Here is a 112,247-nt window from a genome sequence, read left to right as displayed (position 1 = left end):
GGGCCAGCCGATGATGTCGCCGATGATGATGAACGGCATGATGCCGATGATGGGCGGCATGCCCATGATGATGCCGATGCCCATGCCGATGATGATGAGCACGATGTCCTGCAAGATGACCGACGCCGGCATGGTCTGCGAGATGAAGCCGATGGACGGCATGGACCCGGCGATGTTCATGGAATGCTGCAAGCGCATGATGGCCATGATGAACGGCGGCATGCCGACGATGATGATGTGCGGCGGCATGATGATGTGCTGCTCGATGGCCGCCTGAGGCGCATCGCACCGCAAAGCTATAAGGCCTCCCCTTCGGGAGGCCTTTTCATATGGGCCGGGCCTTCCTTGGGGAGGCCCCTCATATGTGGATGACGTCCCGGTATGTCGAGACGAGATAGACGGTCGCGGGGCTGCCGGTCATGTTGCGGTAGACGTGCGGCACGTCCGCCTCGAAGACGAGGGCGTCGCCTTCACCGAGAATATAGGGCTGCTTGCCGACGATCACTTCGACCGTGCCTTGCGCGACGACGAGGTTTTCCACGGTGCCGTTGCGGTGGGCCTCGGCCCGCTCGGCATGGTGCGGCGCCAGCCGCAATTCGTAGAATTCCACGGTGCGGTCACCGTCATAAGGAAAGAGTGCGCGGGTCTCGAATTTCCCGTCGCTCGACGACAGGGTCTTGGAGGCCGAGCGGGTGAGCAGCACCGTCGCCGGCTCTTCCGCCTCGATGATCAGAGAGCCGCAGGTGACGTCGAGGGCCGCGGCGATCTTGGCGAGGATGCTGAGCGTCGGGCTGCTCTTGCCCGTTTCGATCTGCCCCAGCATGGCCCGGCTGACGCCGGAAACCTTGGCGAGCCGGTCGAGCGAATAGCCGCGCTGCGTTCTCAGCCGGCGCAGGTGCTGGCCGGTCCGGATGCAGATCGCGTCCGACGGCGCCGGTGCAGTTTCCCGGTCGAGCACGGCGACTTCACCGCGCATAGGCCCACGGGCTCGCGACGACCGGGAAGAACGTCCAGACAGGAACCCACATCATCATCGGCTGCATGCCGGTCGGCTGTATTGCGGCCTGCGCTGGAAGAGACGGCGCGGAGGCCTTGCGGCGTGCGTCGCGATAGGCCTGGAAATCAACGATCTTCGCACTTTCGGCTGCCATGAATGTCCCCCGGCGTGATTGTCTATAAGAATTATGTGTTTCTCCCCGGCATGAAAGGCAGGCCCACTCAAAAGGGGTGGCGTGGCAGGAAAAGTTTTTCCTTTGCCGGGCTCGGCGCGAAACGGGAGGCGAGGCGCCAGGGTGTTTCTGCGATGCCGGGCCGGCGCAAGCGGCCGGGCATTTTTCTGCCATGGCTGCGGCGTCGATGCCCGACGAAAGGGGACGGCATAGGAGAAAAAACTACGGGCCCGGGAAAGGTTGGAATGGGCGCCCTCGAAATCAATTATATTCTATAGATTATATAATCTAATTGATCTTGACCCAGGGGAATGCCATGAAGATTTCACGCCGCTTTTTCTCGACGGCTCTCGCTGCCCTGCTCGCCCTGCCGCTTCTCGGCGGCGGGCCGGCATACGCTTCCGACAAGACGGTCCGCATCGGCTACCAGAAATACGGTACGCTCGTTCTGCTCAAGGGCAAGGGCCTCCTTGAGGAAAAGCTGGAGAGGATCGGCTATACGGTGACCTGGACGGAGTTTCCCGCCGGCCCGCAGCTGCTGGAGGCGCTCAATGTCGGCGCCGTCGATTTCGGCACGACCGGCGAAACGCCGCCGATTTTCGCACAGGCCGCCGGCGCGCCGCTCATCTACATCGCCCACGAACCGCCGGCCGCGCGCGGCGAGGCGATCCTCGTGCCCAAGGACAGCCCCATCAAGACGGTGGCGGACCTCAAGGGCAAGACGGTCACGCTCAACAAGGGATCGAATGTGCACTACCTGCTCGTCAAGGCGCTGGAGGAGGCGGGCCTGAAATATAGCGACATCAAGACCTCCTTCCTGCCGCCGGCCGATGCCCGCGCCGCCTTCGAGCAGGGGGCGGTCGATGCATGGGTGATCTGGGATCCCTTCCAGGCGGCCGCGGAAGTGGCGATCGAGGCACGCGAGCTGCGCAACGGCGAAGGCATCGTGCCGAACCATCAGTTCTATCTCGGTGCGAAGAGCTTCGTGGAGAACAATCCCGAGGCGGTTGACGTGGTCATTGAGGCCGTTGCCGAGATCGACGAATGGGCGAAGGCCAATACCGCCGCGGCCGCGGCGGAGCTTGCGCCCTCCGTCGGCATTCCGCAGGATGTGCTCGCCATCGCGCTCGAGCGCCAGTCCTATGGCGTCAAGGCGATCGACGAGAGCGTCATCAGGCAGCAGCAGTCGATCGCCGATACCTTCTTCGACCTCGGCCTGATCCCCGAGAAGATCTCGATCGCGGATGTCGTGCGCAAGGGTGGTGCCTGATGGCGGAGACGTCGGCGGCCGGTTATGCTGCCGGCGAAACCCGCAAGCTCAACCTCAAGGGCCTGGGGAGCGCGCTGGCGCCCTGGGCCCTTCCCGTCGTTCTCCTCATCGTCTGGGAGATCGCGGCGCGGACGGGCCTCGTGACCGCCCGCCTCATGCCGGCGCCGACGACCGTCGCCGCCGCGTTCTGGCGGTCGCTGCTGGACGGTTCGCTTCTCGTCCACACGCTCGCCTCCACGCAGCGCGCGCTGATCGGCCTTGCCATCGGCGGCGGGCTCGGCTTCGTCGCGGGTGTCGTCAACGGATTGTGGAAGCCGGCCGAGACGGCATTCGACAGCACGCTGCAGATGGTGCGCAACATCCCGCATCTGGCGCTCATCCCCCTCGTCATCCTCTGGTTCGGCATCGACGAGACGGCGAAGATCTTCCTCGTCTCGATCGGCGTCTTCTTCCCGATCTACATCAACACCTTCTACGGCGTGCGCACCATCGATCCGCAGCTTGTCGAGATGGCTTCCGTCTACGGGCTCGACCGCAAGGCGCTGATCACGCGCATCATCCTGCCCGGCGCATTGCCCTCCATTCTCGTCGGCCTGCGCTATGCCCTCGGCTTCATGTGGCTGACGCTCATCGTCGCCGAGACGATCTCCGCCACCAGCGGCATCGGCTACATGACGATGAACGCGCGGGAATTCCTGCAGACGGACATCGTCCTGCTCGGCATCATCGTCTACGCCCTTCTCGGCAAGCTTGCGGATGTGGCGACCCGCGCGATCGAAAAGCGCGTGCTGGTCTGGCACCCCGCCTATCAGGCACGGCAGGGAGGAGAGCGATGAGCACCGCCGCTTTCGATATGCCGGATGCCGCGGCGGGCCTGCCGATCTCGCTGTCGCGGGTGGAGAAGTCCTTCGGCAGGCTGAATGTGCTCGCGAACTTCAACCTGGAGATTCCGGCGGGCAAGTTCCTTGCCGTCGTCGGCCGGTCGGGCGGCGGGAAGTCGACGCTGATGCGTCTTGTCGCCGGCCTCGACACGCCTGACAGTGGCCGCGTCGGCATCGGCGGGGGCAAGGTCGAGCGCCTGCATCCCTCCGTCCGCCTTCTCTTCCAGGAGGCGCGCCTGGTGCCGTGGCAGCGCGTCGTCGAGAATGTCGGCATCGCCCGCGGTGCGAACTGGCAGGAGAAGGCGAGGCGTACGCTTGTCGATGTCGGGCTCGAAGGCCGCGAGAACGACTGGCCGAGCGTGCTTTCCGGTGGCCAGCGGCAGCGCGTGGCGCTTGCCCGGGCGCTGGTCAGCGAGCCGCAGATCCTGCTGCTCGACGAGCCCTTCGGCGCGCTGGACGCGCTGACGCGCATCGAGATGCACCGCCTGCTGGAGCGGATTTGGACGGATCGCCGCTTCACCACGGTGCTGATCACCCACGACGTCGCGGAAGCCGTGGCGCTGGCCGATCGCGTCGTCGTGCTGCGCGAGGGTGCCATCGCCCTCGATATCGACATCGATCTCGACCGTCCCCGGCAGGAGCTTGCCGACCCGCGGGCCGTCGATCTGCAAAGGCAGATCCTGGACGCCGTGTAGAACCATCCTGCCGCGGCGCCGGCCGGAAGTCATCCTTATGAGGCCCCCATGACCATCCATGCCAAACCCGTCCATCTGCCGACCATCGACTTTTCCCGCTTCTACGGCAGCCCCGAAGAGCGCGCGGGTTTCATCCGGGAACTGACGCGCATCCTGCACGATCACGGCTTTTTCTATCTCACCGGCCATGGCGTGCCGCAGAGCCTGATCGATGACGTGCTGGCCGCATCAAAGCGGTTCTTCGCCCTGCCGGAAGCGGACAAGCTGTCGATCGAGATGGTGAAGTCGCCGCATTTCCGCGGCTACAACCGGGCCGGTTACGAGCGCACCCGCGGCGAGCAGGACTGGCGCGAGCAGCTCGACATCAACACGGAAGGCACGCCGGTCGAGGATGGACCGGACACGCCCTGGAACCGCCTCTACGGCCCCAACCAGTGGCCTGAAGCCCTGCCGGACCTGAGGCCGCTGCTGCTGCGCTATCAGGCCGAGGTCACCCGCATCGGCATCGATGTGCTGAAAGCCATCGCACTTTCGCTCGGCCAGCCGGAAAACGCCTTTGCCGAAATCTACGAGCCGTCGCCCTCGCAGCTTCTGAAGATCATCCGCTATCCCGGCCGCGAGGCCGCCGGCAGCGACCAGGGCGTCGGCGCGCACAAGGACGGCGGTTTCGTCACGGTACTGCTGCAGGATACGACGCCGGGCCTGCGTATCCGCACGGAGGAGGGCGTCTGGATCGAGGCGCCGCCGGTGCCGGGCACCTTCGTCATCAACAGCGGCGAGCTCTTGGAGCTTGCGACCAACGGTTTCGTGCGCGCCGACGTGCACGATGTCGTCACGCCGCCCGCCGGCACGGAGCGCTTCTCCGTCGCCCTCTTCCTCGGCGCGCGCTACGACGCGACCATCCCCGTCATTCCCCTCGCGGAGGCGTTGAAGCGCGGCGAGCGCGGCGTGACGGTCGATCCGCTCAACCCGATCTTCCGCGAGGTCGGCATAAACCACCTGAAGAGCCGCCTCAGGTCCCATCCGGATGTCGCGGCAAAGCACCATCCGGACCTGCTGCACCTGTTGGAGAAGCCGGCAAAGGCGTGAAGTCCTTTCCCGTCCCAGTCCGAGGAGATCGGGCCATGCCCGGACACGAGAGCAACGTCGTTTTCCTTCCCGTCGAGGACGCGGCCCGCGGCGTGGTCGCCACGCTTTGGCAAGCCCTGCGGGAGGAAGCAGCCGCGGCAGCCCAGCGCGACCAGGCGCTGGCGCGGGCGATGAACTCGGCCGTGCTGATGCATGCGAGTTTCGGCCATGCGCTCTCGCACCGGCTGGCGATCAAGCTGGCCGACCACGACGTCGACCGCGACGAGCTGCTCGCGCTCATTTACGGCGCCTATACCGACAGGCCGGGCCTGCTCGGGGCGGCGGCCGCGGACCTCCAGGCGGTGAAGGACCGTGATCCCTCGAACAGCGAGGCGCTGACGCCCTTCCTCTATTTCAAGGGCTTTTCCGCATTGCAGGCCTACCGTGTCGGCCATTGGCTCTGGGCGACGGGCCGGCGGCACCTTGCCCGCCACATCCAGAGCCGGATTTCGGAGACCTTCGCGATCGACATCCATCCAGCCGCGGTGATGGGACGCGGCATCATGCTGGATCACGGCAGCGGCCTCGTCATCGGCGAGACGGCAGTGGTGGAGGATGACGTCTCCATCCTGCAGAACGTGACGCTCGGCGGGACCGGCAAGGAAACGGGCGACCGGCATCCGAAGGTGCGCCGCGGCGTGCTGATCGGAGCGGGCGCGAAGATCCTCGGGAACATCGAGGTGGGCATCGGCGCGAAGATCGGGGCCGGCAGCGTCGTCGTCGGGCCGGTCGCGCCCTACACGTCTGTCGTCGGCGTTCCGGCGCGACCGGTGGGCAGGCCCCATACGGTCCTGCCGGGCGTGACCATGGACCAGAGCCTCAGCGAGCCGGAATACATGATCTGAGAAGGCCCGTGTTTGCCGCCGGGTGGCCCACCCGGGGAGGCGGGATTGATTGCGGCTAGGATGCCGACGTCAGCTTGACGTTGCCGCCGTGGCCGCCGCCGCCGAAGACCTGATGGCCGCCGAAGGACGAGCGCAGCTGGCCCCGGGGGCCGGGCAGGCCGAGTTCCGGGAAGAGGAGCTCGGAGACGCGATAGGCCTCCTCGACATGCGGATAGCCCGAGGCGATGACCGTGTCGATGCCGAGCGCCTGGTACTCGCGAAGCCGGGCGGCGACGGTCTTCGGCGAGCCGACGAGGGCTGTGCCGGCGCCCGAGCGCACGAGGCCGATGCCGGCCCACAGGTTCGGCGAGACCTCCAGCTTGTCGCGCCGGCCGTTGTGCAGGGCCACCATGCGGGCCTGGCCGACGGAATCGGAGTTCTTCGTCAGCACCGCCTGAGCCGAGGCGATGGCCTCGTCCGAGAGCTTGGAGATCAGCCGGTCGGCGGCCTCCCATGCCTCTTCGTCCGTCTCGCGGACGATGAAATGCAGGCGGATGCCGAAGGTCGCCTCGCGGCCCTTCGCGGCGGCGGCCTTGCGGGCATGGGCGATCTTCTCGGCGACCTGCGCCGGCGGCTCGCCCCAGGTGAGGTATTTGTCGACGATGCCGCCGGCGAAATCGATCGCCGCATCGGACGACCCGCCGAAATAGATCGGCGGGCGCGGCTGCTGCACCGGTGGCAGGCCGAGCTTCGCGTCGATTGCCTTTATATACTTGCCGTCGAGGGTGGAACGGCCGGTCTCGATCAGCTCGTTGAAGACCTGGATGAATTCGGCCGCGTGGTCGTAGCGCTCGTCATGCGGCAGGAAGATGCCGTCGCCGGCAAGCTCTTGCGCGCTGCCGCCGACCACGATGTTGAGCAGCAGGCGGCCGTTCGACACGCGGTCGAGCGTGGAGGCGAGGCGGGCGTAGTAGGCGGGCGTCGCCGTGCCGGGGCGGATGGCCACGAGGAATTTCAGCTTCTCGGTCCGGGCGGCGAGATCGGCGGCGAGCACGAAGGATTCCTCGCACGCCGCGCCGACGGGAATGAGCACGCCGGAATAGCCCAGCCGGTCGGCCGCAACCGCGATCTCCCGGAAATAGCCCGGGTCCGGCGGGCGGCTGAGCTCGTCCGAGCCGAGATAGGAACCGTCGCCGGAACTTGGGATGAACCAGAGGAAATCGAGGGGCTGGTCGGATTTGCTCATGCGCTGTCTTCCGGATTGAGGAACGGGATGCCTCGTAAGATAATAAATTCTATAGTTTGAGTAAGAAATTATATTCTCTTGTACCGCCCGCCCGCGAATTAATCCTTGCGCGGCGCCGGTGGAGCACCGTTGGTGGAGCCGGATCTCGTCCTGCCGCGCGCTGCAGCTTTCCGGGGACAGCGCTTGATGGCCGGTTTCGATCTGCGAAGTGTGGGGGCTGCCTGTAACCTGGGAGGCTTGGGTGTTTCTCGAAGAGGCCGGCCGAAGAAGCCGCGGACGATATGCTCAGGCCAGGCCGCTTGCGGTGACAATAGTCCATGGAAGCGCCTGTTGCCGTGCGCGAAGGAACGGCAAATCCGTCGCGCGGGCGAACGGCAAAAGAATATTCCCCGATAGCCTTTCGAAATAATCTATAAAATCTATAAACTAAATGTGATTTTGCTACGCTGGCCGCATCACTTCGCGAGGGGACATCCGATGAGCCAGCAATCCGAAACCATGCTTTCCAGGGGCCTGTCGCGCCGCGGCCTGATCAAGGCGGCCGGCGTCACGGCCGTTGCCGCCACGGCAGGCGTCATCGGCGCGCGCTCGACGCGCTATGCCATTGCCGGCAACCTCATCCCGATCAAGCTGGAATGGACCGAGGTCGCCGCCTGCCATTCTCCCGTCGGCTTCGGCCTTGCCAAGGGCATCTATGCCAAGCACGGCCTCGATGTGGAACTGTTCTACCAAGGGGCGAGCGGCCAGACGCTCATCCAGGCGCTCGCCACCCGCAAGGCCGAGGCCGGCCCCGGCCTGCTCTACGACTGGCTGAAGCCGATCGAGCAGGGCTTCGACGTGCGGCTCTTCGCCGGCTCGCACGGCGGCTGCCAGAGCATCCTCGTCAAGCCGGAGAGCGACATCACGACGCTGACGGACCTCAAGGGCAAGACGATCGGAACGTTCGACGTCATGTCGCCCTCGCGCGTCGCCTTCTCGGTCGCGCTCGCCAAGGCGGGGCTTAATCCGGAAACCGACGTCACCTGGAAGGTCTTCCCCTTCGACCTCGTGGCCGAGGGCGTGCTGAAGGGGGAGGCGGATGCCGTCGCGCACATGGACCCCTGGGCCTATTCCTATGAGAAGCAGCACGGCTTCCGCCGCGTCGCCGACACGCAGACCGGCAGCTTCAAGGACCGCGTCTGCTGCGTGCTCGGCGTCAATGGCGACTACTACGAAGCCAATAGGGACGCCATCAAGCGCGTCGCCGCCGCCAACCTCGAAATCCACCAGTACACGGCCAAGCACCCGGACGAGGTGGCCAAGTGGTATTTCGACACCTTGAAGCCGGGCCTCTCGCTGGAGGACCTGACGGAGGTGCTTGCCGCCTTCACCTACCACGACCACTGGTTCGGCAAGGACCTGCTGAAGGAGGTGCGGATCGGCTACGAGGACCTGAAGCTGACCGGTGTCATCGACGCCTCCACCGATCCCGAGGAGATCGCGAGCCGCATCACCATCGACATCTTCGCGTGATGCCATGAGCGCGGCGGTCGAGGACACATTCGGCGGGGCAGGGCGGCGCACCTTCGCCCCCTCTCTTCCCGGCATCTGGCGCAACGGGCTGTTTGCGGCCGGCACGTGGTTTCTCGCCGCGGCGCTGACCTATGTTCTGCCCGATGTCATCACCTGGGGCGCGACGCAGCTCTTCGCCCTCCTCGCGCTGGCCGGGGCGGGGATTTTCCTTGCGCTGTCGGTCACGGTCCACCGGCTCGGCGGCCTTGGCCGCACGCTCGTCCATTACGGGCCCTGGTTCATCGTGCTCGGCCTCTGGCTTGCGGTCTGGGAAGTGCTGACCGCCAAGCTCGGCTGGCTGCCGAAGCCGTTCTTCTCGCCGCCGCAGGGCCTGCTGCATGTCTATGTCACGGACTGGGACCGCCTGCTGATCTGCGTCGCCTATACCGGCCGGCTCTGGGGGCTCGGCTTCTTTTCCGGCGTCCTCGTCGGCTTTGCAGGCGGCGTCGCGCTCGGCTGGTCGAAGCGTTTCGCCTATTGGGGCATGCCGCTTCTCAAGCTGATCGGGCCTGTGCCGGCAAGCGCCTGGATTCCCTGCACCTTCTTCATCTTCCCGTCCACCTTCCACGCCTCGATCTTCCTCGTGGCGCTCGCTTCGGGCATCCCGGTCGCGATCCTCACGGCGGCGGGCGTCAGCCAGGTCAACCGGTCCTTCTACGACGTCGCCCGCACGCTGGGCGCGGACAACCGCTTCCTCATCTTCAAGGTCGCGATTCCCGCTTCGCTGCCGAACGTCTTCGTCGGCCTCTTCATGGGGCTCTACTATTCCTTCGCCGTGCTGGTCGTCGCCGAAATGCTTGGCGCCAAGTTCGGCCTCGGCTGGTATCTCCAGTTCAACACGGCCTATTCGGCCTATGCCAATGTCTATGCCGCCCTCATCGTCATGGCGCTGATCTGCGCCGGGCTCGTGCGCCTCCTGTTCGTCGTGCGCGACCGCCTGCTCGGCTGGCAGAAGGGGATTCTCTGATGGCGCTGGCTCTTGCGGAAACCGCTGCCGACAGCATCGCGCTCGACGTGGAAGGCGTTTCCCATCGCTACGAGCTCGACGGCAAGGACCTGCAGGTTCTCGACGATGTGAGCCTGACGATCGCGCCGGGCGAATTCGTCGCCCTGCTGGGACCGTCCGGCTGCGGCAAGTCCACGCTGCTGCGCCTTGCCGCCGGGCTGGAGACGCCGACCGCCGGCAAGGTGCTGGAAAACGGCCGGCCGATCACCGCGCCGAACCCCGACCGCATCCTCGTCTTCCAGGATGCGACGCTGTTTCCCTGGCGCACCGTGCGCGGCAACGTCGCGACGGGCCTCGAGGCGCGCGGCCTCGTCCGCGAGCGGGGACACCGCATCGACGAGGTGCTGACGCTGGTGAAGCTGGAAGGCTTTTCCGATTTCTACCCGCACCAGCTTTCCGGCGGCATGGCGCAGCGCGCCGCGCTCGCCCGCGCGCTCGTCAACGATCCCAAGCTGCTGCTGCTCGACGAACCCTTCGGCAAGCTCGATTCGCTGACGCGGCTCAGGATGCAGAACGAGCTCCTCGATCTGTGGAAGAGCGCCGGCTTCACCGCACTGCTCGTCACGCACGATGTCGAGGAGGCCCTGCTGCTCGCCGACCGCGTCATCGTGCTCTCCGACCGGCCCGCTTCCATCGTCGCGGAGGTGCGCGTCGGCCAGCCGCATCCGCGCCGCCGGGACGATGCGAACCTCGTCGCGCTGCGCCGGTCGCTGCTCGAAAAGCTGGGGATCTCCCATGACGTCTAGCGCGCGGCTCGCCCACCACGCCGTCGCGCTTGCCGGCGGTGTCCTCGCTGTCCTTGCCGTCGGCTGGTGGTGGCTGATCTTCGGCAAGGTCGTCGAGAACGACTACCTCACCGTCCGCCAGGCCGTCACGTGCCTTGCCGGCGCGAGCGACCTCTGCACGCTCGCCCAGGCACTGTGCACCAACGATCATCTCTACGGCATCCGCTGGTATGCGCCGGAAGCCTTCTGGGCCGCGGCGAGCATTCTCGTTGCGGGCGCCATCCTGTCCGTCCGTCCCTCGCGCGCCTGAATGCGCCGCAGCAAAGGAGAAGTGCCATGACGATCCATCAAGCCCCCGAGGTCGCCGAACAGGATATCGTCGAGGTCCCGGCCGGAGCCGCGACCTTCAAGAGCCGCCATCCCGAGACGATCGCGCTGCACGGCGGCAGCTTCCGCTTCGATCCGGCAAGCGGCGCGGTCGCCGTGCCTATCTACCAGACGACGTCCTTCCAGCTGCCCGGCACGGACGGCGCCGACAGGCTCTTCGCCCTCGAAGCGCCCGGCCATCTCTACACCCGCGTCTCCAACCCGACACAGGACGCCTTCGAGCAGCGCCTGGCCGAGCTTGAAGGCGGCGCGGCCGCGCTGGCGCTCTCCTCCGGCCAGGCGGCCTCGGCTTTCGCGATCCTCAACGTCGCCCGGGCCGGCGACAACATCGTCAGCGCCGCCGGTCTCTACGGCGGCACCTGGGCGCTCTTCGCCGCGACCCTGAAAAGCTTCGGCATCGAGACCCGTTTCGTCGATGTGTCGGACCCGCAGGCCTTCGAGGCGGCGACCGACGAGCGTACACGCGCCTACTACGCCGAATCCCTGCCGAACCCGAAGCTGGAAGTCTTCCCGATATCCGAGGTCGCGGCCATCGGCCGCCGGCACGGCATTCCGCTGATCGTCGACAACACGGCAGCGCCCCTGATCATCCGGCCGCTGGAGCACGGCGCGGCGGTCGTCGTCTACTCGACCACGAAATATATCGGTGGCCACGGCACCTCCATCGGCGGCGCGATCGTCGACGGCGGCAATTTCCCCTGGGCGGAGCATGCCGCGCGCCAGCCGAACCTCACCGAGCCGGATGCAAGCTACCAGGGCAAGACGTGGATCGAGAAGGCCGAGGCCATCGCCTTCCATCCCTATATCCTGCGCGCCCGCGCCGTACTGCTGCGCGATCTCGGCGCGGCGATCAGCCCGCAGAACGCCTTCCAGTTCATCCAGGGCCTCGAGACCCTGCCGCTTCGCCTTCGCCAGCACAACGAGAACGCGGTGAAGGTCGCCGAATATCTCAAGGGCCATGCCAAGGTGAAACGTGTCATCTTCCCGAAATTCCAGGACGGCGAGGCGAAGGCGCGGGCGGACACATATTTCAAGCCGGGTTATTTCGGCGCGCTGGTGGGCTTCGAGCTGGAGGGCGGGCGCGAGGCGGGGCGCCGCTTCATCGACAGCCTCCAGCTTTTCTATCACCTCGCCAATATCGGCGATGCCCGGTCGCTGGCGATCCACCCGTCGACGACGACCCATTCGCAGCTCTCGCTGGAAGACCAGCTCGCGACCGGCGTCACGCCCGGCTATGTGCGCCTTTCCATCGGCCTCGAACATCCCGACGACCTGATCGCCGATCTGGAACGAGCCATCGCGCTGGCCTGAGGCCGGCCACCCCGATCGGCGTGTGACCCCGGCGCTTCCTCCTCGCGCCGGGGTTTTCCTTGCGCTGCGTGCGCTCCGGCAGCGAGGGGAACAGCGTTTCGCTTTATAATATATAAAAAAGATAGAATTTCTGTATTTATCTGCGGCGAAGGCTACTCTCCTCGTCAATTCCAAGCGTGACCGGTTCCAAGGCCGGCACGGCAGCGACGATGAGCAGGATGCATGACGCAGATCGATAATGCCTGGGGCGCCGGCCCCGGTGAACGATATGAGGCGCTGGCCGCGCCGTTCCGGCCGATTTTCGCGGAGATAGCCGCGCAGGCGACCGCGCGCGACCTGGGGCGCGATCTGCCATACGAGGCGATCCGCCGCTTGAAGGAGGCCGGTTTCGGCGCGGTCCGCCTGCCGGTGGAGGCGGGCGGCAAGGGGGCGAGCCTGCCGCAGTTCTTCAATCTGCTGATCGAGCTTTCCGCAGCCGATTCCAATGTCACGCAGACCCTGCGCGCCCATTTCGGCTTCACCGAGGATATCCTGAACACGAAGGATGCCGCACGCCGCGCCCTGTGGGTCGCCCGCATCGCGCGGGGCGAGACCGCCGGCAGCGCCTGGAGCGAGATCGGCGCAGGCGCGGCGCTCGACCGCTTCTCCACGACCGTCGCGGAGAAGGATGGCCGGCTCGTCCTCAACGGCGAGAAATACTACACGACCGGCTCGCTCTTCGCCGACTGGATCGATGTCGGCGCGAGCGACGCGGCGGGCGAGGGGATCGCCGTCGCGGTGCGGCGCGAGGCCGCCGGCGTCGCGGTCATTGACGACTGGGACGGTTTCGGCCAGACGCTGACGGCGAGCGGCACGGCCATCTTCCGCGACGTCGTGGTCGAGCCCGGGGACATCGTCGTCGACGACGAGCGCTTCAAATATTCGGCCGCCTTCTACCAGCTCGTGCACCTCGCCACGCTCGCCGGCATCGGCCGGGCGATCGCTGCCGACGTCGCGAAAGCCGTGGTGGAGCGCCGGCGCACCTATACCCACGCCGCGGCCGCGCGCCCCAGCGAGGATCCGCAGGTCCTGCAGGTCGTCGGGCGCATCCGCGCCGCGGCCTATGCGGCGGGGGCGATCACCCTCCAGGCGGCCAACGGCGTCCAGCGCGCCTTCGAAGCGCATTTCGTCGACGATGCGGAGGCGGAGGAAAAGGCCAATGCCATTGCCGAGCTTGAAGCCGCGCAGGCCCAGACGGTCGTCTCCGACCTCATCCTCGAAGCCGCGACGCTGCTCTTCGATGCGCTCGGCGCCTCCGCGACGAAGAAGTCCGCCGGCCTCGACCGGCACTGGCGCAACGCCCGCACGCTCGCCTCGCACAATCCGCGCATCTACAAGCACCGCATCATCGGCGATTTCGCCGTCAATGGCACGCCACCGCCCTATCAGTGGCGCATCGGCGCAAGCGCGGGCTGACGGCGATGATAAGGCTTGAACGCGTCACCAAGAGTTTTTCCGGCAGGGAAGGCGCGGCCGCCGCGCTCGACGGCGTCGATCTCTCCGTCGCCAAGGGCGAGATTTTCGGCGTCATCGGCTCCTCCGGCGCGGGGAAGTCGACGCTGGTGCGGCTCATCAACCTCCTGGAGCGCCCGAGCGGCGGCGACGTCTTCGTCGCCGGCGAGCGGGTGACGGAGGCCCGCGGCGAGCGTCTGCGCGCCCTTCGCCGGTCGATCGGCATGGTCTTCCAGCATTTCAACCTGCTCAGCGCCCGCACGGTCGCCGGCAATGTCGCCTATCCGCTGGAGCTGACCGGCGAATACGGCAAGGCCGAGATTTCCGGGCGGGTCGCCGCGCTGCTTGCCCGCGTCGGCCTTTCCGAACACGCCGGGAAATATCCGCGCCAGCTTTCGGGCGGGCAGAAGCAGCGCGTCGGCATCGCACGGGCGCTCGCCTGCGAGCCTTCGGTCCTTCTCTGCGACGAGGCGACGAGCGCGCTCGATCCGCAGACGACGGGTGCGGTGCTCGATCTCCTGCGCCAGATCAACCGCGACCTCGGCGTCACCATCGTGCTCATCACCCATGAGATGGACGTGATCCGCCGCACCTGCGACCGCGTTGCCGTGCTCGATCGCGGCCGCGTGGTCGAGGAGGGGCCGGTGACGGACGTCTTCCTGCACCCGCGCCACCCCGCGACGCTGCGGCTGGTGCGCGAGGCCGAGCCGGACGGCGGCTCGCTCGACGCCGTCGCAGGGGCCGATCTCGGCGGGCGCACGGTGCGCCTCACCTTCACGGGGCCTGCCGCGCACAAGCCCATCCTCGGCCGCATCGCCCGGGAAAACCTCGTCGACTACGCCATCCTCGCCGGCCGAGTCGGCCATATCCGCGAGACGCCCTATGCGCAGTTCATCGTCTCGCTCTCCGGGCGGGACGTGGCAGGGGCGATCGCGGGCCTTCGGGCGAGCGGCGTCGACGTGGAGCTGCAGGGCGGCGCGCTGCTCGCACTGCCGGAGGAAAGGCCCCGCCATGTCGTTTGAGAACATCTACTGGGGCGATATCGGCGCGGCGCTCGGCCAGACGCTCGCCATGGTCGGCGGTGCGCTGCTGCTCACCGTCATCGTCGGCCTGCCGCTCGGCATCCTGCTGTTTCTCACCGGGCGGCAGCAGCTCTTCCAGGCGCCGGTCGCCTATGGCGGCCTCTCCTTCGTTCTGAACATCATCCGCTCGGTGCCCTTCATCATCCTGCTCATCGTGCTGATGCCGGTCACCGTCATCGTTACGGGCACGTCGCTCGGCATCCGCGGCATCATCTTCCCGCTCGTCGTCGGCACAGCGCCCTTCTTCGCGCGGCTGGTGGAGACGGCGCTGCGCGAGGTGGATCGCGGCGTCATCGAGGCGAGCCTGGCCATGGGCGCCTCGACGCGCCAGACGATCCTGCGCGCCGTGCTGCCCGAAGCGCTGCCGAGCCTGCTGGCGGCCGTCACCGTCACGGCGATCGTGCTCGTCGACTATACGGCGATGTCCGGCGCGATCGGCGGCGGAGGGCTCGGCGACCTCGCCATCCGCTACGGCTACCACCGGTTCCAGACCGAAATCATGCTGGTCTGCGTGGCGATCCTCATCGTCTTCGTCCAGCTCATCCAGGCGAGCGGCAACCGTCTCGTCGCCCACTTCTCCCGTAAATGACCCGCGCCAGGAGGACCCACATGCGCATCCTGAAATCGCTCACCATCGCCGCCAGCCTCGCCTTCGCCGTCTTCGGCTCCGCCAGGGCGAACGAGACGCTCGTCGTCGGCGCCACCGCCATTCCGCACGCCGAGATCCTCGAATTCGTCAAGCCGATCCTCGCCAGGGACGGCCTCGACCTCGATATCCGCGTCTTCACGGACTACATCCAGCCGAACGCCCAGCTCGTCTCCGGCGAACTCGACGCCAACTATTACCAGTACCGGCCGTTCCTCAACGACTACAACCGGGAGCGCGGCACGGAGCTGGTGCCCATCGTGCCCGTGCATATCGAGCCCTTCGTCGCCTATTCGACGAAGATCGATTCGGTTGGGAAGATCGGGGACGGCGCGACCGTCGCGATCCCGAACGATCCGGTCAATGGCGGGCGCGGCCTGCTGCTGCTCCAGAAGCTCGGCCTCATCAAAGTCTCCGGCAAGCCGGAGCTGACCTCGCCGGAAGACCCGCTGCCGACCATCAAGGACGTGGTCGAGAATCCGAAGAACCTCAAGATCGTCGAGCTGGAATCCGCGCTCCTGCCGCGCGCGCTCGGCGAGGTCGATCTCGCCGCGCTCAACGGCAACTACGTCTTCGAGGCCAAGCTCGACATCTCCAAGGCGCTGCTGATCGACCGCGGCCAGGACGGCCACAATGTCTGGAGCGAATATCTCGTCACCCGCCCCGAGACCAAGGACGACGCGCGCGTCGCCAAGCTCGCCAAGGCGCTGAACAGCGAGGAGACGCGGAAATTCATCGAGGAGCGCTACAAGGGACAGGTGGTCGCCGCCTTCTGATTTTTCGTCCCTCGCCGCCGGGCTGCGCCCTATCGCAGCCCGGCAATCCCTTTCTGAAATGACGGCCGAGACCGATGACCCCGACCCAAGCCACCGCCCGACAAACCCCCGCCGATCCCGCGCCCGGCGACCCCGGCTGGCTGCCCGCCCCGCCGGAAAGGCCTGCCCATGTCATCCGCGACGACGCGGAGGCGATCGCCGTCGCGGAACGGCTGAAGCCGCTGTTCGCCGCCGAGGCGAAGGAGCGCGACCGGGAGCGGCGTCTCCCCTTCGCGGAGGTCGACCTCTTCTCCGAAAGCGGCCTGTGGGGCATCACCATCCCGAAGGAATATGGCGGGGCCGGCGTCTCGCAGGTTACGCTTGCAAGAGTTTTCGCGACGCTTGCGGCGGGCGATCCCTCGCTGACCCAGATCGCCCAGAACAGTTTCGAGATCATCGATGTCATCCGCCAGACGGGGAGCGAGGCGCAGAAGCACGAGCTGTTCGGCGCGGTGCTGGCCGGCAAGCGGCTCGGCAACGCGTTTTCCGAGTTCGGCGGCAAGAACGTCGAGGCCTTCGAGACGAAGCTTGTCCGCAAGGGCGATCATTTCGTGGTCTCGGGCCGGAAGTTCTACGCCACCGGCGCGCTCTTCGCCCATCTCGTGCCCATCGTCGCGCTGGATGAGGCAGGCCATGTCGTCGTCGCCGTCGCCGACCGGGGCGCGGCGGGGCTGGAGGTCGTCAACGACTGGTCGGCCTTCGGCCAGCGCACCACGGCAAGCGGCACGGTGATCCTCGACGAGGTGGCGATCCCGGAAGCCCGCGTTCTGCCCGCCCATATCGTCTACGAGAACCAGAGCGCCGTCGGCCCGCAGAGCCAGCTCATCCATGCGGCGATCGACGCCGGCATCGCGCGCGGGGCCATCGAGGCGACCATCGACCTCGTGCGCAACCACGCCCGCCCGTGGATCGACAGCGGTTCCGACACGGCGTCGGACGATCCCTACACGATCGCGGCGATCGGCGACCTCAAGATCCGCCTGCACGCCGCCGAGGCGCTCTTGGAGCGGGCCGGCCGCCAGCTCGACGAGACCATCGCCGACGTCACCGAGGAGACGATCGGCAGGGCGAAGATCGCCGTCGCGGAAGCCAAGGTGCTGACGACGGAAGTGGCGCTCGCCGCATCCAACAAGCTTTTCGAGCTTGCCGGCACGCGTTCCACGCTCGGCGCGCACAATCTCGACCGTTTCTGGCGCGACGCACGCACCCACACGCTGCACGATCCGGTGCGCTGGAAGTTCCATGCGGTCGGCCAGTATTACCTCAACGGCGTGCAGCCGCCGCTGCATTCGTGGATTTGAACGGGGAGGGCGCGTGCCGCCTTCCGCAAGAAGACATGCGAAAAGAAATCCTCCTCAACGCCTTCACGATGAACTGCGCCGGCCATATCAACCATGGGCTTTGGACCCATCCGCGCGACCAGTCTCACCGCTATACCAGGCTCGGCTACTGGACGGACCTGGCGGCGACGCTGGAGCGCGGCCTGTTCGACGGCGTGTTCCTCGCCGACATCGTCGGGGTCTACGATGTCTATCAGCAGTCCGTCGACCTGACCTTGCGCGAATCCATCCAGCTTCCGGTCAATGATCCGCTGATGCTGGTCTCCGCCATGGCGGCGGTGACGAAGGGGCTCGGCTTCGGCGTTACGGTCAACGTCAATGCGGAGGCGCCCGCCATCTTCGCGCGCCGTATCTCGACGCTCGACCACCTGACGGAAGGCCGCATCGGCTGGAACATCGTCACCGGCTATCTCGACAGCGCAGCGCGGGCGATGGGCGAAACCGCGCTCGGCGAACACGACCGGCGCTACGACCGGGCCGACGAATTCCTCGATCTCCTCTACCGGTTCTGGGAAGGAAGCTGGGACGACGCCGCCGTCATCCGCGATCGCCGCGCCCGTGTCTATTCGGACCCGGCCCGGGTGCGAAAAATCCGGCACGAGGGAAAATTCTACCGCGCCGAGGCCTATCATCTGAGCGAGCCTTCGCGCCAGCGCACGCCGGTGCTCTACCAGGCCGGCACCTCCGGTCGCGGCCGGATGTTCGCCGCCCGCCACGCCGAATGCGTCTTCATCTCGCCGCCCGACACCGGCGTCGCCCGCACGGCGTCGCGCGCCATCCGCCAGGGCGCGGTGGAAGCGGGCCGGCGGGCGGAGGACGTGCGCATCTTCGCCGGCCTCACCGTCGTCGTCGACCGTACGGAAAAGAAGGCGAAGGAGAAGTTCGAGGATTACGCCCGCTATGCCAGCCCCGAGGCGGGCCTTGCGCATTTCTCCGCCGGCACGGGCATCGATTTCTCGCAATACGATCTCGACGAGCCGATCGCCTACGGCAAGGGCAATTTCGTGCAGACCTCCGTCGATCTCGCCCGCGCGCGCGGCTGGACGAAGCGCTCCATCCTCTCCGGCATGGCGCTCGGCGGGCGTTATCCGCTGATCGTGGGCGATCCCGCTCAGGTTGCCGATGCACTGGAGGAGTGGATCGCCGAGGGCGAGGTGGATGGCTTCAATCTCGCCCGCACCGTCGCGCCGGAAAGCTACGAGGACTTCATCGATCTCGTCATTCCGATTCTGCAGGAGCGGGGGCGCTACAAGACAGCCTACGGCGCGGGCAGCCTTCGCAACCGCCTTTTCGGCGAAGGCGACCGCCTGCCGGACCGCCATCCTGCCGGCGCGTTTCGCGCGCGGGCGGAGGGCGCGGAGTGAGGGGCGGGCATGGAATGGACATGGCGCCGGCGTCCCTTCGGTCCGCCGCGCCGAATCTTTTCCCAAGGCGCCCGTATTTTGGAAATTCCTGCCTGTCGCCGCTCGTTAGTATATTTAATTTATAGATTATATCATTATTGATCTGACGGGGACATCATGACCGACGACATCCGCTCCGGCGTCAACCGCCGCAATCTCCTCAAGCTCACCGCAGTGGCCGGCGTGGTGGCGGGAACGGGCCTTCTTGCGGCGCGCACCGCCGCGGCCGAGGACGGGCTTTCGCTCAAGGGCAAGCGCATCGGCATCAGCACCGCCGGCACCGATCATTTCTTCGATCTCCAGGCCTACAACGCCCAGATCGAGGAGGTGAAGCGTCTCGGCGGCGAGCCGATCGCCGTGGATGCCAGCCGCAATGACGGCAAGCTTGTCTCCCAGCTCCAGACGCTCATCGCCCAGAAGCCGGACGCCATCGTCCAGCTTCTCGGCACGCTCAGCGTCATCGATCCCTGGCTGAAGAAGGCGCGCGAGGCCGATATTCCGGTCTTCACCATCGATGTCGGCTCGGTCAACTCGATCAACAATTCCACCTCGGACAACTGGGGCATCGGCAAGGATCTCGCCCTCCAGCTCGTCTCCGATATCGGCGGCGAGGGCAATATCGTCGTCTTCAACGGCTTTTACGGCGTCACGCCCTGCGCCATCCGCTACGACCAGCTCGTCAACGTGGTCAAATATTTCCCGAAGGTGCAGATCGTGCAGCCGGAGCTGCGCGACGTGATCCCGAACACCGTTCAGGATGCCTTCACCCAGATCACCGCGATCCTCGCCAAATATCCGGAAAAGGGATCGATCAAGGCCATCTGGTCGGCCTGGGACATCCCGCAGCTCGGCGCGACGCAGGCGCTCGCCGCCGCCGGCCGCACGGAGATCAGGACCTATGGCGTCGACGGCAGCCCGGAAGTGCTCCAGCTCGTCGCCGATCCGAATTCGCCGGCCGCCGCCGACGTTGCCCAGCAGCCCGCCGAGCTCGGACGCGTCGCGATCCGGAACGTCGCCCGCTACCTCGCCGGCGAGACGCTGCCGCGCGAGACCTATGTGCCGGCGCTGCTCGCCAACAAGCAGAATGTCGGCGAGGTCTCCAAGAAGCTCGGCATCGGCTGAAATCCGGCGCGGACCGCGGCGGCCTCGCCGCGGTCTCTTTCTTTCAACGGGGAATGCGGCCATGGCGGACACGGCAGGGCGCGGCGCGGCGATCGTCCGGCTCGAAAACATCGTCAAGCGCTTCGGCGGCGCCGAGGCGCTTTCGGGTGCGTCGCTCACCGTCGAGCGCGGTTCGGTGCATGGCCTCGTCGGCCAGAACGGCGCCGGCAAGTCGACGCTGATCAAGCTCATCGCCGGGCTTCACCGGGAGGACGAAGGTATGGTCGAGATCGACGGCAAGGTCTATGACCGGCTGACGCCGCATCTCGCGGAAGAGCTCGGCATCCATTTCATCCACCAGGATCGCCTGCTCGTCCCGACCTTCACGGTGGGCGAGGCGCTGTTCCTCGGCCGCGAGCTGCGGTTTCTCGGAACGCCCTTCCTCGACCGCGCGGCGATGCGGCGGAGGTCCGCCGAGATCCTCGAGCGCTATTTCGGTCTCGCGCTGCCCCATTCCGCGCTGATCGCCGATCTCTCGGCGGCGGAAAAGCAGATCGTGCAGATCACCCGCGCGCTCATCGCCAGTCCCAAGGTGCTGGTCTTCGACGAGCCGACCGCGGCGCTCGTCCGGCGCGAGGCGGACCTGCTCTTCCAGCTCATCCGCCGCCTCAGCGCGGAGGGCGTCACCATCCTCTACATCTCGCACTATCTCGGCGAGATCGTCGACCTCTGCGATACGGTGACGGTGCTGCGCAACGGCCGCGACGTCGCGACCCTGCCGGTCGCCGGAACCTCGGCGGCCGAGATCGGCGCCCTGATGGTCAATCGCGATATCGGCGAGCTCTATCCCAAGCCCGACGTCGCGCCCGGCGAGGTGGTGCTGGAGGTGGAGAACCTGGCGCTTGCCGGCCGCTTCGATGCCGTTTCCTTCACGCTGCGCAAGGGCGAGGTCCTGGGTCTTACCGGTCTCGTCGGCTCGGGCGCCAAGGAGGTGGTGCGCACGCTCTTCGGCCTCGACCGGCCGACCGGCGGTACGGTCTCCGTCAAGGGCGAGGCCGTGTTCTCCGCCGATCCCGCCGCGGCCACCGACCGCCGCCTGGCGCTGGTGCCGGAGGACCGCCGCCGCGACGGCGTCGCGCTGGACCTCTCGGTCACCGAAAACACCACGCTCGCCAGCCTCGGCCGTTTCTCCCGCGGCCTCATCGACCGCGGCGCGGAGCGGCGCCAGACGAAAGACCTCGTCAAACGGCTGCAGATCAAGACCGACGGCGTCGATGCCCTGGTGAAGACGCTCTCGGGTGGTAACCAGCAGAAGGTGGCGATCGCCAAATGGCTGAGCCGCCAGTCGGAAATCTACCTGCTCGACGAGCCCACGGTCGGCGTCGACATCGCCGCCAAGGTGGAGATCTACCGGCTGATCGGCGAGCTTGCCGAACGCGGCGCGGCTGTGCTCGTGCTCTCCTCCGACATCGAGGAACTGCTCGGCGTCACCGATCGCCTTCTCGTCTTTTTCCGCGGCCGTGTGACGCGGCAGTTCATCTCCTCCGAAACGAGCCCGAACCAAGTCCTTGCGGATGTGACGGGTGCCCACGAGACGCTTCGCCATGCTGGTTGACGCCCCCTATATTCCGGCCTCCGCTCTCGAAATCGAGGCGCAGAAGGCTGTCGAGCCGGGAAGGCCCGGCCCCGCCTTCGGCCGCCGCCTCGCCACGCTGGCGCTGCGGGGCGGGGCGCTTGCCGTCTTCGTCGGCGTCCTTGTCGTCTTCTCCGTCACCGCGCCCTTCTTCCTCACCATCGGCAATATCGGCAACGTGCTCGGCCAGTCGGCCATTGCCGGCGTTCTGGCGATCGGGCTCACCATCGTCATCATCGCGGGCGGCTCGAACGTGGTGACGGGCGGGATCGACCTGTCGCTCGCCGCGAATATGGGGCTCAGCGCCGCCGTCTACGCCTCGCTGGCACAGGCGGGGCATGGCGACGGCGTCGCCATTGCAGGCGCGCTCGGCACGGGGCTCGCCATCGGCGCGGTCAACGCCGCCGCCGTCACGCTCGCCGGCATCGTGCCGCTGCTCGCGACGCTCGCCGTCATGAATGTCGTCGCCGGCCTCGAGCTGGTGCTGACGCAGAACACCGTCGTCCCGGCCTCGAGCGAATTCCTCTCGGCGCTTTCCGCCGGCGGCCCGTTCGGCATCCCGGTTCTCGCCTATGTCCTCCTCGGCTTCACGCTGGTCGTCGCGGCCGTCGTGCAATATACGCCGCTGGGCCTTCGCCTCTATGCGGTCGGCGCGTTTCCGGATGCGGCGCGGGCGGCGGGCCTGCCCGTCAAGTCCTTCGTCGCCGGCTCGTTCCTGGCGAGCGGCCTGTGCGGCGGGCTCGCCGGCATCCTGTCGGTCTCCTATCTCTCGGGCAGCACCACCGGGGCCGGCGACATGCTGCTGCCGGTCGTCGTCACCGCCCTGCTGGGCACGGTCTTCTCCCGCCGGCTGGCGCCGACCGTGACCGGCACGCTGCTGTCGGCGCTCTTCGTCGGCTTCCTCATCAACGGCTTCCAGCTCCTCAACATTTCCAGCACGCTGGTGAGCGGCGTGCAGGGGCTGCTGATCCTGCTCGTCGTTTCCGCCACCACGCTGCTCGGCCGCAAGGAGAACGCCTGACATGGCGACGACCGCTCTCTCCTCCTTCACCCGCGGCGTCGCCCGCTATGCGCTGGTCGCGGCGCTCGCCGCCGTCTTCGCCCTCTTCGCAGCGCTCGCGCCGGGCTTCCTCTCGGGTGCGAACCTCCTCAGCGTGCTTGTGAACAATTTCGCCCTGCTCGCCATCGTCGCCATCGCCATGACCTTCGCCGTCTCGGCGGGCGGCATCGATCTCTCGGTCGGCACGGCTGTCGATTTCGCGAGCTTCGCCTTCGTTTCCCTCGTGCTCGCCGGACAGCCGATTGCGCTTGCCGCCCTCGGCGGGCTTGCCGGCGGAGCGCTTGTCGGCGTCTTCAATGCCGTGCTCATCGCCGGTATCGGCATCTCGCCCTTTCTCGCCACGCTCGGCACGCTCTTCGTCGGCCGCAGCGCGCAGCAATTGCTCACGAATGGCGGCAATCCGGTCTACCTGCCGCCGGCCGGCGTGCCGGAAGCCTTCCGTTTCCTCGGCCATGGCACGGTCGCCGGCATTCCCGTGCCGCTCCTCGTCACCGCGCTCGTCGTCGCCGGTGCCTGGCTCGTGCTCTCGCGCACCCGCTTCGGCCGGGTGACGCTCGCCATCGGCATCCAGGCGAGCGTCGTGCGTTATTCGGGCCTCCGCCTGTCGCGCGTCACCGCCCTGACCTATGTGCTCGTCTCGACGATTGCCGCCGTGGTCGGGCTCATCCTCACCTCGACGGTCACGGTCTACATTCCGTCCTCGGGCAACGCGTTCCTCCTGAACGCCATCGGCGCGACCTTCATCGGCACCACGTTCGACCCGCACGGCCGGCCGAACGTGCCGGGCACCGTGCTTGGCGTGCTGCTGCTCGGTATCGTCGCCAATGGCCTCCTGCTGTCGGGCCTCAATTTCTACTGGCAGCAGGTCGGCACCGGCCTGCTCATCTTCTCCGTCCTCGCCATCGGCTTCGCCAATCGCAAGGCGGCTGCCCGGGCCTGAATCCGGATATCTCGAAAGGATTTCTCATGAGCAGCGTCACCCGGCTCGCCAACCCCCAGGACACCGCCCATCGCATCGCCAGCGAGGACGAGGCGCTTGCCGTTGCCCGCACGCTTGCCGGCGAATTCGCCGGCGGCGCGAGCCGGCGGGATTACGAGCGGGCGCTGCCGTACGAGGAGCTGGACCGGCTTTCCGCCTCCGGCCTCCTCTCCATCACCGTTCCCGCCGAATATGGCGGCATCGACGTCTCCAATGCGGTGCTCGCCGAGGTCACGGCGATCCTCTCCGAGGCCGACAGCTCGATCGGCCAGATCCCGCAGAACCATTTCTACATTCTCGAGGCGCTCCGCCACGACGGCAGCGAGGCGCAGAAGCGCTTCTACTTCAGCCGGGCTCTCGCCGGCGACCGCTTCGGCAACGCCCTTTCCGAGGTCGGCACCAAGACGGTCGGTGACTACAACACGCGGATTACGCCCGATGGCGCGGGTTTCCGCATCAACGGGCGGAAGTTCTATTCGACGGGTGTGCTCTTCGCCCACTGGGTGGCGATCTTCGCGCTCGACGACGAGGACCGCCTCACCATGTCGTTTGCCCCGCGCGAGACGGAAGGCATCGAGATCGTCGATGACTGGGACGGCTTCGGCCAGCGCACGACGGGCAGCGGCACGACGATCTTGCGCGACGTCTACGTGCCGGCCGAGGCCGTCGTGCCGCACCAGAAGGGGTTCGAGCGCCCCGGCACGATCGGCTCGGTCGGCCAGATCATCCATGCCGGCGTCGATCTCGGTATCGCCCGCGCGGCGCTGAAGGAGACGATCGGCTACGTGCGCGACACCGCGCGGCCCTGGACGGACAGCGGTGTCGAGCGCGCCGCGGACGATCCGCTGACCATCGCCCGCATCGGCGAGCTCGCCATCCGCGTCGAGGCGGCCGAGGCGACGCTGGAGCGGGCCGGGCGCAAGGTCGACCAGGCGCAGGTCAACCTCAATGCGGAGAATGCCGTGGCCGCGACGCTGGCGGTGGCCGCCGCCAAGGTGCTGACGACGGAGCTCGCCATCGACGCGACCAACGTGCTCTTCGAGCTGGCCGGCACGTCCGCCACCAGGCGCGGCCTGAACCTCGAACGCCATTGGCGCAATGCCCGCACCCATACGCTGCACGATCCGGTGCGCTGGAAGTACCACGTCGTCGGCAACTATCACCTCAACGGCGTCACGCCGCCGAAGAACGGCGCGCTCTGAAATCCAACCCTCGTGGTGGGGGTGGTCACCTGGCCGCAATCCTTCGGGGTTGCGGTCTTTTTTTGCCCGAGGACGGCGAAGCTTGCAGGAAGGGTGCCTGCCAAAAAACAGAAAGCGGCCGTCGGCCGCCTTCGTTTCGTCTGCCGATCCTCGCCTCAGCTATAGAGGCTCGGCTCCGGCACGCGGCCGTTGAGGGCAAAGTCGCCGACTTCGCGGGCCTTGTAGAAGACCGGGTCGTGCAGCGTGTGGGTACGCACGTTCCTCCAGTAGCGGTCGAAACGGTGGTGCGATGCCGTCGAGCGGGCGCCGGTCAGCTCGAAGATGCGCGAAGTGACGTCGAGCGCCACATGGGTGGCGTTGACCTTTGCGGCGTAGGCCTCGATCGCCGCTTCGCCGCGTTCGCGTGCGGTGACGCCCCGGCCGCGCGCAAGCGACGACTGGACGACGGCGGCGGCCGCATCGGCAAGCGCGGCGGATGCCTTCAGCGCTGCGCGGAACTCGCCGATGCGTTCCAGGATATACGGATCCTCGCTCGCCTTTTCGAGGCCGGACGTGACCCAGGGGCGCGTCGTGGTGCGCACATAGTCGGTGGCTGCCGCCAGCGCGCCTTCCGCCGTGCCGAGGTAGAAGTTGACGAAGACGAGCTGGATCAGCGGCGTGTTGAACGTCGCCTGCACGGGCGGGGCGTCATCCTTCCTCGCAAGCGGCAGCAGGAAGTCGCTTTCGTAGACCGGGAAATCCCGGAATTCCACGCTGCCGCTGTCGGAGAGCCGCTGGCCGATATTGTCCCAGTCGTCATTGGCGATGTAGCCGGGCCGGTCGGTCGGCAGCACGATATTGGCGATCTCGTCGTCGAAGGCCGCATTGGCATTGATGCGGTCGGAGACATGCGCGCCGGTCGAGAACGTCTTGCGGCCGTTGAGCAGGTAGTGGTCGCCGCTGCGGGTCAGCGTGAGGCCGGGATCGCGCGGGTTGACGGCGGCGCCCCAGTAGAGCCTCTTTGCGACCGTCTCGACGCCGAGGTCCCAGGCCTTGTCCGGGTCGTCGGCCGCCCAGTGGACGTACTGGCTGTTGACGAAATGATAGCCGAGCAACTGGCCGATCGAGCTTTCGCCGCGCGCGAGGATGCGCACGAGCCGCAGCCCGTCCACCCAGTCGAGACCGCCGCCGCCGATCTCGACCGGGTGCAGCGCGGTCAGGAGGCCCTCCGTCTTCAGCCGCTCGATTTCCGCGAACGGCGGCTTGCCGTCGGCATCGAGCTGCGCCCCGCGGCGGGCAAGGTCGGCGGAAATCTCCTCGGCCTTCGCGAAGAGGCGGGCCCGATCGTCCTGAAGGTCGGACTCCTTGACAAGGTGTAGGGCGGTCATGGTCGGTCTCCTGCTCTCCGGCCGATCCCGGGCAGGTCGCCGCGGTCGGAGTGGGTGAAAGGGTGCGCACGGTTTTCCGCCGCTCTGCGCATCTTCCCAGAGTCCCCGGACGGCAGCCAGAAAAGCCGTTTCCGAAATTAATACATATAAAAGATAGAATTTCTGTATTTAATGGAAGAAGGCGCTATCTTCGCCCCGGCCAATGCCGCCAGGCATTCTCGATAGCCTGGCCCGATACCCTGGAGAGACCGATGGCACGCCATATCCGCTTCAACGCCTTCGACATGAACTGCGTGGGCCACCAGTCCCCCGGCCTGTGGGCGCATCCGCGCGACAGGTCCTGGAAATACAAGGACCTGGACTATTGGCAGGATCTCGCCCGCACGCTGGAACGCGGCGTCTTCGACGGCATCTTCATCGCCGACGTCATCGGCTACTACGATGTCTACAAGGGCTCGAACTACCACGCCATCCACCAGGCCGCGCAGATTCCGGTGAACGATCCGCTGCAACTTGCAGCCCCCATCGCGCTCGCCACCGAGCATCTCGGCATCGGCATCACGGCGTCCACCTCCTTCGAGCATCCCTATACCTTCGCCCGCCGCCTCGCGACGGCCGACCATCATTCCAAGGGCCGCGTCGGCTGGAACATCGTCACCTCCTATCTGGAGAGCGGCGCGAAGAATGTCGGGCAGGGCGGCCTTCGCCGGCACGACAACCGCTACGAGGTCGCCGCCGAATATGTGGAAGTGCTCTACAAGCTGCTGGAAGGCTCCTGGGAGGAGGGTGCGGTGGTGCGCGACGGCGACAGGCGCATCTTCACCCATCCCGAAAAGGTCCACGAGATCGGCCACAAGGGCAAGTATTTCGAGGTGCCGGGTTACGGCCTCACCGAGCCCTCGCCGCAGCGCACGCCGGTTCTCTACCAGGCCGGCGCCTCCGGGCCGGGCAAGGCGTTCGCCGCCGCGCACGCCGAGTGCATCTTCGTCGCCGCGCCGACGAAGTCGGTTCTCAAGGCCTATGTCGCCGATATCCGCCAGCGCATCGCCGCTGCCGGCCGCGACCCCAGAAAGGTCTATATCTACACGCTCGTCACCATCATCACCGACGAGACCGAGGAGAAGGCGCAGAAGAAATTCGAGGACTACAAGAGCTACGTTTCCTATGACGGCTCGCTGACCTTCATGTCCGGCTGGAGCGGCATCGATTTCGGCCAGTATGCGCCGACGGATGTGGTGGAGAAGATCGAGACCAACGCCATCCACTCCTTCGTCGAGCACATTGCCGGCGGCGACAAGTCGTGGACCATCGACGAGCTTGCCCGGTTCGGCGGCATCGGCGGCATGGGACCGGTCTTCGTCGGCTCTCCGGAGCGCATTGCCGACATCCTTCAGGAATGGGTGGCCGATACGGATGTCGACGGCTTCAACCTCGCCTATGCGGTGACCCCCGACAGCTTCGAGGATGTCGTCGCCCATATCGTGCCGGAGCTGCAGAAGCGCGGCGCCTACCCGACGGCCTACAGGGAGGGTACCTTGCGGGAGAAGCTGTTCGGCGAGGGACCATACCTGCCGAAAACCCATCCGGCCGACGGCTACAGGGATATCGAGGCCGTGAAGCGGCGCGACGCCGAGCTCCCGGCGCTGAAATCGGTCGGCGCGTGACGCGGTGATGCCGCTGCGTGGCGCGGAGGTGAAACGGATGCCGGCAAGGCCAGTCGTGGCGATCATCGGGGGCGGCTTCACCGGTGCCGCCTGCGCCTATCATCTCGTGCGGCGGCTTCCCGTCGGCGCCGCGAGGATCGTCGTCTTCGAGCCCCGGGCGATGCTCGGGGGCGGCCTTGCCTATGATACGGACGAGGCGACGCACCGCATCAATGTGCCCGCGACGCGCATGTCGCTCCTTCCCGACGACGGCGATCATTTCCAGCGCTGGCTCGTCCGCAGCGGGACCCTTGCGGACGATCCGGAGGCCATCACGCCGGAGGGACACGCCTTCGCGCGCCGTTCCGCCTTCGGCCGTTATGTTTCCGGCAACCTTGCCCCCTTGGTCGCGAGCGGAGCGATCGAGCATCGCCGCAGCCGCGTCCGTGCGGTGACGGCGGCGCGCTCGGGGCGCTGGCATGTCGAGGCCGGGGACGGCCCGGCGCTGGAGGCCGATATCGTGGTCGCCGCGACGACGCATCCAAGCCCGCAGCCGCCCGCAACCCTCCACCGCGCCCTTTCCGGCCGCGCCGGCTACATTCCGGATGCCACGGTGCCCGGCGCCCTCTCCGGCATCGCCCCGGACGACCGGGTGCTGGTCGTGGGCACGGGGCTCACCGCAGCGGACGTCATCGCGACACTCGATGCCGCGGGGCATCGCGGCAGGATCACGGCCGTCTCGCGCCGCGGCCTTCGCTCGCGCGGGCATAACCTTTCCGCTCAAGAGCCCTTCGGCGAGTTTGCCGATCCGCCATCCCGCACGGCGCGGGCCTTGCTGCGGCGGATCCGGGAGGGCCTTGTCCAGGCCGATGCTGCGGGGCTCAGCTGGCATGCGGTTTTCGACCGGGTTCGCGGCCAGGGCGGCGATATCTGGCGCTCTCTGCCAGTCGCCGAGCGCCGGCGCGTCGCACGCTTCCTGCGACCCTACTGGGACGTGCACCGTTTCCGTATCGCGCCCCAGGTGGAGGCGGTCATCGACCGGCGCCTGGCCGCTGGCACGCTTTCCTTTCATGCTGCGGCCATCGCCGGTGTGACCTGCCCCGCAGAGGGCGGGATTGCCGTGGATTTTCGCCCGCGCCATGGGCGGGAGCCGTTCCAGGAAACGTATGGCAGCCTGATCGTGACGACAGGCCCGGGGCATGCGTCGGTGCTTTCAAGCCAGCCATTCCTCGCGGGTCTCGCCACCGCGGGCGAGTTGCAACCGGATGCCGTCGGTCTTGGCATCGCGGTCGACGAGCGAAGCCGCGCCATCGGAACCGATGGGCAGGCGCTGAATAGCCTCTACATCGCTGGCCCGTTGGCCCGCGGCACGTTCGGCGAGTTGATGGGCCTGCCCCAGGTGACGGATCATGCGGTCTTCGTGGCGGAAGACATCGTGCGCCAGATGAACGCCACAGGGACCTGGGTAGAGAAGGCGGGACGCGGAGGTACAAAACGCGCGCTGAGAGTACCTCAATAGGTTCCAGCTACGCTCCGGCCTATCGAAAGCGATCTGGTGGATAGACATGGTCGGAGCAGTCTCCTCGACGACATCGGCAACCGTGACACTCACGTCCTCGTCCGGCGGCACCAGCCTTTCCGCGCTTCAAGCGCAGCTCTCGGCCAAGGAGAGCGAGCTTGCCGAAGCGATGGACGAGGAGGCCCAGGCCGAACTCAAGGAAGCGATCGCCAGCCTCAAGGGCGAGATCGCTGCGCTGAAGGCGAAGGAGGCGGGTTCGGCGCAGCGGCAGACCGCCGAGAGTGAAAGCACCTCGCGCATCGGCACGCGCAATTTCGAGGATGGCGATCCCTTTGGCGAGCGGGAAATATACGTCTGAGCAGGTTCAATTGTCTTTGCGCGTTTCGGATGCAGAGCCGCGTCGCACTTTTTCTGGAAATGCTTGTCTTATGACTTTCGCTGCCGAATGGGCGAAGAAGGGTCCGCTGTGAGAGGGTAGCCGCCCTCCCTCAGCGGCGAGGGTCGGATCGTTGAAATGCAGACCGTTTGACGGGTCGAGCTAGAGTTTGATCGCCCTCGTCTTTCTCTTGAGGCCTGAACGGATACCCGCAGCTCGGCTGCGGACGACAAGCACAGGACAAGCGAAAGATGACAAAGGATACCATCGGGGTCGACATCTCGAAAGACCATCTCGACGCCTACAGGACGAGCGACGGCAAAAGCCGGCGTTTTGCCAACGACACCGCCGGCCATCGGGCCTTCCTGGACTGGCTGAGCCAGCCCGACGCGCACATCGTCTACGAGCCGACCGGTCCCTATCACCGGGCCTTCGAGAGAAGGCTGGCGGATGTGGGCTGTGCGCTGGTCAAGGTCAACCCACGCCAGGCAAGGCGGTTCGCCGAAGCCACGGGAAAGCTCGCCAAGACCGACCGGCTCGACGCTGCCATGCTGGCGCGCATGGGTGCTGTACTCGACCTCGACGCGCGGCCGGTGCGTCGTCCGGTCCTCAACGATCTCAAGGACCTGCACATGGCCCGCGAGGCGCTGGTGAAGAACCGCACGGCCGCCAGGAACAGGGCCAAGACGCTGACCCTTGCCATCCTCAAGCGTCACAACGCGGAGCAGCTCAGGCAGATCGGACGCCAGATCGCCGCCATCGAGAGCGAGATCATGGCGATCGTCAAGGCCGATCCGGACCTCGCCGGCCGCTTCGACATCCTCGTCTCGATCCCGGGCGTCTCGACCATAACCGCCTTCGCCCTGATCATCGACATGCCCGAGCTCGGAATGCTCGAAAACGGCGCGGCCGCCTCTCTCGCCGGCCTCGCCCCCGTCGCACGCCAGTCCGGCAACCGGGCCGCACGCGCCTTCATCCGCGGCGGCCGCGCCAACGTCCGCCAGGCGCTCTACATGCCGGCCCTCGTCGCCATGCGCTTCAATCCGGAACTCAGGGCAAAGTACCACCAGCTCAAAGCGGGCGGCAAAGCCTCGAAGCTCGCAATAACAGCCATCATGCGAAAGCTCATCGTGCTGGCAAACGCCCTGCTCAAGGACCGTCGGAAATGGACAAAATCATTTCCTTGACCAAAACGGATACTCTAGATAGCGGGCGATTTTCCGGTGCCGTGGACGAAGATGCGGATGCAGCGCCGCATGTAGTCCTTGCGTGCGTCGAAGCCCGGCCATTCGGCGCCCGTGCCCGTCTTCGTGACGACGGCGCCGAACATCATGTCCATGAGGATCGTCGCGGCGCTCGTCGTGTCGTCGACGAAGAGCCTTCCGGCCCGCTTTTCCCCTTCCATCCATTCGGCAAGCAGCGCATGGGCCCGCTGGCCGCCGAGCCTCTTCATCATCTCGCCGACTTCTGGATAGCGCGCGGCTTCCACGATGGTGAGGTTGAGGAAGGCCGCGCGCGCGCTATCCTCTTCCGCGCTGATATCGATCTGGAAGATGCGTTCGAGGGCGTCCGAGAGGCTCAGGCCCGCATAGTCGCCGGGAAGCGCAAGCATGCTGGTGCGGTGCTGCTCGATGATCGCGGCGAGCAGATCGGTCTTGGAGGGGAAGAGTTCGTAGAGCGTGCGCTTGGAGATATGGCAGTGGGCGGCAACCTCGCTCATCGTCGTCCTGCCGTAGCCTTCGGCCAGGAACAGCTTGCGCGTCGCCTCGACGATCTTGGCCCTCTGTTCGGCCGGCGTCGCGAGTCTGGGGCGGCCGCGTTTCCGGCGCTTGGCCGGGAGAGTTGTGGCGGTTGTTTCGGTCATGGAGGTTATCCAGAGGCGGGCCATTGACAATGTCGGTATCCGGATATTAATGGTACTGATGAGTTTTGTAAATATGGCAAGCGTGCGGCATGATCCGCCGCTCCGAAGAAAAGGTGCATGATGCGCGAGAAAATCCTGCGGATCGGCCTCGTTGCCGCCGGCCTGTTCCTGGCCGCCTGCTCGGACCAGAGCGGTGGAAATGCTCCGCCCGGCGCAGGGGCCTTGCCCGCGGCCGAGGTGGGCTTCGTGGTGCTGAAGGCGCAGTCCGTTCCGCGTTATACCCAGCTCTCCGGCCGCGTGGTGGCGCACGCCACGGCGGAGATCCGCCCGCAGATCGACGGCATCATCGAGAGCATCGACTTTCGCGAGGGCCGGCAGGTGAAGGCCGGTGACATCCTCTTCAAGGTGCGCGATGCGAAGTTCAGCGCGGCCTATGCGGCGGCGGCGGCCACGCTGTCGCGCGCCGAGGCGACGCAGCAGTCGGCGCAGTCGGCTTTCGACCGGAACCAGCGGCTGCAATCGCAGAGCGCCGTGAGCCAGCAGGCGCTGGACGAGGCGACGGCAGCGCTGCTGCAGGCGAAGGCGGATGTGGAATCGGCCAAGGCCAGCCTTGAGACGGCGCGCATCGATCTCGACAACACCACGATCAAGGCGCCGATATCGGGCATCATCGGCACGGCCGGCGTCAGCGCCGGCTCGCTGGTCACGCAGAACCAGACGGATGCGCTGGCGACGATCCGCCAGATCGATCCGGTCAATGTCGACCTCGTCGATACCAGCGCCAACCTTTTGCGGATCCGGCAGGATGTCGAGGCGGGGCGCCTCGGCCGCGACGGCGCGGGGGCGCCGAGCGTCAGGCTGACGCTCGAGAACGGCGAGGACTACAAGACCATCGGCACGATCTCGCTGGCGACGGTCAATGTCAGCGAGAGCACGGGCACCTTCACCCTGCGCGCAAGCTTCCCCAATCCGGAGCGCATCCTGCTGCCGGGCATGTTCGTGCGCGCCTCCGTCGATCTCGGCACCATGCCGAACGCCTTCCTCGTCCCGCAGCGCGCCGTCCAGCGCAGCGGCACGGGCGATCCCATCGCCTATGTCGTCTCGGCCGACAGCAAGGTGGAGCAGCGCAAGCTTGCGACCGAGGGCACGAGCGGCAACAACTGGATCGTGACCGACGGCCTGAAGGACGGCGAGCGCCTGATCGTCGATGGCTTCCAGAAGATTTCCGCCGGCGCTGCCGTGACGGCCGTGGAAGCGACGATCGATGAGGACGGCGTGGTCAAGCAGTCCCTCGCCAGCCCCGCCGGTGCGGGCGAAGCGTCGGAGGCCGCCCAATGACCGAAGCCTTCCGGCGCAATGCCCTGGCGAGCTTCTTCATCGCCCGCCCCGTCTTTGCCATCGTGCTCGCGATCGCCACGCTGCTTTCCGGCGTCATGGGCATCTACTCGCTGTCGATCTCGCAATATCCCGATGTCGCGCCCGTCACGGTCCGTATCGGCGCGACCTATTCCGGTGCCACGGCGGAAGCGGTCGAGAACTCGGTCACGACGAAGATCGAGGGCGCGATGACCGGCCTCGATGGCCTGCTCTACATGGAATCCACGTCGAACACCGGCTCGGCCTCCATCTCGCTCACCTTCGCCAGCGGCACGGATCCGGAACTGGCGCAGGTCGAGGTGCAGAACAAGCTGTCGCGCGTCGAATCCCAGCTTCCCGAGGCCGTGCAGGACGCCGGCGTCTCCGTCTCCCGCTCGCCCTCCGGCATCCTGATGATCGGCAACATCATCTCGCGCGACGGCCGCTACACCTCCTCGGAGCTTTCCGACATCATGTCGAGCAGCATCGAGGAGCGCATCGAACGGCTCGACGGCGTCGGTTCCGTGCAGGCCTTCGGCAGCGGCTATGCCATGCGCATCTGGCTCGATCCCGATCAGATGCAGAAGTACCAGCTGGTTCCCTCCGACGTCACCACGGCCATTCAGGCGCAGAATGCGCAGGTCGCCGCCGGCTCCATCGGCGCGACGCCCGTCGTGCGCGGCCAGCAGCTGAAGGCGAGCATCGTCGCGCAGACGCAGATGACCTCGGCCGACGAGTTCAAGAAGATCATCCTCAAGACGGCGACGGACGGTTCCGTCGTGCGCCTCGGCGATGTCGCGCGCGTCGAGATCGGGCTTGAAAGCTACGGCCAGAGCTCGACCTTCAACGACATGCCTGCCGCCGGCTTCGGCGTGCAGCTGGCGAGCGGCGCGAATGCCATCACGACGGCCGAGGCCGTGCATGCCGAACTCGACAGCCTCGCCGGTTCGCTGCCCGAGGGCGTCGAGATCGCCTATTCCTACGAAACGACGCCCTTCGTCGAACTGTCCATCGAGAAGGTCGTGGAGACGCTGATCGAGGCGATCGTGCTGGTCTTCCTCGTGCTTCTGCTCTTCCTGCAGAACCTGCGCGCGACGATCATTCCGATGATCGCCGTGCCCGTCGTGCTGCTCGGAACGTTCGGCGTGCTTGCGGCGCTCGGCTATTCCATCAACATGCTGACCATGTTCGCCATGGTGCTCGCCATCGGTCTTCTCGTCGACGATGCGATCGTCGTGGTAGAGAATGTCGAGCGCGTCATGTCGGAGGAGGGGCTCTCCGCCCGCGAGGCGACGGAGAAGTCGATGGGCGAGATCACCGGCGCGCTCGTCGGCGTCGCGCTCGTCCTCACCGCCGTCTTCATTCCCATGGCCTTCTTCTCGGGCTCGGTCGGCGTCATCTACCGGCAGTTCTCCGTCACCATCGCCAGCGCCATGCTGCTCTCCGTCCTCGTCGCGGTCATCCTGACGCCGGCGCTCTGCGCCATGCTGCTGAAGCCCACGCATGGCGGGCTGGCGGCGCGCATCTTCGGTGGCTTCAACCGTGGTTTCGAGAAGACGACGCGCGGTTATGTGAGCGCCGTCGGCGGCATGCTTGTGCGGCCGCTGCGCATGCTCGTGCTCTTCGCCGCGCTCCTCGGCGGCGCCTGGTGGGTCTATACGCAGCTGCCGACCTCCTTCCTGCCGGAAGAGGACCAGGGCGTTCTGATGACGCAGATCACCCTGCCGGCCGGCGCCAATGCCGCCCGCACGCAGGCCGTCATCGACATGGTCGAGAACTATTTCCTCACGGAGGAGAAGGACGCCGTGCAGAGCGTCTTCATGACGCTCGGCTTCGGCTTCGGCGGCAGCGGCGAAAACGCCGCCATGGCCTTCGTGCGTCTCAAGGATTTCGACGCGCGCACGGATACGTCGCTCTCGGCTTCCGCTATCTCGCAGCGCGCCTCGGCGCATTTCCGCAAGATCCGCGACGCGGAGGTCTTCGTGCTGGCGCCGCCCGCCATCCAGGGGCTGGGGCAGAGCAACGGCTTTTCCATGTATCTGGAAGACACCGGCAACCGCGGCCGCGACGCGCTGACGGCGGCCAGCAACCTGCTTGCCGACCTCGCCCAGCAGGACGACACGGTCGGCAATGTACGCGGCAATACCCGCACCTTGGAAAGCCAGCTGAAGATCGAGATCGACCAGGAGAAGGCAGGTGCGCTCGGCGTCGATCTCAGCGGCATCAACGGGCTGATCTCCACGGCCTTTGCCGGCAGCAACGTCAACGACTTCGTCTATAACGGCGAGATCAAGCCCGTCTATGTGCAGGCGGACGCGCCCTTCCGCATGCAGCCGGAGGACGTCAACCGCTGGTACGCGCGCAATGGCGATGGCGAGATGGTGCCGTTCTCCGCCTTCGCGACGACGACATGGATCCAGGGCTCGCCCTCGCTCGCCCGCTTCAACGGCACGGCGGCCATCTCCATGAACGGTGCGGCACAGGCCGGCGCCAGCTCCGGCGATGCGATGGACCGCATGGAGGCGCTCGTCGCCGGTCTCGACGGCGGCTACAGCGCGGCCTGGTCCGGCCTGTCCTACCAGGAGCGGCTTGCCGGTTCGCAGGAGGCGATGCTCTACGCCGTCTCCCTGCTCGTCGTCTTCCTCTGCCTTGCCGCGCTCTACGAAAGCTGGTCCATCCCGCTTTCCGTCATCCTTGCGGTGCCGGTCGGCGTGCTTGGCGCGCTCGTCGCCGCCTGGATATTCGGTCAATCGAACGATGTCTATTTCAAGGTCGGCCTGCTGACGACGATCGGCCTTACCGCCAAGAACGCCATCCTGATCGTCGAATTCGCCAAGGACCTGCGCGATCAGGGCAAAAGCGTCGTCGACGCCGTGCTGGAGGCTGCCCGCATGCGCCTCAGGCCGATCGTCATGACCTCGCTCGCCTTCATCCTCGGCGTCCTGCCGCTCGCCTTCGCGACGGGGGCAAGCTCGGCCGCGCAGAACGCCATCGGCATCGGCGTGATGGGCGGCATGATCGCAGCGACCGTGCTCGGTGTCTTCTTCGTGCCGCTGCTCTTCGTGATCGTGGCCGGAAGGGGCAGGCCGAGGGCTGCGTAGACGCGTTTGCCGCATCCGTCGAGCGGGGCCGTCAGCTCTTGCCCGTCGATGTCAAATCATCTCGCATAATTCTTGATGCGATTGTAGCTCATCGAGAGATGGGCCCGGCGGATGTAGCCGATGGCTTCCCAATCCCCGATCTCGGCGGCGTTCAAGACGGCCTGCATTTCCTCGCGAAATGCCCGGTATTCCTCGACAAGCCCGAGCTTGGGCATCATCTTCAGGACGACGCGGACGATCTTGAGATACAGCCGTTCATTGACCTCGCGCAGCGCCGCATTGCCGGTGAATGCCGATATCTCCCAGTAGAAGTCCATGTTGAGGCGCAGGAAGGCGCGCTGGGACGGTTCCTGCATCTCGTCGTCGCAGCGCTTGATGAGCGCGCGGATCCTGTCGAGATCGTCCGGGGTACGCGGGAGCGGATCGAGCTTGCCGACCAGTTCGGCAAGCTCCAGCCGGAGACGGTAGATCTGGAAGATCTCGTCGAGATCGGGATCCGTGACGATCGTGCCGACCCCGTGCACGGAGGCGACGAGCCCTTCCGCTTCCAGCCGTGCAAGGACGCGACGGACGGGGGTCCGGCTCGTATCGAACTGCTTTGCCAGCTCCTCCTCCGAAAGCCGGGTGCCCGGTGCATATTCCAGAAGGCAGATCTGGTCGCGGATCGTGTTGTAGATGCGGTCGAAACGCTCTTTCGCGCCGACGAGAGGGGCGGATTGCTCCTTTGCACCGGAATTGTCGGTCTGTGCCATCAACCAGCTTCCAGGACAGCGTTCAGGAATTGCCGCGTCCGCTCGTTCTGCGGGTTGCCGAAGATCTGCGCGGGCGGTCCCTGTTCGCATATTTTCCCCTGATAGAAAAAGCAAACCCTATCGGAGAATTCCTTGGCGAACCCCATCTGGTGGGTCACCATGAGCATCGTCAGATCGTGCTCGGCGCCGATCCTGCGGATGACCTGAAGCACCTCGCCCACGAGCTCCGGGTCGAGCGCGGAGGTGACCTCGTCGAAAAGCATGATCTTTGGCCGCATGGCCAGGGCCCGGGCGATCGCCACGCGCTGCTGCTGGCCTCCGGAAAGCTGGCCCGGATAGTGATCCTTCTTGGCCGACAGGCCGACCATGTCGAGCAGCTCGGCGGCGCGCTCCTCCGCTTCCTTCCTTCCCATTCCAAGGACGGTGATCGGCGCCTCTATGCAGTTGCCGAGGGCGGTCATGTGCGGGAAGAGGTTGAAGGACTGGAACACCATGCCGATCTTCGCGCGGATACGGCGGATATGCTTCGCATCCGCGGGCACCAGCCGTCCGTTCTTAGGCATGTGGGTCATCGGCTCGCCATCGACCCACAGCGTGCCGCCATTGATGCTTTCCAGCGTCATCAGCATGCGCAGCACGGTCGTCTTGCCGGATCCGGACGGGCCGATGATCGAGACCTTCTCGCCGCGCGCGACGTCGAGGTTGAGATTGTCGAGAACGGTGAAGGCGCCGTAACGCTTGGACACGTTCTCATAGCGGACCATGGGCATTTCGGTCATCCGTATCTCCTTGAAAGCCAGCCGTCCAAGACGCGGACCAGTCCCGCGGACAGGAGGCTCATCACCAGAAAGAAAAGCCCGACGAGCGTCACCGGTTCGGTGTAGCGGAAGGTCTCCGAGCCGATGATCTTGGCGCGTTGCATGAGCTCGACGACGGCGATCGCCGAAAGCAGGGGTGTCTCCTTGAACAGCGCTATCAGATAGTTGCCGAGCGCCGGCACCACCGGCGGCAGCGCCTGCGGCAGGATGATGTCCTTGAAGGTGGTCCAGGGGGAGAGGTTGAGCGCGATCGATGCCTCCCACTGGCCGCGGGGAACGTTCTCGAAGCCGGCCCTGTAGACCTCCGAGCAATAGGCCGCGTAGTGCAGGCCGATCGCGAGCACGCCCGCCGTGAAGGCATCCAACACGATGCCGACCTTGGGCAAAACGAAGAACAGGAAGAAGATCTGAATGAGGAGCGGCGTCGAGCGGACGAGCTCGACCAGGATCGCGACGACAAGGCCCGCCGCCGGGGAGGAGAGCCGTATCGATGCCAGGGCGAGGCCGAGGAGCGCCGCAATGACGAAGCCGATCGCCGTCGCCTGGACGGTGATGACCGCGGCCCGTGCCAGCACGGGCAGGATGTCGATGGTGAAGGCCCAGTCCCACATCACGAGGCCTTTCCGTGCAGCACGCCCTTGGCCGCCCATCCCTCGGTGAAGCGCATGCAGATCGTGATCGTCAGCGAGATCGCGAGATAGAGGAGCAGGACGAGGGTGAAGATCGGTACGGTCTGCAGCGTTGCCTGGTTCATCTGCTGTGCCTTGAAGGTGAGATCGGCGAGCGTGATCAGGGAGACGAGCGAGGTCGACTTGACGAGCTCGATGAAAAGATTGCCCCAGGGCGGGATCATCGCCACGAAAGCCTGCGGCAGGATGATGCGCCGGAGCATTTGCGCCCGCGTCATGTTCAGCGCCGTGGAGGCTTCCCACTGGCCTTTCGGGACGGCCCGGATGGCGCCGCGCACGACCTCGGCACCGTAGGCACCGATGTTCAGCCCGAGCGCCAGCACGGCGACGGGAAACGCATCCATGAAGAGCCCGAACTGCGGCAACACGAAATACAGCCAGAAGAGCTGCACGAGCGCGGACGTGCCGCGGAATATCTCGATATAGGTCACCGCCAGCCATCGCAACGGCAGCGGGCCATAGAGCTTGGCGAGCGCTGCCGTCAGCGCCATGACGACGGCCAGCAAGGCGCCGAGAACGGCGATCTGGACCGTTAGCCAGGCACCTTGGAGCAGGCCGGGCACGAAGACCTTGAAACCGTCCTGGAAGGACAGGATGACGATGGCCGTCAGGGTAGCCGCCAGCATGGCGGCGAGCACGCGTATCCACATCGGAAATCCCCGTCATAGGCGAAGACGCGGACGGCCTGGTATTGCCGCCCGCGCGACAAGCTTAATCGCCTTGGCAGAGTTCGGCGGTCGTCTTGTTCGGAAGGTAATCCTTGCCGAAGCCGAGGGGCTCGACAAGGGCGAGATGCTCCGGCGAGCCGAGGAAGGCAGCCAGTTCCTTGTTGAAGGCCTCCTGCAGGTCCGTGTCTTCCTTGCGGAAGCCGAACCCGCCGTGACCCTTGACCGACTTGCCGGCGACTTCGCCGAAGGGCGTGGTCGATTCCACGCCTTCCGCCTTCTTCGCCATGTCCGCGATGGAAAGGGCGGTCAGCGCCGCGCCGTCGGCGCGGCCCGACTGGACGGCGGCAACGAGGCTCGACTGGTCCGGCAAGGTCACGATCTGCTCCTCGGCAACGCCGGCATCCCTCGCATAGCCCGCCTCGACGGCGCCGGCCATCACGGCGAGCTTGAGATCCTTGTTGTCGGCGAAGCTGGAATAATCGGCGATCTTCTTGGCATTGCCGGCCGGCACCAGCATGGCCTGGCCGATGCCGTATGACGGCTCCGAGAAGCCGATCTCGGCGCAGCGTTTCGGGTTGATGAACATGCCGGCGGCGATGATGTCGAAACGTCCGGCCTTGAGGCCGGGGATCAGCGAGCCGAATTCGGTCAGCACGCCGTCGACCTCCGGAATGCCCATTTTTGCGAGCACCGCCTTGGCGACCTCGGGCGCTTCGCCCGTCAGCTTGCCGTCGGGCGTGGCGAAACCGAAGGGGGCTTCGTTGGCAAAGCCGATGCGGATGTAGCCTGCGGCCTTCGCCTTTTCGAGGGTGGTCTCGGCGAGCGAGGGGCCTGCGACCGAGGCGGCGGCAAATGCCAGCACGGCGGCTTTCATGGCATTTCGGCGAGAGAAGAGAAATCGAGACATGGGTTCCCCTTGTGTTTTTGTCAGGAGTCTCAAAGAGCGGCGCCCGTGGCCGAGCACCTAAAGATGTATACGTCTTGTTGATAAAATTTGCAAGGTTTCGGATAAATAAAAAGTTTTCAGGCGATATATTGCGCGGACTGAGAATTGATGTACACATCTTGTCATCGTTGGTTCAGTGTTGGAGGGCGGGATGTCGCGACAGCAGATCTTCACGGGCGAGGAATATTCGCGCCGGCTGCGGGAGGTGAAGCACCGTATGGCCGCCGCCGGGCTGGACCTCGTCGTCTGCCAGGATCCGGCCAACATGAACTGGCTGACCGGCTATGACGGCTGGTCGTTCTACGTGCCGCAATGCGTGCTCGTGCATTTGGACGAGGATCTGCCGATCTGGTTCGGCCGTGCCCAGGATCGCAAGAGCGCGCTCATGACGACCGGCTTGCCGGAGGCAAACGTCGTCGCCTTTTCCGAACATCTCGTTCAGAACCCGGACGGGCATTCCTATGACGAACTGGCCGATCTCATCCGCTCGCGCGGATGGGCGGGCGCCCGCATCGGGGTCGAGATGGACGCGCACTACTATACGGCGCGCTGCCACGCACACCTCGCCGCCGGCCTGCCGGACGCGGCTTTCTCCAACAATCGCGACCTCGTGAACTGGGCCAGGCTCGTGAAGTCCGAGCCGGAGCTCACGCTGATGCGCCAGGCGGGCCGGATCTGCACGCATGCCATGAGCCGCGCCGTCGAGCGCATGCGACCCGGCGTGCCGCAGAACGCGGTGATCGCGGAACTGTATCACGCCCAGATCATGGGGGTGGACGGCATGGGCGGCGATTACGCGGCCATCTGCCCGCTGATGCCGGTCGGGGAGGGGACGGCGACGCCCCATCTGACGTGGAGCGACGACCCACTGCCGGACAGCGGACTTGCGATCCTCGAGATCGCCGGTGTCCGCTCCCGCTACCATGTCGCGCTGACGCGGACCGTCCATTTCGGCAAGCCGCCGCAACGTTACCAGGACATTGCCAGGGTGATCGTGGATGCCGTCGATGCCGGGCTCGAAAAGGCGCGGTCCGGCAATGTGGCGGAGGAGGTGGAGGCGGCATGGCAGGCGGAGTTGCGCCGCAACGGCCTGAAGAAGGAAAGCCGCGTCGGATATCCCATCGGGCTTGCCTATCCGCCGGATTGGGGCGAGCGCACCGCCAGCCTGCGCCCCGGCGACAGGACCGAGCTTGCACCCGGCATGTGCTTCCACATGATGGCCGGCGTCTGGCTTGAGGACTTCGGCCTGGCGATATCCGAATCCTTCGTCGTAACCGACACGGGCGGCGAGAAGCTCTGCGCCGCGCCCCGGCAGCTCATCGTCGTCGACTGACAGAAAACCCCGAAAATTCACGAGGCATGAACTATGGATGGCAATCCCTTCAGCGCAGAGGAGATCGCGCGGCGGCTCGATATCGTGCGGCATGAGATCGCCGTTTGCGGGCTCGACGCCGCCGTCTTCGCATCGCCGGAAAACGTCTTCTATCTGACGGGCCTCGATCACTGGGGCTATTTCGCGCCGCATCTGTTGATCGTGCCCGTCGAAGGCCGGCCGGTGCTCGTCACACGGGCGATGGAGCGCGTGACGATCGAGAACCATGTCCGATCCGCCGAGTTCCGCGGCCATTCCGACAGCGAAACCGCCGCCGATCTCGCCGCGCGCATCCTTGCCGAGCGGGGGCTTTCGTCACGGCGGCTCGGGCTGGAATTCTGGACCGCGGGCCTCAGCCACGGCCTTGCCCGGCGGCTGGAGGCGCTGGTGGAGGCCGAATGGACGGACGTCTCCAACCTCGTCGACCGGTTGCGGCTGGTGAAGAGCCTCGAAGAACAGGCGCTCATGCGCAAGGCGGCCGCGATCACCGACATCGCCGCGCAGGCCGCGATCGACGCCGTCCATGACGGCGCGGCGGAGCGTGACGTCGCGGCCGAATGCCTCGCGGCGATGACGCGCGCAGGCGGCCATGTCCCCGGCTTCGGCCCGTTCATCCGGCCGTTCTCGCGGCTCGGCGAAGAGCACACGACGTGGGGTTCGGCACGGTATCGCAAGGGCGAGCCGGTGTTCATCGAGCTGTCCGGCTGCGTTTCGCGCTATCACGCCCCGCTCGGCAGGCTGGTGCGCCTTGGCGGGATCAGCGATGCAGATGCGCGCATGGCGGAGATTGCCGCCGAGGCCTTCCGCGCGGTGGTCGATGCGCTGAGGCCCGGCGCGCATGCCCGCGACGTCTATGCCGCCTGGCAGAGCGTTGCCGATGAACGGGGGCTTTCGCACTATCGCCGGCATCATTGCGGCTATTGCGTCGGCATCGGCCAGCCCCCGTCCTGGACCGGCGGGAATTCCGTCACCGGCCTTCGGCACGATTCCGATCTCGCGATCCGCACCGGCATGAGCTTCCACATCCTCTCCTGGCTGATGGGCACCGGCCGGGGCGACGATTTCATTTCCAACACCGTGTTGCTGACGGACGACGGTCCGGAAGTCCTGACACGCACACCAATGGGGCCGATCCTTCGGTGAATTCGTGATGGGCAGCTTTTCCGCATTCTCCCTCCTCCGGCATGCCATCGGCGGAAACCGTCACTGGCAGCGTCATTGGCGCGCCGCTTCGCCGAAGCCCTCCTACGATGTCATCGTCGTCGGTGGCGGCGGCCACGGACTGGCCACGGCGTTCTACCTTGCGGAGAACCACGGCATCCGCAATGTCGCGGTGATCGAGAAGGGTTATATCGGCGGCGGCAATGTGGGGCGCAACACCACGGTCATCCGGTCCAACTACCTGCTCGACGGCAACACCCAGTTCTACGAATTCTCGATGAAGCTCTGGGAAGGCCTGTCGGCCGCGCTGAACTTCAACGTCATGTTCTCCCAGCGCGGGCAGATCGTCACGGCGCATTCGGCGGACCAGATGGACGCCTTCGGCCACCGCGCCAACATCATGCGCCTCAACGGCATCGATGCCGAGATCCTCGGCCGGGACGAGGTGCGCCGGCTGGTGCCCTATCTCGATTTCTCCGATACGGCCCGCTTTCCCATTCACGGGGCCATCCTTCAGGCGCGCGCCGGCACGGCCCGGCATGATGCGGTTGCATGGGGGTATGCGCGGGCAGCGAGCGGCCATGGCGTCGACATCATCGAGAATTGCGAGGTGGTCGATTTCCTGCGCAAGGGCGACAGGATCGTCGGCGTGGAGACGACGCGCGGGCGCATAGGCGCTGAGCGGGTCGGGCTCGCGGTCGCCGGGCATACGTCCGTTCTCGGCCGGAAGGCCGGGCTGGAGCTGCCGATCGAAAGCCATGTCCTGCAAGCCTTCGTGACCGAGCCGGTGAAACCGCTGGTTGATCACGTCGTCGCCTATGGTGCGGACCATTTCTATGTCAGCCAGTCCGACAAGGGCGGCCTCGTCTTCGGCGGGAACCTCGACGGCTACAATTCCTATGCCCAGCGCGGCAATGCCGGCGTGCTGCAGGAGGTCTGCGAGGCCGCCGTCGCCCTGATGCCGAACATTTCCCGGCTGAGGCTCCTGCGCCATTGGGGCGGCATCATGGACATGACCCCGGATGCAAGCCCGATCATTTCGCTCACGCCCGTCCCGGGCCTCTACCTCAACGGGGGCTGGTGCTACGGCGGCTTCAAGGCGACGCCCGCATCGGGCTGGTGCTTCGCGCACATGCTGGCGACGGGCGAGGTTCATCCGCTGACGCGCGGCTACGGGCTCGACCGTTTCCGCACCGGCCACAGTCTCGACGAGGCGGGGGCCGGTCCCTTCGCCTGGCTGCAGTAGGAGGCGGACATGCTGCGTATCCATTGCCCGTGCTGCGGCCCGCGCGATCATGACGAGTTCCGCTATGCCGGCGATGCGTCGGTCGCTCGTCCGGCCCATGAGGATCCGGATTTCGAGGCCTGGTACGGCTACGTCTATGTGCGCCCCAACCCCAAGGGTCCGCATCGCGAATATTGGCAACACGTCCACGGCTGCCGGCAATGGCTGGTGGTGGGACGCGACACGGCCACGCACACCATTCATTCGGTCCATTTTGCAAGGCAGCAGGCATCATGACAGACAACCGTCTTCCCTCCGGCGGCCGCATAGACCGGTCGCTGCCGGTGGACTTCCGCTTCGACGGCCGCAGCTATGCCGGCTTCAAGGGCGATACGCTGGCCTCGGCGCTCCTGGCGAACGGCGTGACGCTCGTCGGCCGCAGCTTCAAGTATCACCGGCCGCGCGGCATTCTCTCTGCCGGCATCGAGGAGCCCAATGCCCTGGTGACGCTCGGCGCCGGCGGCCGGCGCGAGCCCAATGTTCCGGCGACGATGGTCGAACTCTCGCCGGGCCTTACGGCCGAGAGCCAGAACCGCTGGCCGTCGCTCGGCTTCGACCTGCAGGGCATCAACGGGCTGTTCGCGCCGCTGCTCGCCTCCGGCTTCTACTACAAGACCTTCATGGGGCCGGGCCGCAAGGCTTGGATGGTCTATGAGCATTTCATCCGCAAGGCCGCGGGCCTCGGACGAGCGACCATGGAGGCGGACCCGGACCGTTACGAGACGCGGCACGATTTTGCCGATGTCGTCGTGGTCGGCGCCGGGCCGGCAGGGCTTGCGGCGGCCCGCGCTGCCGCTCAGGCAGGCGCGCGCGTTCTGCTGGTCGAGCAGGATTTCGAGCTGGGCGGCCAGATGCTGGCCGAGCCCCAGGGACAGGACTGGCTTGCCGGCATGCTGGCCGAGCTCGGCTCCATGCCCGGGTTGCGGTTGATGCGGCGCACGACCGCTTTCGGCCTCTATGACGGCAACACGCTTGGCCTGCTCAGCCATGCCGATCCCGGCGCGAAGGCGGCGGCACGCCAGGTCTTCACCCTGCTTCGGGCCGGCAGCATCGTGTTCGCCACCGGCGCCGTCGAGCGGCCGATGGTCTTTTCGAACAACGACCGGCCGGGCGTCATGCTCGCATCGGCGATCCGCACCTATCTCAATCGTTTCGCGGTGCTGCCGGGGCGCAAGGTCGTGATCGGCGCAGCGGCGGACAGCGCCTACCGCACGGCCTTCGACCTTGCGGCGACCGGCGCCGAGGTCGTGCTGGCCGACAGCCGCGCCGAGATCGACCCGCAGCTTCTCGGACAGGCGGCCCGGAGCGGCGTCGAGGTGCATGCCGGAACGCGGATCGTAAAGGCCGCGGGCGCGCGGGGCCTGCGCGCCGTCGAGCTGGAAGGCCGGTCCGGGCCGTTCCGGCGTGACTGCGATCTCATCGGCATGGCCGGCGGCTGGACGCCCGTCCTGCATCTCACCTCGCATCTCGGCGTCAAGCCGCAGTACCGGCAGGACATCCACGCTTTCGTCCCGGGCGACCTGCCGGCCGGCCAGTTTGCGGCCGGAGCGATGACCGGTGCGGCAACGGCTGCCGAGGCCGTGCGGCAGGGGCATCGGGCCGGCTCTGCCGCAGCCGTCGCCGCGGGATACGATCGGAAGGTGGACGCCGCCGTGCTGCCCGCCTTCGAGGAATCCGGCCGGCCTCATGCCGTGCAGGCGCTTCCCTTCGGCCGGAAGAAGGCGTTCGTCGATTTCCAGATGGACGTGAGCCTCGACGATATCGCGCTTGCGCAGCGCGAGGGCTATGAATCCGTCGAGCACCTCAAGCGTTATACGACGCTCGGCATGGGCACCGACCAGGGCAAGACGAGCAACGTCAACGCCGTCCGCGCCATGGCGGCGCTGCGGGGCACGCCGATGGAGGCGGCCGGCACCACGACGTTTCGCCCGCCCTATGCGCCCGTCGCCGTCGGCGCCATTGCAGGCCGGGCGAAGGGGCGCCACTTCCGCCCCTTCCGGCGGACGCCGATGCACGACTGGCATGTCGCCAACGGCGCGGACATGCTGGAGGTCGGGCTTTGGATGCGGCCGTGGTACTTCCTGTCCTTCGGCGCGGATGTCGACGAAGCCTATGTCGCCGAGATGCGGCATGTCCGCTCGGCCGCCGGCCTCATGGACATTTCCACGCTGGGCAAGATCGCCGTCGAAGGACCGGATGCCGCGACCTTCCTCGACCGCGTCTATGCGAACGGCTTCGCCAGCCTGAAGGTCGGCCGCGCGCGCTACGGCGTCATGCTGCGCGACGACGGGATCGTGCTGGACGACGGCACGACGACACGGATCGCCGAGAACTGCTATTTCATGACCACGTCGACGGCCAAGGCGGCCGATGTGATGTCCTGGCTGGAGTTCCTGCTCGATGTCGCCTGGCCGGAGCTGCGCGTATCCGTGACATCCGTGACCGACGAATGGGCGGGCATGTCGGTCGCGGGGCCGAAGAGCCGCGCCGTGCTGGCCGCGGCTTTCCCGGCAATCGACGTCTCGAACGAGGCGCTGCCGCATATGGGCCTCGTCGAGGGAACCTTCCGGGGCAGCCGGCTGCGGATCGTCCGCCTCAGCTATTCCGGCGAACGGGCCTACGAAATCTATGTCGGCGCCTCGCAGGGACTTGCCGCCTGGGAACGCCTGCTGGCGATGGGCAAGGATTCCGATCTGCGGCCCTACGGCGTCGAGGCGCTGGGCGCGCTGCGCATCGAGAAAGGCCATGTCGCCGGGCCGGAGATCGATGGCCGCACCACGCTCGCCGATCTCGGCATGGCGCGCATGGTGGCGAAACGCTCCGGCTACATCGGCGCGGTCCTGGGGCAGCGGCCGGCGTTCCTCGCGCCTGACCGCCAGCGGGTGGTGGGGCTCGAATGCGCGGAGAGCGGCAAGCGGCTGCGGGGCGGTGCGATCCTCTTCGCGCCCGACGAGGCATGGCAGGGACACGGCCGCGGCCGCGTCACGTCCACCACGTTCAGCCCCGACATCGGCAAGTCCATCGGGCTCGGGCTGCTGGCCGCCGACTTTGCCGGCGACGAGGTCGTGGCCGTCTATCCGATGAAGAACGAGGTGGTCCGCGCGCGGGTCGTTTCGCCGGTCTTCCTCGATCCCATGGGAGAACGCATGCATGGCTGATCCGACAGCAATCCAAGGGATCACGATCACGCGGTCCCGCTGCCCGCTGGTTCAATGGCAGGCGTGGGGCGATGACGACGATGGTTTTGCCCGTTTCGCCGCGGGACGCCTGGGGGCCTCCTTGCCGGCAGAGGTGGGGCAGATCGTCAAATCGGATGGTGTGACGGCCGTGAAGATCGCGCCCCGCCGCTTCTGGCTGCTGGCGAGCGATCCTGACGCAGTGCCGCGCGGCCTTCCAGGGACTCTCGGCGCCGAACTGGATCTTGGCGAAGGCCGGGAGCGCATCGACATACGGACACCCGCATTGCGCAACGTGCTGGCCCAATGCCTCGCCGTCGACTGGGACCGAACGCAGGATCGAGCGGTGTTTGCGCCGCTGCATCGCGTTCCGGTGATGTTTACCCGCGGATCGACGGAGCACGGGACATTCGTCGTGCCTCGTACTTTCGCACAGAGCATTGCCGATTGGCTGGAAGACTGCTGACGATTGGGCTTGATGACATCAAGCCGTGTCCGCGCCGCCTGCGTCGCGTAAGTGGCGCCAGATGGGCTTGCGGTGGTCTCTGGACAGCCGTCGTTTGAAGGATTTATGATTGCGGTCTCGATCAATGCGATACTCATATCATGAACATGCTCAAGCCGCCTTCGCCGTCTGACAGCAGCCGGGAGGACAGGATCCACTCGAATCCGGTGCGGCTCGGCGCACGCCTGAAGCTTGCCCGCCAGACGCGCGGGTTGACCCTGAAGGCGCTGGCGCAGGCGGCGGAATGTTCCGAAAGCCTGCTTTCCAAGATCGAGAACGGCAAGGCCTCGCCCTCGCTGCCCATGCTGCATCGGCTGGTGCGGGCGCTCGATTCCAATATCGGCTGGATGTTCGAGGAGACCGACGGCGAGGAAGGCGTGGTGTTCCGTGCCGGGACCCGCCCGCTCATCACGCTCGATCCCCTCCGGCGCGGCGAGGGCATCTCGCTCGAACGCGTCATTCCCTATTCGGCAGGCCACCTTCTCCAGTGCAACATCCACCACATCGATGCCGGCGGCCAGAGCGCCGGACCGATCCAGCATGTCGGCGAAGAGGTGGGCTATGTGCTGGTCGGGGAGATCGAGCTGATGATCGACGACAAGACCTTCCGGCTTTCGGCCGGCGATACTTTCGTGTTCAATTCCGAGCTTGCACACTGGTATCGCAATGTCGGGACCGAGCGCGCCTCCATCTTCTGGGTGAATACGCCGCCAACCTTCTGACATCTTTCTTGAAAAGCCTCCCCAGCGGATTAGGCGCACGCGCCATTCAAGTATCTTGACAAGAATTCAAGCTACTTGAATAATGCCTTCCGTAAATTCCGGTTGCCGCCAACGGCATCAAACAAGGGGAACATCAAAATGGGTCGGACCAAATATCTCCTCGGCTGCGCCGCAGCCGTTGCCATGACGCTGTCCATGGGCGCCGCAAACGCCTTTGCCGATACGTTCGCGCTCGTCACCATCAACCAACAGGCGCTCTTCTTCAACCAGATCAATGACGGCGCCAGCGCGGCGGCCAAGGAGGCCGGCGCCGAGCTCGTCATCTTCAACGCCAACAACGTGCCCTCTGCCCAGAACGACGCGATCGAGACCTACATCACCCAGAAGGTCGACGGCATCATTCTGGTCGCCATCGATGTCAACGGCGTGAAGCCCGCCATCACCGCCGCCAAGAATGCCGGCATTCCCGTCATCGCCATCGACGCGCAGATCCCGGACGGCGACAACATCGCCTTCGTCGGCGTCGACAACACGGCGGCGGGCGGCGAGATCGGCAAGTTCTTCTCCGACTATGTGAAGAGCGACATGGGCGGCACCGCCAAGGTCGGCGTCGTCGGCGCGCTCAACTCCTTCATCCAGAACCAGCGCCTCGACGGCTTCAAGGCGGCGGTTGCCGAGGGCGGCCAGAACGTCGAATTCCTCAACACCGTCGATGGCCAGAACGTGCAGGACGTCGCGCTCGCCGCGGCGGAAAACCTGATGACCGCCAATCCGGACATGACGGCGCTCTACGCCACCGGCGAACCGGCGCTGCTCGGCGCGGTCTCGGCCGTCGCCAGCCAGGGTCGCGGCGACAGCATCAAGGTCTTTGGCTGGGACCTGACGAAATCCGCCATCGACGGCATCGACCAGGGTTTTGTCACCGCCGTCATCCAGCAGGACCCGGCCGGTGAAGGCAAGGCCGCCGTCGAGGCGCTCGTCAAGGTGAAGAAGGGCGAGACGATCGACCCGATCATCAACGTGCCGGTGACGATCGTCACCAAGGAGAACGTCGACCAGTATCGCGACATGTTCAAGTAAGCCGAACCGCCGCTGCCCGGTCCACGCAAGCGGGCCGGGCAGCCGGAACCTCCTCCAGGGGCCATCGAACATGACCGACACTGACGTCAGCCGCGTCCGGATGACCGGCATATCCAAGCGCTATGGCGCTCTGCAATCGCTCGACAACGCCTCGCTCAACCTCATGCCGGGCGAAGTGCTCGGGCTGGTGGGCGACAACGGCGCGGGAAAATCCACCATCAGCAAGGTGCTCTCGGGCGCCGTCATCCCCGACGCCGGCACGATCGAGATCGACGGCCGGCCGGTGTCCTTCACTTCGCCGGCGGAGGCGCGCGCCGCGCGCATCGAGATGGTCTACCAGGACCTCGCCCTCTGCGACACGATCGACGTCGCCGGCAACCTCTTCCTCGGCCGCGAGCCGAAGCGGCGCATCGCCGGCGTGCCGATGCTCGACAAGAAGACGATGCACGAGCGGGCGCGCGACATGCTCTCCAATCTCGGCATCGTCATTCCCGATACGCGCATGAAGGTGGAGAACCTTTCCGGCGGCCAGCGCCAGTCGATCGCGATCGGCCGCGCCGCGTCCTTCAATCCCTCCGTTCTGATCATGGACGAGCCGACGGCCGCCCTTGCGGTCGCCGAGGTGGAGGCCGTGCTCGAACTCATCCGCACCGTCTCGAAGCGCGGGGTCTCCGTCATCCTCATCACGCACCGGCTGCAGGACCTCTTCCTCGTCTGCGACCGCATCCAGGTGATGTACGAGGGCCGCAACGTCGCCGAGCGGCGCATCGAGGACACCAATATCGAGGACGTCGTCAATCTCATCGTCGGGCGGAAGTTCACCGCCCGTTCCGCCGGCCACAACCATCAGGAACGAGGCGCCTCCGCATGAGCTCCGAGCCCAACGCCTATTCCAGCCATCCGCCGCGCCTGCGGGATGCGACCATCCTCGACAAGGTCGTCGCCAATGGCGGCGTCATGTCGATCGCGCTGTTCTTCATCGTCTGCTGCCTGTTTTTCGCGGTGACGACGGATGCCTTCCTCACGGCGCCGAACCTCCTGAACATCATCCGCCAGTCCGCGCCGCTCTTGATCGTCGCGGCCGCCATGACCTTCGTCATCACGACGGGCGGCATCGACCTTTCCGTCGGCTCCGTCCTGGCGCTGACCGCGACGCTCTCCGCAACCGCCCTGCAGGCCGGTGTTCCCTGGCCGCTCGCCATCCTGCTGATGCTCGCGCTCGGCGGCGTGGTGGGACTGATCCAGGGCTATTTCATCGCCTATGAGCGCATTCCCGCCTTCATCGTCACGCTGGCCGGCCTTTCCGTCATCCGCGGCTTCGCGCTTCTGATCACCGGCGGCTATTCGATCCCGATCGAGCCGACGAGCCCGTTCGTCACGATCGGCCGGGCCTGGGTCCTCGGCATTCCGGCCCCGGCGCTCATCGCCATCGTCGTGCTGATCGTCGCCTACCTCGCCTTCAACGAGACCCATTTCGGCCGCTACGTCACCGGCGTCGGCGCCAATGCGGAGGCCACGCGCCGGGCAGGCGTCAACACGCGGCGCATCATCCTGTGGGTCTACATCCTTTCGGGCACGGCCTCGGCGGCGGCCGGCGTCATCCTCTCCGCCCGCCTCGGTTCCGGCTCCTCGAATGCGGGGCAGGGGTTCGAGCTCGACGTCATCGCGGCCGTGGTGCTCGGCGGTACCAGTCTCTTCGGCGGGCGCGGCTCGCTCGTCGGCACGATCCTCGGGGCGCTGACGGTCGCGGTGCTGGCGAACGGCCTCATCCTGTCGCATCTCTCGCCCTTCTTCACGCCCATCGTCACCGGCTTGATCATCCTGGTCGCGATCTGGCTCAACTTCCGCCTCTTCAGGGGCGGAGCGAGGGGGCGCTGACATGCTCGACCACCTCTTTGCCGAGGAGCCGCGGAAACGCCATCCGATCGGCGTGACGTCCGGCACCGCGATGACCGTGACCGGACCGGTCCCGGTCGAAGACCTCGGCGTGACGCTGATGCACGAGCACATCTTCCTCGATGGTGCGCGCAGCTGGATCTGCCCCTGCCATCCCGACGAGAAGGCGATCGCCGAGCAGAAGGTCAATATCGAGATCGTCGGCGAGCTGCGGATGAACCCCTACATGAACCGGGACAACGTCTCGCTCGACGACGGAGACCTGGCGCTCAGCGAGTTGAAGCGCTTCCAGGCGCTGGGCGGCTGCACCGTGGTGGAGACGACGAATTTCGGCATCGGCCGCGATGCGGCCGGCCTTGCCCGCATCGCCCGCATGTCGGGGCTCCGGATCATCATGGGCACCGGCTTCTATCTCGAGCACACCCATCCCGACTGGCTGAAGGCGATGGATGTGGAAGAGGTGACGCAGTTCATCGTCGAGGATGTCGGCGGCGGCGAGAGCCAGCCGGAGATCATGGCGGGTATCATCGGCGAGGTCGGCGTCAGCCGCAACTTCACCACTGAAGAGGAAAAGTCGCTGCGCGCATCGGCGCGGGCGGCGCGCATCACCGGCCTGCCGCTCTCCATCCACCTGCCCGGCTGGGAACGCCTCGCCCACCGCGTGCTCGACGTGGTGGAGGAGGAGGGCGCCGATCCGGCGCACACCGTGCTCTGCCACATGAACCCGAGCCACAGCGATCCCGACTACCAGATGGCGCTCGCAAGGCGCGGCGCCTTCCTGGAATACGACATGATCGGCATGGACTATTATTATGCCGACCAGGACGCCCAGTCGCCGTCCGACGAGGAGAACGCCCGCGCCATCGCGGCCCTTGTCGACAAGGGTTTCGTCGATCGGCTGCTGCTGTCGCAGGACGTGTTCCTCAAGATCATGCTCACCCGCTACGGCGGCTTCGGCTACGGCTACATCCTCAAGCATTTCCTGCCGCGCCTGAAGCGGCACGGCGTCGAGCAGGCGGCCATCGACCGCATGCTGATCGACAATCCGAAATCCGTCTTCTCCGCCGCGCACTGAGCGCCGGCCAACCGTTCAAGGAGTTACCATGACCAAGAAGAAAGTGCTGCTGGCCGGCGAATCCTGGGTTTCGACCGCGACCCACATCAAGGGTTTCGACCAGTTCCCGACCGTCACCTACCACACCGGCGCCGACGAACTCCTGAAGGCGCTGAAGGACAGCCCCTTCGACGTCACCTTCATGCCGGCGCACGAGGCGCAGAAGGAGTTTCCGAGCACGCTGGAAGGCCTTCAGGCCTATGACGCCATCGTGCTCTCGGATATCGGCGCCAACACGTTGCTGCTGCATCCCGACACCTGGATCCACTCCCGCCGCACGCCGAACCGCCTGAAGCTGCTGCGCGACTATGTCGCCAAGGGCGGCGCGCTCCTGATGTTCGGCGGCTACTACTCCTTCCAGGGCATCAACGGCGGCGCGCGCTTCCGCAACACGGCCGTGGAAGAGGTCCTGCCCGTTGCCTGCCTCTCGGTCGACGACCGCGTGGAAGTGCCGGAAGGCTTTACGCCCGTCGTCTCGGGCGACGCGTCGCACCCGATCCTGTCGGGTATTTCCGGCGAATTCCCCTACCTGCTCGGCTTCAACGAGGTGACGCTGAAGGACGGCGCCAACCAGCTGATGACGGTCTCCTCCGAATATGGCTCGCTGCCGCTGCTCGTCACCGGCACCTATGGCGAGGGCCGCACGGTGGTCTGGACCTCGGATGTCGGCCCGCACTGGCTGCCGCCGGAATTCATCGCCTGGCCCGGCTACAAGACGCTGTTCGAGCAGATGCTCGCCTGGGCGACGGACTGAACCGGAGGTTCCAGGAAGCAGCCCCATGACCATCCATGTCGTCGGCAATATCTGCGTCGATACGAGCTTTCGCCTGGAGCGGCTGCCGCTGCCCGGCGAAACGCTGAATGCGGCCGCTGCCGGCGACGGTCCGGGCGGAAAGGGCGCCAACCAGGCGGTGGCCGCGGGCCGTACGGGGGCCGCGGTGACGCTCTGGGCGCCGGTCGGCCGGGATGCGGCGAGCGACTGGGTTGAGGGGGCGATCGCCGCCGAGATCCCGGATCTCCGCCTCGTGCATCTCGACCTGCCCTGCGACCGTTCGGTGATCATGATCGACCGCGCCGGCGAGAATGTCATCATCACCGCCGCGGCCTGCGCGGAGGCCTTCGACCCGCTCGCCATGACCGCCCTCGGCGACACGTGGGCCGCCGGCGACATGCTGCTGATGCAGGGGAACCTCCCGACGGCCGCGACGATGGCCTGCCTCAAGGCGGCGTGCGCGGCGGGCCTCGTCACGGTGCTCAATCCGAGCCCGCTCTCCGCCGATCCGCTCGACCTTGCAGCCGTGTCGCTCATCGTCGTCAACCGGCCGGAGGCGGAGGCCCTGAGCGGCGAGGCCGATGCCGAGCGCGCAGCGCGCCGCTTGCTGGCGATGGGTGCAGATAGCGCCATCGTCACGCTCGGCAGCGCGGGCGCCCTGCTTCTTGAGGCAGGGGCTTCGTCCGTCCTTCGTCTCCCACCCTCGGATGTGGAGGCCGTCGATGCCAGCGGCGCGGGCGATTGTTTCGCCGGCACGCTTGCCGGCCTGCTGGCGCAGGGGGCACCGCTCCGGGATGCCGCGCGGCTGGCAACCCGGGCGGCCGCCATCGCCGTCGGTCGTCCCGGCACGCTCGCCTCCTTCCCCACGCCGGCGGAAATCGCCGCCCTCACCAAGACACTGAAACTGGAAAACGTGTGATCGCCATGAGCAACCCCATCGGACGGCAGGACAAGGATACGCTGAAGACGCTTTTCGGGCGTGACAAGCCGGTGATCGGCGTGGTGCACCTGCTCCCGCTGCCGGGCGCGCCGCGTTATGACGACGAGGGCGTGGAGGCGATCTACGAGCGCGGCCTTTCGGATGCGCGCGCCTATCTTTCCGGCGGCTGCGATGCGCTGATCGTCGAGAACCACGGCGACGTGCCGTTCTCGAAGCCGGACCAGATCGGCCACGAGACCTCCGCCCACATGGCCGTCATCGCCGACCGCATCCGCCGCGAGCTCGGCCGCCCGATCGGCATCAACGTGCTCGCCAATGCGGCGATCCCGGCGCTTGCCATCGCCTCGGCCTCCTCGGCCTCCTTCATCCGCGTCAACCAGTGGGCCAATGCCTATGTCGCCAACGAGGGCTTCGTGGAGGGCGAATCCGCCCGAGCCATGCGCTACCGCGCGCAACTGCGTGCCCGGGGCATCCGCATCTTCGCCGACGCCCATGTCAAGCACGGCGCGCACGCCATCGTCGCCGACCGGCCGGTCGAGGAGCAGGTCAAGGACCTCGTCTTCTTCGACGCCGACGTCGTCATCGCCACCGGCCAGCGCACCGGCCATACGGCCGATCTTGGCTATATCCGCATGATCAAGCAGGCCGCCTCGCTGCCGACGCTGGTCGGCAGCGGCGTCACCCATGACAATGCCAACGACATCCTTGCCGTCGCCGACGGCGTGATCATCGCCAGTGCCCTCAAATATGACGGGGTCTGGTGGAATGCGGTCGATCCGGACCGGGTGAAGCGCTTCATCGCAGGCCTCGGCCGATGAGCAGAATGCCGGAGGTCAATCCCGCGCGCCTCCTTACATCCCTCGCCGACTTCGCGGCCATCGGCGCGACGCCCGCCGGCGGCGTCAACCGGCAGGCCCTGAGCGTCGAAGACCGTGCCGCCCGCCGCTTGCTGGCCGAGCGCGCGCTCGCCCGCGGCTTCACCGTCTTCCAGGACGAGGCGGCCAATCTTTTCCTCCGCCGCGACGGCCGGGATGCGACGCTGCCGCCGCTCCTCATCGGCAGCCATCTCGACAGCCAGCCGACCGGCGGCCGCTTCGACGGCGCGCTCGGCACGCTCACCGCCTTCGAGGTACTGGAAGCGCTCGCCGATGCGGGCGTCGAGACCGACCGCGCCATCGAGGTCGTCGCCTTCACCAACGAGGAGGGCAGCCGCTTCTCGCCGGGCTGCATGGGCTCCATGGCCTTTGCCGGCGCAGGTGACATGTCCGATTGGCGCAGGACGCGGGCGACGGACGGCGCGTTGCTTGCCGACGAACTGGCGGCGACGTTGCAAGCGCTGCCGGAAGCCCGCATGCGGCCCATCGGGCACGCCGTCTCCGCCTTCGTCGAGCTGCATATCGAGCAAGGTCCCGTCCTCGAACGCGAGGACGTGCCGATCGGCGTGGTCACCGCCGTTCAGGGCACGAAATGGCTGGAGATCGCCTTTTCCGGCGAGGCGGCCCATGCCGGCACCACGCCGCTCGAATTCCGCAAGGACCCGATGGGTGCGGCGGCGGCCGCCATCGCGCGCATCCAGGGCGATATCATGCCGGCCGATCCCGCAGCGCGGCTGACGGTCGGCCGCATCGCCGCCGAGCCGGGCTCGATCAACGTCATCCCGAGCCGCGTCTCCTTCACCGTCGATATCCGCCATCCGGACGCGGTCGCGCTCGCTGCCATGGAACGGCGTGTGCGTGAGGAATGCGAGGCCGCGGGCGCGCGATGGGACTGCGGAACGGTCATAGAACTGCGCGTCGACATGACCCCCGGCCGCTTCGACCCAGAGGTGGCGGCGACAATCGAGGAAACGTGCCGGGCGCTCGCCATCCGCTGCCGGCCGATGGTGTCGGGTGCCTTTCACGATGCGTTGTTCGTGGGCCGGGTCGCCCCGGCGGCGATGATCTTCGTGCCCTGCCGCAACGGCATCAGCCACAACGAGGCGGAGTTCGTTTCCGACGCGCATATCATCGCCGGCGCGCGCACCCTGCTGGGCGTCGCGCTTCGTCTTTCGGCCGCCTGAAACCTACCAGCCGGCGAAATCCGCGAGCAGTGCTTCATCGACCCGGCCCGCCGCGATATCGGCGAGCGCCTGGTCGAGGATCGCGACGCCCTCCTGGGCTTCCGCCTCCGTCAAGGTCAGCGGCGGCGTGAATTCCAGCACGTTGGAGTTGACGCCGACATAGTAGAGAACGAGGCCGAGCTGGAAGGCGCGGTAGACCGTCAACGCCGTCTGCCGCGCGGCCGGTGCGCCATCCGCCACAAGCTCGACGCCGAGGGCGAGGCCCCGGCCGCGCACGTCGCCGATCAGGGCATGGCGGGCGGCGAGGCGGTCGAGCGCCTCGCGCAGCGTGCGTCCTGTCCGTTCCGCATTGGCGACGAGATGGTCGCGCTCGATGGTCTGCAGCACGGCGAGCGCCGCGGCGGCGCAGACGGGATTGCCGTGCACGGTCTGCAGCGAGAAGGCGACGGCGTGGTTCAGGATCGCCTCCGGTCCGACCACCGCCGAGACCGGCAGCCCGCCGCCGAGGCCCTTGCCGAAGACGACGATGTCGGGCTCGATGCCGCAATGCTCGAAGGCGTTGAAGCGGCCGCTGCGGCCGAGACCGACCTTCACCTCGTCGGAGACGATGAGGATGCCGTGTGTGCGGCAGAGCGCTTCCACGTGCTTGAAAAACCCGTCCGGCGGCACCAGCATGCCGCCGTCCGACTGGATCGGCTCTATGAAGAAGGCGGCGACCTCTTGCGGCGGGATCTCGGTGGCGAAAAGGGTTTCGAGATGGGCGAGGGCGGCGTCCTTCGCGGCTTCGGGGCTGCCGGCGGCGTAGCTGTTGGGGTAGGGCACGAGCGTCAGGCCCTTTGCCCGCGCGCCCTGCTGGGCGGGATGGCCGGAGACGGCCATGGAGCCGACGGTGCCGCCGTGATAGGCGCCGTTGAAGGCGAGGATGCGCGGCCGGCCGGTGGCGGCGACGACCATGCGGGCGACCGTCTCGTTGGCGTCCGAGCCGGAATGGCCGAACCAGACGCGGCCGCGGGCGCGTTCCGGCACGAGGGAGAGCAGCTTTTCGGCGAGCAGCACCGAGGGCTCGTTGGCGGTGGAGAGATAGCTTGCACCCGCCTGGTCGGAAAGCGCGCGGTTCACCGCCTCGCGGAGGGCGGGATGCGAATGGCCGAGGCTCGCCGCGCCCCAGGAGGCGGCGAAATCGAGGAGTTTGCGCCCGTCGTCGCCGGTGAGGTACGCACCGCTTCCGCCGACCACCGACTGCGGAAAGAACCGCAGATGCGCCATCGTCGAGACCGATCGGCTTTCGCGGGCGTAGAGGCCGGACATGTCGCTCTCCTCGTTACTTGAAGAAGGTCAGGACCTCGTCGAGCTGGACGACGTGGCAATAGATCATGTTGATGATCTCCAGCTCCCGCCGGTGCAGTTCGTCCGTCGCCGCCGCGCCGCAATCGTCGACGACGACCACGCCGAAGCTTTCATCTGCCAGGCTGCGCACGGTGGAGGAGACGCACTGGTCGGTGAAGATGCCGCAGCAGATGACGTCCTTGATGCCCATATTGTGCAGGATCAGGCGGAGGTTCGTGCCGGTCAGCGCGCTGTCGGTCGTCTTGGTGATGACGATCTCGTCGGGACGCGGTTCGAGTTCCGGCACGACCTGGCCCTCGGGCAGGTCCTTCGGCAAAAGCAGGTAGTTGAAGCCGGGTTTCTTCTGGCTCAGCGAGCGGTCGCGGCCGTCCGGCTTCAGGCAGGCGATGCGGGCGAAGATGACCTCCACCTTGCGCTTGCGGCACTCTTCGATGAGGCGTGCGGTGTTCGGGATCACCGTTTTGCGCATGCGATCGTAGAAGGGCTGCCAGCGGGCGGTCTCTTCCGGCGTGTCCTTCGGGTCGAGATAGGTGTTCTGGATGTCGATGACGAGCAGCGCGGTCGTCTGCGGATCGAGCACGATGTCGTCCGGCGCCTCGGCATTGGCGTAGTAGAAGGAACGGTAGGCGGTCTTCCAGCTCATGCAACTGTCTCCTTCTTGCGGCGGGCGCGGGTGAGAATGTGGCCGATCTCGCGGTTCGGGAAGAGGCCGCCGGGCTTGACGATCATCACGGCGATCATGGCGAGCGCCAGCACGATCTCGGTGAGGCCGACGACCTGGCCCGCGCCGATGGCGGTGGCGTTCAGCGCGCCCTCGGTGCCGCGCAGGCCCTCATAGGCAAACGTGATGAGGATGGTGCCGGCGACGGCACCGGTCACCGTGTTCGCCCCGCCGATCACCAGCATGGTGATGATGAGGAAGGTCTCCTTCAGGTAGAAGGCCTTCGGCGCGAACGACGTGATGAAGTGGCCCCAGAGCGCGCCGCCGATGCCGGCGATGAAGGCGGCGAGGATGAAGGCCCGCCAGCGCAGGTGCGGGATGTTCGCGCCAAGCGCGGCGGCGGCGACCTCGTCCTCTCGGGAGGCGCGGAGCAGCTTGCCGGTGCGCGATTCCTTGAAGAGCAGCGCAACGACCACCACGACGGCCGCGACGATGGCGGCGATCGGCAGGTCCGTCGTCTTCGGCAGGCCGAAGAGCGTGCGCGGGCCGTTGGTGAAGGCGCTCCAGTTGTTCATGACGGTGTAGAGCACCACGAGCAGCGCGAAGGAGGTGATGACGGAGGCCGCATCCGAAAGCCGCATCAGCGGATAGGCGACGACGGCCGCCACGACCGCGGCGAGCACGCCCGCAGCCAGCATGGCCAGCAGCGGCGAGATCTCCACCACCTTCATGAAGTCGTAGAGGTCCGGCAGCGCCATGCCCTTCATCTGGGCAGGTATGGTCAGCACGGCGGAGGTGTAGGCGCCAAGGCCCATGAAGCCGATATGGGCGAAGGAGAGCAGGCCCGAATTGCCCATGAAGGTCTGCAGGCCGACGACGAGAACCAGCGAGATCAGGAGGTTGGTCGCGATCCGGTCGTAGAGGCGGATGCCGATGAGCTGGCTGCCGATGGCGATTACGGCGATGACGGCGATGAGGACGAGGGCGGTGAGATAGGAATGTTTCATGGTCTCCGCTCCTCAGGTCCGCTGCCCGCTCGCCGGGCCCTTGATGAGGCCCTGCGGGCGCCAGAGCAGGATCAGGATGACGAGGCTGAAGGTGAAGGCGTCGCGGAACTTCAGGAGATCCTGCGACAGGGTGTAGTTGAGCGTCGTATCGATCAGCGCCAGGAGGAAGCCGCCGACGACGGCGCCCGGAAGGCTGCGCATGCCGCCGATGACGGTGGCGATGAAGGCGACGAGCAGCGGTTCGAGGCCGACGCCCGGCACGACCGTGCCGATGCGCCCGATCCACAGGATGCCGACGACGCCGGCGAGGAAGCCGGAGAGGGCGAAGGCCGAGGAGATGATGAGGTTCGCCGGTACGCCGAGCATGCGGGCCATGGTGAAGTTGGTGGCGGCCGCGCGCATGGCGATGCCGAGCGTCGTCCTGCGCATCAGGAAGGCGACGGCGGCGAGCAGCACGATGGAGGCGGCGATGGTGATGAGGTTGCGCACCGGCGTGATCGCGCCGCCAATCGAGACGGTCTGCGAGAAGATGTCCGGCAGGGGAACGTTGCGCGGGCGCGGCGAGATGAAGAGGAGGGCGGCGTTCTGCAACAGGTTGGAGAAGGCGAAGGAGGTGATCAGCACCGCCGTCACCGATTTGGCGCGCACCGGGCGGAAGGCGGCATAGTCGGTGAGGATGCCGAAGAGCACCGCCATGGCGACGGCGAGCGTTGCCATGACGAGCCAGGGCAGGCCGGAGCCGCTGGAAAGATACATGGTGTAGCCGGCGACCATGATGAGTTCGCCATAGGCGAAGTTCACCAGCCGCAGGATGCCGTAGATGATGACGAGGCCGAGCGCCATGAGGGCATAGGCCCCGCCGAGGCTGAGGACGTCGATGACGAACTGGATCGTGAAAGCCATCGCAATCAGCCTCCCAGATAATGTGCGCTGAGATCGCTTCCCGAGCGGACCTCTTCGGCGGTGCCGGATGCGACGATGGCGCCGAGCCGCATGACATAGGCGCGGTCGGCGATGGAGAGCGCCTGGTTCACGTTCTGCTCCACGAGAAGGATGGTGAGGCCGGATTTCTTCAGCGTCTCGATCATCTCGAAGATGCGCTCGACGATGGCGGGCGCAAGACCCAGCGAGGGCTCGTCGAGGAGGAGGACGCGCGGGCGCGCCATCAGCGCGCGGGCGATGACGAGCATCTGCTGCTCGCCGCCCGAAAGCGTCCCGGCCGGCTGGTTCGACCGCTCCGCGAGGCGCGGGAAGAGCGTGTGCAGCCTTTCGAGGTTCTGCCGGTTGCCGGCCTGGTCGCGGCGGTGGATATAGGCGCCGAGCATGAGGTTCTCGGCGACCGTCAGGTCCGGGAAGACGTCGCGGGTTTCCGGCACGGTGGCAAGGCCGGCGCGGATGACCTGTTCGGGATTGGCGGCGGTGATGTCGCGGCCTTCGAGCGTGATCGTACCGCCCGCCGCCTTCAGCGCACCGGCGATGCATTTGATGGTCGAGGATTTGCCCGCGCCGTTCGCGCCGAGCAGGCTGACCAGCTCGCCCCTGGCGACGGTGAGGCTGATGCCGCGCACCGCGCGGATCGTGCCGTAATTGACGGAGAGGCCCGTGATCTCAAGCATGGGCCGCCCCCTTGCCGAGATAGGCCTCGATGACGGCCGGATGGCTGCGGACATGGGCGGCGTCCCCTTCCGCGATGGTGCGGCCGGAGGCGAGCACGTGCAGCCGGTGGCAGAGGCGCATGATGAGACCCATGTCGTGATCGATGATGAGAAGGCCGAGGCCGCGTTTCTTCGGCAGTTCTGAGAGGGTGTGCAGGAGGGTTTCCGTCTCCGCGTCGTTCATGCCGGCGGCGGGCTCGTCGAGCAGCAGGAAGCGCGGCTCGGCGGCGAGCGCCCGTGCGATCTCGACGCGGCGCTTGTCGCCGTAGCTGAGGCTTTCGCCCAGCTCGTCCGCCTTCGCCGATAGGCCGAGTTCGTCGAGAAGGTTTTTCGCGCGCTCGGTGGCGACGGCGCGGGAGGCGCCCTTCGCCAGTGCTGCGGCCTCGACATTCTCCAGCACCGTCATCGTGTTGAAAAGGCGCACGATCTGGAAGGAGCGGCTGACGCCGGCAAGGGCGATCTGGCGCGGCGAGAGGCCGGAAAGGGTCGTGTCGCCGGCGGTGATCGTGCCGCCCGCCAGCTTCACCTGGCCGGTGATGGCGTTGATGAGCGTCGTCTTGCCCGAGCCGTTCGGGCCGATCAGGCCGACGACCTCGCCGGTGAGGACGGAGAGCGACACATGGTCGAGGGCGCGGAGGCCGGTGAATTCCACCGACACGTCGTTTACCGCGAGGCGCGTTTCAGACATGGCTTTTCCGAAGGTGATGGGCCGGCTTTGGCGGCCGGCCCGTAAAGTACGATCAGGGCTTCGGCAGGGATTCCGGCTTGCGCCAGCCCACGAAGGTCGGCTTGCCGCCCTTCAGCTCGATGAGCGCCGCCGCCTTGTTCGGAACGTGGCCCTCTTCGGCCGTGCCGTAGTCGAGGTCGCCGGTCAGGAGCTTGAACTGACCGTCCTCCAGCGCCTTGGCGAGCGCGGCGCCTTCCGTCGTGCCGGCGGCCTTGATCGCCTCGGCGATCATCATGATCGTGTCCCAGCCCGTCGAGACGAAGGACGTGTCCGGGTCCTTGCCGAACATCTCCTTGTAGAGACCGATGAACTTCTCCATTTCCGGATCCGCTCCCGTTCCCATCCAGGTATGGGTGACGAAATAGACGTCGTTGCCGAACTTCTCGCCGAGCGCCTCGTGCATGGCCGGGTCGTCATAGGCGTCGCCGCCGAGGATCGGCGCGTCATAGCCGACTTCGCGCAGCGCGCGGATGATCACGCCGATATCCGTGCCGTAGGACGAGACGAAGATCACGTCCGGCTTCTTGCCGAGCGCCTGGAGACGCGCGAGCTGGGCGGAAAAGTTGTTGTCGCCGTTCGTGTAGGTGTCTTCGAGAATGATCTCGCCGCCATCGGCCTTGAACTGCTCGACGAAATACTTCGACAGCGACTTGGTGTAGGCGATGAACTGGTCGGTGACGACATAGGCCGTCTTCCAGCCCTTCTCCTTGAAGGCGAAATCGGCTGCCGTCGCGCCCATCGTGGTGTTCCACATGGAGAGCGTGAACTGCTTGTCGCCGAGCGACCAGGAAGAGTAGAGCGGATCGGAGGCGCAGGTCGAGATGCCGACGAGGCCGGCCGACTGCGCCTCGCGGCTCGCCGGCGAACCGAAGTCGAAATCGCAGGGCGCGACGATGACCTGGGCGCCCTTGTCGATCAGCTCGACGGCGACGTTGCCGACTGTCACCGGATCGGATTTGCCGTCGATGTTAATGAACTCGACCTGCTTGCCGAGCACGCCGCCATTGTCGTTGAGATATTTCACCGCGACCTGCGCGCCGTTGTAGCCGGGCGTGTCGAGCGGCGCCTGGATGCCCGTCATCGAGAGCGCGCCGCCGATGACGATCTTGTCGTCCTCGGCAAAGGCCGCGGAGGCGGCGAGCGCAAGGCTTGCGGCCGCCAGAAGCAGTTTGGAAGTCTTCATCATGGTCGTTCCCCTTTTTGATGCCTTTCGGCAGTGAAGTGTCGCGCGGCCCGGCCTTTTGTTGTGTTCTGCGGCCCGCTTTCGGATGCTCCTCGTTTCCGTCCCGTCGGTTCGTCTGCGGGCCCTACTGCCCGATCTCCTTCAGCAACGCATCGGTCGAGACCTGCCGGCAATAGCCTTTGATGGCGCTCAGCGAGGTGTCGTGGCGCTCCTGCGAATAGGTGCCGCAGGCATCGGGCACCAGCGTCACGAGATAGTTGAGGTCGCAGGCATCGCGCACGGCCGATTCCACGCACTGGTCGGTCAGAAGTCCACACAGCACGAGTTGTTTTACGCCGAGGTTGCGCAGGATGTAGTCGATATGGGTGGAGACGAAGACGCTGGACGAGCTCTTCGGGAAGACGATCTCGTCCTCCAGCGGCTCCAGCTCGTCGATGACCTTGCCGTCCCACGAGCCCTTCGGCACGTTGAAGCCGGTGATCTTGTAGTCGAGGCTGCGGTCGCGGCCATCCCTGGTGAGGCTTTCGATCGTGGTGTGCAGCACCTCGATGCCGGCCTTGCGGAAGCCTCCCAGCAGGCGCTGCATGTTCGGGATCGCGACCTCGTGGATGCGCTTGAAATAATAGCCGTATTTTCCCGCGATATCGGCGTCGGACACGTCCTTGAACTCGCCGCCCTCGCGGCGCACGGAAAAGTTCTGCACGTCGATGAAGAGGATGGCGGAGGCGGCCGGATCGAGCGGCACGTCGCGGGTGGTCAGATGGTCAGCGGCCATCAGGCGTTTCCTTCGAGGCTGTCTGCCGCAAGGCGGAGGGGGCCGGCGAGGCGGCCTGCCCATTCCTCCTGCCCGCGGACATCGTTGATGAGATCGTTGCGCACTTCCAGAAGCACATGCGCTATGCCGCGCCGCTCGCCGTGCACCGGGATCGTGTAGTCGGAGATGTCGTCGACGTGATAGGGTGCGTTGAGCTTGACGGTGACGTCCGGATTGGCGGCGCGGAACGTCTGCGCAAGCCGCTCGGCAAGGCGGGCATCGCGGTTGTAGAGCAGGCCGAGCTCGAAGTCCCGCGTCGCGCCCGTCGCGCGCATGACCGGCGTGAAACTGTGCACCGAGACGAGGACGAGCGGCTTTCCCGTCGCCTGCCGCTGGTCGAGAGCCACGGCGATCGCCTCGTGCAGCGGCTGGTGGATTTCCACATAGCGGCGGCGGCGGTCGAGATCCGTGACATCGGCATTCGCCGGCACCGGCGTGCCGTCGCTCTCCCCGACGACGCAATCCTTCGCCTCGAAGGGACGGTTGCAGTCGATGACGAGACGGCTGTAGCGCTGCAGGATGAGGGCGGCGTTAAGGCGATCGGCAAGGCCGCGGGCGACGCCCTCCGCGCCGACGTCATAGGCGATGTGGCGGTCCATCTCCGCGGGAGGAATGCCAAGGTCGCCGAGGGCAGCCGGAATGACACGGCCGGCATGTTCGCAGGTCAGGAAGATCGACGAGGCGCCGGCGGAATTGATCCACTCCACGGGTTCCGGGTCGCCCGCCTGCAGCAATCTGGTCGTATCGCGGTCTGCGAACCTGAGCATGAGATGGGGATCCGCCATGCGCCCGCCGATGCGGGCTTCCATGTTGGGCAGTCAAGGAAATTTTTAGATCATAGTCAATCTAGTTTTTCCATTTGACTAATTTTTTTCATGGCGCGAATATTCGTGCCAACCAGGGGAACGAACGCCAATGAGCGATGGGAAGTCGTCGACGACGATCCGCACGAGGATCCGCGATGCGGCAGCGCAGCTGACCGCCAGCGAGCGCAAGATCGCCAATGCCATTCTTGCCGATTATCCCTTCACGGGCCTCGAAAGCATCCAGGAGCTGGCGGCCAAGACCGGGGTCAGCGCGCCCTCGATCACCCGCTTCGTCAGCAAGATCGGCTGCGGCGGCTTCCAGGACCTGCAGCGCCAGCTGATCACCGAGCTGAAGGAAGGGCAGCGCTCGCCGCTCGACCTGAAATCGAGCCAGAAGCCGGTCGGCCATTCGGAATTCCTGTCGGAATATGTGGCGCGCGTCTCGGCGGTCATGCAGGAGATGACGGCGACGGTGTCGCAGGCGCAGTTCGACATTCTCGCCGACCTGCTTGCCGATCCGGCGCGCAACATCTTCCTGCTCGGCGGGCGCGTCAGCGACAATGTCGCCGCGTTCCTGTCGATCCACCTGCGACAGATCCGCAGCGGCATCTACCACATGTCCGACAATCCGGAAATGTGGCCGGAGCACGTCTTGCGCATGCGCCGGAAGGACGTCGTACTGCTGTTCGATTTCCGGCGCTACCAGCTCAGCCTCGCGCGCCTTGCCGAGACGATCGCCAAGAAGCGTGGCGCGACCATCGTCGTCGTCACCGACAAGTGGATGTCGCCAGCCGCGCGCAGCGCCGACCATATCGTCGCGCTGCCGATCGATGCCGGCACTGCCTGGGATACGGTGGCCGCCGCCATGGCGCTCGTCGAGGCGCTGATCGTTCGCGTCTCGGAGGCCGACTGGGAGGCGACGCAAAAACGCATCAAGGATTGGGACGGCATCCGCTTTTCGATGCCGGGTTATGACCAGATCAACGGGGACGCCGATGAAACGTGAGGAAATGATGGTCGCCTGCTGCGGCGACCTTTCGGGCAAGGTGCGCGGCAAGGCCTTTCCGCTGGCGCAGATGGACAAACGCCTGAAGCGTGGCGTCGGCTGGACGCCGACCAACGTGCAGATCACCTGCTTCGACAACATAGCCGAAAGCCCGTTCGGTTCGCTCGGCGACCTCGTGCTCATTCCCGATCCCGCGACGCGCGTCAGCATCGAGAGCGAGGAGGGGGCGCCGAACGAGAATTTCGTCATCGGCAACATACGCTATACCGATGGCCGGCCGTGGGAGTTCTGCACGCGTTCGATCCTCGAGGCGGCGCTCGATCGTCTGCAAAGGGTGGCGGGCGTCACGCTCTACGGCGCCTTCGAGCACGAGTTCCAGATCAAGCACCTCGTCTCCGATATCGGCAAGGCCTTCACGCTCGGCGGGTTCCAGGAGGAGCGGCACTTCTGCGAGGCGATCATCGCGGCGATGCGGGAGGCGGGCGTGACGCCCGACACCATCCTCAAGGAATTCGGCGCCGGCCAGTTCGAGGTGACGATGGGCCCGCAGAAGGGCGTGACCATCGCCGACCACTCGCTGATCACCCGCGAACTCGTCGGCCTCGTCGCCCGCGAGCTCGGCTACGACCCGACCTTCACGCCGATCCGCGATCCGGCGGGCGTCGGCAACGGCGTGCATGTGCATATGAGCATGCTGGATGCGGCCGGCAATCCCGTCACCCACGATCCGGCCGGCAAGCACGAGCTCTCCGGCGTCGCCGGAAAATTCGTCGCCGGCATCCTGAAATATCTCGATTCGATCATCGCCATCACCGCGCCGAGCGTCGTCTCCTATCTGCGCCTCACCCCGCATCGCTGGAGCGCCGCCTTCAACAATCTCGGTTTCCGTGATCGCGAGGCCTCGGTGCGCATCTGCCCGGTTTCCGACATCAGCGACATCGCCCGTGCGGCCCAGTTCAACTTCGAGTTCCGCGCCGCCGACGGTGCGGCCAACCCGCATCTGGCGCTCGCCGCCATCGTGCATGCCGGCGTGCAGGGCATCGAGGAGGGGCTGGCCGTGCCGGAGGCGACGCAGGAGGACCTTTCGCTGCTGGGCGTCGAGGCGCTGGCCGCGCGCGGTTACGTCCGCCTGCCGCAGACGCTGGAGGCCGCGCTCCAGCGGTTCCGCGGCAATGCGACGGTCTGCGGCTGGTTTCCGGAAGGGTTTGCCGACGTCTACATCAAGCACAAGGAGGGCGAGATCGCCTATCTTGCCGGCAAGACGCAGGCCGAGATCTGCGCCGCCTACGAAAGCGCCTACTAGCCACAAGGCTTTGCGGCGCGGGGAACCACGCAAGGCTCCCCGCGTTCCTTTCGGGTGAATTTGACCTGAAAGGAGAATTTCCATGGTCGCTGCAAGCGAAATTCGTGAACATATGGAAGTCCGCGCCGCCGATGGCCGCCATGTCGGCACCGTCGACCACATGGAAGGCGACAGCCGCATCAAGCTCACCAAGAGCGATTCGAAGGACGGCCAGCACCACCTGATCCCCCTCGACTGGGTCGACCACGTCGATGCCCATGTGCATCTGAACAAGGACGCGCAGGAAGTCGAGCGCCAGTGGTCGGCGATGAACTGATCGTCCCGCCTCTCGGCAGGATCCAAAGCGGTTCGGCGAAATATTCGCCGGGCCGCTTTTCCGTCAGCGCGCCAGCGCGACGTTGACGCCGGCCGCCTTCAGCGCGGCGGAGACATCGCGGGGCGGCGCCTTGTCGGTGAAGAGATCGGTCAGCATGCTGAATTCGCAGACGCGCACCAGCCCCTGCCGGCCGAACTTCGTGTGGTCGGTGACGACGACGGCCCGCTTGCCGCGCGTGACCACGGCGCGCGCGAATTCCGCTTCCTCCAGGTCGTAGTCCATCACGCCGATCGCGGCATCGATCGCGCCCGTGGAAATGACCGCATGGCCGACGGTGAAATGGTTGATGAATTCGATCGCCGAGACGCCGAAGGCCGCGCCATTGTCGCTGCGCAGCTCGCCGCCCGCCATGTAGACCCGGTTGTCGTTGACCGTCGAAAGCGTGCGCGCGATGTCGGAGGAGTTGGTCACGACCGTCAGCCGCCGGTGGCCGAGCAGCTCGCGGGCGAGGTAGCTTGTCGTCGTGCCCGTATCGAGCATGATCGAATCACCGTCGCGGATCGTCGCGGCCATGGCAACGGCGATCGCCTTCTTCGCCTCGCTGTTTTCGCGCATGCGCTTTTCGAAGGGCGCTTCGCCGACCACGGAGGGCAGCGCCACGGCGCCGTGCATCTTCACCACGGTGCCGTTCGTCGTCAGCGGCTTGATGTCCCGCCGCACGGTTTCCAGCGAAACGTCGAGTTTCCTGGCAAGGTCGGCGATCGTCACCGTGCCGTCCTGCTGGAGCAGCCTCAGAATGTCGTTATGGCGTTTGGAGTGGTTCATCGTCGTCATGTCCGCATGCGTTCTCCTGCTTCATAATCCTAGACGGATCATCTGGCAAGAAAGCCGCAAATTCGGTCACAAAGGCAGAAAAAGCCACATTTCAGGATTGACAGCCGCTTTCATCCAGCGTGTGATCTACACTATGCGCAGGCCGACAGATACAAAAGTACGGGGAACGGCATCCGGCGCATCAGAAAGCATCGACTTCAAAGTGCGACCGGGAGATCACGCATGTTTCAACCTATTCGCCTGCCAGGACTGTTCGCCGCGACGCTTTGCCTGTCCGCGGCCTTCACGATTGCGCCCGCGGCGGCGCAGGAATCCACCGATCCGATCAAGCTGACGCTGCACGACTGGACGGGCCAGCTCATCACCACGGAAATCATGGGCGAGGTGCTGAAGAAGGCCGGCTATTCCGTCGAATATGTCCAGGCCGACTATCTCGCGCAGTTCGCGGGCCTGGAGACCGGCGACCTGCACGTCGCCATGGAGATGTGGGAAACCACCGGCCGTGACGCGATGGACGCCGCGACGGCCACCGGCAAGGTCGAGAATTTCGGCGAGACCGGCATGCAGGCCAAGGAAGAGTGGTGGTATCCGGCCTACATGAAGGAGAAATGCCCCGGCCTGCCGAACTGGGAGGCGCTGAAGAGCGAAGCCTGCGCGGAAGCCTTCTCGATCCCCGAGACCGCGCCGAAGGGCCGTTATCTCGGCGGCCCCGTCACCTGGGGCGGTTTCGACGACGAGCGCGTCGAGGCGCTGGACCTGCCCTTCGAGGTGATCCATGCCGGCACGGACGCCGCGCTCTTCGCGGAGCTGGAAAGCGCCTACCAGCGCCAGGCGCCGATCCTGCTGTGGATCTACGCGCCGCACTGGGCGCCGGCCAAATACCAGGGCGAGTGGGTCGAGTTCCCGCCCTATTCGAAGGAATGTTACGAGGACCCGGCGGCCGGTGTGAACCCCGATGCCGCCTACGACTGCGGCAAGCCCTTCGGCCCGATCTGGAAGGTCGGCTGGTCCGGCGTCAAGGACAAGTGGCCGGGCGCCTATGCCGCCATCAAGGCGTTCAGCGTCAACAATGACGAGATGGGGGCGATGATCACCAAGGTGGACCTCGACGGCAAGAAGGTCTCCGAGGTGGTCGCCGAGTGGATGGCGGCGAACGAAGCGCGCTGGTCCGGCTGGATCAAGAAGTAGCGCGCAAGGCCCGGCCCTCCGCCAGCAGGGGAGGCCGGGCGCCTTTCGTGCGGTCCCGTAGGGACCGCGTTTCGATCACGCGACCGGAATGACGATGGCCTCTAGCGAACCGAAACTTGTCTGCCGCGGCGTCTGGAAGATCTTTGGCGCAGGCGGCAGATCCCTGGCCGGCCCTTCGGCCGCGCGGCTGACGAGCGCGGACCTGCGCGCCGCCGGCGCCGTCGGCGCGGTGCGCGACGTCAATATCGAGGTGCGCGAGGGCGAGATCTTCGTCATCATGGGCCTGTCCGGCTCGGGCAAATCGACGCTGGTGCGCTGCCTCTCGCGCCTCATCGAGCCGACCTCCGGCGACATCCTCTTCAACGGCGAGAACCTGCTTGCGGCAAGCGAGGCGCGGATGATCGAGATCCGCCGCCACCAGATGGGCATGGTCTTCCAGCATTTCGCCCTGCTGCCGCACCTCACCGTGCTGGCGAATGTCGCCTTCCCGCTGGAGATCCAGGGCATCGAGCGGGCAGCGCGCGAGGAGCGGGCGCGGCGCATGATCGACCTCGTCGGCCTTACCGGCCGTGAGAACGCCTTCCCGCGCGAGCTGTCCGGCGGCCAGCAGCAGCGCGTCGGCATTGCCCGCTCGCTCGCCGCCGAGCCGGAGCTCTGGTTCCTCGACGAGCCCTTTTCCGCGCTCGACCCGCTGATCCGCCGCGAGATGCAGGACGAGTTCCTGCGCCTGCAATCGGTGCTGAAGAAGACCATCGTCTTCATCACCCACGATTTCGACGAGGCGATCCGCCTTGCCGACCGCATCGCCATCATGAAGGACGGCGAGATCGTGCAGGCGGGCACGCCCGAGGATCTCGTGCTGAACCCGGCGACGCCCTATGTGGCGGAGTTTACGCGCAGCGTCGCCCGGGCCAAGGTCGTCAAGGTGGCCGCCCTGATGCGGCCGCTGAACGGCACGCTGCCGCCGGCCTCGATCCGCGCGAATGCGCCGGTGGCCGAGGCCGCGCCGCTCTTTTCGCGCGGCGCGGAGACGCTTGCCGCCGTCGACGGGACGGGAACGCCCGTCGGCCTCATCGACCGTGCGGCGGTCGTCGACGTGATGATGCGGGGCTGACGACATGGGCGCGTCCTTCCCCGTCCTCCAGCCCGTCTCCGAGCCGATCCCGGAAAACCCGGCCTCGCGCGGTGCGGCGCGGGCGCGCTGGCTGTGGCCGCTCGCGCTCGCCCTCTTCGTCCTCTTCTGGCAGTTCGGCGAGGGCTTTGCGAAATGGGCCTTCTCCTATCCGCGCGCCCTCGAGATCCCGGCGGCGCGCTGGATCGGCAGGGCGACGAAATGGCTGGTGGACGAGGCGAGCTTCGGCCTCTTCACCTTCACGGACCTTACCCGTTTCGTCGCCGATATCATCGACGTTCCCTACCGGGTGGCGCTCGGTCTCCTGTCGAGCGGCCTCCTGTCGGGGCAGGGCTCAAGCGCCGTGCAGCACCTGCCGCCGCTCTCCTGGCTCGCCGTGCTCGCCATCGTCGCGCTGATCGGCCACCATGCCGGCGGCGCGCGGCTTGCCGCGCTCGTCACGGCCTGCTTCGGCTTCCTCGTCATCTTCGGCCAGTGGACGAGCGCCATGGTGACGCTCGCCTCCATCGTCGTCGCCGTGCCGATCGGCGTGGTGGCCGGCCTCCTGCTCGGCCTTGCCGCTTGGCGCTGGCCGTTCTTCGAGCGGATGCTGGTTCCCGTTCTCGATCTCATGCAGACGATCCCGGTCTTCGCCTATCTCGTGCCCGTGCTCGTCTTCTTCGGCTTCGGCCCGACGGCGGCGATCGTCGCGACGCTGATCTATGCCCTGCCGCCGATGGCGCGCGTTACCATCCTCGCCATGCGTTCCGTGCCGGCGGAGATCCGCGACCTCGGCAACATGGTCGGCTGCAGCCGGCGGCAGATGACCTGGAAGGTCATGGTGCCGTCTGCCAAGGACAGCCTGATGGTCGGCGTCAACCAGGTCATCATGCTTTCGCTGAACATGGTCATCATCGCCTCGATGATCGGCGCCGGCGGCCTCGGCTTCGACGTGCTCGCCGCGCTCCGCCGCCTCGATATCGGCGTAGGCCTCGAAGCGGGGCTCGCCATCGTCGCGCTCGCCGTGGCGCTCGACCGGCTGAGCCAGGCCTATGCGGAAAAGGCCGGCCGGCCGGCGGCCGGGATCGCGGCGGGCGGCGGCTTCGTCTCCCGCCATCCCTATCTCGTCGCCGCACTGGCGATCGTCGTCGCGACCTTCCTCGCCGGGCTTGCCGTGCCTGCACTGCAGAGCTTTCCGGAACGCTGGCAGGTCTCCACCGGCACCTTCTGGTCCGAGGTGGTGCGCTGGATCAACGTCAATTTCTTCGACGCGCTGGAGGCGGTCCGCAACGTCATCCTCCTGAACCTCCTCGTCCCCCTGAAGCGGCTGCTCGGCGACCTGCCCTGGGCCGGTGTCGTCGCGCTGCTGGCGCTGGCAGGCTACCGGCTGGGCGGCCTGCGCCTTGCCGCGCTGGTCGGCGTGCTTTCCTTCCTGGTCGCCGCGACCGGGCAATGGGAGAAGGCGATGATCACCGTCTATCTCTGCGGCATCTCCGTCGTCTTCGCCTGCCTCATCGGCGTGCCGCTCGGCATCCTGGCGGCCGAGCGCGCGCGGTTGTGGCGCTGGCTCCAGCTCGTCATCGACACGCTGCAGACGCTGCCGTCCTTCGTCTATCTCATGCCCGTCGTCATGCTCTTCCGCGTCGGCGATTTCACCGCGATGATCGCTGTCGTCGCCTATGCCGTCGTGCCGGCGATCCGCTACACGGTGCTGGGTCTCCAGCGCGTCGATCCGCGCGTGGTGGAGGCGGGCCGCGCCATGGGCTGCACACAGGGACAGATCCTCGCCAAGATCAAGCTGAAGCTGGCGCTGCCGGAAATCCTGCTCGGCCTCAACCAGACGATCATGTTCGCCCTCTCCATGCTGGTCATCACCGCACTGGTCGGCACGCGCGATCTCGGGCAGGAGGTCTATATCGCGCTCACCAAGGCCGACACGGGCCGCGGTATCGTCGCCGGCCTCTCGATCGCCTTCATCGCCATCATCGCCGACCGGCTGATTTCCGCCGGTGCGAACCGCATCCGCGAGAGGATGAGCTGATGGAGGGCCATGTCGAGCTCAGCCGCGCCGTCGAGGATCGCATCCGCGCTCTGCCCTGCTGGGCGGGCCGCATCGAGATCGCGCCGCTGAAGGGCGGCATCAGCAACGAGAGCTATCTCGTCGGCGATGCGGCGGGGCGCCATGTCGTGCGCTTCGGCCGGGACTACCCTTTCCATCATGTCTTCCGCGAGCGGGAGCTGATGACGGCGCGGGCGGCCCATGCGGCCGGCTTCGGCCCGGAGGTGCGCTACGCCGAGCCCGGTGTCATGGTCTCGGCCTTCCTCGGCGCGAAGACATTCGGCGCCGCGGATGTCGCCGCCGAGCGGCGGCGCGTGGCGGACCTGCTGCGCCGGTTCCACGACGAGATGCCGCAGGAGGTGAGCGGCGCCGCCTTCCTCTTCTGGCCCTTCCATGTGGTGCGCGACTATGCCCGCACGCTGCGGGAGGGCGGCAGCCGCATGAAGCCGCACCTTCCGGGTTACCTCGCGCTCGCCGAGGAGCTGGAGGCGGCACAGGCGCCGCTGCCGATCGTCTTCGCGCACAACGACCTGCTGCCGGCCAACATCCTCGACGACGGCGCAAGGCTCTGGCTGATCGACTTCGAATATGCCGGCTTCTCCACCGCCATGTTCGATCTTGCCGGCGCCACCTCCAATGCCGGGCTTTCGCCCGACGAGGCGGAGAATTTCCTCGCCGCCTATTTCGCCGGCGCGCCCGCCCCGGCGATCCTTCGCTCGCATGCCGCCATGCAATGCGCCTCGCTGCTGCGCGAGGCGATGTGGAGCATGGTCTCCGAACTTCATCTGACAGCGCCCGGCGCCGACTATGTCGGCTACACCGCCGAAAATCTCGATCGTCTCGACAGGGCGCTCGACCATTACAGAACAAAATACGGGAAACACGCCAAATGACCCTGCCATCCCATGCTGAGATCGTTGTCATCGGCGGCGGCATCATCGGCTGCTCGACGGCCTATCATCTCGCCCGCGACCACAAGGCGAACGTGATGCTCCTGGAGCAGGGCACGCTGACCTCGGGCTCGACCTGGCATGCGGCCGGCCTCGTCGGCCAGCTCCGCTCCTCGGCGTCGATCACCCGGGTGCTGAAATATTCCGTCGATCTCTACAAGGGCCTCGAAGCCGAGACGGGCCTTGCGACCGGCTGGAAGATGACGGGATGCCTGCGGCTTGCCACCAACCAGGACCGCTGGACGGAATTCCGCCGCCTCGCCACCACGGCCAAGAGCTTCGGCATGGACATGCACCTCCTGACGCCGCAGGAGGTCAAGGCCATGTGGCCGCTGATGGAGGTCGGCGACCTCGTCGGCGCAAGCTGGCTGCCGACCGACGGCCAGGCGAGCCCCTCGGACATCACCCAGTCGCTCGCCAGGGGCGCGCGCATGCATGGTGCGACGATCGTCGAGAACGTGCGTGTCACGGGCTTCGACATCGAGGACGGCCGTATCCGCCGCGTGCGCACGACGCGCGGCGACATCGCCTGCGAAAAGGTGGTCAACTGCGCCGGCCAGTGGGCGCGGCAGGTGGGCGCGATGGCCGGCATCAACGTGCCGCTGCAGCCGGTCAAGCACCAGTATATCATCACGGAAACCGTGCCGGGGCTCGCCACCGATGCGCCGACGATCCGCGATCCCGACCGCCGCACCTATTTCAAGGAGGAGGTCGGCGGGCTCGTCATGGGCGGCTACGAGCCGAACCCGCAGCCCTGGACGACCGGCGACGTGCCGGACGAGTGGGCCTACCGGCTCTTCGACGACGATTTCGACCATTTCGAGCAGCATATGGTGGAGGCGATCGCTCGCGTGCCGGCGCTGGAGAAGGTCGGCGTCAAGCAGATGATCAACGGGCCGGAGAGCTTTACGCCCGACGGCAACTTCATCCTCGGCGTGGCGCCGGAATGCAGCAACATGTTCGTCGGCGCGGGCTTCAACGCCTTCGGCATCGCCTCGGGTGGCGGGGCGGGCTGGGTGCTGGCGCAATGGGTGATCGACGGCGAGGCGCCGCTCGATCTCTGGGTGGTCGATATCCGCCGCTTTGCCGGCATGCATCGCGACCGGCAATGGGTGCTCGACCGCACGCTGGAGGCCTACGGCAAGCACTACACGATCGGCTTTCCGCACGAGGAATACGAGAGCGGCCGCCCGCGCGTTGTCTCGCCGCTCTACGAGCGGCTGAAGGCGCATGGCGCGGTGTTCGGCTCCAAGCTCGGCTGGGAGCGGCCGAACTGGTTCGCGCCGAAGGGCATGGAGGCGCGGGACGTCTATTCGATGGGAAGGCAGAACTGGTTCTCGATGGTCGGCGACGAGCACCGCCATGTGCGCGAGGCCGTCGGCATCTTCGACCAGTCCTCCTTCGCCAAATACGAGATGACGGGGCCGGACGCGCTGAAGGCGCTCGACTGGATCTGCGCCAACGATGTCGGCAAGCCAGTGGGGCGGTTGACCTATACGCAGCTTCTCAACAGCCGCGGCGGCATCGAGGCGGACCTGACGGTGGCGCGGCTCGCCGAGGAGAAATTCTACATCGTGACCGGCACGGGCTTCCGAACCCATGACCTCGGCTGGATCACGGATCATCTTCCCGGCGGCCTCGACGTGACGCTCAGCGACGTGACTGAGGATTTCGGCACGCTGTCGCTGATGGGGCCGAAGGCGCGCGATGTTCTGGCCGCGCTTGCCGATGCCGATGTCTCCAATGCCGGCTTCCCCTTCGGCCATGTGCGGGAGATCGTGCTTGCCGGCCATGTCGTGCGGGCGCTGCGTGTCACCTATGTCGGCGAGCTCGGCTGGGAGCTGCATGTGCCGATCGAGGCCATCGGCACGGTCTTCGATGCGTTGATGACGGCCGGCGCCCCGTTCGGTATCCGCCCGGTCGGTTATCGCGCGCTGGAATCGCTGCGCCTCGAAAAGGGGTATCGCGCCTGGGGTTCGGACATCACGCCGAACGACACGCCCTTCGATGCCGGCCTCGGCTGGGCGGTGAAGCTGCGCAAGAACACCGATTTCCTCGGCCGCCGGGCGCTGGAGGCCCTGCAGGGCGAAAAGCGCAAGAAGGCGCTGGCCGGTTTCACGGTCGACAATCCGGACATCGTGCTCGTCGGCCGCGAGACGATCCTGCGCAACGGCGAGCCCGTCGGCTACCTCACCAGCGGCGGCTATGGCTATACGCTCGGCAAGAATGTCGGCTACGGCTACGTGCGCCGCGCCGAGGGTGTGGACGACGATTTCCTGACGGGCGGCGACTACGAGCTCGTCGTCGCCATGGAACGCACGCCGGCGAAGATCCACCTCGAACCGCTCTACGACCCGGCCGGTGCGCGTGTGAAAGCCTGATCCTGCGGCAGGGAAGGCCTCCGGGCTTTCCGGATCGAAGAATCCATAGTATACCCCCCTATATTATGGATTCGAAAGGCGATCCCGCATGAGCCACACCATCCAGCAGAAGGACAAGCTGATCGCCCGGGTGCGCCGCATCCGCGGCCAGATCGAGGGCATCGAACGCGCGCTGGAAGGCGAGGCGGGCTGTGCGGAGATCATGCGCCAGCTCGCCTCCGTGCGCGGCGCGCTCGGCGGCCTGACGGCGGAAGTGATGGAGGACCATCTGCGCCATCACGTGATGGAAGCCGAGACGAAGGCGGACTGTCTTCAAGGCGGCGAGGAGCTGATCGGGGTCATCCGGACCTACATGAAATAGCGCAGGTCCCGCAGCAGGGCGAAGCAGCCTTGCCGTGGGCGCTGCCGAGGGTATTCGGCCCCGCCTGCCGCAACGAAAGGGAGTCCCATGGCAAACGATACGACGGCAAGGCCAACCCACGACCACGTCTTCCTCGGCGCCGACCACAGCCGCAACGAGCGCAGGGTCTGGCTCGTCATCGCGCTGACCGCCGGCATGATGGTGGCGGAAATCGTCGCGGGCACGATCTACGGCTCGATGGCGCTGGTGGCGGACGGCTGGCACATGTCCACCCATGCCGGCGCCATGCTGATCGCGGCGCTCGCCTATTCCTATGCGCGGCGCCATGCGCGCGATCCGCGCTTCACCTTCGGCACGGGCAAGCTCGGCGATCTCGCGGGCTTTGCCAGCGCCATCGTCCTCGCCTTCATCGCCCTGCTCATCGGCTGGGAAAGCGTCCTGCGCCTTGCCGATCCGGTCGAGATCCATTTCGGCCAGGCGATCGCCGTGGCCGTCGCCGGCCTTGCGGTCAACCTTGCCAGCGCCTGGCTGCTGCGGGACGACCATGCACATCACCACCACGGCCATCACGGTCACGGCCATGGCGGCCATCATCATGACCACCATGACGATCATCACCACGACGGCCACGATCACCACCATGCGCACGACCACCCGCATTCGGCGCGTGACAACAATCTTCGCGCCGCCTACCTGCATGTGCTGGCGGATGCGCTGACCTCCATCCTTGCCATCGTCGCGCTGCTGCTCGGCCGGAGCTACGGCTGGCTCTGGGCCGATCCGGTGATGGGCGTCGTCGGGGCGCTGGTCATCGTCCGCTGGTCGTGGAGCCTCATCCGCGAGGCGGGCGGTGTGCTGATCGACGTGGTGCCGGAGGGCGGGGCGCTGGCGGAGGATATCCGCACGGTGCTGGAACGCGGCGACGAGCACATCACCGACCTGCATGTCTGGCAGGTCGGCCCCGGCCATCACGCGGCGATCGTCTCGCTCTCATCCCCGCACCCGAAGGCGCCGTCCGACTACAAGGCGCGGCTTGCCCATCTCGGCGGGCTGTCGCATGTGACGGTCGAGGTGCAGCCGGCCTGACCGGGGCCCTGCCTCAGGCGTGGCGCAGCACCTTCAGCACCACGCCGCGGCTCGGCACGGTGCCCGTCTCGCCGGGCATCGAGACATAGGGCGCGGTCTCCTCTGTCCGCGCGAGGATGCCCTCGCGCTCCAGGGCCGCCAGCCGGTCGGAAAAACCGTCGTTCCACAGCGTGTTCTTCACCGTCAGGACGAGGACGCCGCCCGGCCGCGTGATGCGGATGAGTTCCGGCAGGCCCTCGACGCCGACATGGCCCGACGTGAACACGCCGGCCGAGACGATGCCGGCGAAGTGCCCGTCCGGGAAGGGCAGGGGATTGCCGAGGGCGGCGCGGTGCAGGGCGGCATAGACGGCCTTCGCCGCCGCCCGCTGGAGCATGCCCTCGGAAATGTCGAGGCCCTCGACATGGGCATAGCCGAGGATCGCCAGCCATTCGCCGATGAGCCCGGTGCCGGCGCCTGCATCGAGCAGGGGCGCGGCGCCGCGCGGCAGGTGGCGCGTGAGGAGCGCGAGGCAGATCGATGGATGGCGGTAGCCGGCGCTCGCCATGTCGGCGTCGTAGGTCTCCGCCCAGCCGTCGTAGAGGGCCGCGACCTCCTCCGTGCCGCTTGCATTGTAGACCGCGCCGAGTGCACCCTCATGATGTCCGTTTGCCATGGCCTTCCCTCATGTTTTGATGATGATAGCGAAAGGCTGAAATCTGTGAAACCGTCGCGGACGGCCAAAAGGAGGTGTTCATGAGCGAAGAGCGGCAGGCCCTGGATGCAATCGCGAAAATTCCCCTTCTGGAAGGCTATGACGGACCGGTGGAACGGCTCGGCGGCCTCACCAATCTCGTCTTCCGCGTCCGCGATTGGTGCCTGCGCGTGCCCGGCAGGGGCACGGAGGAATATATCGACCGCGGCAACGAGGCCGTTGCGGCGCGGGAAGCGGCGCGCGTCGGCGTGGGGCCGGAGGTCTTTCACGCGGATGCGGCGACCGGATTGATGGTCACCCGTTTCATTCCCGGCGCGACGACGATGACGCCGGAGGGCTTCAAGGCCGTTTCCGGCGCGCCGGCGCGGGCGGGCGAGGCCTTCCGGCGCCTGCACGACAGCGGCGCGATCTTCCCTGCGCGCTTCGAGCTCTTCGCCATGATCGACGAGTACTTTGCCGTGCTCTCCACCAAGGATGTCGCCCTGCCGGAAGGCTATCACGAGGGGCTGCGCGAGGCGGAAACGGTGCGCGCCGCGCTCGCCGCCCACCCGCTGCCCGTCGTCGCCTGCCATTGCGATCCGCTCTGCGAGAACTTCCTCGATACGGGAGACCGCATGTGGATCGTCGACTGGGAATATTCCGGCATGAACGACCCGATGTGGGACCTCGGCGATCTCTCTGTCGAGGCGGAGTTCGACCGACAGCAGGAGGAGGCGATGATCCGCGCCTATTTCGGCGGCGAGCCGAAACCGGCCGAGCGCGGCCGCATCGTCATCTACAAGGCGATGTGCGATCTGCTCTGGACGCTCTGGGGGCTGATCCAGCTTGCGAACGGCAACCCGGCCGCCGATTTCCGGGCCTATGCGGACGGACGCTTTGTCCGCTGCCGCGCGCTGATGGCCGATCCGGTCTTTGCCGCGTCGGTGGCGGCCGTCGCGAAGGGATGAAAGATATTTCAGTCGTCGGGCTTGATTTCATGATTTGGGTATGAAATATATTTCATTATCTGAATTATATTGACACTCCCTTTGCTTTGCGATTAGCTGCCCATACCGGACTTCAAGGAGGAATTCCGGTCTTCACGAGATAGCGGCGTCGGAACGACGCCCACGGGCTTTTTGGGAGGGGCTTTCGCCCCGGAGGAGGATACTTGCGCACTTTTCTGACGACGACCGCGTTGGCGGTCCTTGCGACGACGCTTTTTGCCGGTTCCGCGGCGGCTGAGACGGAGAACCCGTTCCGCTGCAAGCCGGGCGAGAAATACGTCATGAATGTCATGGTCTCGGGCGTCGAATACTGGTTCCCGGTCTATGAGATGTTCAAGCAGGCCGGCCAGCAGCTCGGCTGCGAGACGGAATATACCGGCACGCCGGAATATGACGTCAACAAGCAGATCGCCACCTTCGACCAGGCGTTGGCGCAGAACCCGGCCGGCATTCTCGTCCACCCGATGAACTCCGACCCGTTCATCGAGCCGATCAACCGCGCCATCGACCAGGGCACGGCGGTCGTGACCTTCGCCGCCGACTCGCCGCTTTCCAAGCGCGTGTCCTTCATCACCTCCGACAACACCCGCGAAGGCACCTATGCGGCCGACGCGATCGCCGAGAAGATGGGCGGCAAGGGCGAGTATGCGGTGCTCGAAAACCCCGGCCAGGACAACCACGACAAGCGCATCGCCGCCTTCATCGCCCGCATGGAGGAGAAGTGGCCGGACATGAAGCTCGTCGGCCGCGCCGCCTCCAACCAGGATCCGACCAAGGCCTATCAGGGTCTTTCCAGCATCATCCAGGCCAACCCGAATCTCGGCGCGGTCTTCATGCCGGAAGCCAATTCCGCCATCGGCGCGGCGCAGGCCAACAAGGAAGCCGGCGGCAAGGTTCTCGTCATGTGCGCGGACGTCAACGCCAACATCCTCGACATGATCAAGGCCGGCGAGGTGTTCGGCTCGATCAACCCGAACCAGGGCATGCAGGGCTATATGGGCTTCATGCTGCTGTGGCTCGCCAAGCATCCGGAACTGATCGACCCGATGAACGACGCCAAGCGCTCGGGCTTCAACCCGATGAGCATCCCGGTCGTCGACAACGGCCTGTCCATCGTGACGGCGGAAAACGCCGACGATTTCTACTGGGACAAGTACCTGAAGCGTCGCGGCACCAAGGGTATCGAGGAGTAGTATCGGCGGCTCATGCCTTTGGCCGCTTCCACCGTGGCACCCCCCTCTGCCCTGCCGGGCATCTCCCCCTCAAAGGGGGAGATCGGCAAGACGGAGGGCGGTGCTCACATCGAAACGGCCGACGATGGGCAAAGTGCTTCCCCCCATCTGATCTCCTCCCTTGAGGTGGAGATGCCCGGCAGGGCAGAGGGGGGAAGCTATGGACGACGATCTGGAAGGAAAGACGATGGCGGAGCCGGTGCTCACCATTCATGGCGTGACCAAGCATTTCGGGGCGGTGAAGGCGTTGACCGAGGTCGACTTCACACTGGAACGCGGCGAGGTCCATGCGCTCTGCGGCGAGAACGGTGCCGGCAAGTCGACGCTGATGAACATCATCGCCGGCGTCCTGCAGCCGACCGAGGGCGAGATCCGCGTCGACGGCAAGGCCGTGCGCATCGCATCCCCTGCCGCCGCCCAGGCGCTCGGCATCGGCCTCGTCCACCAGGAGATCGCGCTCTGCCCGGATGCGAGCGTGGCGGAAAACATGTTCATGGCCGCCACCAACCGCCGTCGCTCGCCCTTCATGAATTACCGCGCCCTGGAGCGCGATGCGCAGGCCGTGATGAACCGCCTTGCCGCCATCGACGTCCGCCGCAAGGTGGCGGACCTGCCGATTTCCAGCCAGCAGCTCGTCGAGATCGCCAAGGCGCTGACGCTCGACTGCCGCGTGCTGATCCTCGACGAACCCACTGCCGCGCTCACCGAAACCGAGGCGCAGCAACTCTTCTCCATCATCCGCGACCTCAAGGCGAACGGCATCTCGATCATCTATATCAGCCACCGCATGGCCGAGATTTTCTCGCTCTGCGACCGCGTGACCGTTTTCCGCGACGGGCGCTATGTCTGTACCGACCGAATCGCCGACATCACGCCGGATGACGTCGTGCGCCGCATGGTGGGACGCGAGATCACCCAGCTCTATCCGGACAAACTCGATACGGAGCCGGGCGCAACGATCCTCGAAGTCGATGACCTCGGTGACGGCGACCGTTTCCACGACGTCGGTTTCACCCTGCGCAAGGGCGAGATCCTCGGCATCGGCGGCCTCATCGGCTCCGGCCGTACGGAGATCGCCGAGGGTATCTGCGGGCTGCGGCCGCACACCGCCGGCACGGTGCGCCTGCATGGCGCGGCGCAGGCGATCCGCGCCTATGCGGATGCGGTGAAGGCCGGCATCGTCTACCTCTCCGAGGACCGCAAGGGATCGGGCGTTTTCCTCGACCTTTCCATCGCGCAGAACATCTCCGTCCTGGACCTGAAATCGCTGACGGGTCCGCTCGGCCTGCTCGACCGCCGCGCCCAGGCGGCGCTGGCGGAGGACTTTGCGAAGCGCCTCGCCGTGCGCATGGGCGGCATCGACGCGCCGGTAAAATCGCTCTCCGGCGGCAACCAGCAGAAGGTGGCCATCGCCAAGCAGCTCGCGGTCAAGCCGAAGGTTATCCTGATGGACGAGCCGACGCGCGGCATCGATGTCGGCGCGAAGACCGAAATTCACCGCCTGCTGCGCGAGCTTGCGCGCGCGGGCATCGGCATCGTCGTCATATCATCGGAAATGCCGGAGCTGCTCGGGCTCTGCGACCGCGTGCTCGTCGTCCGGGAGGGACGCATCGCGGGAGAACTCGGCGCAAAGGAGATGACGGAGGAGGCCGTGATCCGGCTCGCTTCGGGCCTGGGCACGGCAAGGGCGGCGAACCATGCCGCGTGAGAAGAAACTGGGAGAGACGGGAATGGCAATCGACACGATGGCGGCGGGCACGCCGAAGACATCGTCCTTCAGGCGCCTCGGCACCATGCGCGAGGCCGGGCTGATCGCGATCATCCTCGCGCTCTGCGTGATCATGAGCTTCGCCTCGCCGCACTTCCTGACGCTCGGCAACTTCCGCGCCATGCTGATGAGCTTCTCGGTGGAAGGCATCGTCGTCGTCGGCATGACGATCCTCTTGATCGTCGGCGGCATCGACCTTGCGGTCGGCTCCGTCGTCTGCTTCGCGATGGTGCTGTCCGGCTCGCTGTTCCTGGCCGGGCTCGATCCGTGGACGGCCTCGCTGATCGGCATCCTCGCCTCGAGCGCCATCGGCGCCGCCATGGGCTTCTTCGTGACGGTCGTCGGCCTCAACCACTTCATCACGTCTCTGGCAGCCATGGTGATCGTGCGCGGCCTCTGCCTCATCATCACCAAGGGCACGCCGCTCTCGCTCTTCACGCTGCCGGCCGGCTTCAAGGCGGTGGGGCAGGGCACCTTCCACGGCGTGCCCTATGTCATCCTGATCTTCGTCGCCGTCGTCATCCTGTTCGATTTCCTGCTGCGCCGGGCGACCGCCTTCCGCAAGGTCTTCTACACCGGCAGCAACGAGAAGGCCGCGCTCTATTCCGGCATCAAGACCAACCAGGTGAAGTTCTGGGTGACGGTGCTGTGCTCGACGCTCGCCGGTGTCGCAGGCGTCATCTACATGTCCCGCTTCGGCGCGGCGACGCCCACCTTCGGCGTCGGCATGGAGCTCAACATCATCGCGGCAGCGGTGATCGGCGGGGCCTCGCTCAATGGCGGTTCGGGCACCATCCTCGGCGCCATCCTCGGCATCGCGCTGCTCTCGGTCGTCACCTCCTCGCTGATCCTGCTCAATGTCTCAGTCTACTGGCAGGACATGATCAAGGGCTGCATCCTGCTCGCCGCCGTCTCGATCGACCATTTCCTGCACAAGCGGAAGGCCGCCTGACATGCCGATCGCCAAGTTGAAACCCAAGACCACGGCGCCGCGCGAAGAGATCGTGATCGCCCGCCAGATGCACCAGGCGCTCGTGCTGCACTTCCTGGAAGGCCTGACGCAGGCGCAGATCGCCGACCGGCTCGGCCTGTCGCACGCCACCGTCAACCGCCTCATCAAGCGCGGTCGCCAGCTCGGCCTCGTCGAGATCAAGATCAAGTCGCCGGTCGAGCCGCTGGTCGACATGGAGGAGCGGCTTCTGGCGCTCGGCGGCATCAGCCGCGCCGTCGTGGTGCCGACCGTCTCCGACAATCCGCAGACCGCCCTGCAGGCGGTGGGGGAGGCCGCCGCCCGCCTGCTGCTCGAAGAGATCGCCGATGGCGACACGATCTGCATCACCGGCGGCAAGGGCGTCAGCGCCGTCGTCGCCGGCCTGCAGGCGCCGCGCCGCTTTGATGTCGAGGTCATCCCCGCGACGGGCTGCGTGCAGGGAAAACACTATACGGACGTCAACCATGTCTCGACGCTGATGGCCGAACGGCTCGGCGGGCGCTCCTACCAGATCCACGCGCCGCTCTTTGCCGACGATGCCGAGCAGCGGGAAATGCTGATGAACATGCGTTCCGTCGCCGACGTCTTCCAGCGGGCCCGCGAGGCGAAGGTGGCCGTCGTCGGCATCGGCTCGATCCTCAGCCCGGACTCGACCTATTACGACCTGCATCCCTCGTCGAGCGAGGACCGCAAGGCCATCGAGCATTCCGGCGCGAGCTCGGAACTTCTCGCCCATCTGCTCGATGGCGAAGGCAGGCTCTGCGACTACAGCCTCAACCGCGCGCTGGTCTCGCTGACGCTTCCGGAATTCGCCTCGATCCCGACGAAGATCGGCGTCGCGAGCGGCTTCAACAAGGCCGGCTCCATCCTCAGCGTCCTGCGCGGCGATCATCTCGACACGCTCGTCACCGACGAGGCGACCGGCGCGCGCATTCTTGAACTGGCATCCGAAGAAGGGATTTCCGCATGAGCGGCGAACAATTGATCCGCGACATCGGGCGCTCCGGCGTCAAGGCCTCGGCCGTCGGCCTCGGCACCTGGGCGATCGGCGGCTGGATGTGGGGCGGCACGGACGAGGCGCAATCCATCGCCGCCATAGAGGCCTCGCTCGACGCCGGCGTGACACTCATCGACACGGCGCCCGCCTATGGCCTCGGCCGCGCGGAGGAGATCGTCGGCAAGGCCATCGCCGGGCGCCGCGACAAGGCCATCATCGCCACGAAATGCGGCCTCGTCTGGCACACGCAGAAGGGCAGCCACTTCTTCGACCAGGACGGCAGGCCGGTCCATCGCTATCTCGGCCGGGACGCGATCGTCCACGAGGTGGAGGAGAGCCTGCGCCGGCTCGGCACGGACTATATCGACCTCTACATCACCCACTGGCAGGACGCGACGACGCCGATCGCCGAGACGGTTGCGGTGCTGGAAGAGCTGAAGACGGCCGGCAAGATCCGCGCCATCGGCGCGAGCAATGTCAACCGGTCGGAGCTCGAACAGTACATTGAGACCGGATCGCTCGACGCGATCCAGGAGCGGTTCAGCATGATCGACCGCAGGATCGAGGCGGACCTGCTGCCGCTCACCGTTCGAAACGGCGTGGCGACGCTCAGCTATTCCTCGCTGGCGCTCGGCCTGCTCTCCGGCACGATCGGCCCGGACCGCGTGTTCTCCGGCGACGACCAGCGCAAGGACAATCCGCGCTTCTCCGTCGCCAACCGGCAGAAGGCCAAGGCCTTTTCCGACGCCATCCGCCCCGTCGCCGAGCGCCATGAGGCCAGCATCGCCCAGGTCGTGATCGCCTGGACGCTGGCGCAGGAGGGCGTGACCTTCGCGCTCTGCGGCGCGAGGAACCCGGCGCAGGCGCTCGACAATGCGCGGGCCGGCACGCTGCGGCTTGCGACGGACGATCTGGCGGCCATCGACACCGCCATTACGGCGCACCTCGTCTCCATGGACGGATAACGGACTGCCATCATGAACCGGAAACAGACATTGGACGGGCTGCGCCGGAGCCCGAAGGTGGACGTATGCGTCCTCGGCGGCGGCATCAACGGGCTCAGCGTCTTTCGCGAGCTGGCGCTGCAGGGCGTCGACGTGCTCCTCGTCGAGAAGGCCGACTATTGTTCCGGTGCGAGCGCCGCCCTCTCGCGCATGGTGCACGGGGGTCTGCGCTATCTCGAAAACGGCGAGTTCAGCCTCGTCAGGGAATCCCTCGTCGAGCGCGACCGTCTCTTGCGCAATGCGCCGCACTATGTCGCGCCGCTGCCGACCGCGGTGCCGATTTTCGGCATCTTCTCCGGCCTTGCCAACGGCATCGTCCGCTTCCTCGGCCTCACCCGCCGCCCCAGCCGCCGCGGCGCGATCGCCATCAAGGCGGGGCTCGGCATCTATGATTTCCTGACGCGCGAGCGGGCGCTGATGCCGAAGCACCAGTTCCGCAGCCGTAGCGCGACACTCGAAAAATGGCCGGCGCTCAACCCGGCGATCCGCAATTCGGCAACCTACTACGACGCCTGGGTCAGCCATCCCGAGCGCCTCGGCATCGAGGTGCTGCGTGACGGCCTTTCCGGCGGAGAGCAGGCCCGGGCGCTCAACTATGCGACGATCGAGGCGACCGGCGGCGGGCGCTACAGGCTGCACGACGGCCTCACCGGCGAGGCGCTGGCCCTTCAGCCGCGGCTCATCGTCAACGCGACCGGCGGCTGGGTCGACATCGCCAATGCCAGCCTCTTTCCCGCGGACAGCCGGCCCGAACCGCTGATGGGCGGCACCAAGGGCTCGCATCTCATCATCGACAATCCCGCGCTGCGCGACATGCTCGACGGCCACATGATCTATTACGAGAACGAGGACGGGCGCATCTGCATCCTCTTCCCCTATCTCGGCAAGGTGCTGGTCGGCTCGACGGATATCCGCGTCGACGATCCCGGCACGGTGCGCTGCGAGGCGGACGAGCGGGACTACATCCTGCAATCGCTCGCCTTCGTGCTGCCGGGCATCCGCATCCGCCCGGAGGAGATCGTTTTCCAGTTTTCCGGCGTGCGCCCGCTGCCGGCGAGCAAGGACAGCTTTACCGGCCGCATCCCGCGCGACCACTTCTGCACCGTTCTCGAAGGGCGCGACGGCGGGCCGCCGGTGCTGTGCATGATCGGCGGCAAATGGACGACGTTCCGCTCCTTCGGCGAACTTTCCGCCGATATGGCGCTCGACCGGCTCGGCCTGCCGCGCCGCATCGACACGGCGGATCGTCCGCTCGGCGGCGGGCGGGACTATCCGGAGGACGGCGACGGCTGGGCACGGGCGCTCTCGGCCTCGACGGGCCTTTCCCCGGAACGGGCCGCGACGCTGTTTGCCCGCTACGGCACGGATGCGCGCGACATCGCCCTTTTCATCGCCGCCGGGCCGGATCATCCCATGCCCCATCCGGCCTACAGCGCCCGCGAACTTCTCTGCCTCATCCGCTGCGAAGCGGTCGAGCATCTGGACGATTTGCTCCTGCGCCGCACCGCGCTTGCCATTACCGGCGAGCTTTCGCTCGCCATGATGGAGGCCGCGCTCGACGTGCTGGCTGCCGAAAAAGGCTGGCCCGCGGCGCGCAGGGCCGAGGAGCGGTGCCGTTTTCTGACCCTCCTGCGCGAGCGCCACGGCGTCGCGGAGGAAACCCTTTCCGCACGGAACGAACAAAGGAGTGATGTATGCGAGACAACCGCAAGGTCCGGATGAACCGGCTGTTCGGCAACGGCCGTTGCCTGGACGTGGCGATCGATCACGGCGTGTGCAACGAGCCGTCCTTCCTCGACGGGCTGGAGGACATGCCGGCCGTGGTGAAGGCGCTGGTCGATGCGAGGCCCGACGCGATCCAGATGAACTACGGCCAGGCCGACCTGTTGCAGGGGCTTTCCGGCAAGGACAAGCCCGCCCTCGTCATGCGCATCGACATGGGCAATCCCTATAACCGCATCCGCCATCGCGACATGTGGGCCGTGCTGCAGAACGAGGCGGAACCGCTTATCGGCGCGCTGGAGATGGATGCGGCCTGCGTGGTGGTCAATCTCTTCATGCTGCCGGACGAGCCCGACCTCTTCCGCCAGTGCGTGCAGAACATCGCGCGCGTCCGGGCGGATTGCGAGAAATACGGCATGCCGCTGATGATCGAGCCGCTCGTCATGCAGCCCGTCACGGAGCGCGGCGGCTACATGGTCGACGGCGATACGGAGAAGATCGTCACCCTGACGCGGCTTGCCCGCGAGATGGGCGCCGACATCGTCAAGGCGGACCCGACCACCAATGCGGAGGATTTCCACCGCGTCGTCGAGGCGGCGCGCTGCCCGGTCCTCGTGCGCGGCGGCGGCAAGGAGGACCTTCGCGCGGTCTTCGACAAGTCCGCGGCCTTGATGCGGCAGGGCGCGGTGGGCATGGTCTATGGACGCAACATCTACCAGCACGCCAATCCGAGCGCCGTGGTGCGGGGCCTGATGGCGATCATCCATGCGGATGCGAGCGGCGAAGAGGCTTTCGCGCTCTACCGGCAGGGATAGGGTGAAACGAACCTTGGGAGGGGTTCAGCATGATGGATTATCTGTTGGGGCTCGATGCCGGAAACACCGTGATCAAGGCGGTGATCTTCGACCGGACGGGCCGGGAGCTGGCGCATGCGGGCGAGGAGGGCCATAGCCGCATGCCGAGCCCCGGCCATGTCGAGCGCGATCTCGGCGAACTCTGGGCCAATGCGCGGCACGTCATCCACACCTGCCTCGACAAGGCGGGCATTGCGGCCGGCGACATCGCCGCCATCGGCTGCGCCGGCCACGGCAACGGGCTCTATGCGCTCGACCGGGCGGGCGAGCCGCTCATCGGCATCCAGTCGCTCGACACGCGGGCGACCGGCCTCGTCGAGGCGTGGCTGGCCGAGGGTGTCGGCGACCGGACCTATCCGATCGCCCGCCAGCGCCCCTGGCCGTCGCAGACGCCGACCCTGCTCGCCTGGCTGAAGCGTTACAGGCCGGAGCTCTTCCAGCGCATCGGCACGGTGTTCTTCTCCAAGGATTTCGTCGTCAACCGCCTGACGGGCCAGCGCGTCAGCGAGGTCTCCGACATGTCCGGCGCCGGCCTCATCGACCTTGCCGCCCGCCGCTACGACCGGGCGCTGATGGAGGCCTATGGCCTCGGCGACTGCATGGACCTCCTGCCGCCGCTCATCGAAAGCGCCGACATTGCCGGGCGGGTGACGGCGGCGGTGGCGGAAGAGACCGGCCTTGCCGCCGGCACGCCCGTCATCGGCGGGCTCTTCGACGTCGTCGCCTCGGCGCTCGGTTCGGGCGTCTCGCGCACCGGCAGCGCCTCGATCATCGCCGGCACCTGGAGCATCAACCAGGTCGTCATCGACGGCCCGGATCTCGACGGTCCCGTCTTCATGTCCTCGACCTTCGACCGGACCCGCTACATGGCGATGGAAAACAGCGCCACCTCGGCGGCCAATCTCGAATGGCTGGTGCGGGAGTTCTTCGAGGGCGACCACGCGGCGGAAATCTCGCCCTTCGACGCGTGCTGCGCGCATGCCGCGGCGGTCGACCCCGCGGCGGACGATCCGCTCTACCACCCCTATCTCTACGGTGCCCAGCAGGACGGCCATGCGCGGGCGGGCTTCTACGGCATTGCCGGCTGGCACACCAAGGGGCATCTGGTCCGCGCGCTGCTCGAAGGCGTCGCCTTCGGCCACCGCCAGCATGTCGAGGCGATCCGCAAGGCCGGGGCGACCTTCGAGGAGGCGGTGCTTTCGGGCGGCGGCTCGCGCAGCACGCTGTGGCCGCAGATCTTCGCCGACGTGCTCGGCGTGCCGGTCTCCGTCGCCGTCTCGCGCGAGACGGGTGCGCTCGGCGCGGCGATCGCGGCGGGCACCGGGGTCGGCCTCTTTTCCGATTTCACCGACGGCGCCAATGCCATGGTGCGGACCGACCGGCACTACAGGCCGAACGGCGCGCTGTCGGCCCATTACGACCGGCGCTACGCCCTCTACAGGGACATCGGCGAGGCCATGACGCCGCTGTGGCGGCGGCTCACGGCGTCCCGGGACATGGCAGCAGGAGTTGCAGCGTGACCATCCATGGAGAGGAAATGCCGGTGGACGAGGGCAGCTACGACTTCATCGTCGTCGGCGCCGGCTCGGCCGGCTGCGTTCTGGCGAACCGGCTTTCGGCCGATCCGAAGAACCGGGTGCTGCTCATCGAGGCCGGCGGCTCGGACCGCTACCACTGGGTCCATGTGCCGATCGGCTACCTCTATTGCATGGGCAATCCGCGCACGGACTGGATGATGAAGACGGCCGCGGAGGCCGGCCTCAACGGCCGTATGCTCAACTACCCGCGCGGAAAGGTGCTCGGCGGCTGCTCGTCGATCAACGGCATGATCTACATGCGCGGCCAGGCCGCCGACTATGACGGCTGGCGGCAGGCGGGCAATGCCGGCTGGGGCTGGGACGACGTGCTGCCCTATTTCCTGAAGTCGGAGGACAATTACCGCGGAAAATCCGCCCTGCACGGGGCCGGCGGCGAATGGCGCGTCGAGCGCCAGCGGCTCTCCTGGCCGATCCTCGACGCCTTCCGCGATGCGGCCGAGGAACTCGGCATTCCGAAGACCGACGATTTCAACGACGGCGACAACGAGGGCTCCGGCTATTTCGAGGTCAACCAGCGCGGCGGCCTGCGCTGGAACACCACGAAGGCCTTCCTGCGGCCGGCGATGAAACGGCCGAACCTGCGTATCCTGACCGGGGCGGAGACCGAGCGGGTGGAATTCGACGGCAGGACGGCGACCGGCGTGCGCTTTCGCCTGCGGGGCCGCATCTGTCTTGCCCGCGCCACGCGCGAGGTGGTGCTGTCGGCCGGCGCGATCAATTCGCCGAAAATTCTGGAACTGTCGGGCATCGGCCGGCCGGGCCTGCTTTCCGCCCTCGGCATTCCCGTGCGCCATGAACTGGACGGCGTCGGCGAGAACCTGCAGGACCACCTGCAGATCCGCACGGTCTTCCGGATCGAGGGCGCGCGCACGCTGAACCAGCTCTACCACAACCTCTTCAGCCGCGCCGGCATGGGGCTGCAATATGCGTTTTCCCGCTCCGGCCCGCTCTCCATGGCGCCGAGCCAGCTCGGCATCTTCGCCAGGAGCGATCCCGCCGTCGCGACGCCCGACCTCGAATATCACGTCCAGCCGCTCAGCACCGATCGGCTCGGCGAGCCCTTGCACCGCTACCCGGCGGTCACCGTCTCGGTCTGCAACCTCCGGCCGGAAAGCCGCGGCACGGTGCATGTGACGACCCGCGACCTTGCCGAGGCGCCGGAAATCCGCCCGAACTACCTCTCGACGGCCGGTGACCGGCTGCTTGCGGCGAAATCCATCCGCCATGCCCGCAGCCTCATGCAGACCAGGGCCATCGCGCCGTTCCGCCCGCAGGAAATGCTGCCCGGCCGGGAATACGAGAGCGAGGAGGACCTGATCCGCCGGGCCGGCGACATCGCCACCACCATCTTCCACCCGGTCGGCACCTGCAAGATGGGCAGCGACCCGATGGCGGTGGTGGACACGAAGCTCGCCGTGCACGGCCTGAACCGGCTGCGCGTCGTCGACGCCTCGATCATGCCGAGCATCGTCTCCGGCAACACCAATTCGCCGGTGATCATGATCGCGGAAAAGGCGGCGGAAGCGATCCTGGCAACGAGTTGATGGTTTGCCATCGCTTGCCATCTTGATGGCAAGGCGGCGCGGCACTATATTTCCGCCAAAGGAGGCCATCATGGCAGAACCGCAGCTTTCCGTCCGCAGCGCCCGCGCCCGCGACCTCGCCCACCGCCTCGCGCGGCGGGAAAACCGCACGATCGCCGATATCGTCGAGCGGGCGCTGGAGGCCTATGCGGTGCGGGAGACCGGCAGCGAGCCGGCGGCCCGCTTCTACCGGCGGCTTGCCGCCGATTTCGGCGCGGAGATCGATCTGGAAGCCGCGATCCGCGAACATCGCACGCCTCACGAGGGGCTCGACCTGTGATCTTCCTCGACACGAACGTGGTGTCCGAGACCTTGAAGAAGGCGCCATCGGAAAGCGTGCTCGCCTGGCTCGTGCGTTTCGACGCCGAACTGGCGTTGCCGACGGTGACGATTGCCGAGATCGCCTTCGGCATCCGGAAGATCAGGCCGGACGAGCGGGCAGACCGGCTGGAACAGGGGCTGGCCGAATGGCGCCGCCGCTTTGCCGGGCGGATCTTCGGACTGACGGAGGCGGCGGCCCTTGCCTATGGCGAGATCATGGGGCAGGCGGTGCGGGAAGGCCGCCCGATGACGGCACCCGACGGCATGATCGCCGCGATCGCCCGCGTCAACGGCGGCCGGCTTGCGACGCGCAACATCCGGGACTTTACCGGCACCGGCGTCGAACTTGTCGATCCCTGGGCATTCTGACGACCGAAGTGAATCGCAAGGAAGCGCCGCGCTGCTGTCGCGTGGACCGGATCTCGTCAGGCCAGTTCGGAGGCCCGCTCCAGCGCCTTCAGCATCGTGCGTTCGGCAAGGTTGAGATAGGTCTCCATCTGTGCCGCGGCCTCCTGCGGCCGGTTGGTCTCGACGAGCGTCGTGATGGCATCGTTCATGTCGACGAAGGGGGAGTGCAGGTGCTCCGGGTCGTTGAGCAGCCCGAAGCAGAGGCGTAGTTCCGCCGAGATGCGCTCGTAGAATTCGTTGAGCCGCGCGCTGTCGGAAAGGTCGATGACGGCGGTATGGAACATCATGTTGGCGCTGCCGACGCCGATCCAGTCGCCTTCGGCACGCCGCTCGCGCGCCATCTCCACCGCCGCGCGCATCGCCCGGATCGCCGGGTGCTGCTGCCAGGCCTGGCGCAGTGAGCCGCATTCGAGCATGCGCCGCACGCGGTAGATGTCGATGATCGAGGCCATGGAGGGCACGGCGACGAAGACGCCGCGGTTGGCCTCGTGGCGCAGCAGCCCGTCCTTGGTGAGCAGGCGGAAGGCCTCGCGCAGCGAGTTGCGCGAGACGTCGAAGCGGTCGCTGAAGGCGGCTTCCGACAGGCGCTGGCCGGGGGAAAGCTCCCCCGAGATCAGCAGCGTGCGAATGCGCCGCGCCAATCGATCCGCCAGCGGCAGGCCTTCTCCGTCGTCCGTCATCGTCGTCTCCCCGGCCCGATTCCGTTTCCTCGGGCGCCCTCTTTCCAAGCTGGCCATAGCACGAATGGGTGAGCAATGGGGCTGAAAAGTGCGGCGAATCCCGTGCTATGTGATTGGTAAAACGGCAATAATAAGGAACGATATAGAAATATTGTTGAACAATATTGACATTTTTGTGTGACGGTTCATCATTTGACGATGCATCACTCGCGAGGGGCGGGTGTGTGAGAGCGGAGAAATCTCATGGAACAGAATGCAGCTGCGCCTGCCGGCGCGGGCGTGATCGCGCAGGGCATCCACACCGTCAAATCCCGTCGTTCGGCGCTGGTCGCCGCGATCTTCCTGATGGCGACCTCCGCCATCGGCCCCGGCTTCATCACGCAGACGGCGACCTTCACCACCAAGCTCGGCGCCGCCTTCGCCTTCGGCATCCTCGCCTCCATCCTCATCGACTTCGTCGTTCAGCTGAACATCTGGCGCATCGTCACGCTGACGCGCATGCGCGCTTCCGATGTCGCCAATGCCGCCATTCCCGGCTCGGGTTATCTGCTGGCCATTCTTGTCATCGTCGGCGGCCTGTTCTTCAACATCGGCAATATCGGCGGCACCGGCCTCGGCCTCAATGCGGTCTTCGGCCTCGATCCGAAGATCGGCGGGGCGATCAGCGCGGTGTTCTCGATCGGCATCTTCCTGTCGAAGCGCGCCGGCCTTGCGGTCGACCGCTTCATCGTCTTCGCCGGCATCCTGATGATCGTGCTGACGCTTTACGTCGCCTTCGTGTCCGGCCCGCCGGTGGGTGACGCGCTGTTCCAGACCGTCCTGCCCGATACGATCGACTTCGCCACAATCACCACCATCGTCGGCGGCACGGTCGGCGGTTACATCACCTATTCCGGCGCGCACCGCCTGCTCGACCGCGGCATGGTCGGCCAGGAGCACCTGTCGGCCGTCACCCGCGCGGCGCTCACCGGCATCGCCGTGACTGGCCTGATGCGCTACGTGCTCTTCCTCGCCATCCTCGGCGTCGTTGCCAGCGGCGTCATCATCGACACCGCAAGCCAGGCGGCGAACCCGGCCGCCCAGGCCTTCCAGGCCGCTGCCGGCGATGTCGGCCTGCGCCTCTTCGGAATCATCTTCTGGGCGGCGGCCATCACCAGCGTCATCGGCGCGGCCTATACGTCGATCTCCTTCATCACCGTCTTCAAGCAGGACATCAGCGAGCACGCCCGCAACATGGCGACGGTCGTCTTCATCGCCATCTCGCTGGTCTCCTACCTTTTGATCACCACGCCGCCCGCCGCCATGCTGGTCTTCGTCGGCGGTCTCAACGGTCTCATCCTGCCGATCGGCCTCAGCATCTTCCTCTTCGCCGCCTGGAAGCGCGAGGACCTTATGGGTGGCTATCGCTATCCGCGCTGGCTGCTCGCCCTTGGCGTCCTGGTCTGCGCGCTGACATGGTATATGGGCTACAAGTCGGCCGGCACGATCTTCGGCCTGCTCGGTCTCTAAGGAAAAGGGGAGGGAACAATGGCAGCGATCGATCTCAACAGCGATCTCGGTGAAAGCTACGGCGCCTGGCGCATGGGCGACGACGCGGCGATGCTCGCCGTCGTCTCCTCCGCCAACATCGCCTGCGGTTTCCATGCGGGCGATCCGGCCGGCATCTACCGCACGGTGCAGGCGGCCGCGAAGAACGGCGTCGTCATCGGCGCCCATGTCTCCTATCCGGACCGCGTCGGCTTCGGCCGGCGCGACCTGGACGCAACATCCGAGGAACTGATCGCCGACGTGATCTACCAGATCGGCGCGATCAAGGGCGTTGCCGCCGCGGCGGGAACGACGGTGCGCTACGTCAAGCCGCACGGCGCGCTCTACAATCGCATCGCCTATGACGCCAGGCAGGGCCAGGCCGTCATCGACGGCATCAAGGCGGTCGATCCCTCGCTGGTCCTGATGGGCCTTGCCAATGCGCCGATCCTCGACCTCGCCCGCAAGGCCGGCCTTGCCGTCGTCGCCGAGGCCTTCGCCGACCGCGCCTATACGCCGAAGGGCGAGCTCGTCTCGCGCCGCGAGCCCGGCGCGGTGCTGCACGACGAAGCGACGATCGCCGACCGCATGGTGCAGCTCGCCCGCGAGGGGACGCTCGAAGCCATCGACGGCAGCACGATCCGCATCGAGGCACAGTCGATCTGCGTGCACGGCGACAGTCCCGGCGCGGTCGCCATCGCAGAGGGGATCCGCCGCCGCTTCGAGGCGGAAGGCATCGCCATCCGCTCCTTCGCCGACAAGTCGTAAGGAGCGGCCATGACGATCCCCACCGCCTTCCTGGACCATGCCGACGCCACGGCCGCCCGCAAGGCGCGGGCCGATTATCGAGGCGGGCTCGTCGCGCCCACCTCCGGCATCGCGCCGGGCTTCACCCAGGCCAACATGATCGTGCTGCCGCGCGACTGGGCCTTCGATTTCCTGCTCTATGCGCAGCGCAACCCGAAGCCCTGCCCGGTGCTCGACGTCTCCGATCCGGGTTCGCCGACGACGCTGCTTGCGCCCGGCGCGGACCTGCGCACCGACCTGCCGCTCTACCGCATCTGGCGCGATGGCAGGCTCGCGGAGGAGACGCCGGACGCGTCAGCCGCCTGGGCGGAGCGCGACGATCTCGTCGCCTTTCTCATCGGCTGCTCCTTCACCTTCGAGACGCCGATGGTCGAGGCTGGCATCGAGATCCGCCACATGACGGACAAGACCAATGTGCCGATGTACCTGACCAACAGGGCCTGCCGGCCCGCCGGCCGGCTCAAGGGGAACATGGTCGTCTCCATGCGGCCGATCCCGGCCTCGCGCGTCGCCGACGCCGCCACCATTTCCGGCCGCTTCCCGGCCGTGCATGGTGCGCCGGTTCACGTTGGCGCGCCCGAGGAAATCGGCATCGCCGACCTTGGGAAGCCTGATTTCGGCGATGCGGTGCGTATCGAGCCCGGCGAAGTGCCGGTCTTCTGGGCCTGCGGCGTCACCCCGCAGGCGGCCGTGATGGCGTCCGGCGTGCCCTTCGCCATCACCCATGCGCCGGGCCACATGTTCATCACCGATATCCCCGATTCCGCCTATCACGCGTGAGGGTTCGATGCGCTTTCTTCCCGTCAGCCTGACCACCATCCTCGTCGAGCTTGCCGATCTCGACGAGACGCTCGCCCTCTTCGCCGCGCTCACGGCCGATCCCGTCGACGGCATCGAGGAGATGGTGCCGGCCGCGCGCACGCTGATGATCCGCTTCCGTCCCGAAAAGGTGACGGCCGCGGATCTTTCGGCCCGGATCAGCACCCGCGACCTTTCGGCGAAGATCGCCCCGTCGGAGCATCTGGTCGAAATTCCCGTGCGCTATGACGGCGAGGACCTGCGCGATGTCGCCGACCTGACCGGCCTCAGCGTCGAGGAGGTCGTGCGCCGGCATACGGAAAGCGAATTCACCGTGGCCTTCTGCGGCTTTGCGCCCGGCTTCGGCTATCTCGTCGGCGGCGATCCGGCCTTGCATGTGCCGCGGCGCAAGAGCCCGCGCACCCGCATTCCGGCCGGCTCCGTCGCCCTTGCGGGCGCCTTCAGCGGCGTCTACCCGCAGGCGAGCCCCGGCGGCTGGCAGATCATCGGCACGACACCGGTCCGGATGTGGGATATCGACCGCGAGCCCGGCGCGCTGTTCCAGCCCGGCTATCGCGTGCGCTTCTTCGACATGGAGGCCGCGGGCCGGACGATCAGCATTCCCAAGCCGGCCGTCAAGACGGATCGTGTCGTCGCGGCGGATGCGCCGCAGTTCAAGGTGCTGGCCGCGCCCATGCCGGCGGTCTTCCAGGATCTCGGCCGTTTCGGCCAGACGGGGCAGGGCGTTTCTGCCTCCGGCGCGCTGGACCGCGCCGCCTTCAATGCCGCAGGCCGCATCGTCGGCAATCCGGCCAACACGCCGGCGCTCGAACTCACGCTCGGCGGCTTCTCCTTCGAAAGCAACGTGCGCACCGTGATCGGTCTTGCCGGCGCCGCCTGTCCCGTGACGGTTCGTGATGCGGACGGCCGTGCCCACGACTTTTCGATCCTGCAGCCCATCGCGCTGGAGCCGGGCGACGTCGTGACGATCGGCCATCCGAAGGCGGGCATGCGCACCTATCTCGCCGTGCGCGGCGGTTTCGATGTCGCGCCGGTCCTCGGCAGCGCGGCGACCGATACGCTGGCCGTCGTCGGTCCCGAGCCGGTCACGGCCGGGACGGTGCTGGCGCTGAGCGGCCGCAAGGCGGGGCTTGCGAGCGTCTCGCCGGATGAACTCCCCGCCTTCGACCTGCCCTCGGCCGGCGACGTGGTGACGCTCGACGTGGTGCTCGGCCCCCGCACGGACTGGTTCACGCAGAAGGGCATCGAGACGCTGACGAGCCAGCTCTGGCAGGTCACGCCGCAATCGAGCCGCGTCGGCATCCGCCTTGCCGGCGAGGTGCCGCTGGAGCGCAAGGACAGCGCGGAACTGCCGAGCGAAGGCACCGCGACGGGCGCCATCCAGGTGCCGCACAGCGGCCAGCCGGTGCTCTTCCTTGCCGACCATCCGCTGACCGGCGGCTATCCCGTCATCGGCGCCGTCGCCGAATACCATCTGGACCTTGCCGGCCAGATCCCGATCAACGCAAAAATCCGTTTCCGCCCGATCGGCCCCTTCGCCGACATCGCCGCGACCCGCTAGGAGGACTGCCATGAAGAAAGTGCTGATTGCCAATCGTGGCGAGATCGCCGTGCGCATCGTGCGCGCCTGCCGTGATTACGGCCTCCAGTCGGTCGCCGTCTATGCGGATCCTGATGCGGACGCGCTGTTCGTGCGCCTCGCCGACGAAGCCTACGGCCTTGGCGGCGTGCGCCCGGTGGAAACCTATCTCGATATCGAGAAGCTGATCGCGGTCGCAAGGCGCGCCGGCGCGGATGCGGTGCATCCGGGCTACGGCTTCCTTTCCGAGCGTGCCGAATTCGCGCGCGCCGTGCAGGGCGCCGGCCTCATCTGGATAGGCCCCGATCCGTCCGTCATCGAAGCGCTCGGCGACAAGGTCGAGGCGCGGCGCATCGCGCAGGGCGTCGGCGCGCCGCTGGTCGCGGGCAGCGACGGCCCGGTGTCCTCGGCGGCCGAGGTCGTCGCGTTTGCGGAACGGCACGGCCTGCCGGTCGCCATCAAGGCGGCGCATGGCGGCGGCGGGCGCGGCCTCAAGGTGGCCTGGAAGATGGAGGAGGTCGCGGACCTCTACGAATCTGCCGTGCGCGAGGCGACGGCGGCCTTCGGCCGCGGCGAATGTTTCTTGGAACGCTTCCTCGACCGGCCGCGCCATATCGAGGCGCAGGTCATTGCCGACAAGCATGGCAACGTGCTGGTGCTCGGCACCCGCGACTGCTCGGCCCAGCGCCGCAACCAGAAGCTCATCGAGGAGGCCCCGGCGCCCTTCCTCTCCGACGAGCAGCGCCAGAAGATCCACGCCGCCGCCAAGGCCATCTGCGCGGCTGCCGGCTATTCGGGCGCCGGCACGGTGGAGTTCCTGCTCGGCGTCGACGGCACGATCTCCTTCTTGGAGGTGAACACCCGCCTCCAGGTCGAGCATCCCGTCACGGAGGAGACGACCGGCATAGACCTCGTCATCGAGCAGTTCCGCATCGCCGAGGGTCTGCCGCTGCGCGTGCTGGAAACGCCGGAACCGCGCGGCCATTCCATCGAGTTCCGCATCAATGCGGAAGACCCCGGCCGCGGCTTCCTGCCGACGCCCGGCGCCATCACCGTGTTCGATCCGCCCTCCGGCCCGGGCGTGCGCCTCGACAGCGGCGTCGTTACAGGTTCCACCGTGCCCGGCGTCTTCGATTCGCTGGTCGCCAAGCTGATCGTGACCGGCGCGACGCGCGAGGAGGCCCTGCGCCGCGCCCGCCGCGCGCTGAAGGAATTCCGCATAGAGGGCGTCGCGACGGTCCTGCCGTTCCACCGGGCCGCCATCGATACGGCGGATTTCATCGGCACGGACGGCTTCAAGGTGCATACCCGCTGGATCGAGACCGATTTCGCCGCCATGCCCGAGGCCATGGCCCGGCCCGAGCCGGCCGAGGATCCGACGCTGGTCCGCACCCATCTCGAAATCGACGGCAGGCGCGTGTCGATCGCCCTGCCGAGCCTGCTGCTCGCCGGCCTCGGCGCGGTGGGGCAGGGCAGCGCATCGGCCGCGGGCAAGGGCGGACGGCCCGCCGAGGATGGCATAACGGCCCCGGTTTCCGGCACGCTGCAGGCCTTCAAGATCGCCGATGGCTCCACCGTTGCGGAAGGCGACCTCGTGGCGGTCATGGAGGCGATGAAGATGGAAACGCAGGTTCTCGCGCCGAAGGCTGGGCGGCTCAGGCTGCGCGTGAAGGAAGGCGACTACCTCCAGGCCGGCGACGTGCTGATGGTGTTCGAAGGCTGATTGGATGCCGGCTCCCGGTTTTCGGCAGCCTGTCAGGGATAAAACCCGCATACCTCTCCTCCGCCATGGTCGGGCTTGACCCGACCATCCACAGCCGCGGGTGCCGCGTGGATCCTCGGGGCGAGCGCGAGGATGACGGAGTGCTTGGGGTGATGCTTATCATCGAGTTGACGGCTCTCGGTCTTCGAGAGCCCACTTTCCAATCAAAAATCCGGCGCCACGCCGAAGACGAATTCGCAGGGCGTGTGCGACATGTTGAAATACTGGTGGTCGAAGCCGGTGGGGATGTAGAAGCCGTCGCGCGGATTGAGCTCGAACCAGGCCTGGCCCTCGGCATCCGGGATGTGGATGTTGAGCACGCCGGAGACGACATAGAGGCATTCGTCGCCCCTGTGACGCTCGATGCGGGTGCGCTTGCCGCCGAGCACCGTCGTCTTGCCGACCGTCAGCTGGTCTGTCGCGCAGTAGAAGCCGGTATAGGCGCCCTGCGTCTCGGCATCGAGGCTCCAGAGCATGTCCGCATCGCGCTTGGGATGGATGGTGCGGGACTTCTCCTGTGCCGCCGCCTCCATCGGCCAGCGGCCGAGGAATTCGTCCTGGATGTAGCGATTTTCCGAAAGCAGCGGCTTGGTGCGGGCGTAGGGGCCGGACGTGCCCTTTGCCGGCGGCGGGGCGAAGAATTCGAGCACGCGCACCTGCTCCTCGCCGAGGTTGAAGCCGTGGTGCCAGGTGTCCTTGCGGAAGAACAGCGCCTCGCCGGGCTTGGCGATGCAGACCTCGCCCGTTTCCGGATTGGCAAGGCCGAGCGTGCCGCTGATCACGTAGAGCAGCTCGTCCGCGCCGAAGATGGTGCGGAAGGCATCGGTGTGCTTGAAGCAGCCGCCCGGCTGCATGCCGAAGACGATCTGGTGGATGTTTTCCGTGGAGGCATAGATCCAGTCGTCGACGAGGCCGGCATTCTCCTCGCCCCACAGATGGCGCGTCACGCCGGCATAGGGAATGTGGCTCGGCCGGTCGAAGACGGGACGGGGGGACGGCTTGTAGCCCATGGAAAACTCCTTTTCAGATGGTGGCAAGCTAGGGGGCGGCGCCCACTGGACGGGTGCGCGCGATGAGCCGGTCGATGACGGCCTGCTTCATGGCGGGGTCGAGATGCATGACGTTGAACACCTCGGCCATCCACATGCCCTCGATGGCGAGGCGGATGATCGTGGCTTCGACGGGATCGAGGCCGTCCGTCTCGACGGCGGCCTGGCAGCGGATGTTCTGCTGGTGGACGATTTCGAGCAGGTCGGGAAAGTTCGACAGCGCCGCCGTGATGCTGGCGCCGAGCCGGTCGTACTGGTCGCCGGTGCTGGCGGCCCCGCCCATCGTCGCCTTCACATAGGCGCGGGTGTAGCGGCCATGCGGCTCCTCGTCCTCGCCCTCGATGCCGGAAAGACCGGTCTCGAAGCGATAGACGAAGCGCTCGACCATGGCGCGCACCAGCGCATCCTTGCTGGCGAAGTGGTAGAGGATGCCGCCCTTGGAGAGCCCCGTCACCTCCGCCACCTTGTCGAAGGTGAGCGAGGAGACGCCCTCGTTGACGACGATCTCCTCGGCGGCGCTGAGGATGCGTTCCCGTGCGGTGCCACGTCTTGCCATGTCGAACCCCGATGCTGTTGCTGGTCTTCCCGCTATAGCGACGAACTTTCGCGCAGGCGACCGACGATTTGCGCCATCAGGGCGAGGTCCTGGCGGGAGTCGTCGAGCGTCGTCTTCGGCGCCGTGCCGTTCACCAGATGGTCGTGGAAGGCGCGCAGCTCGATGGCGAAGGGATCGGTGTAGTTCGGACCGAAGGTGCGGGTCTCGGTCTCGGTGTCGGTCGAGTCCGTGACTTCCAGCGTGGTCGGCAGGTTGCGGATGTAAGGCGTGTCGTAGCCGAAGCTGAGGCGGCGGCGGTCGGAATAGACCTCGATGCGGGCATCGAAGCGCGCGACATTGTCGATCAGCGCCTCGTAGATCGCGGTGAAATGGCCGTAGTCGAGAAGCGCGACGATCTGCTCCCCGTTCTGCTTGTGGTGGGCGGCGATGACCCGCTGCGGCAGGCCGATCAGCTCGCGCATGGCCGAGAGGCTGTGCGAGGAGAGGCCGGTCAGCACCTGGTAGGCGCGCATCAGGCTGGGGGAGGCGTTCTTGCCGGCGACGTCGCGCAGCAGCGCCTCGGTCTCGGCGCGGGACTTTGCGAGGAAGGCGCCGTCGAGATCATCGGGATAGAAGATGTTGCGCGTCTGGCGGATGAAGAACGGGCCTTCGCAGATGAGGTCGCGCACGCGCACATAGCGCAGCGCCTCCTGTGCCGGCATCATCTCCTTGGCCTTCAGGAAGGTTGCCGAATAGCGCCGCATATAGGCGACGAAGACCAGGCGGCCGGATTTTTCGGCAAGCGGCAGGACGTCGTCGATCTCGCCGAGCGTCAGGCAGGCGGGCTTTTCAAGGAAGACGTCCTTGCCCGCCTTCAGCGCCAGGTCGAGATAGTGGCGGTGCGTCTGGTCGGGCGTCAGGATGAAGACGGCGTCGATGTCGGATGCCGCGAGCAGCGCTTCGGCGCTCTCATAGGCGCGCGCTCCGGGATAGCGGCCGGCGCAATGGGCGGCGAGGCTCGGCGAGACGTCGAAGACGCCGGCGACCTCGAAGAGGTGGCGGTGATCGGCAAGGATCGGCAGGTGCATGAGCTGGCTCACCTCGCCAAGGCCGATGAGGCCGACACGGACGATATGCATGGAAAAGACCTTTCTGCCCCGCAAGGGGCCTAACCCTTGACCGCTCCGGCGGTGAGGCCGGAGACAATGTATTTCTGGAAGAGCAGCGCCATCACGATCAGCGGCACGGTGACGATGGTCGATGCGGCCATGATCGCGCCATAGGGGAACTCATAGCGGCTGGAGCCGGAGATGAGGGCGATCGCGACCGGCACCGTGCGGTTCTCGTCCGTCAGGATGAAGGTGAGCGCGAAGAGGAACTCGTTCCACGAGGCGATGAAGGCGAGCAGGCCCGTCGAGATCAGCGCCGGCCCCATCATCGGCAGGAAGATGCAGCGCACGATGCGCAGCGGCGAGCAGCCATCCATGATCGCCGCTTCCTCGATCTGCCGCGGCAGGCTGCGCATGAAGGTGGTCAGCACCCAGATGTTGAAGGGCAGCGTGAAGATCATGTAGGCGAAGATCAGCGAGCCGAGCGTGTTGTAGAGGCCGAGCCAGCGGATCATCTCGAAGAGGCCGGAGAGCAGCGCGATCTGCGGGAACATCGAGACGGCGAGGAAGAGGAACATGATCGGCGAGCGGCCCCGGAAATCGATGCGGCCGAGCGCATAGGCCGCCGCGATCGCCAGCCCCAGCGAGAGCGCCACGACGGAAGCCGCGACGATGAGGGAGTTCAGGAGGCTGCGCAGGAACACGCCGTCCGACAGGATCGCCTCGTAATTGTTGAACTTCAGGTCCGGCAGGAAGGTGACGTCGAAGATCGCCTGGCCGGATTTCAGCGAGGAGGCGATCATCCAGTAGAAGGGAAACAGCGTGTAGAGCGCGACCACGGCGAAGAGCCCGTAGATCGCGATGCGGTGAAGGCGCCTGCCCGTTGCACTGCGCACCATGTCACACCCCCAGGAGCTTGCGGTTGAGCCGGAAGACGGTCACGTAGATCGCCGTCACCACGGCGATCATCAGGAAGATCGCGGCGCTCGCCGCAGAGCCGACGCCCATGTCCTGGAAATTGACCAGCACCTCGCGGGCATAGATCGACACGGTCTTCGTGTCGTCGCTGTTCGAGGACAGCACGAAGCTGAGGTCGAACATGCGCAGCGCATCGAGCAGCCGGAAAAGCACGGCGACGGCGATGCTGGGCGCAAGCAGCGGCAGGGTGAGCGCGGTGAACTGCCGCCATTCCGACACGCCGTCGATCGAGGCGGCCTCGTAGATGCTCCTCGGCAGCATCTGCAGGCCGGCAAGGATGAGCAGCACCATGAAGGGCGTGGTGATCCAGACGTCGACGGCGATGATGACGGGCATGACGAGATCGGGATTGGCCGTCCAGGCGATGCCGTTGTCGATGACGCCCATGAGCTTCAGCACATGGTTGAGGATGCCGAACTGGTCGTGCAGCATCCATTGCCACATGCGCGCGCTGACGACGACGGGAATGGACCAGGGAATGAGAATGACCGCGCGCATGAAACCGCGGCCGGACATGTGGGCGTTCAGCAGCAGCGCGATGGCAAGCCCCAGTGCCGTCTCGATAGAGACCGAGACGACCGTGAAATAGAGCGTGTTGCGGACCGACTGCCACCACAGCGGATCCTCGAACAGCGTGAAATAGTTCTCGAGACCGATATAGGTGTAGATGTCGGGCTCGGTGAGGAAGGCATCGGTGAAGGAGAAGAGGAAGGTCCGCCCGAGCGGCCAGAGCGCCACGGCGAAGAGCACGAGAAGGCTCGGTGCGAGGAACAGCCAGGCCGTGCGCGCCCGCTTGGCATTGAGACCGATGCGTATCGCTCCCGTCGCCATGTCATGCATCCCTCGGGTTGAGGGCGCGCTCGTCCTTGTCGAAGAGATGCGCGCGCGCGTGGTTCCAGCCGACGACCGTGGTGGCGCCCGGCCGGATCTCCGGCTTGCCCTGCGCCTTGGCGACGATCGAGCGGCCGTCGCCGACATTGAGATGGACGAGGGATTCGCCGCCCAGCGGCTCGACGAGCAGGACCTCGGCCTCCAGCGTCGCTTCGCCCCCGCCGAGGATCAGGTCTTCCGGCCGGATGCCGAGGCTGACATCGCCCGCATAGTCTTGGGCGGAGAGGCGATGGCGACCGCCGGCATGTGACAGCACGCTCTCTTCGCCCTCGCGCGCCAGCATGCCCGGCAGGAAGTTCATGCGCGGCGAGCCGATGAAGCTCGCGACGAAGCGGTTTGCCGGGCGCTCGTAGAGCTCCATGGGCGTGCCGACCTGCGCGATGCGGCCGTCCTTCAGCACGACGATGCGGTCGGCGAGCGTCATCGCCTCCATCTGGTCGTGCGTGACGTAGACGGTGGTGGCCTTCACCTCGCGGTGGATGCGGGCGATCTCCACGCGCATCTCCATGCGCAGGTCCGCATCGAGGTTGGACAGCGGCTCGTCGAACAGGAAGAGCTTCTGCTGGCGCACGAGGGCGCGGCCGATGGCGACGCGCTGCTGCTGGCCACCGGAAAGCTGCGCCGGACGGCGGTCGAGCAGGTGGTCTATCTTGAGGAATTTCGCCGCCTTCGTCACGCGCTCGCGGATTTCGGCGGCGGGAAGCCGGGCGGTCTCCAGCGCGAAGCCGAGATTGCGCTCGACATTCATGTGCGGATAGAGCGCGTAGGACTGGAAGACCATGGCGATGTTGCGTTTTGCCGGCGGCGTCTCGTTCATGCGGCTGCCGGCGATGCGCAGCTCGCCGTCGGAGATCTCCTCCAGCCCCGCGATCATGCGCAGCAGCGTGGACTTGCCGCAGCCCGAAGGGCCGACGAAGACGACGAACTCGCCCTCGGCAATCGCAAGGTCCACGCCGTCGATGACCGTCAGCGCGCCGAACCGTTTGACGACATTGATGAGATCTATACCGCTCATGGCCGTTCCATCTTGCTGATTGTCTTTTCCGCGATCGTGCCGTTCGCCCGGGCCGCGAGCGCCGCAACGCCGATGGCGCAGGCTGTATCGCCGATGAGGCTCGGCACGATCGGCATGTCCCGCGCTCCCTCCGCCCAGATGAAGCCGCGCGTCAGCGCCGCAAGCCGCGGCGTCACCTTGGGGTCGCTGCCAATGCCGCCGCCGAGGACGAGCATGGCGGGGTCGAGCGTGTTGACGAGCTGGCCGAGATAGGAGGCGAGCGAAAGGAGCGCATCGGCGACCATCGCTGCCGCCCGCGGGTCCGTCGCCTCCGCCTCGAACAGCGCGCGCGCCGAGGCGTCGGGGCGGCCGGTGAGCGCGCCGTAGCGCTCGCCGAGCGCCTTGCCGCCGGCAAAGAGCTCCAGATTGTGCCGCACCGCGCGGCCCTCACCGTCGAAGGCGACGATATCGCTGCCGGAGAAATGGATGGCGAAGCCGCGGGCGCCTTCATAGGGCGCGCCGCCGATGACCAGCGAATGGGAAAGGCCGGTGGAGATGGTGGCGTAGACGAAGGGATCGACGCCCCTGCCGGCACCCATCCAGCCCTCGGCGAAGGCGGCGGCGCGCACGTCGCTGTCGATGTGCAAGGGGGCGAAGGCGCCAAGGCGGGCGCGGTAATCGAGGCCGCGCCAGTCGAAATTCCAGGCCGAGGCCGGCTCGCCGTCCCGCGTCACGAGCTCCGGCAGGCAGATGCCGAGGGCCGCGATGTCGAAGTCTTGCGCGTTCGCGCGATCCTGCATGGCCGCCGCGAGATCGCAGACGAGGTCGAGCACGGCGGCGCCGCCGTTCTGGCAAAGCGTCGCCTCGGTGCGCTCGGCGACGACCGCGCCGTCCGAAAGCCGGACGATGCAGGCCTTCGTCTTGGTGCCGCCGACATCGATGCCGATCGCGTGCCGTGTCATGGCCGCGCCCCGGCGGCCGCGTCGGCATGGAGCTCGCCGTTCCGGCATTCGGCAAGAATGGTCGCCGGCCAGGACGGATCGTAGGCCGTCGCGGCCGAAAGACGGCGGAAGGCCGCGCGCTTGCCGTCGCCCCAGACGATCATCGCGACGGCCTTCGACAGCGTGGCGATGGAGCCGATGCCGATGGTGAGGCCGTGGGTCGGCACCTCTTCGATCCCGCGGAAGTCCGGGAAGGTCGCGAGGTTGTCGCGCCGGGTCTGCTCGGCGAGCGTGACGATGCGCGTGCGGCTGTTGCGGGCGGAACCCGGCGGGTTGAAGGCGATATGGCCGTCGCCGGCGCCGGACGCGAGCAGGAACAGGTCGATGCCGCCAAGGGCCGCGAGCTCGCCGTCATAGGCCGCGGGATCGGTGAGGGAGGGCATGCGGAAATTCGTCTCGGGCATGCGCAGGGCGTCCGGCAGTGCCCGGTTGATACGCCCGACGATCTCGCGCTCGCCGAAGCCGCGGCAGGAATAATGCGCGGAGGCGGCGGGCGGACTGAGGCCATCGCCGTCCGGCAACAGGTATTCGTCCATCATCGCGATGACGAGACGGGAGCAATCTACGGGGGCGGCGGTCAGCTGGCGCTCCAGCGCCTGGTAGACCGGCATCGGGCTGCGCCCGCCCGGGCAGCCGAGCACATAAGGCCGGCCGGCGGCATTGGCGGCGCAGATTTCCGCGAGGATGCGGGCCGAAAGATGCGCGCCGATCGCCTCGGGCGTGTCGTGGATCATGGTCTTCATCGGCCGGTCCGCTCCGCAAGCAAAGCCGAGACGAAGGCGAAGTTCCGCGCGGCGATCGCCTCCGGCGTCTCGGGATGGTTCGGCGCAAGGTCCTGTTCGACGACCAGCGGGCCGTCATAGCCGCTCGCCAGCAGCGTCCGCATGAAATCGGCGATGTCGACCGCACCGCGGTCGAGATCGGTCATGATGCCGTCCTCGAAGGCACGGTCGCAATGGATGTTCTGCGCCAGCACCTTCTCGCGGAAGGCGCCGTCGACGTTCTTGAGATGGATGGCGTTGATGCGCGCCTTGTGGCGCAGGAAGAACGCCTTCGGATCGGCCTTCCAATAGGCGTGGTGGCCGGTATCGAGGCAGAGGCCGACGAGACCGGGATCGGTCTCCACGAGAAGTCGCTCGATCTGGTCCTCATGCTCCACGCAGGTGCCGACATGCGGGTGGAAGCTGAAGTGCAGGCCGTGGTCGCGCACGATCCGGGCGGAACGCACGGTCTGCTCGACGACGGCGCGCCAGCCGTCCTCGCCGACGATGCCCATCCGGTCCTTCGGGTAGAATTCCGACTCGTCCATCAGGATGAAATGCGTGCCGCCGACGGCCGAAAGCAGCGTGCAGATCTGGTGCGTCCGTTCCGTGAGGGCGTCCGCGGTGGCGGCATCGGCCAGCGTATGGACATGGGCCGCCGCGACCACGGAGAGGCCACGGCGGTTCAGTTCGTGCGAAAGCACCTCGGGATCGGTGGAGAAGTAGCCATAGGGGCCGAGTTCGGTATGCCGGTATCCGGCCGCGACGATGCGGTCGAGGTAATCGGTCCAGCCGAGGTCGTTGCCGGTGGGCCAGTAGACGCCCCAGCAGCACGGTGCGATCGCGATATTCACTGTCTTTTCCTTGGGTTTCCAGAACGGTCCCGGCGGCGATCTCGCTTCCGGAACCGCATAAAACAGAAAGACGGCGCCTTCCCGGCTTTCCCCGGAAAGGCGTCCGGACCGTTACCAGCCGCGCTTCTTCAGCCGTTCCAGATCGCTGCTCACCTTGGCGAGCGCGTCGGCGGCGGTTTCCTTGCCGCTCAGCACGTTGTGCACGCCGTTGAAGATGCGCTGCGAGACGCGGTTGTAGGAGGCGCCCGTGACCTGCGACGGCCGCGAGGCGCTTTCCGCATAGGCCTTCTCGGCAAAACGCAGCGAGGGATTCTTCTCGATGATCTCCGCGTCCTGGTAGAGCGCCTTCAGCGTCGGGCTGTAGCCCTGCAAGGCGCGGCGTTTCTGCTCGCTGGCGCTGGTGAGGTACTGCACGAGGCTGACGGCGGCATCGACATCGTCGGCATATTTCGACACGCCGAGAAGGCCGGCGCCGTAGCAGCCGCTCGATTTCTCGCCTTCCGCCCCGACCGGCAGCGCCATCACGCCGACCTTGCCGAGCAGCGAGGAGCCCTCCGCCTGGCTGGTTCCCCAGACATAACCCCAGTTGCGGTGGAAGATGGAGTTGCCGGCCTCGAAGACGCCGCGCGAGCCTTCCTCGTCATAGTTGAGCACGCCTTCCGGGCTGATGCCGCCGATCCAGGTGCGGGCGAGTTCCAGCGCCTCGACGGCCTTCGGATTGTTCGCGGTGATCTCGCCGTCCGGCGAGATGAAGGTGCCGCCGCCATAGGAGGCGACCCATTCGAGCGCATCGCAGGTCAGCCCCTCATAGGCGCGGCCCTGCCAGACATAGCCCCACATGTCCTTGTTGCCGGCGGCGCGTTCCTGTTCCTGGATGGACTTTGCCGTCTCGGTCAGTTCCGCCCAGGTCTTCGGTTCGGCCTTGCCGTATTTTTCAAGCAGGTCCTTGCGGTAGAACATCAGGCCGGCATCGACGAACCAGGGCATGGCGAGCAGCTTGCCCTCGATGGTGCTGTCGGCGAGCGCCGCCTCGAAATGCGCCGAAAGCTCCTCCGCCGGGACCTTCTCCTTGAGGTCGACGAGGTGGGCGGCGAGCGCGCCGACCCAGATGTTGTCGAGCGTCAGCACGTCGATGTCGCCCGACTTGCCGGCGAGAAGCTGCTGGTAGAGCGGCAGGGCCTCGCCCCAGTTCGCCGGCATCTTGTTGATCTTGACCGTATTGCCGGTCTCCTTCGCCCAGGCCTCGGAGGCCGACTGGCAAAGCTCGAGCTCGGCGCCGGCCGAGCTGCAGAAGATCGACACTTCCGCCGCTGTTGCAGAGCCACCCCACAGGACGGCGCCGACCAGCGCCGTCGTTCTCAGAAATCCATCCAGCTGCACCGTGTTTCCTCCCACACTGCGTTGAGCACGGAAAATTACTATACCGTCTGGTCGGTAAAGTAAAGCGGGCGAAAAGTCCTTTGGACGGCGATGGTGAATAACGGAGCGAGTGCCGCGGCGAGGGCTCTTGCGGCCCCGTGGAGCTGGCTGCGCAGGCGCGTGGCGATCCCTTTCCACCATGCCGGCGATCTGCCCGGCGGGTACGCTTCAGGGGTGGAAAAGTCCCCCACGCCGGCCGGCCGGCGTGGGGTGCGGGAAGGGGGATTGCGGAAGCACAGGCTCCGCCCTCCCTTCGGTCCTTCAGGCTGGTGCTCAATCGTCGTCGGAAGACGAGTTCGACGAGGAGTTGGAGGAGGAGTTCGACGACGAGTTCGAACTCGAATTGCTGGAAGAGTTCGACGAGCTGTTCGAGTTGGAATTGCTCGACGAGTTGGAGCTCGAATTCGAGTTGGAATTCCGCGAGGAATTCGACGAGCTGTTGGAGTTGCGGTTGGAATTCCAGCTGCCCCGGCGGTCATCGTCCCGGTCGCGGCTGGAGCGGACATGGCTCGCCTTGCTGCTGCGCACCATCTTCTGCAGGAAGCGGTGGACCGGGTCGTCGGCGACGGCCGGCGCCGGCGCGGCGGCACCGGCCACGAGCAGGGCACCGAGGATTGCGATGAGTTTCTTCATGGCATGTCTCCTTTGAATGACAGCCTTGCCGGCTGCACAGGAGGAACGGTGGGCCAGGACATCTATTCCATGAAAAATGAGTTATTTTTCAATGCTATAGCGCACCATTCAAACCCATGCGGCTTCGCCGCCGCTGCGCGCGGCAGCGGCGGTGGGAAGAGCGGTCGCCCCCTTCGGTCCTATCGCTGGGCGCGCGCGAACTTGCGATACCAGCCGTCGGCGGCGAGCGTCTTGCGCAGGATCGTCTTGCGGACGACCCCTTCCGCCTCGCGTTCGGCGCGGATGTCGGCGTCGAGGTCTGACGTCTCGCGGCGGAAGGGGATGACCTGCACGAGGGGCGTGCCGCGCTCCAGCACATGCAGGCCGTTCTCGCCGGTGGCGAAGAACGGAAAGTGGATTTCCGACTGGTAGGTGTCGGTATCGACGACGCCCGAAACGACCTCGAAGACGCCGTTCGGCCGGTTGAGCGGCGGCACGAAGAGGCAGCTCCAGCCGGGCGGCGTGCGGATGGTCCAGTAGTTGTGGAACTTGCAGGGCGGCAGGGGCTCGCGCGGATTGCCGGCGACCTGGTGGCTGGCATGGTTGCTGACCAGCGTGCGATCGAAATCCCAGCCGCAATCCACGGTCCTCCCGCCGTCGGAGATCTCCATGCGCACGGTGCCGGCAAGCCCGATGACCCAGCCTGCCGCCATGGCGTCGAGGAAGGGCATGCAGCGTTTTACCGTCAGGCCGCTGTTGTTCGGCGAGACATGGGCGGCATCGACGGGCGGCAGCTTGCGGAACCAGTCGGGCAGGGCCGTCTTGGCGCGCACGGGGGCGGGGATGACGCCCTCGTCCTCCTTGCGGCAGAGGAAGGTCAACCGGGGCTGCGGCTTCTTCAGAAGGGCGAGTGGCATCGCTGTTCTCCTCATCGTTCGATGGGGGAGGAACGGCGCCGGGCGCGGTCTATTCCCGGCATCTCGAAAAATGTAGGGACATGCCGTCGCCCGGCCGCGGCCTTCAGTCGGCGGTGGCGGGAGCGATCCGGTAGAGATGGACCGGCTTGCGCGGTGCGCGCCGGATGAGGCCCTTCGCCTCGAGGTCGAGCTGCACGGCCTTCATCCACCAGCCCGCCTTCTGCCGTTCCGGAAAGTCCGTTTCCGAGAGGAAGGGCAGGAGGGCCGCCTGGGCCTCGGCCACGGTCATGCCGGGCGCGGTGTGCGGCAGGGCGGCGAGCAGCGCCTTGCGCATCGCCGTGTATTTCGTGCGGTCCACCCGCTCCGTGCGGCCGGGAATGTTGACGTTCTCGATTTCGATCTTCTCAGGCATCGATGGTTCCTCCCACGGTGATTTTCGGATTGCGGAAGCCCATGGCGATCCATGCCGCCAGAAGCCTGGCATAGAAGGCGACGGTATGGGTCTTGAGGTTCGGCATGTCGGCCGGCAGGCCGGAGGGGTCGGCAAGGTCGCCGGTCATCGTGCGGAACGCCGCCTTCGGCCGTATCTCCTCCGGCCACAGATGCAGGTAGAGGCTCAGCCAGTGCGCGCCCTTCATCTCCAGGAAAACCGGCGTGTTGCAGCAGGCCGCGATCACCCGGCGCGAGCCGGCGGTGGAGGAGAGGCGGAATTCCCGGAGGTTTTCAGCGCCGGAGAGGATCTCCACCCGGTCCTTGCGGTACTCCGCCGTGGGCGTCGCTTGATAGGCGGTCAGGGTGTTTCTCGCGCCGGGAAGGGCGGCGAGCCTGCCGGCGGCGGCCCGGCAACTGTTGCACAGGCATTCGGAAACGAGGATCGGGCTTCCCCGCAGTTCAAGGCGCGTCTGTCCGCAGGCGCAGCCGATCCGGGTCGTTCTCATCATGTGCGTCATCCTCCATGGCGTTGAACAGGTGTCGTATGTATCGCTCCAGGTGATCGAGGCTTTCGCGCGCGAGCACAGGGTCGTTGCCGGCCTTGGCGAGGACGAAACCGCCCTGCAGGACAGCCTGCATGTGCCGCGCCAGGCTCTCGGCGGACCAGTCCGCCGTGATGCCGCGTTCCCGCCGCGCCGTCTCGATATCGGCCTCCAGCGTCGCCGTATGGCCGAAGATGCTGCGGCCGCAGGCATCGCGAATGTCGGGCGCGCTCGCATGGATTTCCTGCGCCATCGTTCCGACGAGGCAGGTGAAATCCTTCAGCGCGCCCGTGATGATCGCCTTGCGGAAGGCGACATAGGCAAGGATCCGGGCCAACGCGTCGTCCGGTGCATGATAGGGCGCGGCGGCGAAGTAGGCCGTCGTCGTCTCCGCCCAGAACTCGGCCACCGCCACGCCAAGCGCCTCCTTGCTGGCGAAGTGATGGAAGAAGGCGCCCTTGGTGACATCGGCGGCCTTGCAGAGATCCTCGACGCTGGTTGCGGCAAAACCCTTCTCACGGATGATGTCGCGCGCCGCCTCCAGGAGCCGGGTTCGTGCGTTGCCGCGTTCGGGTGCGTGTTTGGTTGGTCGGGGCATGTCGTTAACATACCATACGGTCGGTATGTGTCAATAGTAGATTGATATCAACCCATGTGATGTTCCGCACGCCCTTTTCGAATGGCGCGCAATCACATGGGAAGCCGCCCTCTGCCTGCGGGCGTCTCCTCCGCCAGCGGTCCGGCTATCAATCAGTCTTTTGACGTCAAGGATGCCCCGCAGGCTGAGCCCTCCTCATGGGAGCAGGCCATCGAGATAGGAAATCGTTGCCCCATCTTCCTTCTCCCCCGCGGGGAGAAGGGGCCGGCAGGCGGATGAGGGGGAGGTCGGAAGCGCGGACGATCCGGCGGAGCCACCCCCTCATCCGACCCTCCGGGCCACCTTCTCCCCGCGGGGGAGAAGGGAGAACGGCAACGTCGAATTCTCTTGCCATAGGGGACGGGAAGGGCGATGGCCTTCTGCACACCGGGCCCGAAAGGGACGTCAGCAGGTCCCTCGTTTCAGGGGGAAAGCGCCTTGCGCTCCTCCTCGGCGGACAGCGGCGCGCCGGCCTGGATGGAGGCGAGGTAGGCGTCGACGGTCTCCTGCGCGGAGGCGGGCACATAGCCTTCGGCCAGCGGCGTCGTCAGCGCGAGCCGCGTCGTCCAGGCGCCGTCCTGGCGGCAGGCGACGGTCTGCGTGCTGCTTGCCGGCTGCGTCAGCCGGTATTCCCGGCAGAGCTCGCCCCGCTCGTCGCGGAAGGTGGCGACGACATGCAGCACGGCGGTGCCGAGCGTCACATCCCGGCCGGACGCCTCGCGGTCGAGGGCGGCGGCGATTTCTGCGCCGGCATCGGTGACGGATGGCCCCATGCGTCCGAGCGTGAAGCCGACGACGCCGGTGACCAATGCCACGAGGCTTGCCGCGATCGGCATGAGCCAGCGCCGTGCCGCCGCCCGGCCGGCCTCCGGCTGCGGCCTTGCGGGGAAGGAGACGACATTGTCCTGCGGCGGCGCCGTCTTCTCCCCGGCCTCCTGCACCATGCGGCGCACCGAGGCGGCGAGCGCTTCGGGCACCGGTTCGCCGATCAGCGGCTTGAGGGCATCGCCGACCAGCCGGCGGCTGTCGAGGAAGACGGCGAGCCGTTCGGCGAGGGCCTCGTCGTCGGCGAGCGCTTCTTCCAGCGCGAGGCTCCGCGCCTCGTCCAGTTCGCCGTCGGCGAAGGCCATCAATGTTTCGTCGTCGAATGCCTGTTTGCTCATAGAACGCCGCCTTTCGTATCGGACGAACGCCCTTCGCCGAAACTTATTCCCGTGAGCTCCATCAAATTTTTCCGGGCGCGGGCAAGGCGGCTCATCACCG

The 112,247-nt window shown here is 66.6% G+C and carries 109 protein-coding genes (2 of these 109 cut by a window edge); 69 read left to right on the top strand and 40 right to left on the bottom strand.

What is annotated here, in order from left to right:
- The 3 genes from AABF56_RS24760 to AABF56_RS24750 form a co-directional block, all read right to left on the bottom strand.
- Window positions 1-249: the 5' portion of a hypothetical protein gene (locus AABF56_RS24760; protein WP_272807773.1), read on the bottom strand. 231 nt of this gene lie to the left of the window's left edge; the window shows 249 of its 480 coding nt (coding positions 1-249); the start codon lies at window positions 247-249; the stop codon falls past the left edge of the window.
- Window positions 250-358: 109 nt separating this feature from the next.
- Complete coding sequence (locus AABF56_RS24755) at window positions 359-976, bottom strand: helix-turn-helix domain-containing protein (RefSeq protein WP_272807774.1); 618 nt, start codon at window positions 974-976, stop codon at window positions 359-361.
- Window positions 966-1,151, bottom strand: a complete 186-nt coding sequence (locus AABF56_RS24750; RefSeq protein WP_272807775.1) for a hypothetical protein — start codon at window positions 1,149-1,151, stop codon at window positions 966-968. Before AABF56_RS24750 ends, AABF56_RS24755 begins: the two co-directional genes overlap by 11 nt.
- Window positions 1,152-1,485: 334 nt before the next feature.
- On the opposite strand from AABF56_RS24750, the gene AABF56_RS24745 reads away from it, so the two are divergent.
- The 5 genes from AABF56_RS24745 to cysE are packed head-to-tail and all read left to right on the top strand — an operon-like array spanning window position 1,486 to window position 5,988.
- On the top strand, window positions 1,486-2,439 hold the full coding sequence (locus AABF56_RS24745) for a sulfonate ABC transporter substrate-binding protein (RefSeq protein ID WP_272807776.1): 954 nt from the start codon (window positions 1,486-1,488) through the stop codon (window positions 2,437-2,439).
- A complete protein-coding gene (locus tag AABF56_RS24740) occupies window positions 2,439-3,275 on the top strand; it encodes an ABC transporter permease subunit (RefSeq protein ID WP_272807777.1) in 837 nt (278 codons plus the stop codon). Before AABF56_RS24745 ends, AABF56_RS24740 begins: the two co-directional genes overlap by 1 nt.
- The gene (locus AABF56_RS24735; RefSeq protein WP_272807778.1) at window positions 3,272-4,015 is read left to right on the top strand and encodes an ABC transporter ATP-binding protein; all 744 of its coding nucleotides are present in this window, start codon (window positions 3,272-3,274) and stop codon (window positions 4,013-4,015) included. Before AABF56_RS24740 ends, AABF56_RS24735 begins: the two co-directional genes overlap by 4 nt.
- Before the next feature lie 48 nt (window positions 4,016-4,063).
- The gene (locus AABF56_RS24730; RefSeq protein ID WP_272807779.1) at window positions 4,064-5,104 is read left to right on the top strand and encodes an isopenicillin N synthase family dioxygenase; all 1,041 of its coding nucleotides are present in this window, start codon (window positions 4,064-4,066) and stop codon (window positions 5,102-5,104) included.
- Window positions 5,105-5,139: 35 nt separating this feature from the next.
- A complete protein-coding gene (gene cysE, locus AABF56_RS24725; protein ID WP_272807780.1) occupies window positions 5,140-5,988 on the top strand; it encodes a serine O-acetyltransferase in 849 nt (282 codons plus the stop codon).
- A 55-nt stretch (window positions 5,989-6,043) separates the two neighbouring features.
- Here the strand turns inward: cysE and ssuD are convergent, their stop codons facing one another.
- Entirely contained in the window at window positions 6,044-7,213 is a 1,170-nt protein-coding gene (ssuD, locus tag AABF56_RS24720) for an FMNH2-dependent alkanesulfonate monooxygenase (protein ID WP_244766425.1), read from the bottom strand.
- Window positions 7,214-7,690: 477 nt separating this feature from the next.
- On the opposite strand from ssuD, the gene AABF56_RS24715 reads away from it, so the two are divergent.
- The 16 genes from AABF56_RS24715 to AABF56_RS24640 all read left to right on the top strand — a co-directional run bounded on the left by AABF56_RS24715 (window position 7,691) and on the right by AABF56_RS24640 (window position 24,945).
- Window positions 7,691-8,725: an ABC transporter substrate-binding protein gene (locus tag AABF56_RS24715; RefSeq protein WP_272807781.1), complete on the top strand. Its 1,035-nt coding sequence runs from the start codon at window positions 7,691-7,693 to the stop codon at window positions 8,723-8,725.
- Window positions 8,726-8,729: 4 nt separating this feature from the next.
- Complete coding sequence (locus tag AABF56_RS24710; RefSeq protein WP_272807782.1) at window positions 8,730-9,731, top strand: ABC transporter permease; 1,002 nt, start codon at window positions 8,730-8,732, stop codon at window positions 9,729-9,731.
- A complete protein-coding gene (locus tag AABF56_RS24705; RefSeq protein WP_272807783.1) occupies window positions 9,731-10,516 on the top strand; it encodes an ABC transporter ATP-binding protein in 786 nt (261 codons plus the stop codon). The genes AABF56_RS24710 and AABF56_RS24705 overlap by 1 nt, the downstream gene beginning before the upstream one ends.
- Window positions 10,506-10,805: a hypothetical protein gene (locus AABF56_RS24700; protein WP_272807784.1), complete on the top strand. Its 300-nt coding sequence runs from the start codon at window positions 10,506-10,508 to the stop codon at window positions 10,803-10,805. Before AABF56_RS24705 ends, AABF56_RS24700 begins: the two co-directional genes overlap by 11 nt.
- A gap of 26 nt (window positions 10,806-10,831) precedes the next feature.
- Window positions 10,832-12,193: an O-acetylhomoserine aminocarboxypropyltransferase/cysteine synthase family protein gene (locus tag AABF56_RS24695; protein WP_272807785.1), complete on the top strand. Its 1,362-nt coding sequence runs from the start codon at window positions 10,832-10,834 to the stop codon at window positions 12,191-12,193.
- A gap of 222 nt (window positions 12,194-12,415) precedes the next feature.
- A complete protein-coding gene (locus AABF56_RS24690) occupies window positions 12,416-13,648 on the top strand; it encodes an acyl-CoA dehydrogenase family protein (RefSeq protein WP_272807786.1) in 1,233 nt (410 codons plus the stop codon).
- A gap of 5 nt (window positions 13,649-13,653) precedes the next feature.
- Window positions 13,654-14,706 (top strand): methionine ABC transporter ATP-binding protein, encoded by a 1,053-nt coding sequence (locus AABF56_RS24685; RefSeq protein ID WP_272807787.1) that lies wholly within the window; start codon window positions 13,654-13,656, stop codon window positions 14,704-14,706.
- Window positions 14,696-15,355 carry a methionine ABC transporter permease gene (locus tag AABF56_RS24680; protein WP_272807788.1) on the top strand — a complete coding sequence of 220 codons (660 nt, stop codon included), beginning with the start codon at window positions 14,696-14,698 and terminating at the stop codon, window positions 15,353-15,355. Before AABF56_RS24685 ends, AABF56_RS24680 begins: the two co-directional genes overlap by 11 nt.
- Before the next feature lie 20 nt (window positions 15,356-15,375).
- Entirely contained in the window at window positions 15,376-16,188 is an 813-nt protein-coding gene (locus tag AABF56_RS24675; protein ID WP_272807789.1) for a MetQ/NlpA family ABC transporter substrate-binding protein, read from the top strand.
- A gap of 74 nt (window positions 16,189-16,262) precedes the next feature.
- A complete protein-coding gene (locus AABF56_RS24670; protein ID WP_272807790.1) occupies window positions 16,263-17,528 on the top strand; it encodes an SfnB family sulfur acquisition oxidoreductase in 1,266 nt (421 codons plus the stop codon).
- Window positions 17,529-17,563: 35 nt separating this feature from the next.
- Window positions 17,564-18,931 carry an LLM class flavin-dependent oxidoreductase gene (locus AABF56_RS24665; protein WP_272807791.1) on the top strand — a complete coding sequence of 456 codons (1,368 nt, stop codon included), beginning with the start codon at window positions 17,564-17,566 and terminating at the stop codon, window positions 18,929-18,931.
- A 156-nt stretch (window positions 18,932-19,087) separates the two neighbouring features.
- Complete coding sequence (locus tag AABF56_RS24660) at window positions 19,088-20,092, top strand: sugar ABC transporter substrate-binding protein (RefSeq protein WP_272807792.1); 1,005 nt, start codon at window positions 19,088-19,090, stop codon at window positions 20,090-20,092.
- A gap of 61 nt (window positions 20,093-20,153) precedes the next feature.
- Window positions 20,154-21,686: a sugar ABC transporter ATP-binding protein gene (locus tag AABF56_RS24655; RefSeq protein ID WP_272807793.1), complete on the top strand. Its 1,533-nt coding sequence runs from the start codon at window positions 20,154-20,156 to the stop codon at window positions 21,684-21,686.
- Entirely contained in the window at window positions 21,676-22,725 is a 1,050-nt protein-coding gene (locus AABF56_RS24650; protein ID WP_272807794.1) for an ABC transporter permease, read from the top strand. Before AABF56_RS24655 ends, AABF56_RS24650 begins: the two co-directional genes overlap by 11 nt.
- Window position 22,726: 1 nt before the next feature.
- Window positions 22,727-23,704 (top strand): ABC transporter permease, encoded by a 978-nt coding sequence (locus AABF56_RS24645; protein WP_272807795.1) that lies wholly within the window; start codon window positions 22,727-22,729, stop codon window positions 23,702-23,704.
- A 26-nt stretch (window positions 23,705-23,730) separates the two neighbouring features.
- Complete coding sequence (locus tag AABF56_RS24640) at window positions 23,731-24,945, top strand: SfnB family sulfur acquisition oxidoreductase (RefSeq protein WP_272807796.1); 1,215 nt, start codon at window positions 23,731-23,733, stop codon at window positions 24,943-24,945.
- Between the two features lie 155 nt (window positions 24,946-25,100).
- Here the strand turns inward: AABF56_RS24640 and AABF56_RS24635 are convergent, their stop codons facing one another.
- The gene (locus tag AABF56_RS24635; RefSeq protein WP_272807797.1) at window positions 25,101-26,312 is read right to left on the bottom strand and encodes an acyl-CoA dehydrogenase family protein; all 1,212 of its coding nucleotides are present in this window, start codon (window positions 26,310-26,312) and stop codon (window positions 25,101-25,103) included.
- A 251-nt stretch (window positions 26,313-26,563) separates the two neighbouring features.
- Here AABF56_RS24635 and AABF56_RS24630 point away from each other — a divergent pair, with 251 nt between their 5' ends.
- The 4 genes from AABF56_RS24630 (at window position 26,564) to AABF56_RS24615 (ending at window position 31,037) form a co-directional block, all read left to right on the top strand.
- Window positions 26,564-27,976 (top strand): LLM class flavin-dependent oxidoreductase, encoded by a 1,413-nt coding sequence (locus AABF56_RS24630; protein ID WP_272807798.1) that lies wholly within the window; start codon window positions 26,564-26,566, stop codon window positions 27,974-27,976.
- A gap of 37 nt (window positions 27,977-28,013) precedes the next feature.
- Window positions 28,014-29,474, top strand: a complete 1,461-nt coding sequence (locus AABF56_RS24625; protein ID WP_272807799.1) for an FAD/NAD(P)-binding protein — start codon at window positions 28,014-28,016, stop codon at window positions 29,472-29,474.
- 46 nt (window positions 29,475-29,520) lie between these two features.
- Window positions 29,521-29,832 carry a hypothetical protein gene (locus tag AABF56_RS24620; protein WP_272807800.1) on the top strand — a complete coding sequence of 104 codons (312 nt, stop codon included), beginning with the start codon at window positions 29,521-29,523 and terminating at the stop codon, window positions 29,830-29,832.
- A 269-nt stretch (window positions 29,833-30,101) separates the two neighbouring features.
- Entirely contained in the window at window positions 30,102-31,037 is a 936-nt protein-coding gene (locus AABF56_RS24615; RefSeq protein ID WP_272804495.1) for an IS110 family transposase, read from the top strand.
- A gap of 14 nt (window positions 31,038-31,051) precedes the next feature.
- Here the strand turns inward: AABF56_RS24615 and AABF56_RS24610 are convergent, their stop codons facing one another.
- Complete coding sequence (locus AABF56_RS24610; RefSeq protein WP_272807801.1) at window positions 31,052-31,714, bottom strand: TetR/AcrR family transcriptional regulator; 663 nt, start codon at window positions 31,712-31,714, stop codon at window positions 31,052-31,054.
- 117 nt (window positions 31,715-31,831) lie between these two features.
- On the opposite strand from AABF56_RS24610, the gene AABF56_RS24605 reads away from it, so the two are divergent.
- Window positions 31,832-33,052, top strand: a complete 1,221-nt coding sequence (locus AABF56_RS24605) for an efflux RND transporter periplasmic adaptor subunit (protein WP_272807802.1) — start codon at window positions 31,832-31,834, stop codon at window positions 33,050-33,052.
- Between the two features lie 23 nt (window positions 33,053-33,075).
- Window positions 33,076-36,171 carry an efflux RND transporter permease subunit gene (locus AABF56_RS24600; RefSeq protein ID WP_272808143.1) on the top strand — a complete coding sequence of 1,032 codons (3,096 nt, stop codon included), beginning with the start codon at window positions 33,076-33,078 and terminating at the stop codon, window positions 36,169-36,171.
- A 56-nt stretch (window positions 36,172-36,227) separates the two neighbouring features.
- Here AABF56_RS24600 and AABF56_RS24595 read toward each other — a convergent pair whose 3' ends face one another.
- The 5 genes from AABF56_RS24595 to ehuB all read right to left on the bottom strand — a co-directional run bounded on the left by AABF56_RS24595 (window position 36,228) and on the right by ehuB (window position 39,972).
- Window positions 36,228-36,923 (bottom strand): GntR family transcriptional regulator, encoded by a 696-nt coding sequence (locus AABF56_RS24595; protein WP_272807803.1) that lies wholly within the window; start codon window positions 36,921-36,923, stop codon window positions 36,228-36,230.
- Window positions 36,923-37,702, bottom strand: coding sequence for an ectoine/hydroxyectoine ABC transporter ATP-binding protein EhuA (ehuA, locus tag AABF56_RS24590; RefSeq protein ID WP_272807804.1), 780 nt, complete (start codon window positions 37,700-37,702; stop codon window positions 36,923-36,925). Before ehuA ends, AABF56_RS24595 begins: the two co-directional genes overlap by 1 nt.
- The gene (gene ehuD, locus AABF56_RS24585; protein WP_338341919.1) at window positions 37,699-38,352 is read right to left on the bottom strand and encodes an ectoine/hydroxyectoine ABC transporter permease subunit EhuD; all 654 of its coding nucleotides are present in this window, start codon (window positions 38,350-38,352) and stop codon (window positions 37,699-37,701) included. The genes ehuA and ehuD overlap by 4 nt, the downstream gene beginning before the upstream one ends.
- A complete protein-coding gene (gene ehuC, locus AABF56_RS24580) occupies window positions 38,352-39,080 on the bottom strand; it encodes an ectoine/hydroxyectoine ABC transporter permease subunit EhuC (protein WP_272807806.1) in 729 nt (242 codons plus the stop codon). Before ehuC ends, ehuD begins: the two co-directional genes overlap by 1 nt.
- Before the next feature lie 61 nt (window positions 39,081-39,141).
- A complete protein-coding gene (gene ehuB / locus AABF56_RS24575; protein ID WP_288084798.1) occupies window positions 39,142-39,972 on the bottom strand; it encodes an ectoine/hydroxyectoine ABC transporter substrate-binding protein EhuB in 831 nt (276 codons plus the stop codon).
- A gap of 223 nt (window positions 39,973-40,195) precedes the next feature.
- Between ehuB and AABF56_RS24570 the strand changes: the two genes are divergently transcribed.
- The 15 genes from AABF56_RS24570 (at window position 40,196) to AABF56_RS24500 (ending at window position 56,126) form a co-directional block, all read left to right on the top strand.
- Window positions 40,196-41,377 (top strand): M24 family metallopeptidase, encoded by a 1,182-nt coding sequence (locus tag AABF56_RS24570; protein WP_272807808.1) that lies wholly within the window; start codon window positions 40,196-40,198, stop codon window positions 41,375-41,377.
- 33 nt (window positions 41,378-41,410) lie between these two features.
- Window positions 41,411-42,559 (top strand): M24 family metallopeptidase, encoded by a 1,149-nt coding sequence (locus tag AABF56_RS24565; RefSeq protein ID WP_272807809.1) that lies wholly within the window; start codon window positions 41,411-41,413, stop codon window positions 42,557-42,559.
- Window positions 42,560-42,566: 7 nt separating this feature from the next.
- Entirely contained in the window at window positions 42,567-43,823 is a 1,257-nt protein-coding gene (locus AABF56_RS24560; RefSeq protein ID WP_272807810.1) for a sarcosine oxidase subunit beta family protein, read from the top strand.
- Between the two features lie 9 nt (window positions 43,824-43,832).
- Window positions 43,833-44,099, top strand: a complete 267-nt coding sequence (locus tag AABF56_RS24555) for a sarcosine oxidase subunit delta (RefSeq protein ID WP_272807811.1) — start codon at window positions 43,833-43,835, stop codon at window positions 44,097-44,099.
- Complete coding sequence (locus AABF56_RS24550) at window positions 44,096-47,020, top strand: sarcosine oxidase subunit alpha family protein (RefSeq protein WP_272807812.1); 2,925 nt, start codon at window positions 44,096-44,098, stop codon at window positions 47,018-47,020. Before AABF56_RS24555 ends, AABF56_RS24550 begins: the two co-directional genes overlap by 4 nt.
- On the top strand, window positions 47,013-47,504 hold the full coding sequence (locus AABF56_RS24545; protein WP_272807813.1) for a hypothetical protein: 492 nt from the start codon (window positions 47,013-47,015) through the stop codon (window positions 47,502-47,504). The genes AABF56_RS24550 and AABF56_RS24545 overlap by 8 nt, the downstream gene beginning before the upstream one ends.
- Window positions 47,505-47,650: 146 nt before the next feature.
- Window positions 47,651-48,265 (top strand): cupin domain-containing protein, encoded by a 615-nt coding sequence (locus AABF56_RS24540; RefSeq protein ID WP_244766651.1) that lies wholly within the window; start codon window positions 47,651-47,653, stop codon window positions 48,263-48,265.
- Between the two features lie 138 nt (window positions 48,266-48,403).
- Entirely contained in the window at window positions 48,404-49,345 is a 942-nt protein-coding gene (locus AABF56_RS24535; RefSeq protein WP_272807814.1) for an ABC transporter substrate-binding protein, read from the top strand.
- 70 nt (window positions 49,346-49,415) lie between these two features.
- The gene (locus AABF56_RS24530) at window positions 49,416-50,216 is read left to right on the top strand and encodes an ATP-binding cassette domain-containing protein (RefSeq protein WP_272807815.1); all 801 of its coding nucleotides are present in this window, start codon (window positions 49,416-49,418) and stop codon (window positions 50,214-50,216) included.
- An 86-nt stretch (window positions 50,217-50,302) separates the two neighbouring features.
- Entirely contained in the window at window positions 50,303-51,223 is a 921-nt protein-coding gene (locus tag AABF56_RS24525) for an ABC transporter permease (protein ID WP_272808144.1), read from the top strand.
- 1 nt (window position 51,224) lies between these two features.
- A complete protein-coding gene (locus AABF56_RS24520; RefSeq protein WP_244766460.1) occupies window positions 51,225-52,316 on the top strand; it encodes a phosphotriesterase family protein in 1,092 nt (363 codons plus the stop codon).
- 28 nt (window positions 52,317-52,344) lie between these two features.
- The gene (locus tag AABF56_RS24515; RefSeq protein ID WP_272807816.1) at window positions 52,345-53,109 is read left to right on the top strand and encodes a glutamine amidotransferase; all 765 of its coding nucleotides are present in this window, start codon (window positions 52,345-52,347) and stop codon (window positions 53,107-53,109) included.
- 25 nt (window positions 53,110-53,134) lie between these two features.
- Window positions 53,135-54,046 (top strand): PfkB family carbohydrate kinase, encoded by a 912-nt coding sequence (locus AABF56_RS24510; protein ID WP_272807817.1) that lies wholly within the window; start codon window positions 53,135-53,137, stop codon window positions 54,044-54,046.
- Window positions 54,047-54,051: 5 nt separating this feature from the next.
- The gene (locus tag AABF56_RS24505) at window positions 54,052-54,885 is read left to right on the top strand and encodes a BtpA/SgcQ family protein (RefSeq protein WP_244766463.1); all 834 of its coding nucleotides are present in this window, start codon (window positions 54,052-54,054) and stop codon (window positions 54,883-54,885) included.
- Window positions 54,882-56,126, top strand: coding sequence for a Zn-dependent hydrolase (locus AABF56_RS24500; RefSeq protein WP_272807818.1), 1,245 nt, complete (start codon window positions 54,882-54,884; stop codon window positions 56,124-56,126). The genes AABF56_RS24505 and AABF56_RS24500 overlap by 4 nt, the downstream gene beginning before the upstream one ends.
- 3 nt (window positions 56,127-56,129) lie before the next feature.
- Here AABF56_RS24500 and AABF56_RS24495 read toward each other — a convergent pair whose 3' ends face one another.
- The 9 genes from AABF56_RS24495 to AABF56_RS24455 form a co-directional block, all read right to left on the bottom strand.
- Entirely contained in the window at window positions 56,130-57,434 is a 1,305-nt protein-coding gene (locus tag AABF56_RS24495; protein ID WP_272807819.1) for an aspartate aminotransferase family protein, read from the bottom strand.
- Window positions 57,435-57,447: 13 nt separating this feature from the next.
- Window positions 57,448-58,116 carry a cysteine hydrolase family protein gene (locus AABF56_RS24490; protein WP_272807820.1) on the bottom strand — a complete coding sequence of 223 codons (669 nt, stop codon included), beginning with the start codon at window positions 58,114-58,116 and terminating at the stop codon, window positions 57,448-57,450.
- A complete protein-coding gene (locus AABF56_RS24485; RefSeq protein WP_272807821.1) occupies window positions 58,113-59,141 on the bottom strand; it encodes a branched-chain amino acid ABC transporter permease in 1,029 nt (342 codons plus the stop codon). The genes AABF56_RS24490 and AABF56_RS24485 overlap by 4 nt, the downstream gene beginning before the upstream one ends.
- A gap of 12 nt (window positions 59,142-59,153) precedes the next feature.
- Window positions 59,154-60,044, bottom strand: coding sequence for a branched-chain amino acid ABC transporter permease (locus tag AABF56_RS24480; protein WP_272807822.1), 891 nt, complete (start codon window positions 60,042-60,044; stop codon window positions 59,154-59,156).
- Between the two features lie 5 nt (window positions 60,045-60,049).
- Window positions 60,050-60,757, bottom strand: coding sequence for an ABC transporter ATP-binding protein (locus AABF56_RS24475; RefSeq protein ID WP_272807823.1), 708 nt, complete (start codon window positions 60,755-60,757; stop codon window positions 60,050-60,052).
- Window positions 60,750-61,484: an ABC transporter ATP-binding protein gene (locus AABF56_RS24470; protein ID WP_244766470.1), complete on the bottom strand. Its 735-nt coding sequence runs from the start codon at window positions 61,482-61,484 to the stop codon at window positions 60,750-60,752. The genes AABF56_RS24475 and AABF56_RS24470 overlap by 8 nt, the downstream gene beginning before the upstream one ends.
- Window positions 61,485-61,536: 52 nt before the next feature.
- Window positions 61,537-62,709 (bottom strand): ABC transporter substrate-binding protein, encoded by a 1,173-nt coding sequence (locus AABF56_RS24465; RefSeq protein ID WP_244766471.1) that lies wholly within the window; start codon window positions 62,707-62,709, stop codon window positions 61,537-61,539.
- A 121-nt stretch (window positions 62,710-62,830) separates the two neighbouring features.
- Window positions 62,831-63,481: an isochorismatase family cysteine hydrolase gene (locus AABF56_RS24460; RefSeq protein WP_272807824.1), complete on the bottom strand. Its 651-nt coding sequence runs from the start codon at window positions 63,479-63,481 to the stop codon at window positions 62,831-62,833.
- Entirely contained in the window at window positions 63,481-64,287 is an 807-nt protein-coding gene (locus AABF56_RS24455; protein WP_272807825.1) for an N-formylglutamate amidohydrolase, read from the bottom strand. The genes AABF56_RS24460 and AABF56_RS24455 overlap by 1 nt, the downstream gene beginning before the upstream one ends.
- A 148-nt stretch (window positions 64,288-64,435) precedes the next feature.
- Here AABF56_RS24455 and AABF56_RS24450 point away from each other — a divergent pair, with 148 nt between their 5' ends.
- The 3 genes from AABF56_RS24450 to AABF56_RS24440 all read left to right on the top strand — a co-directional run bounded on the left by AABF56_RS24450 (window position 64,436) and on the right by AABF56_RS24440 (window position 66,951).
- Window positions 64,436-65,332 (top strand): MurR/RpiR family transcriptional regulator, encoded by an 897-nt coding sequence (locus AABF56_RS24450; RefSeq protein ID WP_244766474.1) that lies wholly within the window; start codon window positions 64,436-64,438, stop codon window positions 65,330-65,332.
- Entirely contained in the window at window positions 65,322-66,635 is a 1,314-nt protein-coding gene (locus tag AABF56_RS24445) for a glutamine synthetase family protein (RefSeq protein WP_272807826.1), read from the top strand. Before AABF56_RS24450 ends, AABF56_RS24445 begins: the two co-directional genes overlap by 11 nt.
- An 82-nt stretch (window positions 66,636-66,717) precedes the next feature.
- Window positions 66,718-66,951, top strand: a complete 234-nt coding sequence (locus AABF56_RS24440) for a DUF2171 domain-containing protein (RefSeq protein WP_244766476.1) — start codon at window positions 66,718-66,720, stop codon at window positions 66,949-66,951.
- Window positions 66,952-67,014: 63 nt separating this feature from the next.
- On the opposite strand, the gene AABF56_RS24435 is transcribed toward AABF56_RS24440, so the two are convergent.
- Window positions 67,015-67,776: a DeoR/GlpR family DNA-binding transcription regulator gene (locus tag AABF56_RS24435; protein WP_272808145.1), complete on the bottom strand. Its 762-nt coding sequence runs from the start codon at window positions 67,774-67,776 to the stop codon at window positions 67,015-67,017.
- Window positions 67,777-68,007: 231 nt separating this feature from the next.
- On the opposite strand from AABF56_RS24435, the gene AABF56_RS24430 reads away from it, so the two are divergent.
- The 7 genes from AABF56_RS24430 (at window position 68,008) to dmeF (ending at window position 76,921) form a co-directional block, all read left to right on the top strand.
- Window positions 68,008-68,973, top strand: a complete 966-nt coding sequence (locus tag AABF56_RS24430) for an ABC transporter substrate-binding protein (RefSeq protein WP_272807827.1) — start codon at window positions 68,008-68,010, stop codon at window positions 68,971-68,973.
- 94 nt (window positions 68,974-69,067) lie between these two features.
- A complete protein-coding gene (locus AABF56_RS24425) occupies window positions 69,068-70,087 on the top strand; it encodes a quaternary amine ABC transporter ATP-binding protein (protein ID WP_272807828.1) in 1,020 nt (339 codons plus the stop codon).
- A 4-nt stretch (window positions 70,088-70,091) separates the two neighbouring features.
- Window positions 70,092-72,125 carry an ABC transporter permease gene (locus AABF56_RS24420; protein WP_272807829.1) on the top strand — a complete coding sequence of 678 codons (2,034 nt, stop codon included), beginning with the start codon at window positions 70,092-70,094 and terminating at the stop codon, window positions 72,123-72,125.
- Window positions 72,125-73,036, top strand: a complete 912-nt coding sequence (locus AABF56_RS24415) for a choline/ethanolamine kinase family protein (RefSeq protein WP_272807830.1) — start codon at window positions 72,125-72,127, stop codon at window positions 73,034-73,036. Before AABF56_RS24420 ends, AABF56_RS24415 begins: the two co-directional genes overlap by 1 nt.
- Window positions 73,033-75,474: a GcvT family protein gene (locus tag AABF56_RS24410; RefSeq protein WP_272807831.1), complete on the top strand. Its 2,442-nt coding sequence runs from the start codon at window positions 73,033-73,035 to the stop codon at window positions 75,472-75,474. Before AABF56_RS24415 ends, AABF56_RS24410 begins: the two co-directional genes overlap by 4 nt.
- A gap of 88 nt (window positions 75,475-75,562) precedes the next feature.
- Window positions 75,563-75,835, top strand: a complete 273-nt coding sequence (locus AABF56_RS24405) for a metal/formaldehyde-sensitive transcriptional repressor (protein ID WP_064332969.1) — start codon at window positions 75,563-75,565, stop codon at window positions 75,833-75,835.
- An 87-nt stretch (window positions 75,836-75,922) separates the two neighbouring features.
- The gene (gene dmeF, locus AABF56_RS24400) at window positions 75,923-76,921 is read left to right on the top strand and encodes a CDF family Co(II)/Ni(II) efflux transporter DmeF (RefSeq protein WP_272807832.1); all 999 of its coding nucleotides are present in this window, start codon (window positions 75,923-75,925) and stop codon (window positions 76,919-76,921) included.
- Window positions 76,922-76,934: 13 nt separating this feature from the next.
- On the opposite strand, the gene AABF56_RS24395 is transcribed toward dmeF, so the two are convergent.
- Window positions 76,935-77,576: a class I SAM-dependent DNA methyltransferase gene (locus AABF56_RS24395; RefSeq protein ID WP_272807833.1), complete on the bottom strand. Its 642-nt coding sequence runs from the start codon at window positions 77,574-77,576 to the stop codon at window positions 76,935-76,937.
- 80 nt (window positions 77,577-77,656) lie between these two features.
- Here AABF56_RS24395 and AABF56_RS24390 point away from each other — a divergent pair, with 80 nt between their 5' ends.
- The 12 genes from AABF56_RS24390 to AABF56_RS24335 all read left to right on the top strand — a co-directional run bounded on the left by AABF56_RS24390 (window position 77,657) and on the right by AABF56_RS24335 (window position 91,040).
- On the top strand, window positions 77,657-78,562 hold the full coding sequence (locus tag AABF56_RS24390; RefSeq protein WP_272807834.1) for a phosphotransferase family protein: 906 nt from the start codon (window positions 77,657-77,659) through the stop codon (window positions 78,560-78,562).
- A 203-nt stretch (window positions 78,563-78,765) separates the two neighbouring features.
- The gene (locus AABF56_RS24385) at window positions 78,766-79,794 is read left to right on the top strand and encodes a substrate-binding domain-containing protein (protein ID WP_133034068.1); all 1,029 of its coding nucleotides are present in this window, start codon (window positions 78,766-78,768) and stop codon (window positions 79,792-79,794) included.
- 226 nt (window positions 79,795-80,020) lie between these two features.
- On the top strand, window positions 80,021-81,541 hold the full coding sequence (locus tag AABF56_RS24380; RefSeq protein WP_272808146.1) for a sugar ABC transporter ATP-binding protein: 1,521 nt from the start codon (window positions 80,021-80,023) through the stop codon (window positions 81,539-81,541).
- Between the two features lie 22 nt (window positions 81,542-81,563).
- The gene (locus AABF56_RS24375; protein ID WP_272807835.1) at window positions 81,564-82,553 is read left to right on the top strand and encodes an ABC transporter permease; all 990 of its coding nucleotides are present in this window, start codon (window positions 81,564-81,566) and stop codon (window positions 82,551-82,553) included.
- A gap of 1 nt (window position 82,554) precedes the next feature.
- Window positions 82,555-83,562, top strand: coding sequence for a sugar-binding transcriptional regulator (locus AABF56_RS24370; RefSeq protein WP_272807836.1), 1,008 nt, complete (start codon window positions 82,555-82,557; stop codon window positions 83,560-83,562).
- A complete protein-coding gene (locus AABF56_RS24365) occupies window positions 83,559-84,554 on the top strand; it encodes an aldo/keto reductase (protein WP_272807837.1) in 996 nt (331 codons plus the stop codon). The genes AABF56_RS24370 and AABF56_RS24365 overlap by 4 nt, the downstream gene beginning before the upstream one ends.
- Window positions 84,555-84,566: 12 nt before the next feature.
- The gene (locus AABF56_RS24360) at window positions 84,567-86,315 is read left to right on the top strand and encodes a glycerol-3-phosphate dehydrogenase/oxidase (RefSeq protein WP_272807838.1); all 1,749 of its coding nucleotides are present in this window, start codon (window positions 84,567-84,569) and stop codon (window positions 86,313-86,315) included.
- Window positions 86,288-87,130: a class I fructose-bisphosphate aldolase gene (locus AABF56_RS24355; RefSeq protein ID WP_272807839.1), complete on the top strand. Its 843-nt coding sequence runs from the start codon at window positions 86,288-86,290 to the stop codon at window positions 87,128-87,130. The genes AABF56_RS24360 and AABF56_RS24355 overlap by 28 nt, the downstream gene beginning before the upstream one ends.
- Window positions 87,131-87,159: 29 nt before the next feature.
- Complete coding sequence (locus AABF56_RS24350) at window positions 87,160-88,689, top strand: FGGY-family carbohydrate kinase (RefSeq protein ID WP_272807840.1); 1,530 nt, start codon at window positions 87,160-87,162, stop codon at window positions 88,687-88,689.
- 17 nt (window positions 88,690-88,706) lie between these two features.
- Window positions 88,707-90,311 (top strand): GMC family oxidoreductase, encoded by a 1,605-nt coding sequence (locus AABF56_RS24345; RefSeq protein ID WP_272808147.1) that lies wholly within the window; start codon window positions 88,707-88,709, stop codon window positions 90,309-90,311.
- A gap of 70 nt (window positions 90,312-90,381) precedes the next feature.
- Window positions 90,382-90,630, top strand: coding sequence for a type II toxin-antitoxin system VapB family antitoxin (locus tag AABF56_RS24340; protein ID WP_272807841.1), 249 nt, complete (start codon window positions 90,382-90,384; stop codon window positions 90,628-90,630).
- Window positions 90,627-91,040, top strand: coding sequence for a type II toxin-antitoxin system VapC family toxin (locus AABF56_RS24335; protein ID WP_272807842.1), 414 nt, complete (start codon window positions 90,627-90,629; stop codon window positions 91,038-91,040). Before AABF56_RS24340 ends, AABF56_RS24335 begins: the two co-directional genes overlap by 4 nt.
- 56 nt (window positions 91,041-91,096) lie before the next feature.
- On the opposite strand, the gene AABF56_RS24330 is transcribed toward AABF56_RS24335, so the two are convergent.
- Window positions 91,097-91,759 carry a GntR family transcriptional regulator gene (locus AABF56_RS24330; protein WP_244766492.1) on the bottom strand — a complete coding sequence of 221 codons (663 nt, stop codon included), beginning with the start codon at window positions 91,757-91,759 and terminating at the stop codon, window positions 91,097-91,099.
- A gap of 243 nt (window positions 91,760-92,002) precedes the next feature.
- Here AABF56_RS24330 and AABF56_RS24325 point away from each other — a divergent pair, with 243 nt between their 5' ends.
- Genes AABF56_RS24325 through AABF56_RS24305 form a run of 5 tightly spaced genes read left to right on the top strand, consistent with a single transcriptional unit; the run spans window position 92,003 to window position 98,214 of the window.
- Window positions 92,003-93,268 carry an NRAMP family divalent metal transporter gene (locus AABF56_RS24325; protein WP_272807843.1) on the top strand — a complete coding sequence of 422 codons (1,266 nt, stop codon included), beginning with the start codon at window positions 92,003-92,005 and terminating at the stop codon, window positions 93,266-93,268.
- 18 nt (window positions 93,269-93,286) lie between these two features.
- Window positions 93,287-94,054 (top strand): LamB/YcsF family protein, encoded by a 768-nt coding sequence (locus AABF56_RS24320; protein WP_272807844.1) that lies wholly within the window; start codon window positions 93,287-93,289, stop codon window positions 94,052-94,054.
- 9 nt (window positions 94,055-94,063) lie between these two features.
- The gene (locus AABF56_RS24315; RefSeq protein WP_272807845.1) at window positions 94,064-94,873 is read left to right on the top strand and encodes a putative hydro-lyase; all 810 of its coding nucleotides are present in this window, start codon (window positions 94,064-94,066) and stop codon (window positions 94,871-94,873) included.
- Between the two features lie 7 nt (window positions 94,874-94,880).
- Window positions 94,881-96,473, top strand: coding sequence for a 5-oxoprolinase subunit B/C family protein (locus tag AABF56_RS24310; RefSeq protein WP_272807846.1), 1,593 nt, complete (start codon window positions 94,881-94,883; stop codon window positions 96,471-96,473).
- A 10-nt stretch (window positions 96,474-96,483) separates the two neighbouring features.
- Window positions 96,484-98,214: an acetyl/propionyl/methylcrotonyl-CoA carboxylase subunit alpha gene (locus AABF56_RS24305; protein WP_272807847.1), complete on the top strand. Its 1,731-nt coding sequence runs from the start codon at window positions 96,484-96,486 to the stop codon at window positions 98,212-98,214.
- A gap of 203 nt (window positions 98,215-98,417) precedes the next feature.
- Here the strand turns inward: AABF56_RS24305 and AABF56_RS24300 are convergent, their stop codons facing one another.
- The 17 genes from AABF56_RS24300 to AABF56_RS24220 form a co-directional block, all read right to left on the bottom strand.
- On the bottom strand, window positions 98,418-99,263 hold the full coding sequence (locus AABF56_RS24300; RefSeq protein ID WP_272807848.1) for a cupin domain-containing protein: 846 nt from the start codon (window positions 99,261-99,263) through the stop codon (window positions 98,418-98,420).
- A gap of 28 nt (window positions 99,264-99,291) precedes the next feature.
- The gene (locus AABF56_RS24295) at window positions 99,292-99,858 is read right to left on the bottom strand and encodes a TetR/AcrR family transcriptional regulator (RefSeq protein WP_244766499.1); all 567 of its coding nucleotides are present in this window, start codon (window positions 99,856-99,858) and stop codon (window positions 99,292-99,294) included.
- Between the two features lie 32 nt (window positions 99,859-99,890).
- Window positions 99,891-100,976, bottom strand: coding sequence for a Gfo/Idh/MocA family protein (locus tag AABF56_RS24290; protein ID WP_272807849.1), 1,086 nt, complete (start codon window positions 100,974-100,976; stop codon window positions 99,891-99,893).
- A 29-nt stretch (window positions 100,977-101,005) separates the two neighbouring features.
- A complete protein-coding gene (locus AABF56_RS24285) occupies window positions 101,006-101,845 on the bottom strand; it encodes a carbohydrate ABC transporter permease (protein ID WP_244766501.1) in 840 nt (279 codons plus the stop codon).
- 1 nt (window position 101,846) lies between these two features.
- Window positions 101,847-102,764, bottom strand: a complete 918-nt coding sequence (locus tag AABF56_RS24280; protein WP_443021174.1) for a carbohydrate ABC transporter permease — start codon at window positions 102,762-102,764, stop codon at window positions 101,847-101,849.
- Window positions 102,757-103,830, bottom strand: coding sequence for an ABC transporter ATP-binding protein (locus tag AABF56_RS24275; RefSeq protein ID WP_272807851.1), 1,074 nt, complete (start codon window positions 103,828-103,830; stop codon window positions 102,757-102,759). Before AABF56_RS24275 ends, AABF56_RS24280 begins: the two co-directional genes overlap by 8 nt.
- Complete coding sequence (locus AABF56_RS24270) at window positions 103,827-104,771, bottom strand: ROK family protein (protein ID WP_272807852.1); 945 nt, start codon at window positions 104,769-104,771, stop codon at window positions 103,827-103,829. Before AABF56_RS24270 ends, AABF56_RS24275 begins: the two co-directional genes overlap by 4 nt.
- Window positions 104,768-105,553: a 6-phosphogluconolactonase gene (locus AABF56_RS24265; protein ID WP_272807853.1), complete on the bottom strand. Its 786-nt coding sequence runs from the start codon at window positions 105,551-105,553 to the stop codon at window positions 104,768-104,770. The genes AABF56_RS24270 and AABF56_RS24265 overlap by 4 nt, the downstream gene beginning before the upstream one ends.
- Window positions 105,550-106,425 carry a sugar phosphate isomerase/epimerase family protein gene (locus tag AABF56_RS24260; RefSeq protein ID WP_272807854.1) on the bottom strand — a complete coding sequence of 292 codons (876 nt, stop codon included), beginning with the start codon at window positions 106,423-106,425 and terminating at the stop codon, window positions 105,550-105,552. The genes AABF56_RS24265 and AABF56_RS24260 overlap by 4 nt, the downstream gene beginning before the upstream one ends.
- 111 nt (window positions 106,426-106,536) lie before the next feature.
- Complete coding sequence (locus AABF56_RS24255; protein WP_443021186.1) at window positions 106,537-107,799, bottom strand: ABC transporter substrate-binding protein; 1,263 nt, start codon at window positions 107,797-107,799, stop codon at window positions 106,537-106,539.
- Between the two features lie 318 nt (window positions 107,800-108,117).
- On the bottom strand, window positions 108,118-108,477 hold the full coding sequence (locus tag AABF56_RS24250; RefSeq protein WP_272807856.1) for a hypothetical protein: 360 nt from the start codon (window positions 108,475-108,477) through the stop codon (window positions 108,118-108,120).
- A gap of 179 nt (window positions 108,478-108,656) precedes the next feature.
- Window positions 108,657-109,373, bottom strand: coding sequence for a DUF6065 family protein (locus AABF56_RS24245; RefSeq protein WP_272807857.1), 717 nt, complete (start codon window positions 109,371-109,373; stop codon window positions 108,657-108,659).
- A gap of 103 nt (window positions 109,374-109,476) precedes the next feature.
- The gene (locus AABF56_RS24240) at window positions 109,477-109,785 is read right to left on the bottom strand and encodes a DUF6958 family protein (RefSeq protein WP_272807858.1); all 309 of its coding nucleotides are present in this window, start codon (window positions 109,783-109,785) and stop codon (window positions 109,477-109,479) included.
- Window positions 109,778-110,314, bottom strand: a complete 537-nt coding sequence (locus AABF56_RS24235; RefSeq protein WP_272807859.1) for a GFA family protein — start codon at window positions 110,312-110,314, stop codon at window positions 109,778-109,780. The genes AABF56_RS24240 and AABF56_RS24235 overlap by 8 nt, the downstream gene beginning before the upstream one ends.
- The gene (locus tag AABF56_RS24230) at window positions 110,265-110,945 is read right to left on the bottom strand and encodes a TetR/AcrR family transcriptional regulator (protein ID WP_272807860.1); all 681 of its coding nucleotides are present in this window, start codon (window positions 110,943-110,945) and stop codon (window positions 110,265-110,267) included. The genes AABF56_RS24235 and AABF56_RS24230 overlap by 50 nt, the downstream gene beginning before the upstream one ends.
- Before the next feature lie 461 nt (window positions 110,946-111,406).
- Window positions 111,407-112,147 (bottom strand): anti-sigma factor family protein, encoded by a 741-nt coding sequence (locus AABF56_RS24225; RefSeq protein ID WP_272807861.1) that lies wholly within the window; start codon window positions 112,145-112,147, stop codon window positions 111,407-111,409.
- Window positions 112,144-112,247, bottom strand: partial view of an RNA polymerase sigma factor gene (locus tag AABF56_RS24220; protein ID WP_272807862.1) — the 3' portion only. 439 nt of this gene lie beyond the right edge of the window; 104 of the gene's 543 nt are visible here — the last part of the coding sequence; its start codon lies beyond the right edge, outside the window; the stop codon is at window positions 112,144-112,146. The genes AABF56_RS24225 and AABF56_RS24220 overlap by 4 nt, the downstream gene beginning before the upstream one ends.

This window comes from Shinella sp. WSC3-e, from assembly GCF_945994535.1.
GTDB lineage: Bacteria > Pseudomonadota > Alphaproteobacteria > Rhizobiales > Rhizobiaceae > Shinella > Shinella yambaruensis.
The sequence above is the reverse complement of the archived record's forward strand: the minus strand, read 5'-3'. Positions and strand labels throughout refer to the sequence as shown.

Bases quoted from the DNA above. Each gene is read 5' to 3' on its own strand.
- dmeF (WP_272807832.1), top strand. From the start codon at position 75,923: ATGGCAAACGATACGACGGCAAGGCCAACCCACGACCACGTCTTCCTC.
- AABF56_RS24305 (WP_272807847.1), top strand. From the start codon at position 96,484: ATGAAGAAAGTGCTGATTGCCAATCGTGGCGAGATCGCCGTGCGCATC.
- AABF56_RS24485 (WP_272807821.1), bottom strand. From the start codon at position 59,141: ATGAAACATTCCTATCTCACCGCCCTCGTCCTCATCGCCGTCATCGCC.
- AABF56_RS24405 (WP_064332969.1), top strand. From the start codon at position 75,563: ATGAGCCACACCATCCAGCAGAAGGACAAGCTGATCGCCCGGGTGCGC.
- AABF56_RS24530 (WP_272807815.1), top strand. From the start codon at position 49,416: ATGACCGACACTGACGTCAGCCGCGTCCGGATGACCGGCATATCCAAG.
- AABF56_RS24520 (WP_244766460.1), top strand. From the start codon at position 51,225: ATGCTCGACCACCTCTTTGCCGAGGAGCCGCGGAAACGCCATCCGATC.
- AABF56_RS24570 (WP_272807808.1), top strand. From the start codon at position 40,196: ATGTCGCGACAGCAGATCTTCACGGGCGAGGAATATTCGCGCCGGCTG.
- AABF56_RS24415 (WP_272807830.1), top strand. From the start codon at position 72,125: ATGGAGGGCCATGTCGAGCTCAGCCGCGCCGTCGAGGATCGCATCCGC.
- AABF56_RS24755 (WP_272807774.1), bottom strand. From the start codon at position 976: ATGCGCGGTGAAGTCGCCGTGCTCGACCGGGAAACTGCACCGGCGCCG.
- AABF56_RS24250 (WP_272807856.1), bottom strand. From the start codon at position 108,477: ATGAAGAAACTCATCGCAATCCTCGGTGCCCTGCTCGTGGCCGGTGCC.
- ehuA (WP_272807804.1), bottom strand. From the start codon at position 37,702: ATGACCGAAATGCCCATGGTCCGCTATGAGAACGTGTCCAAGCGTTAC.
- AABF56_RS24450 (WP_244766474.1), top strand. From the start codon at position 64,436: ATGAGCGATGGGAAGTCGTCGACGACGATCCGCACGAGGATCCGCGAT.
- AABF56_RS24325 (WP_272807843.1), top strand. From the start codon at position 92,003: ATGGAACAGAATGCAGCTGCGCCTGCCGGCGCGGGCGTGATCGCGCAG.
- AABF56_RS24245 (WP_272807857.1), bottom strand. From the start codon at position 109,373: ATGCCACTCGCCCTTCTGAAGAAGCCGCAGCCCCGGTTGACCTTCCTC.
- AABF56_RS24545 (WP_272807813.1), top strand. From the start codon at position 47,013: ATGGCTGATCCGACAGCAATCCAAGGGATCACGATCACGCGGTCCCGC.
- AABF56_RS24275 (WP_272807851.1), bottom strand. From the start codon at position 103,830: ATGAGCGGTATAGATCTCATCAATGTCGTCAAACGGTTCGGCGCGCTG.
- AABF56_RS24640 (WP_272807796.1), top strand. From the start codon at position 23,731: ATGAGCAGCGTCACCCGGCTCGCCAACCCCCAGGACACCGCCCATCGC.
- AABF56_RS24700 (WP_272807784.1), top strand. From the start codon at position 10,506: ATGACGTCTAGCGCGCGGCTCGCCCACCACGCCGTCGCGCTTGCCGGC.
- AABF56_RS24360 (WP_272807838.1), top strand. From the start codon at position 84,567: ATGAACCGGAAACAGACATTGGACGGGCTGCGCCGGAGCCCGAAGGTG.
- AABF56_RS24460 (WP_272807824.1), bottom strand. From the start codon at position 63,481: ATGGCCGCTGACCATCTGACCACCCGCGACGTGCCGCTCGATCCGGCC.
- AABF56_RS24650 (WP_272807794.1), top strand. From the start codon at position 21,676: ATGCTGGTTGACGCCCCCTATATTCCGGCCTCCGCTCTCGAAATCGAG.
- AABF56_RS24455 (WP_272807825.1), bottom strand. From the start codon at position 64,287: ATGCTCAGGTTCGCAGACCGCGATACGACCAGATTGCTGCAGGCGGGC.
- AABF56_RS24410 (WP_272807831.1), top strand. From the start codon at position 73,033: ATGACCCTGCCATCCCATGCTGAGATCGTTGTCATCGGCGGCGGCATC.
- AABF56_RS24320 (WP_272807844.1), top strand. From the start codon at position 93,287: ATGGCAGCGATCGATCTCAACAGCGATCTCGGTGAAAGCTACGGCGCC.
- AABF56_RS24230 (WP_272807860.1), bottom strand. From the start codon at position 110,945: ATGCCCCGACCAACCAAACACGCACCCGAACGCGGCAACGCACGAACC.
- AABF56_RS24515 (WP_272807816.1), top strand. From the start codon at position 52,345: ATGACCAAGAAGAAAGTGCTGCTGGCCGGCGAATCCTGGGTTTCGACC.
- AABF56_RS24665 (WP_272807791.1), top strand. From the start codon at position 17,564: ATGCGAAAAGAAATCCTCCTCAACGCCTTCACGATGAACTGCGCCGGC.
- AABF56_RS24420 (WP_272807829.1), top strand. From the start codon at position 70,092: ATGGGCGCGTCCTTCCCCGTCCTCCAGCCCGTCTCCGAGCCGATCCCG.
- AABF56_RS24685 (WP_272807787.1), top strand. From the start codon at position 13,654: ATGATAAGGCTTGAACGCGTCACCAAGAGTTTTTCCGGCAGGGAAGGC.
- AABF56_RS24395 (WP_272807833.1), bottom strand. From the start codon at position 77,576: ATGGCAAACGGACATCATGAGGGTGCACTCGGCGCGGTCTACAATGCA.
- AABF56_RS24465 (WP_244766471.1), bottom strand. From the start codon at position 62,709: ATGATGAAGACTTCCAAACTGCTTCTGGCGGCCGCAAGCCTTGCGCTC.
- AABF56_RS24390 (WP_272807834.1), top strand. From the start codon at position 77,657: ATGAGCGAAGAGCGGCAGGCCCTGGATGCAATCGCGAAAATTCCCCTT.
- cysE (WP_272807780.1), top strand. From the start codon at position 5,140: ATGCCCGGACACGAGAGCAACGTCGTTTTCCTTCCCGTCGAGGACGCG.
- AABF56_RS24550 (WP_272807812.1), top strand. From the start codon at position 44,096: ATGACAGACAACCGTCTTCCCTCCGGCGGCCGCATAGACCGGTCGCTG.
- AABF56_RS24235 (WP_272807859.1), bottom strand. From the start codon at position 110,314: ATGATGAGAACGACCCGGATCGGCTGCGCCTGCGGACAGACGCGCCTT.
- AABF56_RS24605 (WP_272807802.1), top strand. From the start codon at position 31,832: ATGATGCGCGAGAAAATCCTGCGGATCGGCCTCGTTGCCGCCGGCCTG.
- AABF56_RS24270 (WP_272807852.1), bottom strand. From the start codon at position 104,771: ATGACACGGCACGCGATCGGCATCGATGTCGGCGGCACCAAGACGAAG.
- AABF56_RS24705 (WP_272807783.1), top strand. From the start codon at position 9,731: ATGGCGCTGGCTCTTGCGGAAACCGCTGCCGACAGCATCGCGCTCGAC.
- AABF56_RS24645 (WP_272807795.1), top strand. From the start codon at position 22,727: ATGGCGACGACCGCTCTCTCCTCCTTCACCCGCGGCGTCGCCCGCTAT.
- AABF56_RS24470 (WP_244766470.1), bottom strand. From the start codon at position 61,484: ATGTCTGAAACGCGCCTCGCGGTAAACGACGTGTCGGTGGAATTCACC.
- AABF56_RS24620 (WP_272807800.1), top strand. From the start codon at position 29,521: ATGGTCGGAGCAGTCTCCTCGACGACATCGGCAACCGTGACACTCACG.
- AABF56_RS24625 (WP_272807799.1), top strand. From the start codon at position 28,014: ATGCCGGCAAGGCCAGTCGTGGCGATCATCGGGGGCGGCTTCACCGGT.
- AABF56_RS24525 (WP_272808144.1), top strand. From the start codon at position 50,303: ATGTCGATCGCGCTGTTCTTCATCGTCTGCTGCCTGTTTTTCGCGGTG.
- AABF56_RS24490 (WP_272807820.1), bottom strand. From the start codon at position 58,116: ATGAGCTGGAAGACCGCCTACCGTTCCTTCTACTACGCCAATGCCGAG.
- AABF56_RS24350 (WP_272807840.1), top strand. From the start codon at position 87,160: ATGATGGATTATCTGTTGGGGCTCGATGCCGGAAACACCGTGATCAAG.
- ssuD (WP_244766425.1), bottom strand. From the start codon at position 7,213: ATGAGCAAATCCGACCAGCCCCTCGATTTCCTCTGGTTCATCCCAAGT.
- AABF56_RS24505 (WP_244766463.1), top strand. From the start codon at position 54,052: ATGAGCAACCCCATCGGACGGCAGGACAAGGATACGCTGAAGACGCTT.
- ehuB (WP_288084798.1), bottom strand. From the start codon at position 39,972: ATGAAAGCCGCCGTGCTGGCATTTGCCGCCGCCTCGGTCGCAGGCCCC.
- AABF56_RS24695 (WP_272807785.1), top strand. From the start codon at position 10,832: ATGACGATCCATCAAGCCCCCGAGGTCGCCGAACAGGATATCGTCGAG.
- AABF56_RS24300 (WP_272807848.1), bottom strand. From the start codon at position 99,263: ATGGGCTACAAGCCGTCCCCCCGTCCCGTCTTCGACCGGCCGAGCCAC.
- AABF56_RS24540 (WP_244766651.1), top strand. From the start codon at position 47,651: ATGCTCAAGCCGCCTTCGCCGTCTGACAGCAGCCGGGAGGACAGGATC.
- AABF56_RS24555 (WP_272807811.1), top strand. From the start codon at position 43,833: ATGCTGCGTATCCATTGCCCGTGCTGCGGCCCGCGCGATCATGACGAG.
- AABF56_RS24565 (WP_272807809.1), top strand. From the start codon at position 41,411: ATGGATGGCAATCCCTTCAGCGCAGAGGAGATCGCGCGGCGGCTCGAT.
- AABF56_RS24280 (WP_443021174.1), bottom strand. From the start codon at position 102,764: ATGCATGACATGGCGACGGGAGCGATACGCATCGGTCTCAATGCCAAG.
- AABF56_RS24265 (WP_272807853.1), bottom strand. From the start codon at position 105,553: ATGAAGACCATGATCCACGACACGCCCGAGGCGATCGGCGCGCATCTT.
- AABF56_RS24355 (WP_272807839.1), top strand. From the start codon at position 86,288: ATGCGAGACAACCGCAAGGTCCGGATGAACCGGCTGTTCGGCAACGGC.
- AABF56_RS24630 (WP_272807798.1), top strand. From the start codon at position 26,564: ATGGCACGCCATATCCGCTTCAACGCCTTCGACATGAACTGCGTGGGC.
- AABF56_RS24735 (WP_272807778.1), top strand. From the start codon at position 3,272: ATGAGCACCGCCGCTTTCGATATGCCGGATGCCGCGGCGGGCCTGCCG.
- AABF56_RS24475 (WP_272807823.1), bottom strand. From the start codon at position 60,757: ATGCTTGAGATCACGGGCCTCTCCGTCAATTACGGCACGATCCGCGCG.
- AABF56_RS24285 (WP_244766501.1), bottom strand. From the start codon at position 101,845: ATGGTGCGCAGTGCAACGGGCAGGCGCCTTCACCGCATCGCGATCTAC.
- ehuD (WP_338341919.1), bottom strand. From the start codon at position 38,352: ATGTGGGACTGGGCCTTCACCATCGACATCCTGCCCGTGCTGGCACGG.
- AABF56_RS24690 (WP_272807786.1), top strand. From the start codon at position 12,416: ATGACGCAGATCGATAATGCCTGGGGCGCCGGCCCCGGTGAACGATAT.
- AABF56_RS24435 (WP_272808145.1), bottom strand. From the start codon at position 67,776: ATGAACCACTCCAAACGCCATAACGACATTCTGAGGCTGCTCCAGCAG.
- AABF56_RS24615 (WP_272804495.1), top strand. From the start codon at position 30,102: ATGACAAAGGATACCATCGGGGTCGACATCTCGAAAGACCATCTCGAC.
- AABF56_RS24330 (WP_244766492.1), bottom strand. From the start codon at position 91,759: ATGACGGACGACGGAGAAGGCCTGCCGCTGGCGGATCGATTGGCGCGG.
- AABF56_RS24340 (WP_272807841.1), top strand. From the start codon at position 90,382: ATGGCAGAACCGCAGCTTTCCGTCCGCAGCGCCCGCGCCCGCGACCTC.
- AABF56_RS24660 (WP_272807792.1), top strand. From the start codon at position 19,088: ATGACCGACGACATCCGCTCCGGCGTCAACCGCCGCAATCTCCTCAAG.
- AABF56_RS24610 (WP_272807801.1), bottom strand. From the start codon at position 31,714: ATGACCGAAACAACCGCCACAACTCTCCCGGCCAAGCGCCGGAAACGC.
- ehuC (WP_272807806.1), bottom strand. From the start codon at position 39,080: ATGTGGATACGCGTGCTCGCCGCCATGCTGGCGGCTACCCTGACGGCC.
- AABF56_RS24365 (WP_272807837.1), top strand. From the start codon at position 83,559: ATGAGCGGCGAACAATTGATCCGCGACATCGGGCGCTCCGGCGTCAAG.
- AABF56_RS24535 (WP_272807814.1), top strand. From the start codon at position 48,404: ATGGGTCGGACCAAATATCTCCTCGGCTGCGCCGCAGCCGTTGCCATG.
- AABF56_RS24715 (WP_272807781.1), top strand. From the start codon at position 7,691: ATGAGCCAGCAATCCGAAACCATGCTTTCCAGGGGCCTGTCGCGCCGC.
- AABF56_RS24310 (WP_272807846.1), top strand. From the start codon at position 94,881: ATGCGCTTTCTTCCCGTCAGCCTGACCACCATCCTCGTCGAGCTTGCC.
- AABF56_RS24675 (WP_272807789.1), top strand. From the start codon at position 15,376: ATGCGCATCCTGAAATCGCTCACCATCGCCGCCAGCCTCGCCTTCGCC.
- AABF56_RS24425 (WP_272807828.1), top strand. From the start codon at position 69,068: ATGGCCTCTAGCGAACCGAAACTTGTCTGCCGCGGCGTCTGGAAGATC.
- AABF56_RS24240 (WP_272807858.1), bottom strand. From the start codon at position 109,785: ATGCCTGAGAAGATCGAAATCGAGAACGTCAACATTCCCGGCCGCACG.
- AABF56_RS24345 (WP_272808147.1), top strand. From the start codon at position 88,707: ATGCCGGTGGACGAGGGCAGCTACGACTTCATCGTCGTCGGCGCCGGC.
- AABF56_RS24710 (WP_272807782.1), top strand. From the start codon at position 8,730: ATGAGCGCGGCGGTCGAGGACACATTCGGCGGGGCAGGGCGGCGCACC.
- AABF56_RS24480 (WP_272807822.1), bottom strand. From the start codon at position 60,044: ATGGCTTTCACGATCCAGTTCGTCATCGACGTCCTCAGCCTCGGCGGG.
- AABF56_RS24370 (WP_272807836.1), top strand. From the start codon at position 82,555: ATGCCGATCGCCAAGTTGAAACCCAAGACCACGGCGCCGCGCGAAGAG.
- AABF56_RS24655 (WP_272807793.1), top strand. From the start codon at position 20,154: ATGGCGGACACGGCAGGGCGCGGCGCGGCGATCGTCCGGCTCGAAAAC.
- AABF56_RS24495 (WP_272807819.1), bottom strand. From the start codon at position 57,434: ATGTCCGGCCTCTACGCCCGCGAAAGCCGATCGGTCTCGACGATGGCG.
- AABF56_RS24445 (WP_272807826.1), top strand. From the start codon at position 65,322: ATGAAACGTGAGGAAATGATGGTCGCCTGCTGCGGCGACCTTTCGGGC.
- AABF56_RS24315 (WP_272807845.1), top strand. From the start codon at position 94,064: ATGACGATCCCCACCGCCTTCCTGGACCATGCCGACGCCACGGCCGCC.
- AABF56_RS24290 (WP_272807849.1), bottom strand. From the start codon at position 100,976: ATGCATATCGTCCGTGTCGGCCTCATCGGCCTTGGCGAGGTGAGCCAG.
- AABF56_RS24225 (WP_272807861.1), bottom strand. From the start codon at position 112,147: ATGAGCAAACAGGCATTCGACGACGAAACATTGATGGCCTTCGCCGAC.
- AABF56_RS24730 (WP_272807779.1), top strand. From the start codon at position 4,064: ATGACCATCCATGCCAAACCCGTCCATCTGCCGACCATCGACTTTTCC.
- AABF56_RS24635 (WP_272807797.1), bottom strand. From the start codon at position 26,312: ATGACCGCCCTACACCTTGTCAAGGAGTCCGACCTTCAGGACGATCGG.
- AABF56_RS24440 (WP_244766476.1), top strand. From the start codon at position 66,718: ATGGTCGCTGCAAGCGAAATTCGTGAACATATGGAAGTCCGCGCCGCC.
- AABF56_RS24500 (WP_272807818.1), top strand. From the start codon at position 54,882: ATGAGCAGAATGCCGGAGGTCAATCCCGCGCGCCTCCTTACATCCCTC.
- AABF56_RS24745 (WP_272807776.1), top strand. From the start codon at position 1,486: ATGAAGATTTCACGCCGCTTTTTCTCGACGGCTCTCGCTGCCCTGCTC.
- AABF56_RS24430 (WP_272807827.1), top strand. From the start codon at position 68,008: ATGTTTCAACCTATTCGCCTGCCAGGACTGTTCGCCGCGACGCTTTGC.
- AABF56_RS24380 (WP_272808146.1), top strand. From the start codon at position 80,021: ATGGCGGAGCCGGTGCTCACCATTCATGGCGTGACCAAGCATTTCGGG.
- AABF56_RS24560 (WP_272807810.1), top strand. From the start codon at position 42,567: ATGGGCAGCTTTTCCGCATTCTCCCTCCTCCGGCATGCCATCGGCGGA.
- AABF56_RS24510 (WP_272807817.1), top strand. From the start codon at position 53,135: ATGACCATCCATGTCGTCGGCAATATCTGCGTCGATACGAGCTTTCGC.
- AABF56_RS24740 (WP_272807777.1), top strand. From the start codon at position 2,439: ATGGCGGAGACGTCGGCGGCCGGTTATGCTGCCGGCGAAACCCGCAAG.
- AABF56_RS24680 (WP_272807788.1), top strand. From the start codon at position 14,696: ATGTCGTTTGAGAACATCTACTGGGGCGATATCGGCGCGGCGCTCGGC.
- AABF56_RS24375 (WP_272807835.1), top strand. From the start codon at position 81,564: ATGGCAATCGACACGATGGCGGCGGGCACGCCGAAGACATCGTCCTTC.
- AABF56_RS24595 (WP_272807803.1), bottom strand. From the start codon at position 36,923: ATGGCACAGACCGACAATTCCGGTGCAAAGGAGCAATCCGCCCCTCTC.
- AABF56_RS24295 (WP_244766499.1), bottom strand. From the start codon at position 99,858: ATGGCAAGACGTGGCACCGCACGGGAACGCATCCTCAGCGCCGCCGAG.
- AABF56_RS24670 (WP_272807790.1), top strand. From the start codon at position 16,263: ATGACCCCGACCCAAGCCACCGCCCGACAAACCCCCGCCGATCCCGCG.
- AABF56_RS24750 (WP_272807775.1), bottom strand. From the start codon at position 1,151: ATGGCAGCCGAAAGTGCGAAGATCGTTGATTTCCAGGCCTATCGCGAC.